At 72.5% G+C, this 94,700-nt stretch carries 82 protein-coding genes (1 of these 82 running past the window's edge); 44 read left to right on the top strand and 38 right to left on the bottom strand.

Annotated features, from left to right (window positions below; translation table 11 throughout):
* Positions 1–321: 321 nt before the first annotated feature.
* A complete protein-coding gene (locus tag AQJ11_RS07905; RefSeq protein ID WP_058083378.1) occupies positions 322–1,539 on the top strand; it encodes an alginate lyase family protein in 1,218 nt (405 codons plus the stop codon).
* 40 nt (positions 1,540–1,579) lie between these two features.
* Here the strand turns inward: AQJ11_RS07905 and AQJ11_RS07900 are convergent, their stop codons facing one another.
* The 4 genes from AQJ11_RS07900 to AQJ11_RS07885 all read right to left on the bottom strand — a co-directional run bounded on the left by AQJ11_RS07900 (position 1,580) and on the right by AQJ11_RS07885 (position 4,421).
* Positions 1,580–2,497, bottom strand: coding sequence for a hypothetical protein (locus AQJ11_RS07900; protein ID WP_059262379.1), 918 nt, complete (start codon positions 2,495–2,497; stop codon positions 1,580–1,582).
* Positions 2,498–2,582: 85 nt separating this feature from the next.
* Positions 2,583–3,485: a DUF6424 family protein gene (locus AQJ11_RS07895; RefSeq protein ID WP_014676938.1), complete on the bottom strand. Its 903-nt coding sequence runs from the start codon at positions 3,483–3,485 to the stop codon at positions 2,583–2,585.
* A 139-nt stretch (positions 3,486–3,624) separates the two neighbouring features.
* Positions 3,625–3,852, bottom strand: coding sequence for a nuclear transport factor 2 family protein (locus tag AQJ11_RS07890; protein WP_244218152.1), 228 nt, complete (start codon positions 3,850–3,852; stop codon positions 3,625–3,627).
* 92 nt (positions 3,853–3,944) lie between these two features.
* Positions 3,945–4,421, bottom strand: coding sequence for an SRPBCC family protein (locus AQJ11_RS07885; protein ID WP_014676939.1), 477 nt, complete (start codon positions 4,419–4,421; stop codon positions 3,945–3,947).
* A gap of 307 nt (positions 4,422–4,728) precedes the next feature.
* Between AQJ11_RS07885 and htpG the strand changes: the two genes are divergently transcribed.
* From htpG to AQJ11_RS07870, 3 genes are all read left to right on the top strand, one after another.
* The gene (htpG, locus tag AQJ11_RS07880) at positions 4,729–6,639 is read left to right on the top strand and encodes a molecular chaperone HtpG (protein WP_058083382.1); all 1,911 of its coding nucleotides are present in this window, start codon (positions 4,729–4,731) and stop codon (positions 6,637–6,639) included.
* A 246-nt stretch (positions 6,640–6,885) separates the two neighbouring features.
* Positions 6,886–8,076: a S1 family peptidase gene (locus AQJ11_RS07875; protein ID WP_059262378.1), complete on the top strand. Its 1,191-nt coding sequence runs from the start codon at positions 6,886–6,888 to the stop codon at positions 8,074–8,076.
* Between the two features lie 135 nt (positions 8,077–8,211).
* Positions 8,212–10,506, top strand: coding sequence for an AbfB domain-containing protein (locus tag AQJ11_RS07870; RefSeq protein ID WP_398780669.1), 2,295 nt, complete (start codon positions 8,212–8,214; stop codon positions 10,504–10,506).
* Between the two features lie 345 nt (positions 10,507–10,851).
* Here AQJ11_RS07870 and AQJ11_RS07865 read toward each other — a convergent pair whose 3' ends face one another.
* From AQJ11_RS07865 to AQJ11_RS07850, 4 genes are all read right to left on the bottom strand, one after another.
* Entirely contained in the window at positions 10,852–11,277 is a 426-nt protein-coding gene (locus AQJ11_RS07865; protein WP_059262377.1) for a pyridoxamine 5'-phosphate oxidase family protein, read from the bottom strand.
* Between the two features lie 96 nt (positions 11,278–11,373).
* Positions 11,374–11,589: a hypothetical protein gene (locus tag AQJ11_RS07860; RefSeq protein ID WP_014676944.1), complete on the bottom strand. Its 216-nt coding sequence runs from the start codon at positions 11,587–11,589 to the stop codon at positions 11,374–11,376.
* Between the two features lie 165 nt (positions 11,590–11,754).
* A complete protein-coding gene (locus AQJ11_RS07855) occupies positions 11,755–13,272 on the bottom strand; it encodes an MFS transporter (protein WP_059262376.1) in 1,518 nt (505 codons plus the stop codon).
* A 78-nt stretch (positions 13,273–13,350) separates the two neighbouring features.
* Positions 13,351–14,250, bottom strand: coding sequence for a LysR substrate-binding domain-containing protein (locus AQJ11_RS07850; protein ID WP_059262375.1), 900 nt, complete (start codon positions 14,248–14,250; stop codon positions 13,351–13,353).
* A gap of 142 nt (positions 14,251–14,392) precedes the next feature.
* Between AQJ11_RS07850 and AQJ11_RS07845 the strand changes: the two genes are divergently transcribed.
* Complete coding sequence (locus AQJ11_RS07845; protein ID WP_059262374.1) at positions 14,393–15,400, top strand: aldo/keto reductase; 1,008 nt, start codon at positions 14,393–14,395, stop codon at positions 15,398–15,400.
* 133 nt (positions 15,401–15,533) lie between these two features.
* Here the strand turns inward: AQJ11_RS07845 and AQJ11_RS07840 are convergent, their stop codons facing one another.
* Positions 15,534–16,202, bottom strand: a complete 669-nt coding sequence (locus AQJ11_RS07840; protein ID WP_059262373.1) for a TetR/AcrR family transcriptional regulator — start codon at positions 16,200–16,202, stop codon at positions 15,534–15,536.
* 158 nt (positions 16,203–16,360) lie between these two features.
* Here AQJ11_RS07840 and AQJ11_RS07835 point away from each other — a divergent pair, with 158 nt between their 5' ends.
* A complete protein-coding gene (locus AQJ11_RS07835; protein ID WP_059262372.1) occupies positions 16,361–16,861 on the top strand; it encodes a MarR family winged helix-turn-helix transcriptional regulator in 501 nt (166 codons plus the stop codon).
* 53 nt (positions 16,862–16,914) lie between these two features.
* Here AQJ11_RS07835 and AQJ11_RS07830 read toward each other — a convergent pair whose 3' ends face one another.
* Entirely contained in the window at positions 16,915–18,123 is a 1,209-nt protein-coding gene (locus AQJ11_RS07830; RefSeq protein ID WP_175252345.1) for a PP2C family protein-serine/threonine phosphatase, read from the bottom strand.
* A 138-nt stretch (positions 18,124–18,261) separates the two neighbouring features.
* Here AQJ11_RS07830 and AQJ11_RS07825 point away from each other — a divergent pair, with 138 nt between their 5' ends.
* Positions 18,262–18,696: a MarR family transcriptional regulator gene (locus tag AQJ11_RS07825; protein WP_014676951.1), complete on the top strand. Its 435-nt coding sequence runs from the start codon at positions 18,262–18,264 to the stop codon at positions 18,694–18,696.
* A 392-nt stretch (positions 18,697–19,088) separates the two neighbouring features.
* A complete protein-coding gene (locus tag AQJ11_RS07820; protein WP_014676952.1) occupies positions 19,089–19,571 on the top strand; it encodes an ATP-binding protein in 483 nt (160 codons plus the stop codon).
* 2 nt (positions 19,572–19,573) lie between these two features.
* Here the strand turns inward: AQJ11_RS07820 and AQJ11_RS07815 are convergent, their stop codons facing one another.
* From AQJ11_RS07815 to AQJ11_RS07805, 3 genes are all read right to left on the bottom strand, one after another.
* Positions 19,574–19,912, bottom strand: coding sequence for an STAS domain-containing protein (locus AQJ11_RS07815; protein WP_014676953.1), 339 nt, complete (start codon positions 19,910–19,912; stop codon positions 19,574–19,576).
* Between the two features lie 121 nt (positions 19,913–20,033).
* The gene (locus AQJ11_RS07810) at positions 20,034–21,119 is read right to left on the bottom strand and encodes a cobalamin B12-binding domain-containing protein (RefSeq protein ID WP_059262371.1); all 1,086 of its coding nucleotides are present in this window, start codon (positions 21,117–21,119) and stop codon (positions 20,034–20,036) included.
* Positions 21,116–22,705, bottom strand: coding sequence for a PP2C family protein-serine/threonine phosphatase (locus AQJ11_RS07805; RefSeq protein ID WP_014676955.1), 1,590 nt, complete (start codon positions 22,703–22,705; stop codon positions 21,116–21,118). The genes AQJ11_RS07810 and AQJ11_RS07805 overlap by 4 nt, the downstream gene beginning before the upstream one ends.
* Before the next feature lie 363 nt (positions 22,706–23,068).
* Between AQJ11_RS07805 and AQJ11_RS07800 the strand changes: the two genes are divergently transcribed.
* A complete protein-coding gene (locus AQJ11_RS07800; RefSeq protein WP_014676956.1) occupies positions 23,069–23,314 on the top strand; it encodes a hypothetical protein in 246 nt (81 codons plus the stop codon).
* 30 nt (positions 23,315–23,344) lie between these two features.
* Here AQJ11_RS07800 and AQJ11_RS07795 read toward each other — a convergent pair whose 3' ends face one another.
* From AQJ11_RS07795 to AQJ11_RS07770, 7 genes are all read right to left on the bottom strand, one after another.
* Entirely contained in the window at positions 23,345–24,112 is a 768-nt protein-coding gene (locus tag AQJ11_RS07795; RefSeq protein WP_059262370.1) for a LamG domain-containing protein, read from the bottom strand.
* 261 nt (positions 24,113–24,373) lie between these two features.
* Positions 24,374–24,547, bottom strand: coding sequence for a hypothetical protein (locus AQJ11_RS49735; RefSeq protein ID WP_167360852.1), 174 nt, complete (start codon positions 24,545–24,547; stop codon positions 24,374–24,376).
* A 26-nt stretch (positions 24,548–24,573) separates the two neighbouring features.
* Positions 24,574–24,930: a PRC-barrel domain-containing protein gene (locus AQJ11_RS07790; RefSeq protein WP_014676959.1), complete on the bottom strand. Its 357-nt coding sequence runs from the start codon at positions 24,928–24,930 to the stop codon at positions 24,574–24,576.
* Positions 24,931–24,993: 63 nt separating this feature from the next.
* Complete coding sequence (locus tag AQJ11_RS07785) at positions 24,994–26,211, bottom strand: spore photoproduct lyase family protein (RefSeq protein ID WP_059262369.1); 1,218 nt, start codon at positions 26,209–26,211, stop codon at positions 24,994–24,996.
* Between the two features lie 130 nt (positions 26,212–26,341).
* A complete protein-coding gene (locus AQJ11_RS07780) occupies positions 26,342–26,683 on the bottom strand; it encodes a DUF3140 domain-containing protein (protein WP_059262368.1) in 342 nt (113 codons plus the stop codon).
* Positions 26,684–26,689: 6 nt separating this feature from the next.
* A complete protein-coding gene (locus AQJ11_RS07775) occupies positions 26,690–26,926 on the bottom strand; it encodes a hypervirulence associated TUDOR domain-containing protein (protein WP_014676961.1) in 237 nt (78 codons plus the stop codon).
* A gap of 129 nt (positions 26,927–27,055) precedes the next feature.
* Entirely contained in the window at positions 27,056–27,673 is a 618-nt protein-coding gene (locus tag AQJ11_RS07770; RefSeq protein WP_059262367.1) for a hypothetical protein, read from the bottom strand.
* Between the two features lie 417 nt (positions 27,674–28,090).
* Here AQJ11_RS07770 and AQJ11_RS07765 point away from each other — a divergent pair, with 417 nt between their 5' ends.
* From AQJ11_RS07765 to AQJ11_RS07755, 3 genes are read left to right on the top strand one after another with little or no spacing between them, the layout of a single operon-like run.
* Positions 28,091–29,146 (top strand): FecCD family ABC transporter permease, encoded by a 1,056-nt coding sequence (locus AQJ11_RS07765; RefSeq protein WP_059262366.1) that lies wholly within the window; start codon positions 28,091–28,093, stop codon positions 29,144–29,146.
* Between the two features lie 2 nt (positions 29,147–29,148).
* Positions 29,149–29,916 carry an ABC transporter ATP-binding protein gene (locus AQJ11_RS07760; protein WP_059262365.1) on the top strand — a complete coding sequence of 256 codons (768 nt, stop codon included), beginning with the start codon at positions 29,149–29,151 and terminating at the stop codon, positions 29,914–29,916.
* An 8-nt stretch (positions 29,917–29,924) separates the two neighbouring features.
* Positions 29,925–30,923: an ABC transporter substrate-binding protein gene (locus tag AQJ11_RS07755; protein ID WP_058083398.1), complete on the top strand. Its 999-nt coding sequence runs from the start codon at positions 29,925–29,927 to the stop codon at positions 30,921–30,923.
* 97 nt (positions 30,924–31,020) lie between these two features.
* Here the strand turns inward: AQJ11_RS07755 and snpA are convergent, their stop codons facing one another.
* Positions 31,021–31,710: a snapalysin gene (gene snpA / locus AQJ11_RS07750; protein WP_059262364.1), complete on the bottom strand. Its 690-nt coding sequence runs from the start codon at positions 31,708–31,710 to the stop codon at positions 31,021–31,023.
* Positions 31,711–31,891: 181 nt separating this feature from the next.
* On the opposite strand from snpA, the gene AQJ11_RS07745 reads away from it, so the two are divergent.
* Positions 31,892–32,893: a LysR family transcriptional regulator gene (locus AQJ11_RS07745; protein ID WP_059262363.1), complete on the top strand. Its 1,002-nt coding sequence runs from the start codon at positions 31,892–31,894 to the stop codon at positions 32,891–32,893.
* 177 nt (positions 32,894–33,070) lie between these two features.
* On the opposite strand, the gene AQJ11_RS07740 is transcribed toward AQJ11_RS07745, so the two are convergent.
* Positions 33,071–33,766, bottom strand: coding sequence for a hypothetical protein (locus AQJ11_RS07740; protein ID WP_208616460.1), 696 nt, complete (start codon positions 33,764–33,766; stop codon positions 33,071–33,073).
* Positions 33,767–33,924: 158 nt separating this feature from the next.
* Here AQJ11_RS07740 and AQJ11_RS07735 point away from each other — a divergent pair, with 158 nt between their 5' ends.
* The 16 genes from AQJ11_RS07735 (at position 33,925) to AQJ11_RS07660 (ending at position 53,205) form a co-directional block, all read left to right on the top strand.
* Positions 33,925–34,851: a GNAT family N-acetyltransferase gene (locus AQJ11_RS07735; protein WP_059262361.1), complete on the top strand. Its 927-nt coding sequence runs from the start codon at positions 33,925–33,927 to the stop codon at positions 34,849–34,851.
* Positions 34,852–35,066: 215 nt separating this feature from the next.
* Positions 35,067–37,211 carry a DUF8189 domain-containing protein gene (locus AQJ11_RS07730; RefSeq protein ID WP_059262360.1) on the top strand — a complete coding sequence of 715 codons (2,145 nt, stop codon included), beginning with the start codon at positions 35,067–35,069 and terminating at the stop codon, positions 37,209–37,211.
* 114 nt (positions 37,212–37,325) lie between these two features.
* Positions 37,326–38,615 (top strand): ABC transporter substrate-binding protein, encoded by a 1,290-nt coding sequence (locus AQJ11_RS07725; protein ID WP_014676970.1) that lies wholly within the window; start codon positions 37,326–37,328, stop codon positions 38,613–38,615.
* A gap of 1 nt (position 38,616) precedes the next feature.
* Positions 38,617–39,552, top strand: a complete 936-nt coding sequence (locus AQJ11_RS07720; RefSeq protein WP_059262359.1) for a carbohydrate ABC transporter permease — start codon at positions 38,617–38,619, stop codon at positions 39,550–39,552.
* The gene (locus AQJ11_RS07715; RefSeq protein WP_059262358.1) at positions 39,552–40,415 is read left to right on the top strand and encodes a carbohydrate ABC transporter permease; all 864 of its coding nucleotides are present in this window, start codon (positions 39,552–39,554) and stop codon (positions 40,413–40,415) included. Before AQJ11_RS07720 ends, AQJ11_RS07715 begins: the two co-directional genes overlap by 1 nt.
* Complete coding sequence (locus AQJ11_RS07710; protein WP_059262357.1) at positions 40,412–42,511, top strand: alpha-galactosidase; 2,100 nt, start codon at positions 40,412–40,414, stop codon at positions 42,509–42,511. The genes AQJ11_RS07715 and AQJ11_RS07710 overlap by 4 nt, the downstream gene beginning before the upstream one ends.
* A 48-nt stretch (positions 42,512–42,559) precedes the next feature.
* Positions 42,560–43,330, top strand: coding sequence for an SDR family NAD(P)-dependent oxidoreductase (locus tag AQJ11_RS07705; protein WP_059262356.1), 771 nt, complete (start codon positions 42,560–42,562; stop codon positions 43,328–43,330).
* Between the two features lie 109 nt (positions 43,331–43,439).
* Complete coding sequence (locus tag AQJ11_RS07700; protein ID WP_014676975.1) at positions 43,440–44,177, top strand: FadR/GntR family transcriptional regulator; 738 nt, start codon at positions 43,440–43,442, stop codon at positions 44,175–44,177.
* Positions 44,174–45,319: a galactonate dehydratase gene (gene dgoD / locus AQJ11_RS07695; RefSeq protein ID WP_059262355.1), complete on the top strand. Its 1,146-nt coding sequence runs from the start codon at positions 44,174–44,176 to the stop codon at positions 45,317–45,319. Before AQJ11_RS07700 ends, dgoD begins: the two co-directional genes overlap by 4 nt.
* Positions 45,313–46,179 carry a hypothetical protein gene (locus tag AQJ11_RS07690; RefSeq protein ID WP_244218151.1) on the top strand — a complete coding sequence of 289 codons (867 nt, stop codon included), beginning with the start codon at positions 45,313–45,315 and terminating at the stop codon, positions 46,177–46,179. The genes dgoD and AQJ11_RS07690 overlap by 7 nt, the downstream gene beginning before the upstream one ends.
* 22 nt (positions 46,180–46,201) lie before the next feature.
* Positions 46,202–46,834 carry a bifunctional 4-hydroxy-2-oxoglutarate aldolase/2-dehydro-3-deoxy-phosphogluconate aldolase gene (locus AQJ11_RS07685; RefSeq protein ID WP_014676978.1) on the top strand — a complete coding sequence of 211 codons (633 nt, stop codon included), beginning with the start codon at positions 46,202–46,204 and terminating at the stop codon, positions 46,832–46,834.
* Positions 46,831–47,748, top strand: a complete 918-nt coding sequence (locus AQJ11_RS07680) for an SMP-30/gluconolactonase/LRE family protein (protein WP_059262354.1) — start codon at positions 46,831–46,833, stop codon at positions 47,746–47,748. The genes AQJ11_RS07685 and AQJ11_RS07680 overlap by 4 nt, the downstream gene beginning before the upstream one ends.
* Positions 47,745–48,809, top strand: coding sequence for a sugar kinase (locus AQJ11_RS07675; protein WP_059262353.1), 1,065 nt, complete (start codon positions 47,745–47,747; stop codon positions 48,807–48,809). The genes AQJ11_RS07680 and AQJ11_RS07675 overlap by 4 nt, the downstream gene beginning before the upstream one ends.
* Before the next feature lie 391 nt (positions 48,810–49,200).
* A complete protein-coding gene (locus AQJ11_RS07670) occupies positions 49,201–50,427 on the top strand; it encodes a cytochrome P450 family protein (protein ID WP_059262352.1) in 1,227 nt (408 codons plus the stop codon).
* A gap of 140 nt (positions 50,428–50,567) precedes the next feature.
* Positions 50,568–51,581, top strand: coding sequence for a 2-hydroxyacid dehydrogenase (locus AQJ11_RS07665; RefSeq protein WP_059262351.1), 1,014 nt, complete (start codon positions 50,568–50,570; stop codon positions 51,579–51,581).
* Between the two features lie 1,003 nt (positions 51,582–52,584).
* Positions 52,585–53,205 carry a sugar O-acetyltransferase gene (locus AQJ11_RS07660; RefSeq protein ID WP_059262350.1) on the top strand — a complete coding sequence of 207 codons (621 nt, stop codon included), beginning with the start codon at positions 52,585–52,587 and terminating at the stop codon, positions 53,203–53,205.
* 38 nt (positions 53,206–53,243) lie between these two features.
* On the opposite strand, the gene AQJ11_RS07655 is transcribed toward AQJ11_RS07660, so the two are convergent.
* A complete protein-coding gene (locus AQJ11_RS07655) occupies positions 53,244–54,767 on the bottom strand; it encodes a class I adenylate-forming enzyme family protein (protein WP_244218150.1) in 1,524 nt (507 codons plus the stop codon).
* 234 nt (positions 54,768–55,001) lie between these two features.
* On the opposite strand from AQJ11_RS07655, the gene AQJ11_RS07650 reads away from it, so the two are divergent.
* Genes AQJ11_RS07650 through AQJ11_RS07635 form a run of 4 tightly spaced genes read left to right on the top strand, consistent with a single transcriptional unit; the run spans position 55,002 to position 60,563 of the window.
* Positions 55,002–56,627 (top strand): NAD(P)-binding domain-containing protein, encoded by a 1,626-nt coding sequence (locus AQJ11_RS07650; protein WP_078611878.1) that lies wholly within the window; start codon positions 55,002–55,004, stop codon positions 56,625–56,627.
* Positions 56,624–57,787 (top strand): alpha-hydroxy acid oxidase, encoded by a 1,164-nt coding sequence (locus AQJ11_RS07645; RefSeq protein ID WP_059262349.1) that lies wholly within the window; start codon positions 56,624–56,626, stop codon positions 57,785–57,787. The genes AQJ11_RS07650 and AQJ11_RS07645 overlap by 4 nt, the downstream gene beginning before the upstream one ends.
* Entirely contained in the window at positions 57,781–59,241 is a 1,461-nt protein-coding gene (locus AQJ11_RS07640) for a cytochrome P450 (RefSeq protein WP_059262348.1), read from the top strand. The genes AQJ11_RS07645 and AQJ11_RS07640 overlap by 7 nt, the downstream gene beginning before the upstream one ends.
* A gap of 44 nt (positions 59,242–59,285) precedes the next feature.
* Positions 59,286–60,563: a cation:proton antiporter gene (locus AQJ11_RS07635; RefSeq protein WP_058083409.1), complete on the top strand. Its 1,278-nt coding sequence runs from the start codon at positions 59,286–59,288 to the stop codon at positions 60,561–60,563.
* A gap of 378 nt (positions 60,564–60,941) precedes the next feature.
* Here AQJ11_RS07635 and AQJ11_RS07630 read toward each other — a convergent pair whose 3' ends face one another.
* From AQJ11_RS07630 to AQJ11_RS07600, 7 genes are all read right to left on the bottom strand, one after another.
* Positions 60,942–62,594, bottom strand: coding sequence for an ATP-binding SpoIIE family protein phosphatase (locus AQJ11_RS07630; RefSeq protein ID WP_059262347.1), 1,653 nt, complete (start codon positions 62,592–62,594; stop codon positions 60,942–60,944).
* Complete coding sequence (locus AQJ11_RS07625) at positions 62,591–63,607, bottom strand: PP2C family protein-serine/threonine phosphatase (protein ID WP_059262709.1); 1,017 nt, start codon at positions 63,605–63,607, stop codon at positions 62,591–62,593. Before AQJ11_RS07625 ends, AQJ11_RS07630 begins: the two co-directional genes overlap by 4 nt.
* A gap of 800 nt (positions 63,608–64,407) precedes the next feature.
* The gene (locus AQJ11_RS07620; protein WP_059262346.1) at positions 64,408–67,386 is read right to left on the bottom strand and encodes a glycoside hydrolase family 2 TIM barrel-domain containing protein; all 2,979 of its coding nucleotides are present in this window, start codon (positions 67,384–67,386) and stop codon (positions 64,408–64,410) included.
* An 82-nt stretch (positions 67,387–67,468) separates the two neighbouring features.
* Positions 67,469–70,198, bottom strand: coding sequence for a glycoside hydrolase family 38 N-terminal domain-containing protein (locus AQJ11_RS07615; RefSeq protein WP_059262345.1), 2,730 nt, complete (start codon positions 70,196–70,198; stop codon positions 67,469–67,471).
* A 38-nt stretch (positions 70,199–70,236) separates the two neighbouring features.
* The gene (locus AQJ11_RS07610; RefSeq protein WP_244218174.1) at positions 70,237–71,043 is read right to left on the bottom strand and encodes a carbohydrate ABC transporter permease; all 807 of its coding nucleotides are present in this window, start codon (positions 71,041–71,043) and stop codon (positions 70,237–70,239) included.
* A gap of 47 nt (positions 71,044–71,090) precedes the next feature.
* Positions 71,091–72,038, bottom strand: coding sequence for a carbohydrate ABC transporter permease (locus tag AQJ11_RS07605; protein ID WP_059262344.1), 948 nt, complete (start codon positions 72,036–72,038; stop codon positions 71,091–71,093).
* 7 nt (positions 72,039–72,045) lie between these two features.
* Entirely contained in the window at positions 72,046–73,380 is a 1,335-nt protein-coding gene (locus AQJ11_RS07600) for a type 2 periplasmic-binding domain-containing protein (protein ID WP_244218149.1), read from the bottom strand.
* Between the two features lie 266 nt (positions 73,381–73,646).
* On the opposite strand from AQJ11_RS07600, the gene AQJ11_RS07595 reads away from it, so the two are divergent.
* Positions 73,647–74,645 carry a LacI family DNA-binding transcriptional regulator gene (locus AQJ11_RS07595; RefSeq protein WP_059262342.1) on the top strand — a complete coding sequence of 333 codons (999 nt, stop codon included), beginning with the start codon at positions 73,647–73,649 and terminating at the stop codon, positions 74,643–74,645.
* Positions 74,646–74,756: 111 nt separating this feature from the next.
* Here the strand turns inward: AQJ11_RS07595 and AQJ11_RS07590 are convergent, their stop codons facing one another.
* Positions 74,757–75,677 carry a LysR substrate-binding domain-containing protein gene (locus tag AQJ11_RS07590; RefSeq protein WP_059262341.1) on the bottom strand — a complete coding sequence of 307 codons (921 nt, stop codon included), beginning with the start codon at positions 75,675–75,677 and terminating at the stop codon, positions 74,757–74,759.
* 161 nt (positions 75,678–75,838) lie between these two features.
* Between AQJ11_RS07590 and AQJ11_RS07585 the strand changes: the two genes are divergently transcribed.
* Both AQJ11_RS07585 and AQJ11_RS07580 read left to right on the top strand, forming a co-directional pair.
* Entirely contained in the window at positions 75,839–76,981 is a 1,143-nt protein-coding gene (locus AQJ11_RS07585; RefSeq protein WP_244218148.1) for a diaminopropionate ammonia-lyase, read from the top strand.
* Positions 76,975–77,595 carry a LysE family translocator gene (locus AQJ11_RS07580; RefSeq protein ID WP_059262339.1) on the top strand — a complete coding sequence of 207 codons (621 nt, stop codon included), beginning with the start codon at positions 76,975–76,977 and terminating at the stop codon, positions 77,593–77,595. The genes AQJ11_RS07585 and AQJ11_RS07580 overlap by 7 nt, the downstream gene beginning before the upstream one ends.
* A gap of 74 nt (positions 77,596–77,669) precedes the next feature.
* Here AQJ11_RS07580 and AQJ11_RS07575 read toward each other — a convergent pair whose 3' ends face one another.
* The 4 genes from AQJ11_RS07575 to AQJ11_RS07560 all read right to left on the bottom strand — a co-directional run bounded on the left by AQJ11_RS07575 (position 77,670) and on the right by AQJ11_RS07560 (position 80,988).
* A complete protein-coding gene (locus AQJ11_RS07575) occupies positions 77,670–78,095 on the bottom strand; it encodes a VOC family protein (protein WP_059262338.1) in 426 nt (141 codons plus the stop codon).
* Positions 78,096–78,372: 277 nt separating this feature from the next.
* A complete protein-coding gene (locus AQJ11_RS07570) occupies positions 78,373–79,053 on the bottom strand; it encodes an SMI1/KNR4 family protein (protein WP_059262337.1) in 681 nt (226 codons plus the stop codon).
* A 144-nt stretch (positions 79,054–79,197) separates the two neighbouring features.
* Complete coding sequence (locus tag AQJ11_RS07565; RefSeq protein ID WP_059262336.1) at positions 79,198–80,109, bottom strand: peptidoglycan-binding protein; 912 nt, start codon at positions 80,107–80,109, stop codon at positions 79,198–79,200.
* 315 nt (positions 80,110–80,424) lie between these two features.
* The gene (locus AQJ11_RS07560) at positions 80,425–80,988 is read right to left on the bottom strand and encodes a hypothetical protein (RefSeq protein ID WP_014677009.1); all 564 of its coding nucleotides are present in this window, start codon (positions 80,986–80,988) and stop codon (positions 80,425–80,427) included.
* Positions 80,989–81,239: 251 nt separating this feature from the next.
* On the opposite strand from AQJ11_RS07560, the gene AQJ11_RS07555 reads away from it, so the two are divergent.
* Positions 81,240–85,079: an nSTAND1 domain-containing NTPase gene (locus tag AQJ11_RS07555; protein WP_059262335.1), complete on the top strand. Its 3,840-nt coding sequence runs from the start codon at positions 81,240–81,242 to the stop codon at positions 85,077–85,079.
* Positions 85,080–85,083: 4 nt separating this feature from the next.
* Here the strand turns inward: AQJ11_RS07555 and AQJ11_RS07550 are convergent, their stop codons facing one another.
* Both AQJ11_RS07550 and AQJ11_RS07545 read right to left on the bottom strand, forming a co-directional pair.
* Positions 85,084–85,851 carry a GNAT family N-acetyltransferase gene (locus tag AQJ11_RS07550; RefSeq protein WP_059262334.1) on the bottom strand — a complete coding sequence of 256 codons (768 nt, stop codon included), beginning with the start codon at positions 85,849–85,851 and terminating at the stop codon, positions 85,084–85,086.
* Between the two features lie 549 nt (positions 85,852–86,400).
* Positions 86,401–87,405 carry an ArsR/SmtB family transcription factor gene (locus AQJ11_RS07545; RefSeq protein ID WP_059262333.1) on the bottom strand — a complete coding sequence of 335 codons (1,005 nt, stop codon included), beginning with the start codon at positions 87,403–87,405 and terminating at the stop codon, positions 86,401–86,403.
* 68 nt (positions 87,406–87,473) lie between these two features.
* Here AQJ11_RS07545 and AQJ11_RS07540 point away from each other — a divergent pair, with 68 nt between their 5' ends.
* From AQJ11_RS07540 to AQJ11_RS07515, 6 genes are all read left to right on the top strand, one after another.
* The gene (locus tag AQJ11_RS07540) at positions 87,474–88,694 is read left to right on the top strand and encodes an MFS transporter (protein WP_058083423.1); all 1,221 of its coding nucleotides are present in this window, start codon (positions 87,474–87,476) and stop codon (positions 88,692–88,694) included.
* Positions 88,695–88,774: 80 nt separating this feature from the next.
* Positions 88,775–89,326, top strand: a complete 552-nt coding sequence (locus AQJ11_RS07535) for a YciI family protein (RefSeq protein ID WP_059262332.1) — start codon at positions 88,775–88,777, stop codon at positions 89,324–89,326.
* 386 nt (positions 89,327–89,712) lie between these two features.
* Positions 89,713–90,450, top strand: coding sequence for a flavodoxin family protein (locus tag AQJ11_RS07530; protein WP_014677015.1), 738 nt, complete (start codon positions 89,713–89,715; stop codon positions 90,448–90,450).
* A gap of 297 nt (positions 90,451–90,747) precedes the next feature.
* Complete coding sequence (locus AQJ11_RS07525; protein ID WP_059262331.1) at positions 90,748–91,419, top strand: HEAT repeat domain-containing protein; 672 nt, start codon at positions 90,748–90,750, stop codon at positions 91,417–91,419.
* A 3-nt stretch (positions 91,420–91,422) separates the two neighbouring features.
* Positions 91,423–92,439 (top strand): MerR family transcriptional regulator, encoded by a 1,017-nt coding sequence (locus AQJ11_RS07520; RefSeq protein WP_059262330.1) that lies wholly within the window; start codon positions 91,423–91,425, stop codon positions 92,437–92,439.
* A gap of 94 nt (positions 92,440–92,533) precedes the next feature.
* Positions 92,534–93,232 carry a VOC family protein gene (locus tag AQJ11_RS07515; protein WP_208616458.1) on the top strand — a complete coding sequence of 233 codons (699 nt, stop codon included), beginning with the start codon at positions 92,534–92,536 and terminating at the stop codon, positions 93,230–93,232.
* A 32-nt stretch (positions 93,233–93,264) separates the two neighbouring features.
* Here AQJ11_RS07515 and AQJ11_RS07510 read toward each other — a convergent pair whose 3' ends face one another.
* Positions 93,265–94,152: a helix-turn-helix domain-containing protein gene (locus AQJ11_RS07510; RefSeq protein ID WP_059262329.1), complete on the bottom strand. Its 888-nt coding sequence runs from the start codon at positions 94,150–94,152 to the stop codon at positions 93,265–93,267.
* A gap of 195 nt (positions 94,153–94,347) precedes the next feature.
* On the opposite strand from AQJ11_RS07510, the gene AQJ11_RS07505 reads away from it, so the two are divergent.
* On the top strand, positions 94,348–94,700 hold the 5' portion of the coding sequence (locus AQJ11_RS07505) for a (R)-mandelonitrile lyase (protein WP_059262328.1). It continues 55 nt past the right edge of the window; the window shows 353 of its 408 coding nt (coding positions 1–353); its start codon is at positions 94,348–94,350; its stop codon lies off the right edge, out of view.

The following is a 94,700-nucleotide window of genomic DNA, read 5'->3' as shown; positions in this document are numbered from 1 at the left end:
CCGAGAGGGCGACCGCGGCGGCGAGCGCGGTCCTGAACAGCGGGGCGCGATGGGGGGATTGAGCGGCCAAGGGAAGAGATCACTGCCTTTCGCGTCCGTGGGGAAAGGGAGGGCCTCGCCGGTCGAGCGCTGCGCGTGGAGGTCCGCCCGGCACCGGGAAATTAAGAGGTCTGAACCAATCTCGTCAAGACATGAACGTGGCAGCGGGGGAAGGGAGTTGGCGCTCCCGTCCACTTGACGGCCAACTGGTCCGTACCTATGGTCTCGTCAACTCGCACGTTCAGTCAGCCGCATTTCGTTCACATATGAGGACGGGATCAGATGCAGGACACACCCGCTCGGCGCCGTCGCAAGTCCCCGCGCTCCGCTCTCGCCCTCACGGCGGCGGCCACCCTGCTCACCACCGGACTGCTCTCCTGGCCCGGGAGCCAGCGGGCGGAGGCCGCCCCCGCCACGTTCACCCATCCCGGCGTCACCGTCTCCCGTGCCCAACTCGACTTCGCCCGGACCAAGGTGCTCGCCGGCGCGCAGCCCTGGAAGAGCGCGTACGACCAGATGATGGCGAGCAAGTACGCGAGCCTCAGCCGCACTCCCCAGCCGCGCGCCGTCGTCGAGTGCGGGTCGTACTCCAACCCCAACTACGGCTGCACGGACGAACGCGAGGACGCGATCGCGGCGTACACCGACGCGCTCGCCTGGTACATCACCCGGGACGAGCGCTACGCCAAGAAGGCGATCGAGCTGATGGACGCCTGGTCCGCCGTGCTCCAGGACCACACCAACAGCAACGCCCCGCTGCAGACGGGCTGGGCGGGATCCTCCTGGCCGAAGGCCGCCGAGATCATCAAGTACACGTACACCGGCACGTGGGCCAACTCCGGCCGGTTCGCGACCATGCTCCGCAACGTGTACCTGCCCGAGATCATCAACGGCTCCAACTCCAACGGCAACTGGGAGCTGTCGATGATGGAGGCGGCCGTCGGCATCTCGGTCTTCCTGGAGGACAAGGCGTCGTACGACACCGCCATGGCGAAGTTCCGCACCCGCACCGCCGCGTACGTGTACCTCGCCTCCGACGGCGACCTGCCGAAGACCGTGCCCAGCCAGAACCTGAACACGCGCGACAAGATCGTCTCCTACTGGCAGGGCCAGTCCACCTTCGTCACCGGACTCACCCAGGAGACCTGCCGCGACTTCACCCACACCGGCTACGGCATCTCGGCCATCTCACACGTCGCCGAGACCAGCCGCATCCAGGGGCAGGACCTGTACGGCACCGACGTGGGCGAGCGGCTGCGGCAGGCGCTCGGCTTCCAGTCCAAGTACGAACTGGGCGCCGCCGTCCCGAGCTGGCTGTGCGGCGGGTCGGTCAACCGGGGACTGGGCCCGGTCACCGAGGTCGGCTACAACGCCCTGCACAACCGCCTGGGCATCGCCATGACCAACACCCAGGCCCTGACCGAACAGAACCGCCCGGCTGGCAGCAACAACCTCTTCGTCGCCTGGGAGACCCTCACCCACGGGGACAACCCGAGCTGAGCGCACCGGCTCGCGCCGGACACCGCCGCCCCGTGCCGCCTCACAGTCCGCTGACGGCCAGCCACAGGTCGAGGTCGGAGAGCATCAGGCGGCCGGGGCGTCGGTCGGCGGTGTCCGGGACGGTCGTCCGCACCAGCGGCCACTCGCCCCGCCGCACGGTGACCTTCGCGCCGTCGTACCGCGGGGACTTCTCGCGGATCACCGAGCGCAGCTCGGCCGCGAGGCGCCGGGCGGTCGCCTCGTCCTTCACCACGGCGCACAGCACCTCGGTGTTCTTCCCCGCGGAGCCGGCCCGCTGGCCGAGCGCGGACAGGCGCACCGGCTTCGTGGCGGTGAGCGGATTGAAGTCGGCGCGGTAGACGTCGCCCAGACAACCGGCCGCGCGCCGGTACTCCTCGATGTCGGCCAGCGAGGCGCCCTCCTCGGGGTGCACGGCCGACAGCGGGGCGGTGCCCGGCACGGTGTAGGAGATCGTGTCCTTCGAGACTTGCAGGGCCACGCCCTTGCCGTGGGGGCGGGTCCAGGTCTCCCTGCCGTCCTGCTCGCCGCGGGTGTAGCCGTTCGCCTTCAGCGAGGCGGTGATGCCGGCCGCGTCGAACGAACCCTCCCAGTGCCCCGCCGCCTTGGTGTCGACGGCGGTGTCCACCTGGTCCTCCTTGAGGTGCCCCGCCCACGGACCGGGGTCGTACGCGTTCAGCAAGGCGCTGCTCGGCCGGCCCACGGCGGCGAACCGCTTCTGCCCGTCCTCGCCCAGCCCGCGCACCGCGGCGGCGTCGAGATAGGTCACCGGGCCGCTCCTGCCGCTGTCGCCGGACACGGTGCGCAGCCCCTTCAACAGTGGGGAACCGTCGTCGGAGGCGTCGTGGCCGGAGCCGGAGGAACAACCGGTCACCCCGGCCAGGCAGATGACGGAGAGAGCCAGGGCGCCGACGACGGATCCAACGGTTGCTGTGGACATGCCCGGCAGCCTAGCGGGGCCTCCCGCGGGGCGGAGCCTTTCCGGGCCCCTGCCGGCCGGACGCCGGACGCGGGCGTCACCTCGCTCAACGGGCCCGTGAGTCCCGGCCGTTCCCGTGCGCGTGCGCCCGGCGTGTCGCCGGCGGCCCGGACGCGGTGCGCTGCCCCGACTCGATCTGGTGGGCGAACGCCTGGAGCGCGGCGGAGCTGTTCGGCGGCAGGACCGCCATCAGCCCGCGGTCCTGCGCCTCGGCCAGCGCGTCCGCGGCCTGGCTGCCCTCGGAGGCGAGCACCAGACGCACATGCCCGTCACCGGAGCCCCGCCGGTCCACCGGCGCCACGGCGCCGTGCGTCCCGTCGGGCAGGGTCACCCAGAGCTGGAAGTCGTCGTACCGGAAGAAGTCCGCGCCCTTCACGGGCCACGGGTAGTGGTGCTCGCCGGGCACCTTGGGCAGGATTCCCTGGTGGTCCCCACGGCTCATCGGCACACAGGCGTTGAAGAGCGAGTCGGTCCACGCCTCGACGCCGTCGGCGTCCGTGATCGGCGTGCGCAGCAGCTCCTCGGCTTCCTCGTAGCCCAGTTCCGCCAGGGCGGGCAGCGTCTCGGGGAACCCCGCCACCAGGGTGGCCGCGTCCTGGCGCAGCCGGTCGATCTTGGACGGCTCGGCACAGAACTGCATGCTCCACTCGATGCCCGCGCGGGCCCGGTACATCCGCCAGCCGCTCGTCGTCTTCACCCACAGGCTGCCCCCGTGGTGCATCTCCCAGTGCGCGGGCGCCACGGGCCGGGGCCCGTAGGGCAGGTCGGCGTCGTCGATCTCGTCCAGGATCTTGTGTGCCGTGCGTTTCGCGGCCTGGAAGAACGAGGACTCGAAGCGTTCCGGATGCTTGACCAGCCGGATCCTCCAGGGGTGGTTCTCCGATTCGACGCCGCCCGGCTGAATCGTGTCGGGTATCCGGGCTGCGGCGACGGTGTCGGCGCGGGTCATGACGACCTCCTCCTGCCGCCCACGGCCCGGAGCACGGACCGTGGTCCGAGTGCCCCCTGTGATTATCGTGCGCCGTGGGACGGGAGTGTGCGAGCCGAAGCGCGCCGCGCGACCACGCCGGTCGCGTCGGCCGGAGGTATCACCGGGTACGCAGGCGCGCCGTCGTAGGTGATGACACAGTGCCGGTCGGCCGGGTGCCCGCCGCTTGTGCGGCGATCGTCCCGCGGCCCCGGAAACGCTCGCCCGACTGCGAGCAGTCCAGCATCGCGTCCGTAGCGTAGAGCGCGTGCTCGGCCTCGACGTCCCCTCGGTCGGAAGCGCGCCAGTGCTCCTCGACCGAGGCCCTGATGCGGGAGTCGGCATCCATGGCGCCGCCCCTTCCGTCAACGCCCCGGCGCGACGGCAAACGGCCGCCGAGCCCGTGTGCTCGGCGGCGTATGCGTCACGGCCGCGTCCGGATCAGAGGGACGAGCCGCTGTCTCCGGGCCGGATCCGGCCGCGCCAGGCACCGGACTCCCCGCCCTGTTCCTCGATGTACTGCTTGAACCGCTTCATGTCTCCCTTGACGCGCCGGTCGATCGTGCCGATCAGATCCGCGACCTTCTCCACGGCTCCGCTGGGCTCGACATCCATCACCAGCTCGACCTTGGTGTGCATGTCGTCCAGGCGCTCGAAGCGGACGGTGCCCTTCTGGTGGGTGTCGCCGCTGGTGGTGCGCCAGGTGATGCGCTCGTCGGGCAGCTGGTCGACGATCTCCGTGTCGAACTCGCGCCGTACCCCGCCGATCTTCGTGGTCCAGTGATTGTGCCGGTCGTCCAGCTGCCTGACCTCCTCGACGCCTTCCATGAAGTTGGGGAAGTCCTCGAACTGCGTCCACTGGTTGTAGGCGGTGTGCAGCGGAACCTCGACTTCCACCGCTTCCTTGACCGTGCTCATCTCTGTACCTCCGTGTGTCCTTTGCTCGGCTTTCGAGGGCCCCGGCTGCCGGGACCCGGACCCGGCGAGTACCCGGGGAACCGCCGGTTATGAGCGCCGGCTGCGGCAACGGCACTGGTACGGCGATGCCGTTCCCCAGCGTGAGAAACTGGCCACGCAGCGCGTCGGCGGGGTGCGCGCCCGTGCGGAGGGGGACGCGACCGGTGCGGATCCGGTCACGGCCCGCTCTTCCGGCCACCGCGCTGACGTGGTGTTTTACAGTGGCTCCACCAGTTCCGGCGACAGGACCTGTGAGGTATTCGCGAACATGCCGACCGAGACCTTCGAGTTCCAGGTAGAGGCCCGTCAGCTGTTGCAGCTGATGATCCACTCGGTCTACTCGAACAAGGACGTCTTCCTGCGGGAGCTCGTCTCCAACGCCTCGGACGCGTTGGACAAGCTGCGCCTGGAGAAGCTCTGGGACGACTCGCTCGACGCCGACGTGTCCGACCCGCACATCGAGATCGACATCGACAAGGACGCCCGTACGCTCACCGTGCGGGACAACGGCATCGGGATGTCGTACGACGAGGTCGGGCAGCTCATCGGCACGATCGCCAACTCGGGCACCGCGAAGTTCCTGCGGGAGCTGCGCGAGGCCAAGGACGCGGCCGGGGAGGAAGGACTCATCGGCCAGTTCGGCGTCGGGTTCTACTCCGGCTTCATGGTGGCCGACGAGGTCACCCTGCTGACCCGGCGCGCCGGCGAGAGCCAGGGCACCCGCTGGTCGTCGCGCGGCGAGGGCACGTACACGCTGGAGCGGGTGGACGACGCGCCGCAGGGCACCTCGGTCACGCTCCACCTCAAGCCGGCCGACCCGGAGAACCAGCTCCACGACTACACCTCGCCCTGGAAGATCAGGGAGATCGTCAAGCGGTACTCGGACTTCATCACCTGGCCCATCCGGATGGTGCCCGAGCGCTCCGCCACGGCGGGCGAGAGCGACGAGGCGCCCGAGCCGGAGACGCTCAACTCCATGAAGGCGCTGTGGGCGCGGCCCCGCGACGAGGTGTCCGACGACGAGTACCACGAGCTGTACAAGCACATCGCCCACGACTGGCGCGACCCGCTGGAGACGATCCGGCTCCAGGCGGAGGGCACCTTCGAGTACCAGGCCCTGCTGTTCCTCCCCGAGCACGCCCCGCACGACCTGTTCACGCGGGACTTCAAGCGCGGCGTCCAGCTCTACGTCAAGCGCGTGTTCATCATGGACGACTGCGAGGCGCTGCTGCCGCCGTACCTCCGCTTCGTCAAGGGCGTGGTCGACGCGGCCGACCTCTCGCTCAACGTCTCCCGCGAGATCCTCCAGCAGGACCGGCACATCGAGATGATGCGGCGCCGGCTGACGAAGAAGGTCCTGTCCACGGTCAAGGAGATGATGGCCAAGGACCAGGAGCGGTACGCCACCTTCTGGCGGGAGTTCGGCACCGTCCTGAAGGAAGGACTGGTCACCGACTCCGAGAACCGCGACGCCATCCTCGCCGTCGCGTCGTTCGCGAGCACCCACCACGACACCGAGCCGACCACGCTCAAGAGCTACGTGGAGCGGATGAAGGACGGTCAGGAGGACATCTACTACCTGACCGGCGAGTCGCGGCAGAGCATCGAGAACTCCCCGCACATGGAGGCGTTCCGGGACCGGGGCATCGAGGTGCTGCTGCTCACCGACCCCGTGGACGAGGTGTGGGCCGACGCCGTCGGCGAGTACGAGGGCAAGAAGCTGCGGTCCGTCGCCAAGGGGCAGATCGATCTCGACGCCAAGGACGAGGACACCGCCGACGACGAGCGGGAGAAGCAGACCGAGGAGTACGCCGGGCTGCTCGGCTGGATGAAGGAGCAACTGGACGAGGACATCAAGGAGGTGCGCCTGTCCTCCCGGCTCACCGTCTCCCCGGCCTGTGTCGTCTCCGACGCGCATGACCTGACGCCGGCCCTGGAGAACATGTACCGCGCCATGGGCCAGGAGGTGCCCCGCGCCAAGCGGATCCTGGAGCTCAACCCGGACCATCAGCTGGTGAAGGGGCTCAACCAGGCGTACAAGGAGCGCGAGGACCGCTCGGAGCTGGCCGAGACCGCCGAGGTGCTGCACGGCCTGGCGGTGCTCGCCGAGGGCGGCCAGCCGAAGGAACCGGCCCGGTTCGTGAAGCTGATGGCGGACCGTCTGGAACGCTCCCTGTAACGCGGTTCCGCCGGAAACCGGCGGCCTGCGCCCGTGCCCGGGGCACCTGTCCGGGCACGGGCGCACGTCCGGGCACGGGCGCGTGTCCAGGCGCGCGCAGGCCGGCCTCTCTCGTTCCCCACCCACATCCCGCATTGGCATGGACCTGACGGCAATGGGCGGCTAGGCTCTGCCCCGCCACGCATGAGAGCGCTCTCAGAACTCGGCTGTTCCACCCCACCCCTGGAACGACGAAGGGCAAGTCCCATGAGACGCACGAGACTTACGCATGCCGTACTGGCCGCGCTGCTGATCCTCGGCGGATCGGGCGCGGCGGGCGCGGTCCCCGCAGCGGCGAGCGGCGCCACCACCCCACCCGGCGCCACCACCCCGCTCGGCTCCGCCGCCGAACCCGCGTCCGAAGGGGTCCTGATCGCCATGCAGCGCGATCTCGACCTCACCCGGAAGCAGGCCGAGGCGCGGATCGCGGCCGAGCGGGCCGCCGCCGCCCTCGATCCGAAGGTGCGCAGGGCGGCCGGGGACGCCTACGCGGGCTCCTGGTTCGACGCGGCGAAAGGGCGCCTGACGGTGGCCCTCACCCCGGACGCCCCGCCGGGCGCACGCCGCGCCATCGAGGCGGCCGGCGCCGAGACCCGTACCGCCGCGCACACGGCCCGGGAACTGGACGCCGTCAAGGCGCGCCTCGACCGGCTCCCCGCACCCTCGGGGGTCAGCGGCTGGCACGTCGATCCGAGGGCCGGCACGGTCGTCGTCGACGTCGTGGGGAGGCACCGCTCTGACAACGATGTCCGGCGCTTCGTGTCCCGGGCCCGCGAGACAGGCCCCGTCACCGTCCGGACCGTCTCCGCGGCCCCGCGCACCTTCGCCGCGGGAACCGTCGGCGGGGACCCCTACTACACGGGCAACGTCCGCTGCTCCATAGGGTTCTCGGTGTACGGCGGCTTCGTGACCGCCGGACACTGCGGCTCGCCCGGCGCCGGAGTCAGCGGCTGGGACGGCTCGTACATCGGCACGTTCCAGGGCTCCTCGTTCCCGGACAACGACTATGCCTGGGTGAGCGTGGGCAGCGGCTGGTGGACGGTTCCGGTGGTGCTGGGCTGGGGCACGGTGCCCGACCAGCTCGTGCGCGGCTCGGCCGTGGCGCCCGTCGGCTCCTCCGTCTGCCGGTCGGGATCGACGTCCCACTGGCACTGCGGGACGGTGCTCGCCCTCAACGAGACCGTCAACTACAGCCAGGGCGCGGTGCACCAGCTGACGAAGACGAGTGCCTGCGCCGAACCCGGCGACTCCGGGGGCTCCTTCATCACCGGAGACCAGGCGCAGGGCGTCACCTCGGGCGGCTGGGGCGACTGCGCCGGCGGAGGCGAGACCTGGTTCCAGCCCGTCAACGAGATCCTCAGCCGGTACGGCCTGACCCTGCACACCTACACCGGCTGACCACGGCCCCGCCCGCAACGGACACGGAGCAGACATGGAGCAGACACCGTGCTGAGACTCCCACCCCGCAGGGCCCTCCGGCCGGCCCGGCCGGAACAGGCCTTACGGCACCTGCGGCACCTCCTGAGCGCCCTCGTGGTGACGACGCTGGCCGTCACCACCCTCCTCACCGCGGGAGCGTCCCCCTCACGAGCCGCCGTGCCCTGGACGCCCAAGCCGGCGCCGATGTCCACCCCCTGGACCGATCAGGTGCCGGTGGACCACCCCCTGCCGGAGTACCCCCGTCCCCAGCTCACCCGGCCCGACTGGGCCAATCTGAACGGCATCTGGGACTTCGCCGTCACCGCCCGCGACGCCGCGCAGCCGACGACGTTCGGTGAGCGGATCCGCGTCCCGTTCGCACCCGAGTCCGCGCTCTCCGGCATCCAGCGGAAGATCACCGGGAACGACCGGCTCTGGTACAAGCGCACCTTCACCGTGCCCGCCGGCTGGGACGGCCGCCGCGTCCAGCTCAACTTCGGCGCCTCCGACTGGGAGACGACCGTCTGGATCAACGGCCGGCAGGCGGGCGCCGTGCACCGCGGCGGCTACGACGCGTTCTCGTACGACATCACACCCCTGCTGAGGAGCGGCGGGACCAACACGATCGTCGTGTCCGTGTACGACCCTACGGAGACCGGCGGCCAGGCCATCGGCAAGCAGCGCATCCAGGACGTCACCCCGCACGCCGGCCGGAGCATCGTCTACACCGCTTCGTCCGGCATCTGGCAGACCGTCTGGCTGGAGCCGACCGCGGCGGCGCACATCACCCGCCTCGACCTGGTCCCGCACCTGGAGGACAGCACCCTGCGCGTGACCGTGCGCGCCGCCGGGGCCACCGGCGCCGGGGTCGAGGTCACCGTCTCCAGCGGCGGTACGCCGGTCGCGAGCGCCACCGGCAGGGTGGGCGCCGAGTTCTCCGTGCCCGTGCCGAACGCCCGCCTGTGGTCGCCGGACGACCCGTTCCTGTACGACGTCACCGCCCGGCTGACCGGCAGCCCGGGCGGTGACAAGGTCGGCGGTTACGCGGGCATGCGCTCGATCGCGGTGAAGGAGGTGAACGGCGTCCGCCGGCCGGTGCTGAACGGGAGCTTCGTCTTCCAGACCGGAACCCTGGACCAGGGCTACTGGCCGGACGGCATCTACACCGCCCCCACCGACGCGGCGCTCAGGTACGACCTGGAGAAGCACAAGGACCTCGGCTTCAACATGGTCCGCAAGCACATCAAGGTGGAACCGCAACGCTGGTTCTACTGGGCGGACCGGCTCGGGCTGCTGGTGTGGCAGGACATGCCGTCCATGGACAGCGGCAAGGCACCGGACGGCGCGGCCCGCACCCAGTGGGAGAACGAGTACCGGGCCGTCATCGACCAGCACCGCAGTTCGCCCGCGCTCATCCAGTGGGTCGACCAGAACGAGGGCTGGGGCCAGTACGACCAGGCCCGCATCGCGGACATGGTCAAGGCGTACGACCCCTCGCGCCTCGTGGACAACATGAGCGGCGTCAACTGCTGCGGCGCCCAGGACGGCGGCAACGGCGACGTGGTCGACAACCACAACTACGTCGGGCCGGGCAACACGCCGACGGAACCGGTGCGGGCCTCGGTGCTGGGGGAGTACGGCGGCCTCGGCTACCGGGTACAGGGCCACGAGTGGTACCCGGGCGGCGGTTTCAGCTACGAGGACCAGCCGAGCCTGTCCGCGCTCGACGACCGGTTCGTGGGCCTGCTCGACGGCATCCGGGAGAACGCCATGCCCGCCGGCGGTCTCTCGGCGTCCGTCTACACCCAGATCACCGACGTCGAGAACGAGACCAACGGGCTGATGACCTACGACCGCCGGGTCGTCAAGGTCGACGAGTCCCGGGTCCGCGCGGCCAACCAGGCGCTGGTCGCCGCCTCCCGCACCCTCGGCCCGCCGGTGAAGCTGCCCCTGGAGCAGTACGTGTCGATCCGCGTCACCACACCCGGCCACACCGACCGCTACATCCGTCACTACGACGGCCTCGGCTACACGGAGGCGGTCGATTCCGGCAGCAGCGACCTGCTGAAGCAGGACGCCACCTGGAAGGTGAAGCCGGGCCTGGCGAACAGGCTCTGCTACTCCTTCGAGTCCCGCAACTATCCCGGTGAGTACCTGCGCCACCGCGACTTCCGGATCCGCCGGGAGGCGGGCGACACCTCCGCCCTGTACAAGGCCGACGCCACCTGGTGCCCCGTCCAGGGCGAGGGCGGCATCCGGCTGTCGGCGGCCAACTTCCCCGGGCAGTACCTGCGGCACATCAACGCCGAACTGTGGCTGGCCCAGCCGGGCGGGACCCACACCTGGGACAACCCGAGCACCTTCACCGAGGACACCACCTGGTCCGTCGAGGCACCCTGGGCGCCCTGAGCGCCGTACCGCCCGAAAGTGTGACGGCGGCGGTGAACCGCTGCCGTCACGCTGTGCACCGGAGCCCGTGCGGTCTCGTCCGCCGGCAGCCGGACGCGGGGCCGGGCGAGCGTGGCACTGATCCGGTGCCGGGCACACACCGGGCCTCGACCAGCCGGATCCGGTCGCTCATCCAGGTCGGACGCCGGGGGAGCAAGCCGACGACGGGCACGATGCCGGACCGCTCCGCGGCCCTGGACCGGCCGGTTCACCCCCGACCAGCCACACGGCACCGGCCGCCGGGGCCTGGGCCTGGACCGACCGGGGGCACCGGGCGGGCGGGGGCCCGGCCCGGCGCCGGTACCGTCAGACGGCTCCCAGGTCGGCGCAGACCCAGTGCTCGGGCCGCATGTAGACGAGGAAGTGCTCGCCGAGCCGGGCCCGGTCGTACTCCACGAACCCGGCGACCTTCTCCCGTGGCAGATAGCGGGCCGCCATCTCCCAGGAGTGCTCGTGACTGTCCGGGGCCGTCCTGGTGACCGGTCCCTCGACCGACACGTAGCGCACCGTGGGCTCCGTGCGCTGCACCATCAGGCTGAAACGCCCCGCGGTGCGGATCGCCCGCGCCTTGCGGGAATCGGCCCCGGTGCGCACCCACAGCTCGCCACCCGGCGTGTACTGGTACCAGATGGGAACCGTCAGCGGGGCGCGGTCCGGCCGTTCCACGACCGACAGCGCGCCGATGTGGGGCTCCGCGAGAAACTGCTCTCGTTCTTCGATGGAGAGTGTCACGGGGCCGACCCTAACGCCGAGGGTCCGAGGCGGCCGTAAGAGATTCCGCCGAATTCCGCGGGACCGACCGCACGCGGGGCACCGGGTGCCGGCGCTCTAGCCGGCGTCGCGGTCCAGGACGCGGCGGGCCGCCTCGGCCTCCGCCGCCGGCGGGGACAGCTCGTCGAGCGTGTCCAGCTCGTCGTCCGATTCCAGTTCCCGTTCCCAGGCCGCCGCGAGGCGTTCCTGCTCCTCGCGCGACCGCGCGCCGACGGCCTCCCGGTGGTGGGGGTCCAGCGCCGCCAGGAATCGTTCGACCGGGTCCGTCGGCATGCGGGTGCTCCTTGTCGCCACTGGGTGCCGCTCCGGCCCAGCATGGCCAACCCCGGCCGCGCCCGCCGCCCGACACGGCCCGGCACCACTCCGATGGCCCTGCGGGCGCCGTGGCCGCGCCGCAGGGCGCTGACCGGCGGCCGGCCGTGCGCGGGCGCGGGCCGGTCAGGTCTGCCGGGCGTGCACCGGGTCGTGCGCGACCTCGTCCGGGCACTTCCGGTGCGGGTGGCTCGACCGCCGGTCGCGCTGCCAGTCGAACGTCGCGAGCGCCAGGGACGCCACCATCCCGACGAGGGCGGCGCACAGCGCGGTCACGAGGGCGCCCCGGTAGTCGTGGCTCCTGCCGAGCACCAGGTAGAACAGGCCCGGCAGGGCGGCGGTGCCCAGCGTGGCGCCCAGCCGCTGCCCGGTCTGGAGGGCGCCGCCCGCCGCGCCCGCCATCCGCACGGGCACGTCCCGCAAGGTCATCGTGATGTTGGGGGAGACCACGAAGCCACCGCCGACGCCGGCGAGGAACAGCACCGGGGCGGCGACCCAGGGAGCGATGTCCAGAGGCACGAAGCGGAGCAGCAGCGCGGTGCCGCCCAGACCGACGATGACGCCCGTCAGGCCGCACACGGTGAGCAGGCGGCCGAACCTGTCCACCAGCCGCCCGGACACCACGGCCGCGCTCGCCGAGCCGAGGGCGAACGGAGTCACGGCGAGGCCGGACCGGAACGGGGAGAAGCCGAGGCCGTGCTGGTAGAAGAGAGCGAACACCAGCCAGACCCCGCTGAAGCCGATGAAGTACAGCGTTCCTATCCCGGCGCCGACGGCGTAGCCGCGCACGGTGCTGAACAGGCGCGGGTCGAGCAGCGGCTGGGCGTGCCGGGCGACCAGGCGGCGCTGCCACTGAGCGAAGACGACGAGCACCGCCGCACCGACGGGGAACAGCCACCACAGCCGGTCGAGACCGCCGGACTCCGCCTGGACCAGCGGGTACATGAGCGCGAGGACGCCCAGGCCGAGGAGCAGGACGCCGGGCACGTCCACCCGGCCCCGCCCGGAGCGCCGGGTGCGGGGCAGCAGGCGGCGGCCGAGGAGAATGGCGAGGACGCCGATGGGGACGTTGACGTAGAAGATCCACCGCCAGCCCTGGGCCCCGGAGGCGAGGGCGAGGATGACACCGCCGATGAGGGGGCCCGCGGCGGAGGAGATGCCGACGGTGGCACCGAAGAAGCCGAAGGCCCGGCCGCGTTCGGCGCCGCGGAACATCTGCTGGATGAGCGCCGAGTTCTGCGGGGCCATGAAGCCGGCCGCGAGGCCCTGGGCGAGGCGGGCCGCCACCAGCAGCATGATGCCGGGGGCCGCTCCGCAGACCGCGCTGAAGATCACGAAACCGCCGAGGGCCAGCAGGAAGATACGGCGCCGGTCCAGCGCGTCGCCGAGACGCCCGGCGGTGACGAGGGCGAGGGCGAAGGTCAGGGCGTATCCGGTGACCACCCACTGCACCTGTGCGGGGGAGGCACCCAGCTCCCGTTGGATGGTGGGCAGGGCGACCGCCACGATCGTCACGTCGAGCAGGCTCATGAAGCCCGCCACCAAGGTGACCCACAGCGCGAGCCACCGGCGCGGATCAGGCTCGCAGCCGGCCTCCTGGGCACTCGCGTCCCGACCATCCGCCGCCGATGTCGACGCTGTCACCTGGGACTCCTCTCACCAGGGCCGCACCCGGTCGGACCAAGTTCCCGCGCCGGACGGAGGCACACCTACCCCGTTCGCTCACCCGGTACCGGCCCCGCTCAGCACCAGTTCGCGGAACGACGGCACGACCGGGCGGAGATCGGTGAGGTGCCAGGCCGCCCAGAGCCGTACCGACGCCTCGTGCCACGGCAGCTCCCGTACGGTGATGTTTTCGCCGGCGCCTCGCAGCATGCTCTTCTGGATCAGCGCGAGGCCCAGTCCCGAGGCGACGAGTCCGAGGGCGGTCTGCGGCTCGGCGGCGTCCAGCCGCACGTCCGGTGTGAACCCGGACGCCGCGCAGGCGGCGATGAAGACGTCGCGCCAGGCCGGATGCTGGGAGTCCGCCACGGCGATCCAGGGCTGCCCGTCGAGATCGGCGGCGGTGACGACCTCCTGCTCGGCGAGCGGATGCCCGTGGGGGAGCGCGAGCATCAGCGGGTCCTCCAGCAGCAGCGCGGAGCACAGGTCGGGGTCGTCGTCGGCGGGCGGCTCGTGGACGAGCGCGATGTCCAGGCTCCGCTGCCGCAGACCCTCGAACTGCTCGGCGGGGCTCAGGGGGTACAGGGCGACGTGGATGTCGGGGCTGCGCTGCTGGAGGGCGCGCAGCGCGCTGGGCAGGATGCCGGTGTGCAGGGCATGCGGGACGTAGCCGATGCACAGCCCGCCCTCCTCGCCCCGGCCCAGCCGCCGGCCGAGGTTCTCCAGCCGCTCGGCGTGGCGCAGCAGCGCGCGGGCCTCGCTGAGGAAGACCCGGCCGTCCGCGGTGAGCCGGATCCGCTGCTGGCTGCGCTCGAACAGCGTCAGACCGAGCTTCTGCTCCAGCTGGGCGATCTGCCGGCTGAGCGGCGACTGGGAGATGTGCAGGGCCTCCGCGGCCCGGCCGACGTGTTCGGCCTCGGCGACGGCGACGAAGTAGGTGAGCTGGCGCAGATCGAGCATGTAAGACCTCTGGGGACTCAAGTCTGTCCAACTATGTCTTGGACAGTCTCAACTCCTCGATCCTAGCCTCGGTGGCACAAGGACGACGAGCCGCCGGACACCCCGCGCGGCGCCCGTCACCACCCTCACCGAAAGACCCCCCATGAGCATCGAGAACCTGCTTCCCGGACGCCTTGGCTTCGGCACCGCCCCGCTGGGCAACATGTTCCGCGCCATCCCGGACGAGGAGGCGGCGGCCACCGTCCAGGCCGCCTGGGACCACGGCATCCGTTACTTCGACACCGCCCCGTTCTACGGCGCGGGGCTCAGCGAGATCCGCCTGGGCGAGGTGCTGTCCGGCATGCCCCGCGACGCCTACGTCCTGAGCACCAAGGTCGGCCGGATCATCCTGGACGAGGCCGAGGACCCTGCCGCCCGCGACCTGGGCGAGAAGGGCGGCCTGTTCGAGCACGGACGCCCCAACAAGATGGTCGACGACTACTCGGCCGATGCCACCCTGCGCTCCATCGAGGACAGCCTCAAGCGCCTGCGCACGGACCGGCTCGACATCGTCTGGGTGCACGACGTCGCACAGGACTTCCACGGCGACGAGTGGCTGACCAGGTACGACACCGCCCGGACCGGAGCCTTCCGGGTCCTGGACCGGCTGCGGGACGAAGGGGTCATCAAGGCCTGGGGCCTCGGCGTCAACCGTGTCGAACCCCTGGAGGTGACCCTCGACCTGGACGAGCCCAGGCCGGACGCGTTCCTCCTCGCGGGGCGCTACACCCTCCTCGACCACGAGCGTGCCCTCCAGCGGCTGCTGCCCGCCGCAGCCGAGCAGAACGTCGACATCGTCGTCGGCGGTCCCTACAGCTCGGGCGTCCTCGCGGGCGGCACGCACTTCGAGTACCAGCAGGCCCCCGCAGACATTGTCGCCAAGGTCGAGCGGATCAAGGCGCTCGCCGCGCGGCACGGCGTCGGCATCAAGGCCGCCGCGCTCCAGTTCTCCCTCGCCCACCCGGCGACCGTCGCGGCCATCCCCGGCGCCACCCGCCCCAGCCGCGTCGCCGAGGACGTCGCCGCGCTCGCCGAGACGGTCCCGGCCGCGTTCTGGACCGCGCTCCGCGAGGAGGGCCTGATCGCCGCGAACGCGCCGCTGCCCGCCTGAACCACCTCCCGCGAGGGCGGCCGGGAACGCACCCCGACGAACGAGGAGGGCGGCGTCATCGCCGAACGGCTGGAGGCGTTCGACGACAAGGAGCGCAGCTACACCTACTCCATCGTCCGGGCCCCGTTCCCGGTCAGCCGGCCGCCGGGGACTCCATGACGAGCCCGGTGAGGTAGGCGGTGAGGACGCGGGTCAGACGGGGTTCCACCTCGACGACGGCATGGCTCAGCCGGGGATCGCTCGTGTACAGCTCCCGCAGGCGCGGCCCCGGGCTGGCCATCTGCCACAGGGCTCCGGCCATGCTGGTCGCCGCGGCGACCGTGTCGACGGCCTGCGGCTCGGTCAGCCCGAGCAGCCGGTGCAGTTCGCCGCCGATCCGTTCGACCTCCCCGAGCGTCACCAGCTTGAAGGACCGCACCGACTCGATCGACACGTTCCGTTCCAGGTTCAGGGGCGCCTGGGCGAGCAGGTCGCAGAACATGGGGCGCGCCGCGAGCGTACGGGCGATGACCTCGGCGACCTCGGCGGGCGTGGCGTGCGACCGGCCCGCGAGGTCGCCGCACAGGTCGGCGGCCCACTGCCGCCACCCCTCCGCGGTCAGTTCGAGGAAGATCTGCTCCCTGGTCTCGAAGTAGCGCAGCAACGCCGACTTGTGCATGCCCACGGCCGCCGCGATGTCGGTGAGGGTGACGTCCCGCACCCCGTGCCGGCCACCGAGCGCGCGGGCCGCGTCCAGGATCGCCTGTTCCCGGGCCTGTTTGGCCTCGGCGCTGCGCGCACGCCGAAAGGCAAGCTCACTCATGGGGGACATCATAGGAAGCGGTAGCGGAACGCGGTCGCGTCACTAGAGGGACGGTGTCGCACCGGTGGGCGCGGACCGGTTGCGGGCGGCTTCACCGGGTACCCACGCGAGGTGAGGAGGCATGGGCACGACCCGGACACGAGGAAGGCGAGCCGCTCGTGACGCGGCTCGGCGGCGCTGAGGACGAAGGAGCGGGGGCGGGTGACGGCGTGGTGGCCGCCGCGCTGGGGATGGGCGACGCCGTGGAGCTTCTGGTGGCCCTGTGGTCGTCGGCTGCCCAGGACGTGGACTTACGTCTGTCGCCCCATCAGCTGCGGGCGCTCCGGGCGCTGGAGGCGGCGCCGGATCTGAACCTCACCGCCCTCGCGGAGCGGCTGGGCATGGGGCTGCCCACGGCCAGTCGGCTGTGCGACCGGCTGGAGGCGGCCGGCCTGCTGGAGCGTTCGCCGCGTTCGCGTGACCGCCGTGAGGTGCGTCTGGAGCTCACGGCGCACGCGCGGCGCGTTCTCGCAGACGTGGCGCGACGCCGGGCGCGGGCACTGGCCGCGGCACTGCGGCGCATGGCGCCGGACGACCGGGCGGCGCTGAGGCAGGGCCTGCGGGCCCTGCGGGCGGTGCTGGACGGGGGAGCGCCGGTGCGGGGCGCCGAGGCGGAGTGACCGGCCGGGCCGGTGCCGGCGGGGCCGTTACTCGCGGCCCGGACCCCGCCGCGTCAGCGTCCGTGCCAGTCCAGACACACGACCAGGGCGTCGTCGTCCGGGGCGGGTCGGCCGCGGTGGCCGGACAGTTCCCGCAGGATGGCGCGGGGCACGTCGGCGGCGGGCAGCAGGCGGGTCGACTGGATCGCCCGTGCCAGCGCGGTGTCCCCGTACGCCTCGCCCTGGGGATCGGCGACGGCGTAGACACCGTCGCTGACGAAGACCAGCCGGTCGCCCGGCCGCACGTGGAACTCCTGGGCCACGTAGTCGGTCTCCTCGAACATGCCGAGCGGCAACTGGGCGTCGAAGGCGACCCGCTCCACGGTCCCGCCCCGCAGACGCAGCATCTGCGGGGATCCGGCGTCCACCACCGTCACGCGTCCGGTGGCGAGCTCGAAGTCGAACATCAGCACCGACAGGTAGCAGCGGCCGCGGTAGTGGGCGTAGACCGCCTGATCGGCCAGGGCCGCCTGGTCCGCGAGGGAGATACCGGCCCGCCGGGCGTTGCGCAGGGCGTTGATGGCCAGGTTCGTGAGCAGGGAGGCCTCTATGCCTTCGCCCATCCCGTTGGTGACGTACAGCATGAGGTGGTCGGCGGTCGCGGACCAGTCGAAGTTGTCACCGAAGATCCCGTACGCGGGCTCCAGCTGGGCGCCCAGCTCGTACTCGGGACGGGCGCACGAACCGCCGGGCAGCAGCTGCCACTGCATCTCGGCGGCCAGGGTGAGCCGGTCCTTGCGGCGTGCCCGCAGATACAGGTCGGTGTCGCGTCCGGCGACGACCACCTCATGGGCGAGCACCTCGGCGGTCTCGGCCAGCTCCGCCAGCCCGTCCGGGGTGAGCGCGTCCTCCGGCAGGGTCACCGACAGCACACCGAGCCGGTCGCCGCGCACGCTCACGGGCAGATGCACCCGGACCAGCCCCTCCGGCGCCGGCTCGACGAACGGCTCCTGAGCGCCGAACGCGCGGCCGGCCGCACTGCCGTGGACCGCGAGCGGCTCGACCGAATGCGGTGGCACGGGAACCGGCTGGAGCACCGTCATCCCGTAGTCCGCCATGAACAACTCGGCGGACCGCGCCGCGTACTCCTTGGCGAGCACGCGGCGAAGGGCGTCGAGCAACTCATCCGGTGCCGCCGTCCGCAGGGCGCGTTCAGCGGTCACAAATCTGTTCACGATGGGAAAAACACCAATCCTTGGTCGGGCCTCGGTCGCACCCGGCATTCGATTCCTCCGCGCCGGTCGTGCGGGACATCTGTCATCAGCCTGCGTCCCTAGTAGGCTGCCAACCGTCCCGAAGCCTGCGAGAGTGTGACAGTGACCGCCTTCCGACACCTGCCACAGCCCGATGAGGTCGCCCGTATGACCTCCACGGCCGGTGAGCTGCTGGAAGTGCTCTGGGGGCGTGCCTCCACCGCGCCCGCCTCCGCATCCCAGCTGCGCGTGCTGCTCATCCTTGAGCACAACGAGGGCATCAACCTGCGCACCCTGGCCGATTCCCTGGCGTCCACCCCGCCGTCCACCAGTCGGCTGTGCGACCGGTTGCAGGCCGCCGGTTTCGTCGACCGCGTGGTCAGCCCCGCGGACCGGCGGGAGGTGCGGCTGCACCTGAGCAGCCGGGGGCGGGCCTTCCTCGACGACCTGCGGGCCCGCAGGGAGAGGGAACTACAGGAAGTCCTGACGCTGATGCCCGCCGCCAAGCGGGCCGCGCTGCTGGAAGGGCTGGAGGCTTTCTGCGCCGCCGCGGCCACGCAGATACACGACGACGCAGAGGGGTCCGGCAGCCGGACCGCCTGATGTGCTGGGCGCGGTACCCGGCCCGTCGGCGCCATGGGGCGCCGGCGGCCCGGACAGGCAGCGGCCCGCGTCCACCGGAACATCACACATCCTTCCCCGTGCCCGTCCGACACGGTTACTTTGTTGCCTCATGGCTATAGTTGTCAAACGGCAACTGCCACGCTCTGTTCTCTCCGTTCTCTCCGTCCACGGATACCCCCGAACGCCGCCGGGCCTGCCCGAGCCGACGACTCCCGCGCCGCGTGGACCCCGCGGTGAGCCTCCGCCGTGGAACCGCCCCGGAGATCCGGACCCGGCCCCCCGGCACCGCCGCGACCGGATACCCTTGAGCGGCGCCGGGCATGTCCGGGCCTCCGGCGGGTAGACGTGGGCCCATGAACGGGGGAACGCGCATGGACCCGGTGACATCGGGGCCCGGTGGTGACGGTGTGACCGGTCCCGAACCGATGCACGAGACCGTCCCACTGGACGGTCAGGGCGCCTGCATCGCCGAGGCACGCCGCCACGCGGCCGACTTCCTCGCCCGGGTGCAGCGGGAGTACGGGCTGCCGGTGTCGGACCGGGCGATGGACCTGACCCGGCTGGTGGTCAGCGAACTCGTCACCAACGCGCGCAAGTACGCGCCGGGTCCGGTACTGCTGGAACTACGCCTCGTCGGCGGTCTCGTCGAGGTGGTCGTGTGGGACAGCGATCCGGCGCTGCCGATGGCACGGCCGGCCGACCCGGGCCGGATCGGGCAGCACGGACTGGAGATCGTGATGGCGGTCGTCCAGGGCTTCGAGGTGCAGAGGGAGCCGGTCGGCAAGCGTGTCACCGCCCGGATCGCCCTGGCCGACGACCCGGACGACACCCTCTCCGGCGCCTCCCCCCGCTAGCCTCACGTGGCGTCGTCCGCGCGCAGGACCCTGGCGCGGGAATCGATGAAGGTGAAGTGCTCCCGGGTGCCGGTCAGGGAGAACAGCCGCTCGACCGCGGGATGGAGCGGGCCGAGCAGGAGCAGTGCCCGGTCCGTGTCCCGGTGGCGGCGCCAGGCGTCGAGAAGGGCGTTGAGCAAGCCGCTGTCGGCGAAGGTGACCTGGGAGAGGTCCACCAGGGTCACGGGGCGCGCCGAGTCGTCGGCCTCGGCCCAGGCGGCCTGGAGCAGATCGCTCTCGTCGTCATCGATCTCGCCGCGCACCGTGATCTCGAAGACTCGGTCATGGCAGGTCAGCCTCACGGTAGCCCTGCGTTCCCAGTGCATCGCGTCGTCCCCGTGCGCCATCGGTCGGTGGCCCGCGCGGCACGGTGCCGCCAGGCCTTGCGTGGTGTTCTCCTACCCAGCCCCGATCATAAATTGCCTATCGGCAAGTATCTGCCGTGGAGAGGGGACGGTCGGTCAGGGCGGCGGTGCCGCGCCGGAGCAGGTGCAGGGAGCGGGGGAAGTCCCGCAGCTGGTGTTCCAGGGCACCGAGTGCGGCGACCATGGAGCGGGCCGGCACGCCCCGCGCCTCAAGGACACGGGCGGTCCAGTCCAGGAACGTGGTGAAGAGCGCCGGGTCGTCGACGTACAGGGCGGTGGCCAGGAACTCCACGATGTGCGAGAGGTCCTCGGCGGTCCGCTCGCGCTGCTCGTCACTGTAGGCGCGCAGGGGCGGGAAGAGGTCTTCCAGGGCCGTCATGGTCTGCCTGACGAGAAGGGCGCGGGACCGGGCGACGAACGTGTACTCCTGGTCGGCCAGGTGGGGCAGGTCGTCCACCATCTGCCGGGCCGCCGCCGGGTCCGGCGCGGGCAGGCCCTTCGCGAGTACGGCCGCCGCGGCACGGGCGTCGGGCGCCCACCGGTCGGCGCCCAGCGCGTGGGCGTAGCGCCCGTCCGGCCCGAAGGCCCGCCCGCCCGCCATGACGGGGACGCCTATGGCCTGGCAGGCGGTGACGGCGGCGTGCGCGGTGGGCAGGCGCGTGGGCAGCGAACCGGACAGCAGTACCGCCTCGGCCCCGGTGCTGTGCAGGTGGGAGACGAGGTGGTGGGTGGGGGTCTGGGCACCGAGGTAGTCCACGCGCCAGCCCCGCAGGCGCAGCACCTCGGCGACCAGCCGCGCCGGCAGGGCGTGCCACTCCCCGTCGACACAGCTGACCGTGACACGCCCCCGAGGCGTCCCGCCCGCACCGCTCTCGCGCTGCCTGTCGTGCGCGAGGCCGCTGATCACCCGTTCGTTGAGCGCGGTCGCGGCATGCTCCTGCGCCACGGTGAGGCGGTCGGCGGCCCACTCCCTGCCCACCCTCTCCTGAACCGCGGCGATCACGTCCAGCAACAGCGTCTCCTCGCCGACCCCTTCGGCCCGGGCACTGCGGACGACGTCGACCGCCGTGTGCTCGTCGCCGTGGACCACGGCCTGCCACAACGCATCCACCAGGGCGTGTGTCGTGGCAGGGGGAGCGGTCACGGAATCCTCCGACGGGTCGTGGAGCGGGCGCGGCCCCGACCGTCCGCCACCGTCCGGTCCGCCACGCGGGGCGCGCCGATGGCCACGGTGGCGATGTCGTCGTGGCTGCCCGGCCCCAGCCACTGGGCGGTCAGCATCTGGATCCGCTCGACCACCGCCTCGGCCGGCAGCCCCGCGCACTCCGCGAGGACCCGCTTGAGCCGGTGCTCGCCGAACAGCTCGCCCCCCAGCGGACCGCCTCGGGCCTCGGTGACGCCGTCGGTGTACAGCAGACAGGTCTCCCCGGGGCCCAGCGTCACCCGTGCGGTGGTGGCGGTGACCCTCGGGAGGGCGCCGATGAGCGATCCGCGCGTGGCGGCCTCCTCGACGGTGCCGTCGGCACGGACGATCAGCGGGGGGAGGTGCCCCGCGCTCGTGAGCCGCAGCGCCACCTCACTGCCGCGCCGGCGGACGGACGCCAGGACCAGGGTGGCGAACCGGGTGTGGGGTGACGACAGCAACGCCTTGTTGAGCAGGGTCAGCATGCGTACGTGATCGGTGGCCAGCGGCAGCAGCGCGTGCAGCGTGTTGCGGATCTTGCCGGTCAGCACCGCCGCGTCCAGGCCCTTGCCCGCCACGTCCCCGAGCGTCACCAGGCTCTCCTCGGTGGGGCCCGCGCCGGGATGGACGTCGTAGAAGTCGCCCCCGATGTGCTCGTTGTCCCGCGCCGGGCGGTAGGCGCCCGCGTACTCCACCCCGTGCACGCTCTCCAGCCGTGGTGGCAGCAGTTCCCGCATCAGGGTGGCGGTGATCGAGGATTGCTCCGTGTACAGACGGGCGGCCGACAGCGCGGCCCCGGCCCGGGCCGCGAAGAGCCGGGCGAAGAGTTCGTCGTCATCGCTGAACGCCTGTTCACCGCTGGAGCGAAGCAGGACCAGCGCACCGGCGGACACACCGTGCCCGGGCAGCGGGGCGACGATGACGGAGCCCACCGGCTCCCGGAAGCCCGCCGGACGCGACCAGCCGGGCAGGCGGGCCGGGTCGATCCAGCGCGCGGGCACCGGCGGGAACCCTTGCAGGGCCTCGGCCAGTCCGGGCAGGTCGCGCACCTCGACCGACGCGGTCACCCGGGTCACCGGCCCGCCGCGGAAGGCGTACGTGAGCGGGTGCCGGCGGCCCTGCGGCGGAGCGACGAGCACAGCCGCCTCGGCGAGGTGATCGGTGGCCATGCGGGCCGTGGCCTCCAGGCACCGCGTCAGGTTCAATGTCGACAGCAACTGGCTGGAGACGTCGGCGAGGAGGGCGGTGCGCCGGCGTGTCCCGGCCAGGGCGGCCTCCGCCAGCCGGCGGTCGGTGTCGTCGACGAGCCACCACACCACGTCGCCCTCGTCCGTCGGGGTCGGGTGCGCCTCGAAGAACCGGTCCGCGACGGCGCCGGCCGTCCGGACCGCACCGCAGGACGTCCCGTCCGTGAACCGTCCGTGTGCCTCCGCCAGCCAGGACGGAACGGTGTCGCGGAGCTTGTCCCCGCGGACGGCGTCGGACCACAACTGCCGGGCCGCGCCGTTCAGCTCGACCAGGCCGCCGTCCCGGTCGGCGACGAGCACCGGGTACGGGGCATGCGCCCAGGCGGCACCGGGACCGGCCGCGACGCAGCGAGGATCGACGGGGGAGCCGCTGGAACCGAACACACGCGGGGGCACGTCCGGGACGCGCCCCACCACCTCTCTGCGACGGACAACAGATGTCTTATGGCAACAGTCCCGCATGACGCCCTTCGGCGCAAGCGGCTCTCGTCGTTCCCGGTTGACGCGGTCCGGGCGGCGCGCAGAGGGCACCGCCCGCACCTGGCGGGGCCCCTTGGTCACGCGGACGCGGCCCCGGGCCACGCGTCCCGAGGGGCGACCAGCGGCGTGAAGGGGCGCGGCGGGGGAACCCGGCCGTGTCGACGAACGGATCGGAGGACGGCCATGACGGGACACACCGACGAGCCCGCCGAGCGGTTCGGCCGGGCCCGCGACGAGGAGGAGCCCGGAGCGCACTCGGGCAGCGAGAGCCAGGCCCGCGACCGGACGGTTCCGGGCACGGCCGGCGCCAAGGAGGGCTACCAGCCCGAGGAGGGCACAGCGGCCGGCGAGCCGCTGCGCGGCGTGCGGGCCGAGGAGCGGCCGGGGGAGCGCCGGCAGGGAGACGAGGAGACCGGTTCCGGCCGGTAGGGAGGGCTCACCGGGCCGGACGGCGCGGTGTCACTCGGCGGGGCCGCTCACGGTGGCGGCCTCGCCGTGCTTCCCGCCGTCGCCCCCACCGCCCGGGCCGGGACGCCGTACGACGAGACTGCTCACCTCGAAGCTCATCTCGGTCGTGTCGTCCTCGGGCGGCGGGTGGTAACGCCCGGCGCTCACCGAGAGGTTGACGATGAGATAGGCGTACCAGGCGCGGCCCACGCCCCGCCCGTCCGAGAACACCCGCGTGCCGTTCAGCCACCAGACCACGGAGCGGCGCCCGAAGTCGGTGCGCAGGTCCACCCAGGCGCCGGGGCCGACGGCGTCGTCGTGCACGTAGCGGTCGGCGCCGCGCACGTGGTTGGTCAGTTCCAGCAGGTCCGGGTGGTCCGGGTGGTACTCGAAGACGTCGATCTCCTGGTCGCCGTCCCGCCAGGTCCAGATGGCCGGCCAGGCGCCGATCTCCTGGGGCAGCCGGACGCGGGCCTCCAGCACGTCCCCCGTCCGGACCGTGAACCCCTCCTCGCTGTCCTCGGTGGTCAGCAGCCCCGTGTTCCATCTGCCGTCCGGCCGGCGCGTGGCCCGGAAGACTCCGGAGCGGCTGTGGTCGGCGTCGGGCACCAGGTAGTCCAGTTTGTCGTCGCCCGGATTGACCGGGCCGCCGTCCGGATAGGCCCACGAGCGGCCCGCGACCCACTGTGTCTCGGAAGTGAAGTCCGCCGTGAACACGACGTCGGATCCGGTCGGGCGGCGCGGGGCCGGCAGCCGGCCGTCCGCTGCGAGTTCCTCCATGCCCGATGTCTCACCGGCGGTCGCCCGGTCATGCGCCCGGGCCCCGATCCGGCCCCGAGATTGAGCCGTCCGGGTGAACGGCGGATGGTTCGGCGCAGACGGGCACCCTGGGCGCGCGGCTACCGCCGGACGCGGTCCAGCAGGGCGGTGGGGGTCGCCTCGTCGCCGACGTTCCGGCCGCCGTAGCAACCCAGCGCGCCCATGGTCGTGCTCCGGGCACCTCCACGACCGCTCCCTGCCCAAGGGGCGGAGCGGAGCGCGTCAGCGGACGACGCGGTGCCGTCGGCCTCCTCGGTGGAGGCGCACCGCCGCGAAGACGAGGTCGAGGACGAGCAGGACGGCGCCGATGACCAGGAGGTAGACCAAGCCGTGACCGACGAATCCGATGATGCCCAGGACGACGGCCACGAGGATCAGGAACAGGAAAAGACTCATCGGATCTCCCGGCGTTCTTCCATGCGTCAACGGCGGGCCAGGCGCCGCTCGCCGCCGGCGCCGGGGGTGTAGGTCAGCTCGTAGTGGGCGAAGACGTTCGGCTCCTCGGCGACGGGCAGTTCGCCGTCGGGGTCGATCGCCGGGGCCTTCTTCACCTGGTCCTTGCTGTGGGTGACCTTCAGGTAGCCGGGACCGACCGTCGCACCGGGGAGCGGCACGAACACCAGACGGCGACGGGTGGGCAGGCCCACGGTCACCGTGGCGAAGAACGGCTGGTCGGTCGCCGTGTCCACATAGACCGACTCCAGGGCGCCGATCTTGTGCCCCTTGGGGTCGACGACGTCGTGGCCTCGCCACTCGCGGATATCGGATGCCTCGAACATCAGAACCTCCTCTGCGGGGGTACCCACGATCGGGCCGGTGATGTGGCCGCGCCACCCGAAAGCTCAGAAGGCGTACCGGATGCGCAGCCAGGGGGCGTGGGACGCCACGAGGTCCCGCAGGGCCCGCACGGCCTCCGCCTTGACGCGAGTGGCGTAGCGGACGTTCAGCGCGCCGTTCTCCGAGCGTTTGCCCTGTTGCAGGGCGGGCCGCCACAGCACCTCCTCGGCGCGGGGGTGCCATCCCAGGTTGACCTCGTGCAGCTCCCGGTTGTGCGTCAGCATGATCACTTCGGCGGCAGCCTGCCGTTTGACCCTGTCGGGCAGGGCGTCGTCGAGATGCCGCAGCAGTTCGGACCAGGCTTCCCGCCAGCCCGGGCGCACCACCACGGGGGAGAGGTTGAAGTGGACCTCGTATCCCGCGTCCAGGAAGTCCGCCGCGGCGGCGATCCTGTCGCCGACCGGTGACGTCCTGAGGTCCAGCAGCCGTGAGTCCGCCGAGGGCATCAGCGAGAAGCGGATGCGGGTCCGGCCCCGCGGGTCCAGGGCCAGCAGGTCGGGGTTGACGAACTTGGTGGCGAACGACGCCTTCGCCGTGGGCCACCGGCGGAAGGCGCGGACGAGATCCGCGGTGTTGTCGCTGATGAGCGCGTCCACCGAACAGTCGCCGTTCTCCCCGATGTCGTAGACCCAGGCCGACGCGTCGCACTGGTTCGGGTCCCGTTTCCGGCCCTGCCGTGCGATGTGCCGTGCCAGGTGGGCGATGATGCCGTCGATGTTGGTGAAGACGGTGATGGGATTGGCGTATCCCTTGCGCCGCGGCACGTAGCAGTACGCGCAGGCCATCGCGCACCCGTTGGAGGCGCCGGGGCCGATCCAGTCGGCGGACCGGCCGTTGGGTCGCGTCGTCAGCGTCTTCTTCTCGCCCAGGACCAGTGTCTCCCCCTTCACCCGCACCCAGCGCTCGACGTTCCCCTCGTTGCCGTGCAGCCCGGGGATGCCCCAGTGCGACTCCACCGCGATCACCTCGGCCTCCGGGAAGCGGGCGAGGATCTGACGGCCGCGCGCGGAGGCGGCGGCGGCCGGCTCGGCGTAGACGGTCCGTACCGGGAGGAGGCGGCGGGCCGTGGCGGAGTCGCGGAAGGAGGAGCGCTGCTCCGGTCCGTGCCCGGGAACCGTGCCGCCCCGGCCGGCCGTGCGCGTGCCGGGCGCGGCGGTGTCCAGCGCGTCGACATCGAACAGGGTGTCGGCGCCGTCGTCCGGTCCGGCGGAGGGGTACCGCATCTCTGCTCCGCTCGGGTAGGTGCCTCGGGAAGGTGCCGTGGGGGGGGGGCTCCACTCCACTGTAGGCATGTGGCGCACCGGTGGGTCCGCGCACCCGGCCGGCACCGGAGCGCCGCTGTCGGCGGGGGACTCAGCGGTCGTCCAGAGGATCGTGACCCCAGTTCATCAGCGAGTGGCGCCACCGTGTGTCGCGTACGTCTCCGGACGGGCGCTGTGCGAGGTGACGGCGGATGTATCCGGTCACCTTGCGCATGTGCGCGTAGTCCGCGTCCGAGAGGTCGCCCTTCTTCTTGCGGAGGATGTCCACGATGGCGCGGCCGGAGGCGTGACCGGTGGACTCGCCCCCGTCCTTGTGCTGTCCGGCGGCCCGGGAGTCGTCCGTGGCCAGCCACTCCTCCAGCGCGGAGGGTGTCATGTTCACCAGTTCGCGGAAGCCGTCCCAGATCTGCTGGTGCTGCTCCTCGCCCGCCACCGGGCCCTACTTCTTCCTCTTGAGCGCGGACGGCTTGTGCACGGCCGTGCGGCCGGACTTCTCGCTGCGCACCTCGTACTGCGGGTCGTCGGGCGAGGCGTCCACGGTGCGGCCCGCCGCCTCGGTGCGCTCGGTGATCTTCTTCTCCACGGTGCCCGCGGTCTCGCTTCCGTGGCTCTTCCAGGACACCTTCTCTCCCTTGGACGGCTCGTTCTCGTCTGACGCGCGCTTAGCCTTGGCCATGGTCGTACTCCCGGGGGACGGAGGTTCCGGAGTGCCGGTGGATCGCGGTGTGTCCTCCCACCACCGTGCCGGGAGAGGGCGCGGTCCGCACCTGCGGGCCCGGCCGGCCCTCTCCCCGGGCCTCAGACGTCAGGAGAGCTGGCCGACCGCCGTTCGGGTGGTCGTCTTGAATGCCTTGACCGGGGCGTCGCGGAACGAGCCCATCTGGGACCACTTCACGACCGTCACGGTCCTGCCGTCGCGGCCGACCGAGAACAGGGCGACGTCGGAGGCGCCCCAGGTCGCGGTGGTGTGGATGCCGTAGACGTGGGCGCCCGCCGCCACCTTGACCTTGCCGTAGTACTTCTTCGCCGCCGTGATGTCAGGGAACTGTGACCGGAGCTTCTTCGCGCAGCCCGCGAGGTCCTTGCGCAGCAGGGCGGCGAAGTCGGCGGCGCGCTGTGCGTCGCGCTCCACCACGGTGACCTGGAGGGCGTTGGTGTCGAGGTCCGTCCAGTAGGCGCGGTGCACGGAGACCGACGGCAGGGCGTCCCCGACGCAGATCGGCAGCGGGTCCGGCCGGCCGGCGGTGACCGGGCCGGCGTACCAGGGCGACGACGGGTGGGGCGGCAGGTCCGCCGGGTCGAGGAAGGCGGGTGCGTCGGCGGTGCCGGCGGCAGCCGTCGCCGGGACCGCCGCCAACGCGAGGACGGTGCCGGTGGCCAGGGCCGTCAGGGCGTTGCGGATGCCCCGCGTCCGGATCGTCATGTGTCCCCCTGTGGTGTGATGCGCTGGATGCCGGTGAGGACGGATTCCTCCCGGCCGTTCATATGGAGTACGACCCGTGCCGGGGGCGGTTCGTTGTGCCCCCGTGCGGCACGGAACGGTCACGGACGTCAGGTTCGCAGGCGCACACCGGCCGCCGGTACGCCCCCGCCCGCGGTGAACGGTTTGTTAGGCTCGCCCTGCCTCCCGTGGGGGAAGTCCGGTGAGAGTCCGGCGCTGACCCGCAACGGTGTGCGCGGGGACCTGTGTCCTCGCGCGAGCCCGATCGCCCGCGGAGGGGTCAGCGACCCGTTTGACTGCTCGCCGCGGACTGCGAGAGGGGGCCGCGCGGCCGGCACGGCCGTACGGGCTGTCCCTGTTCGACGTCCCACGGCGGCCCGTGCGAAGGACGGCCCCACCGTGCGTCGAAGAACGGCCCCCTGCCGGATACCCGCGCTGCCGCTCTGCCTGGCGCTGGCAGCGCTGCTGGTGCTCTCGCTCCTGTGCGGTGTCGCGCTCGGGGCCGCCGGAATCGGCTGGGCCGACGTACTCCGCCTGCTGTGGGCCGGGCTCACCGGCGGCACCCTGCACGCCGACGACGCGGCCCCCTACACCATCGTCTGGGAGATCCGGCTGCCCCGGGTCCTGCTCGCCGCCGTCGTCGGGGCGGGGCTCGCGGCGGTCGGCGTGGCCGTGCAGGCCATGGTCCGCAACGCGCTGGCCGACCCGTTCGTCCTCGGCATCTCCTCCGGCGCCGCGGTGGGCGCCAACGCCGTCATCCTGCTCGGCGCGCTGGCGGGACTCGGGGTGTGGGCGCTGTCGGTGTCGGCGTTCGCCTCGGCGCTCGCGGCCATGGCCCTCGTCTACGCCGTGGCCCGCTCGCCGCACGGACCGACCCCGCTGCGGCTGATCCTGACGGGCACCGCGCTGGCGTACGGCTTCGAGGCCGTCACCACGGTCATGGTGTTCGGCGCGGCCCGGGGCGAGGCGGCCCGGTCGGCGATGATGTGGCTGCTGGGCAGCCTCGGCGGCGCCACCTGGGCGCAGGTGCCGCTCGCCGCGGTGACCGTGGCCGCCGGATGGGCGTGGCTGCGGTGGCGCGCGGAGGCGCTGAACGCGCTCGCCATGGGGGACGAGACCTCGGCCGCCCTCGGTGTCCCACCACCCCGTCTGCGGCGGGAGCTGTTCCTGGTGACCGCGGCCGTCACGGGAACCGTCGTCGCGGTCAGCGGAGCCATCGGATTCGTCGGGCTGATGGTCCCGCACGTCGTGCGGATGCTGGTCGGTGCCGACCACCGCCGGGTGCTGGCGGTGGCCCCGCTCGCGGGAGCGGTGCTGCTGGTGTGGGCGGACGTGCTGTCCCGGCTGCTGCTCGCCCCGGCCGAACTGCCGGTCGGCGTCATCACCGCGGTGGTCGGCGTTCCCGCGTTCCTGCTGCTGATGCGGCGGGGCGGTTACGCCTTCGGGGGGCGCTGAACGTGCGGCTCGACATCGATGACATCACGATCGAAGCGGCCGGGACCCGCCTGGTCGAGCACATCGGCCTCACCGTGGACAGCGGGACGTTCGCCGGACTCGTCGGCCCCAACGGCAGCGGCAAGTCGACCCTGTTGCGCAGCGTGTACCGGGCGCTGCGGCCGACCGCCGGGGCGGTGCGGCTGGACGGCGACGACCTGCACGCCATGGACCCGCGGGCCACCGCCCGCGCGCTCGCGGCGCTGCCCCAGGAGTCGTCGGCCGAGTTCGACTTCACCGTGGCCGAGGTGGTCGCCATGGGGCGGCTGCCGCACCGCGGCCGTACGGCCGCTTCCGACCGGGAGACCTGTGCGCGGGCGATGGACCGCACGGGCGTCGCCCACCTCGCCGACCGGGGGTTCGCCGGCCTGTCCGGAGGCGAGAAGCAGCGGGTCCTCATCGCCCGCGCGCTGGCGCAGCAACCCCGGGTGCTCGTCCTCGACGAACCCACCAACCACCTCGACATCGCCCACCAGTTGGACGTCCTCTCCCTGGTCCGGGACAGCGGCCTGACCGTGCTGGCCGCACTGCACGACCTGAACCTCGCCGCCGCCCACTGCGACGTCCTGTACGTCATCGACAAGGGCCGGATCGTCGCCGCCGGCCCACCGCACGACGTACTGCGGCCCGCCCTGCTCGCCGAGGTGTTCGGCATCCGCGCGCACCCGGTGCGGCATCCGGCGACCGGCGCCGTCCAGCTCCTGTTCGACCTGCTTCCGCCCACCACCTGAGGATCACCATGCGCACGCTGCTCGCCGCCGCCCTCTGTCTCGCCGCGACCGCCACCGGCTGCGGTGCCACGGTCGAGTCCGCCGAGGACGCGCGATCCCCCGGCGTCACGCTCACCAACTGCGGCCGTGAGGTGACCTACGACAAGGTTCCCGAGCGCGTCGTCACCAACGACGTCGGCATCACCGAGCTGATGTTCGCGCTCGGCCTGGAGGACCGCATGGCCGGCTTCGCCATGCCCGACGACAAGGGCGACCTGGGCCGCGTGCCGTGGAAGGACGGTTACGACAAGGTCCCCTGGCTGTCCAAGGACCAGCTCACCAAGGAGATCGTCCTCGACGCCCGCGCCGACCTCGTCGTCGCCGGCTGGAACTACGGCTTCCGCGAGGACGGCGGCTTCACCCCCGGCGCCCTGGAGAAGCTCGGCATCCCCTCGTACGTGCTCACCGAGTCCTGCCGCAACGGGCGTACGAAGACCTCGCGGGGCATCATGCCGCCCCTGGACGCCCTGTACACCGACCTCACCAACCTCGGCAGGCTGTTCGGCGTCGAGAAGCGGGCCGAAGCACTGGTCGACGGCTTCGAGAAGCAGATCGCCGACGTGCGGGCGAAGGCTCCCAAGGGCGCCGACCGCCCCTCGGTCTTCCTCTACGACAGCGGCCAGGACACACCCTTCACCTCCGGCCGCTACGCCGCCCCGGAGCAGATCATCACCGAGGCCGGCGGCGTCAACGTCATGCACGACGTGGCGGACTCCTGGACCACGGCCGGCTGGGAGAGCGTCGTCGAGCGCGACCCGGACGTCATCGTGATCTGCGACTACGGCGATGTGAGCGCCGAGCGGAAGAAGAAGTTCCTGCTCTCCTACGCCCCCCTGCGCGACGTCTCCGCCATCAGGCACCGGCGGATCGTCGCCCTCGACTACGCGGACCTGGTGGAGAGCCCCCGCAACCCGTCGGCGATCGCCCGGCTCGGCGCCTACCTGCGGACGGTGGCGGGGCAGGGGTGACCCGCCGGAACGGTGTACCGACCGTACGACGGCGGTACGGACCGCGGCCTCACCGAGCCGCGGTCCGTACCGGGTGCGTCGGCCGGGCTGTGCGGGGTCAGTCGGCCCGGTTCACCTTCGCCAGGGCCTTGGCCAGGCCGTTGGCCCACAGCTGGTTGACCCGGGAGCGCTCGGTGGCGTTCGGGTACCGGTTGGTGCAGGACGGGCCGGGGCCGCCGCCCGACATCAGTTCGCTGCACGGACCGCTGTAGTGGTCCGGCAGGCCCAGCACGTGGCCGGTCTCGTGGGCGGTGACGCGGATGGAGTCGTACTGCTGGTTCTGCGCGTAGTCCAGGAAGATGTAGCCGCTGCCGTGGCCGTTGGTGGAAGCGTAGGACCCGCGCGGGTCGTTGCCCTCGTAGTAGGTGAAGTCGCCGGCGCCCGAGGTCGCCTGGAGCTTGACGTTCGACACGGAGCTGTTCCAGATGGAGGCGGCGCTCGATATCTGGGAGCGGAAGCTCGGGGCCTGGGAGGCGTTGTAGTAGACGGTCACCACCTTCAGCGAGGGCTGGTCGGCCTGCCGCTCGGCGACCGACTTGAGCACCGCGTCGAAGAACGCCTTGCTGCCGGCGCTGTCGGCTGTGCCCACGTAGCCGGCGGTGGCGGTGCGGGCCGGTGCCTCGGCGGTGTTCTGGGCGCTCGCCGGGCTCGCGGTACCCAGTGCGGCCGAGGCCAGACCGAGACCGAGGGCCAGGGTCAGGAGTCTTCTGGTCTGCTTCGACCCGGTGCTGCTGCGGAACGACGCCATGGGGGGCTCCTTCTCGTCCTGTGGGGTGGAACGATCGGTTGCCTGTGAGTCTCGGGCAGGCCAACGGGGCGGGGGATGATGGCAATCGGGGATAGCCCGGGGCTATCGCGGGCCGACTCGTCCCTGTTCGTTGGCACTTGAACGTCTGGTGCGGTGCCGTGCGCCGTCCTACGCTCCCCCCATGGAGCTGGAGGTGAGGCACCTGCGCGTCCTGTGCGCCATCGCCGACACCGGCAGTCTGCACAAAGCCGCGCGGCAACTCGGCCTGGCACAGCCCTCGTTGAGCACTCAGCTACGGCGCATCGAGCGCGCCCTCGGTGCTCAGCTCTTCGTACGCACCCAGGCCGGCTGCCGCCCCACCCCGCTGGGGCTCGCCGTGCTGAGCCGGGCCAGGCCCCTGGTCGCGGAGTTCGCGGCGATCGTCACCGAGACCAGGGCGGCGGCCGCCCGCGCCGCCGGCGGGTTCCAGCTGCGCATCGGCGCCACCGCGAGCCGGGCGATCCCGGGCTGGTTGCGCCTGCTGAGGGCACGCCCCGGCCCCGGACCGACACTCCAGATGAACGTCTCCGGCAACGCCCTGCTGGCCATGGTCGCCGCCGGCCGGCTCGACATGGCGTTCGTGCACGAGGTCGAGGGCAGCCCGCTGCGCATCCCGCCCGGCGTGTGCCTGCGGGTGCTCGTCGAGCGCGAACCGCAGTTCGTCACCCTCGCCGCGGACCATCCGGCCGCCGCGCAGCCGGAGCTGAGCCTCGCCGACCTGGCCGGTGACCGCTGGATGGTCGACTCCACGGTCGACGGCGAGTGGGACGGCCTGAGCCGGGTCCTGCGGGCCGCGGGCCTGAACCCCGAGATGCTGCACGGCGACTACCTCACCGCGTACTCACTGGCCGCCACCGGCGAGGTCGTCACGGTCAGCCAGCCGACCGCCCACCCCCGTCCCGACCTCGCGATCCGCCCGCTGAAGGGCGACCCGATAGGGGTGCGCCTGCTGCTGGCGGCCCGCACCGAGGCCGAACTGGACGAGGCCTACCCGGAGTTGGAGGAGGCCTACTGGGCCGTGGCCCGGGAGGCGCCGGCCTACCGGGAGTGGCTGAAGCGTGCGGACCCGCGCGGCGCCCGGGACGGCCGTGCCCTGCCCGCCCGGTGGGCCACCGCCGCGGGACCCGCCGACGCGCTGACGTGAACCGCCTCCCTCAGCCACCGCCGGCTCCGCCCGGCCGGCGAGCGCGGTTCCACCGCGGTGCGCCGCCACCACCCGCTCACGGGTTGCCCCACCTTCCCGGACCCAGGCGGCGGCGCGGACCGGTCGTGTGCCGACCGGGACCGGCGGTCGTCGATCCCACGCCGTGGACGACGCCGGTCACACCTCCGGCAGCACCAGCCGGACCTCCGAGAAGGCCAGGCCGTGGGCACGGGTCACGCTCCCGCACGGGCAGCCCAGCGCGATCCGGGACCAGTCGCAGGTCACCGTCCACGGCCCGGTCGTACCCCCGCACCCCGGGCAGTGGACTGTCCGCGCCGTCCACACGCCGGGCGCCGGGTGGCCGTGGCGCCGGAACCGTCCCTCGTACCGGACCTGCCAGGGCTCGGCCGGCGGCGTGAGCGGACCGGCCCCCGGCGGGCTCGGCGCGGCCAGGGCGCTGAACACCGCGATCAGACCGGGGAGCAGGGCCTCACCCGCCACGGTCGGCGTGCGCGCCACGCCGTCCGACGCCCCCGGCCGGGCCCCGTACGCCGGGGCCGCCGCCGCGGCCTGCGGGTTGGGGACGCCGTGCCAGGGCAGCAGCGCCCGCGCGACGGCCGCCAGCAGAGCCGCTGCCGACGGGCTGACGGCGCCCGCGTCGAGGTGGTGCAGGACGGTGCGCAGGACGCGCTGGAGCCGACGGCCTTGGTCCGTGGCCCGTGTCCGCGCCGCCGCGCCCCGCCGGACCGGCAGCGCAGCGGTGAGACGGCCCAGGACGGCCACCGCCGCCTCGGCGTCCGCGGGGGCGGGTCGCCACTGTCCGGCGGCCACGAGCCGCAACGCACGCGCGGACTCCCGCCCCAGGACACCCACCGGCAACGCCTCGCCGGAGCCGCCCACATGCCTGTCCGCTGCCGCCGTCCCCGCGCTTGCGCGACGTGAGCGGTCGATGCGGGCTGGACCGATGCCGCCCGCCGCGTGTGCGGCTTCTGCCGTCCCGTGCGGTTGACGGACAACTCTAAGGTGATCAAGTGACAGCATTCAGCATCCTTGAAGACCGCAGCGCATGGCAGAAGGACTTCGAGCGGCGGCTCCACGCTCCCTACACGGCGGCCGGGTTCAGCGTGGCCGCGGCCGAGCGCCTGGCGGAGGACCTCCGCGCCCGCATCGGTGACTGGACCGTCGCCGAGATCACGGACGCCGGGACCCGGGTGGGACACGTCGCCGTGGAGGTGGCCGACGACAACGGCGTCCTCGCGGGCAGTATCCACGACCTCCGTGTCGACACCCCCCACACCGGCCGGGGGTACGAACAGGCCGCCCGGGACTGGGCAGAGGCGTGGTGCGCGGAGCGCGGCGCGCGCCGGCTGGGCATACGGCTCACCGAGCCCGCCGGTGACCTGTTCGACGGTTACGGTGTCCGGGGCCAGCTCAGGGCGCGGACCATCGGCTCACCGTCCGAGCCGCTCGGCGGCGTCACCGCGCGGCCGATGACCCCGGCCGAGTACCCGGCCTGGCGTGCTTCCGAGACGGCCGGCTACGTCGCCGGCATCGTCCGGTCGGGGGCCTTGACCCCGGAAGAGGCCGCGCGCAAGGCCGACCGGGACTTCGAGAAGCTGCTGCCCCAGGGTCTGGAGACGCCTGACAACACCGTCCTGGTGCTCGAAGCGGCCGGCGAGCCGATCGGCACCGGCTGGTTGCGGCACGGGCATCTGCCGGGGGTGACGTACGGCTACTCGCTGTACGTACAGGAGCGGCACCGTGGCAAGGGGTACGGGCGCGCCGCGATGGCGGCCGGCGAACAGGTCGCGCTCGCGGCCGGTGACTCGATGCTGATGTTCACCGTGTGGGGCGGCAACGAGGTGGCCATGAACCTGTACACGAGCGCCGGGTACCGCGTCGTGGAGGAATGGCGCTCCCTCGACCTTCCCCACGGCTCTTCCCGCGGCGCGGCCTGACCCGCTTCAGCACGGCCCGACCCTCGGTCCCGTCCGCGTGGCTTCGAGGGTCAGGGCCTGTATCCGTCCGGGTCCTCCCGGCGCCCTGCTACTAAATTAGTAATTAATATTGACACGGTTTCGGCCACGGGCCACAGTCTTCGCCGTGACGTCGGTCTCCCGCAGGGACGCGCCCGGCTCACACCTTCCCGCTTCCCAACCCCCGGGAGAGGCACGTGACTTCCCAGTCGCCCACGCACAGCCCCCCGCGCCGCCGGTCCGCCGAGCTGGTCCTCGCCGCCGCGATCACGGTCGTCCTCACCGCGTCCGCCGTCCCCCCGGCCACGGCGGACCCCGCGGTGGACCAGGGGGCACCCGCCGCCTACGACAGCGGACTCGCCCCGACGCCCTACATGGGCTGGAACACGTACTACGGACTCGGCGCCCCCACCGAGAAGGAGGTGCGCGCGGTCGCCGACACGCTGGTCAGCAGCGGTCTGCGCGACAGCGGCTACGACATCGTCTGGCTCGACGGAGGCTGGCAGGCCGACAACCCCCGGGACGCGCAGGGCCGGTTGGTGGCCCACCCGGACCGCTTCCCGTCCGGCATCCCGGCCCTCGTCTCCTACCTCCACCAGCGTGGCCTGCGTGCCGGCATCTACACCGACGCCGGCACCTACGACGGCGGCAAGAGCTGCGGGCTCGGCAGCCGGGGCCACTACGCCGAGGACGCGCGGCAGTTCGCCGACTGGAAGATCGACGCGATCAAGGTCGACTTCCTGTGCGGCATCGGTGAGAAGCTCGATCCGGGGCCCGCGTTCAAGGAGTTCAGCGACGCCGTCGCCAAGTCGGGCCGGAAGATGCTGCTGAACCTGTGCAATCCGCTCACCGACGACTGGGGCCTGCCGCACACGCCCGAGCAGGACGCGCACAACGCCTACGCCTACGCCCCGGCGATCGCGGACTCCTGGCGCACCGGCACCGACATCGCCTGGGGCACCCCGAGTCCGGGGGAGTGGCCCGACATCCTGCGCAACATGGACGCCAACGCCTGGCACCCGGAGGCCCAGGGACCCGGCCACTACAACGACCCGGACTACCTGATCCCCATGCGCCGCATGGCCGACGGCTCCCTGGAGCTGACGCAGGAGGAGTCCACCACCCAGTTCGTGATGTGGGCCGAGATGGCCTCCCCGCTCGTCCTCGGTTCCGATCCGCGCACCCTGACGCCGTCGATGATCGACACGCTCCGCAACCCGGAGATCGTCGCCGTCGACCAGGACCCGCTCGGCATCCAGGGGGTCCGGGTCGCCACCGACTCCGTCGGCGACGTCTACAGCAAGGTCCTGTCCGGACGCGGTGAGCGCGCGGTCGTCCTGCTCAACCGCTCCGACCAGCCGGCCGAGCGCACCGTGCGCTTCACCGACGCGGCCCTCGGCGGGTCCGTCAAGGTACGCGACCTGCGGGCACGCGCCGACCGCGGCACGCACACGGGGTCGTACACCGTCGAGGTCCCCGCCCACGGCACCGCCTTCCTCAGGCTCACCGGGCAGGACGCGCCGCCCGGCACGAACCTCGGACGGAAGGCCTCGGCGAGCCCGGCGGTGGTGCGCGACGGCGACACGCTGACCACCTTCTTCCGCGGACCGGGCGGAACGCTCGTCGAGCACACCGCGGACGGCACGCGTCCGGCCCGGACCAGGGACCTCGCGGGCCCGGCCGGCGGACGGATCCTCGGCCAGCCCGCCGCCTACGCCTCCGCCGGCGGCCGTATCGACGTCTTCGTCCGCGGAACCGACGACCGCGCCTACCGCAGGGTCTTCTCCGACGGGCGCTGGGGCGCCTGGCAGGACCTCGGCGGGAGCCTCACCGACGCGCCGACCGTGGCCTTCACCGATCCCGCCCACTGGACCCTCGTCGCGCGCGGTGCCGACGGGAGCGTCGTACAGCGCGGCCCCTCCTCCGGCTGGTCGTCGCTCGGCGCGCCCGGTGACCGGCCGGTGTACGGCAGGCCGTCCGCCGTCGTCGACGAAGGCGGGCGCGTCCACGTCGCCGTGCGCACCGCCGCGGACGACGTCTGGACCCGTTCGCGGGACGGGTCGGGGCAGTGGTCGGCGTGGAGTTCGCTCGGCGGCACGGTGAGCGGCAGCCCCACGCTCGTCGCCGTGGGGAACGCCGTGGTGCTGTACGCGCGGGCGGGTGACTACACCCTGTGGCAGCAGCGGTACGACGGCGGCGCGTGGCGGGGCTGGACGAAGCGGCAGGAGTTCCCCAGCGCGGCCTTCGAGGGTTCGCTCGGTGCGGTCGCCGGCCCGGACGGCTCGGTCGACGCGGTGTTCCGCGGTGTCGACGGCTACGTGCACAGAACCCAGTTCAAATAAATTAGTAATTAATATTGACGTGGCGGGATCGCCACGCGACTCTGGATCCGCCGCGAACGGGGCCCGGCCGTCCACAGAGGCCGGCCCCGCCGCGCGGACCCACAGGGAGCCCCCATGACGAACCACCTGCCCGGCCGCCGGCGCTTCCTCGCCGGACTCGGCGCCGCCGGAGCGACCGCGCTGCTCAGCGGCTGCGTCACCTCCGCCTCCTCCGCCAAGTCCTCCTCCAAGGGCCCGGTGACCCTCCAGTCCAACCTGTCCGCACCGCAGGCCAAGGCCGCGATGGAGGACCTAGTCGCCGCCTACGCCAAGAAGGGCGAGGGCCGCGCCAGCCTGAACACCGTGGCCGCGGAGACCTTCCGCACCCAGCTGCCCACCTACCTGACCTCGGCCAACCCGCCGGACGTCTACACCTGGTACCCCGGCTCGGTGGCGGACACCTACGCCAGGAAGAACCTGCTCCTCGACCTCGACGACGTCTGGAACGCCTCGCCCGACCTCAAGCGGTACTCGAAGGCGCTGCACAGCCTGTGCACCGCGAGCTCCGGCAAGAAGGTCTTCGTCCCCACCACCTACTACTGGTGGGGCATGTTCTACCGGAAGTCGAACTTCGCCAAGTGGGGCGTGAGCGCGCCCTCCTCCTGGGACGAGTTCCTCGACCTGTGCGACAAGCTCAAGTCCAAGGGCGTGGCGCCGATCGGGCTCGGCGCCGGCGGCAACACCCCCTGGGTCGCCTCGGCCTGGTTCGACTACCTCGACATCCGCATCAACGGCGCCGCCTACCACCGCCGGCTCCTCGCGGGCAAGCACCGCTTCGACGACCCCGAGGTGCGCAAGGTCTTCGACCGCTGGCGGGAGGTGCTGCCGTACTTCGACCCCGACGGCACCGCCCTGGCCTTCCAGGACGCCAGTACCGCCCTGCTCAACGGCCGCACCGGCATGATGCTCATCGGCACCTTCTTCGCCGACGCCACCCCCAAGAGCGCCCTCGACGACATCGACTTCTTCCGCTTCCCCGTCATCGACCCCAAGGTCCCCCTCGCCGAAGAGGCCCCGACCGACGGCTACTTCGCCAGCGCCCGCACCGGACACCGCGACCAGGTCGCCGACCTGATGAGGTACCTCGCCACCGCGGAGGCGCAGGAGATCTACATCAAGGGCTCGTCCGGCACCGTCCTGCCCTGCAACCCCGACGCCGAGGACGCGGGCACGGCGCTGGTGAAGAAGGGCCGCGAGCACATCGAGCAGGCGGCCGAACTGACCCAGTTCTTCAACCGCGACTCCAGCGACGCCCTCCAGCCCACCGCCGACACCGCCCTCACCAAGTTCATCGCCCGGCCGAAGGACGTCGGCGGCATCCTCCGGGACTGGCAGCGCGACGCCGAGAAGATCTGGAACGCCTGACATGGCCGTCCTGACCGCCCCGCACCGCAAGCCCCCGGCCCCGGCGCCGCCCCGAGGGCGCCGGGCCCGCGGCCCCCGCCGCACACCCCCGCTGGTCCTCGCCTTCGTCCTCGTCCCCCTGCTCGCCGAGGCCGTCTGGGTCTTCTGGCCCGCGCTGCAAGGCTTCTACCTCGCCCTGACCAGCTGGGACGGCGTCTCCCCGCCGACGTTCGTCGGCCTCGGCAACTTCCGTGAGATGGCGGGCGACGACGTCTTCCGCAGCGCCGCCGGCCACACCGTCCTGTGGCTGCTCCTCTTCGGCGGCCTGTCCGCCGTACTGGGCCTGGCCGCCGCCCTGCTGCTCCAGCAGGAGCGCCGGGGCATCGGCTTCTACCGCGCGGCCCTGTTCCTGCCCGTCGTGTTCTCCCTGGTGGCCACCGCCCTGGTCTGGCAGGCCGTCTACCAGCCCGACGGCGTCCTCAACCGCCTCCTGGAGTCCGTCGGCCTGGACAGCCTGCGGCACGCCTGGCTGGCCGACCAGGACACCGCCCTGTACGCGGTGATCGTGCCCGCCCTGTGGCGGCAGATCGGCTACGTGATGGTCCTCTACCTCGCCGGTCTGAAGGGCATCGACCCGGCCCTGTACGAGGCGGCCAAGATGGACGGCGCCGGCCGCTGGCAGCGCTTCCGCCATGTGACGCTGCCCCAGCTGCGGGGCGTCAACGCCGTCGTGCTGTCCGTCATCGTCATCGACTCGCTGCGCTCGTTCGACGTGGTCTGGTCACTGACCCGCGGCGGCCCCTACCACTCCTCCGAACTGCTGAGCACCTACATGTACTCCACCGCGTTCCAGTCCCTGCGCCTCGGATACGGCTCCGCCCTGGCCGTCGTCATCTTCCTGCTGGCCTTCGGAGTCATCGCCTCCTACCTGGTCCGGGCCTTCCGGGAGGCCGACTGATGTCCGCCGCGGACACCCGCACGCCCGCCCGTGCGCTGCGCCGCCGACGGGCCGCCACCGCCGGCTTCCACCTCGGCGCCGGAACCCTGGCCGCCCTGTGGCTGCTGCCCATCCTCCTGGTCGTGGTCACCAGCCTGCGGTCCTTCAACGACATCGCCGCGCACGGCCTGGGCAGTTGGCCCCGCTCCTTCACCCTGGACAACTTCCGGCAGGCCTGGGTCGACGGCGGCCAGCAACGCGCCCTGATCAACAGCCTGATCGTCACCGTCCCCTGCGTCCTGGCGACCCTCGCCCTGGCCGCCATGGCGGCGTTCGCCCTCAGCCGCTACGAGATGCCCTTCCGGCGCTCCCTGCTGCTGCTCATGCTCGGCGGCAACCTGCTGCCCCCGCAGATCCTGCTCATCCCGGTCTCCAAACTCAGCGAGATGATGGGCGTCTACGACACCCTGCCCGCCCTGATCGGCGTACAGATCGGCTTCGGCGTCGGCTTCTACGTGTTCGTCCTGCACGGCTTCATGCGCGCGATCCCCGTCGAGATCCAGCAGGCCGCCGTCGTCGACGGCGCCGGGCCCTGGCAGATCTTCTGGCGCGTCATCCTCCCGCTCGCCCGGCCCGCGCTCGCCGCGCTCAGCGCGCTGTCCTTCACCTGGATCTTCAACGACCTGCTGTGGGCGATCACCGTCCTGCGCAGCGACAGCAGGATGCCGATCACCGCCGCGCTCATCGGCCTCCAGGGCCAGTACGTGTCCATGTGGAACGTGATCGCCGCCGGATCCGTCATCGCCGCCGCACCCACCGTGGCCGTCTTCCTCCGCTTCCAGCGCCACTTCGTGGCCGGCCTCAACCTCGGAGCGGTCAAGTGACCCCGCGCCAGCGCTGGACGCTGCGCACCGAGCACACCGGCTACACCGTCCGGCTCTCCCCGGACGGCCCCTGGGCGGAACTCCACGCGTGGGGACCGCACGGCGTGGAGGACGGGCCGTCGGCACTGGACTGGTCCCACCGCACCCACTTCATCACCCCGGCGGACGCCGCCCCCGCGGAATACGTGCCGCACGGACTGCGCCCGTTCACCGGCGCCGACCTCATCGCCGCCCGGCCCGGCTCCGACCGCGGGGTGTGGTGGAGCTTCCAGGACGCCCGCGAGGAGCCCGGCGCCCTCCGGCTCACCTTCACCGACGACGTCCTCGGCCTGCGCACCACCCTGTGCTACGCCACCGTGCCCGGCACCGACGTCCTGCACCGCTGGACCGAACTGACCTGCACCGGCGAGGAGGAACTGCGACTGGAGCGGCTGGACTCCGCCGCCGTGAACATCCCGGTCACCGCAGCCGCCCGGCTGACGTACCTGACCGGCCAGTGGTCCCAGGAGTTCCAGCACACGCAACTCGACCTGACCCGGGGGACGTTCACCATGGGCAGCACCCAGGGCGTGCCCGGTCACGCGTACGCCCCCTGGCTCGCCGTCCAGGACGCCACGGCACCCCACGACGCCCCCGCCCCCGCCTACGGCATCGCCCTGGAGTGGCCCGGCAACTGGCACATCACCGCACAGGCCGAGCCCGGCGGCGCCGTACGCGTCCGCGCCGGACGCGTACCGCACGAGGGCGCGGTGCGCCTGGCCCCCGGCGACACCCTGACCACCCCCCGCCTCGCCTGCGCGTTCAGCCCGGACGGACTCGACGGACTCTCCCGCGTGTGGCACCGCTACGAGCGCCGGCTCGCCGGCGAACGCCTGCACCGCCCGCGCAAGGTCCTGTACAACTCCTGGGAGGCCACCGGCTTCGACGTCGACGCCGGCAGCCAGCTGGAGCTGGCCGAAGCGGCGGCGGACCTCGGCGCCGAGCTGTTCGTGGTGGACGACGGCTGGTTCACCGGCCGGGCCGACGACACCGGGGGACTGGGCGACTGGCACCCCGACCCGGCGGCCTTCCCGCACGGCTTCGACCGGTTCGTCGACGACGTCCGCGCCCTCGGGCTGGACTTCGGCCTGTGGATCGAACCCGAGGCCGTCAGCCCCGGCAGCCGCCTGCACGTCGAACACCCGGAGTGGGTCTACCGGATCGACGGCCGCCCGGCCCGCCGCGTCCGCAACCAGCTCCTGCTCGACCTCGGCCGCGCCGACGTGCAGGACTTCGTCCTCGCCACCCTGGACCGGCTGCTCACCGGCCACGCCATCGACTACCTGAAGTGGGACATGAACCGCCCGCCGACCGAGCGCGGCCGGCCGGGCGCCGGTCCCGCGGACCGGCTGGACCTCGACGCCGAGCACGTCCACGGCTACCTCCGCGTCCTGGACCACCTGCGCACCGCGCACCCCCACGTCACCGTCGAGGGCTGCGCGGGCGGCGGCGGACGCGTCGACCACGCCACCCTCGCGCGCACCGACGTCGTCTGGCCCAGCGACAACACCGCGCCCCTGGACCGGCTCCGCATCCAGTACGGCTTCCTGCACGCCCACGCCCCGCACGTGATGAGCTCCTGGGTCACCGACGCCCCCGGCGTCTTCGACCCCCGCCCGCGCAGCCTCGCCTTCCGGTTCGTCACCGCCATGTGCGGCGTCCTCGGCATCGGCGCCGACCTGCGGACCTGGACGCCCGGACAGCGCGCCGAGGCAGCCGGGTGGATCGCCCGGTACAAGCAGGTGCGGGACGTCATCCACCACGGCGAGGCCCGCCTGCTGGGCTCTCCCGGAGACGCCACCTGCGCGGTGCAGTACGACGCCCCCGACGGGCGCCGTACCGTCGTCGCCGCCTTCAGCACCGGCCCGCTCGACGGCGCCCCGCTCGTGCCGGGCCGCCCCGCCCGGCTGCGGCTGCGCGGCCTGGACCCCACGGCGGCCTACCGGGACGCCGCCACCGCGACCACGTACAGCGGCGCCCATCTGCTGCACTACGGGCTGCCCTGCGCGTGGACCGCCGACCATGACGCCGACCTGGTGGTACTGACACGGCAGTAGCCGCACCAGCACGCCGAGAGCCACCCAGACGAGAAGGAGCCCCGCCCCATGGATCCCGCACGACGGCACGGCGCCCGCTTCACCGGCCGCACGGCCGTGATCACCGGAGCCGCCTCCGGCATCGGGGCCGCCACCGCCGAACGCCTCGCCCGGGAGGGCGCCGCCGTGGTCCTCGCCGACATCGCCGAGGAGCCCGGCCGGGCCGTGGCCGCACGCATCACCGAGGACGGCGGCCGGGCCCGCTTCGTGCCCGCCGACGTCGCGGCGGAGGGGGACTGGCAGCGGATCGTCTCCGCCGCCCACGCCTACGGGCCCGTCGACGTGCTGGTCGGCAACGCCTACACCGTCGACGTCACCCCCGCCCACGAGATGACCCTCGCCTCCTGGCAGCGGCAGCTGTCCGTCAACCTCACCGCCGCCTTCCTCGGCTTTCGGGCGGTCCTGCCCGACCTGCGCTCCCGCCGGGGAGCGGTCGTGCTCACGTCCTCCGTCCACGCCCATGCCGGCATCCCCGGCCATCCCGCCTACGCCGCCTCCAAGGGCGCGCTGCTCTCCCTGTGCGGCCAACTCGCCGTCGAGTACGGGCCCGAGGTGCGCGTCAACGCCGTCCTGCCGGGACCGGTGCTGACCGCGGCCTGGGACCGGGTGCCGGCCGAGGAACGCGAGCTGAGCGTCGCCGCGACCGCCGCCCGCCGCTTCGGCACCCCCGAGGAGGTCGCCGCGGCCATCGCCTTCCTCGGCGCCGACGAGGCCTCCTTCATCACCGGCGCGCACCTCGTCGTCGACGGGGGCTGGAGCGTCACCAAGGCGTCCGCATGACCACCGCCGCCCGTACCCGCGACCCGTGCGCACCCGGCCATACTCGTCCGACACGCGCGCATCCGAACCCGCCCGACCCGTGCGCATCCCGAGAGAAAGGCTGTACGACATGACGCCCTACGCCCGCCGCGGCGTGCACGGCCAGACGGTGGAGGCGCTGGCCCGCCGCATCCTGGGCGGCGAGATCCCCGAGGGTGCCACGCTCGACCTGGTGGCGTTGCAGAGCGAACTGGACGTCAGCCTCACCGCCCTGCGCGAGTCCCTGAAGGTCCTGGCCGCCAAGGGCATGGTCGACGCCCGCCAGAAACGGGGCACCTTCGTCCGCGCCCGCGCGGACTGGAACCTCCTCGACGCCGACGTCCTGCGCTGGCAGTTCGAGGGCGGCGGCGCCCACGAGACCGACCGGGCGCTGCTGCGCAACCTCGCCGAGGTGCGGGCCATCATCGAGCCGGCCGCCGTCCGCCTCGCCGCCGAGCGCCGCACCGACGACGACCTCGCGGCCCTGGACGCCGCCCTCGCGGCGATGGGGCAGCACGACACCGACCCCGCCCACGCCGTCGAGGCCGACCTCGCCTTCCACCGCGCCCTGCTCGCCGCCACCCACAACGAGCTGCTGGAACGCATGGAGATGGTGATCGAGTCCGGCCTCGCCCACCGCGACCGCCTGGTCCACAGCTCCCCGCACAGCGAGGACCCGGTCCCCGCCCACCGCGCCGTCCTGGACGCCGTACGCGACCAGGACCCGCGGGCCGCCGAGGCCGCCATGCACGCCCTGCTCGAACAGGCCGGGCGCGACCTGGACCGGATCGACGGCCCCGACGACACGAAAGGCAGCGGCGGCAAGTGAAGATCGCCCGCATTGAGACGTTCCTGGTACCGCCGCGCTGGCTGTTCTGCCGGATCGAGACCGACGACGGCGTGGTCGGCTGGGGCGAACCCGTCGTGGAGGGACGCGCCGAAGTGGTCCGCGCCGCCGTCGACGTCCTCGCCGAACAGCTCCTCGGGAAGGACCCGCTGCGCATCCAGGACCACTGGCAGGTGCTCACCAAGGGCGGCTTCTACCGCGGCGGCCCCGTGCTCTCCAGCGCGGTCGCCGGCCTCGACCAGGCCCTGTGGGACATCGCCGGCAAGACCTACGGCGCCCCCGTGCACGCCCTCCTCGGCGGCCCCGTGCGCGAACGCGTCCGGGTCTACGCCTGGGTCGGCGGCGATGAGCCGGCCGAGCTGACCGACCAGATAGCGGCCCAGGTGGAGGCGGGCTTCACGGCGGTGAAGATGAACGCCGCCGGGGCCACCTCGCCGATCACCACCCCGGCCGAGACGGCGGCCGTCGTCGCCCGGGTGGCGGCGGCCCGCGAGGTGCTCGGCCCCGACCGGGACGTCGCCGTCGACTTCCACGGCCGCTTCACCGCCGCCAGCGCCCGCCGCGCCCTCGCCGAACTGGCCCCGCTGCACCCGCTGTTCGTGGAGGAGCCGGTCCTCCCCGAACACAACCACCTGTTGCCCGGCCTGGTCACGGCCGGCCCGGTGCCGCTGGCCACCGGCGAACGCCTGTACTCCCGCGGCGAGTTCCTGCCCGTGCTCACCGCCGGGATCGCCGTCGCCCAGCCCGACCTGTCCCACGCGGGCGGCATCTCCGAGGTGCACCGGATCGCCGCGCTCGCCGACACCTTCGGCGCCCAGCTCGCCCCGCACTGCCCCCTCGGCCCCATCGCCCTCGCGGCCAGCCTCCAGATCGCCTTCGCCACCCCCAACTTCCTGATCCAGGAGCAGAGCCGCGGCATCCACTACAACAAGGACGCCGACCTGCTGTCCTACCTCGCCGACCCCGAACCGTTCCGGTTCGTCGACGGCCACGCCCGCCGCAACGACGCCCCCGGCCTCGGCATCACCCTGGACGAAGCGGCCGTACGCGCGGCCGCCCGCGGCGGGCACGCCTGGCGCAACCCCGTGTGGCGCCACCCCGACGGCTCGTTCACGGAATGGTGACCCGCGTGCTCGGCGTCGTCACCGACCCGGCGCACGGCGGCCGTTGGACCTCGCTGCGCGCGGACGGCCGCGAATGGCTCTGGCGCCGCCCCGCACCGGAGCGGGACACGGCCGTCCCCGGTGCGGCGTTCGTCGACGCCGGGGGACTGGAGGAGTGCGTGCCCACCGTCCGTGGCCGCCCCGACCACGGCGACGCCTGGTCCCGCCCGTGGACCCGGGACGGCGACACCGAGCGCGTCCACTGCGACGCCTTCACCCTGACCCGCACCCTGCGCGTCACGCCCGACGGCGTGGCGGCCGACTACACGCTGGCCGCCGAGCCGGGCTTCCGCTTCCTGTGGGCGGCCCACGCCCTGCTCGACCTCTCGGAGCACGCCACCCTCCACATGACCGGCGGCGCGACCACCCGCCTGTTCCCCGAAGCCGCCGCCCTGCTGACGGAGCCGTGGCCCGACGGCGCCCCCTGGCTCGCGGGTTCCTGGCCCGCCCCGCGCGGACTGGCCCTCGACCGGCTCGGCCCCGACGACGGCACGGCGGTGGGAGCCGTCGTGGACACACACCTGTGCTGTGTGCACGACGGCCGCGACCGGCTGTCCTTCAGCGTGCGGGTGACCGGAGACACCGTGGCCGCCCGAACGGCGGGCGGGCGGTACGGCATCGAGCAACCCGTGTCGATCGCCCTGTGGCGCAACCTCGGCGGCTTCCCCGAGGCGGACCCCTACCGCAGCACGGGCGTCGAACCGATGCTCGGCCGTGTCTTCGACCTCGCCGACGCCGGCCCCGGGGACGCCGCCGAGGTGCCCGCCACCGGAGAGGCGCACTGGCGACTGACGCTCACCACCGCCTGCCGCTGCCCCTGAACCCCAGCAAGGAGACCGGTTCGTGGATCTGCCCGCTGCCCTCGCGGCCCACCGTCTGCTGGCCATCGTCCGTGGACGCGACGCCGACGCCGCGCTGCGCACCGTACTGACCCTGGCCGAGGAGGACATCGACCTCATCGAGGTGTCGCTCACCGGCACGGACGCCCTCACCGTCATCGCGCGGGCCCGGGAACTCCTCGGTCCCGACCGCCCGTTGGGCGCCGGCACCGTCCTGACCGCCGACGACGCGCGTGCCGTCCACCGCGCGGGGGCGGCCTTCGTGGTCACACCCGGCCTGGGCGAAGCCATACCCGCGGCACACGACCTGGGCCTGCCGGTGCTCGCCGGTGTGTACACCCCGACCGACGTGATCGCCGCCCGGAGCACGGGCGCGGCGGCGCTGAAGATCTTCCCGGTCGCCCAGGCCGGGGGAGCGGCGTACCTGAAGGCCCTGCGCGGCCCGTTCCCCGACGCCGCGTTCGTCCCCGTGGGCGGGGTCGACGAGGCCGTCGCCCGTGCCTGCCTCGCCGCGGGCGCGGCGGCCGTCGGCGTCGGTTCCCCGCTCGTCGGCGACGCCGCCGACGGCGGCAGCCTCGACGCGCTCAGGACCCGCGCCCGCGCCTTCCGCACCGTCGTACGGGAGGCGGCGTCGTGACCGGGCAGCCCCGCCCCACCCGCCCCGACCGCCTCGAACTCGGTGAGGGCATTCGCTGGACCGGCACCGGGATCGTCCTCGTGGACCTCCTCGCCGGTCGCCTCCTCGCGGCCCCCGACGATCCCACGGCCCCGCTGCGGACCGTCGCGCACCTCCCGGTTCCGCTGGGGGCGGTCGCCCCGGTGGCCGGTCACCCGGGCACCTGGATCGCCGCCGCGGGAACCGGCATCTGCCTCCTGCACCCCGACGGCGCCACCGACTGGCTGGCCCGCCCGGAGGACGGCTCCGCGCCGCGCACGCGCATGAACGACGCCGTGGCCGACCCCTCGGGCCGGTTCTGGGCGGGCAGCATGGGCTACGACGCCGACGAGGACGCCGGTGCCCTGTACCGCGTCGATCACGACGGCACGGTCGAACGCGTCCTGGACGGCATCACCGTGCCCAACGGCCCGGTGTTCACCCCGGACGGGCGCTCGATGTACCTGGCCGACAGCGCCCGGGGCGTCGTCCGCCGCTACCCGGTCGACCCCGCGACCGCCCGGCTCGGCACACCCGAGGTCTTCGTCACCGTGGACGACGGCAGCCCCGACGGGATGGCGGTCGACGCGGAAGGCGCCGTGTGGATCGCCGTCTGGGGCAGCGGAACGGTACGCCGTCACCTTCCCGACGGCACGCTGGAGGGCACCCTGCGGCTGCCCGCGAGCCGGCCGGCCGGCGTGTGCCTCGAAGGAGACGTCCTGCACATCACCACCGCCCGGCTGGGCCTGAACCCGCCCGGGCCGTACGACGGCGCCGTGTTCAGCGTCCGGGTCGAGGTGCCGGGCAGCCCGGCCGCGCCCTACCGGCCGACTGCCTCCGTCCCGACGACACCGGCGAAGGCCCGGAGCGAAGCCTCCGGGAGGGGACCGGCATGACCGGGGCCGCGACGAAAACCCTGACGGGACAGCCGTGGCGCCCCGCCGCCGGGCGCGTGGTGTGCGTCGGCGAGACGATGGCGGCCCTGGTGCCCGATCCGCCGGAACCGCTGGAGCGGGCCGGGCGGTTGAGCCTGTCGGTGGCGGGCGCGGAGTCGAACGTGGCCATGTACCTGGCCGGCCACGGCGTCCCGGTCGCCTGGCTCTCGGCGCTGGGGGACGACCCGTTGGGCAGGCGCGTGCGCGCCACGGTGTCCGCCGCGGGAGTCGACGTCTCGCACGTCCGCACCGACACCCGCCATCCCACGGGACTCCTGGTGAAGAGCCCGGACCCCTCCACCGGCACACGCGTGCACTACTACAGAACCGGTTCGGCGGCTTCCGTACTCGGCCCGGAACTGCTGGACGAAGAGCCCGTGCGCTCCGCGGCCCTGCTGCACTTCACCGGCATCACCCCGGCCCTGTCGCCCTCCTGCCGGGAACTGGTCACGAAGGCCCTGACCGGTTCCGTGGACGCGCGCCCCCACACGGTCAGCTTCGACGTCAACCACCGCCCCGCCCTGTGGCCCGACGGCACCGCGGCCACCGTGCTGCGCCGGCTGGCCGACCGGGCCGACATCGTCTTCGTCGGCCTCGACGAGGCCCAGGGCCTGTGGGGCGAGGACCTGACGGTGACCGACGTACGGCACCTGCTGCCGCACCCCCGCATCCTCGTGGTCAAGGACGGCGCCCGCGCCGCCACCGCCGTCACCGAGCACGGCGTGCACACCGTGCCGGCGCTGCGGACGGGGGTGGTCGAACCCGTGGGCGCGGGAGACGCCTTCGCCGCGGGCTTCCTCGCGGGCCTGCTGCGGAGCCTCACGACGGCGCAGGCGCTCCGGCTGGGACACATCACGGCGGTGTCGGCGCTGCGGGTGACAGGAGACCACGGCCCCCTGCCCGCCGCGGGCCGCATCGAACGGCTCCTCGCCTTGCCGGACCCGGAGTGGGAGGCACTCGGCCGGGCGCCGGGGCGAACTCCTCCGAGCACGGGGCACGCCCCGGACGGAGCCGCCCCCTGACCACTGCGGCGCCGCCGCCCCCATGGAAGACGGACGCGCCGACCAGCAGGGTGAGCCCGATCGCGGTGGCAACGGTGATCCGGGTGGCGCCCTGGTCCCCGGGCCCGCGCGGGAGCCAGGGATAGGGCAGCCCCACCATGTCGGCATCGCTCCTGCGGTGTTGGTCGACGCCGTCCACGACGACCGCGTCCACCGGCTCGCCCGCGGTCCGCGTGTACCCCTAGTACACCGCGGGCCCGCGAACGGCGTCAGCGGTCCACCCTGCGCGCCGACCGGAGGCGGCGGGGCCCCGTGTGGGGCAGGCCATGCCGCCGGGCCGGGAAATCTGGGTATACACCCCTGAACAGCGACAGACACGTACATATGGTCGCTGCCTGTTCCGGGAGGCACCATGAGCCAGCAGCCAGTCCTTCTCCCTTACGCCGACCCGGCCTTCGTGGCGGACCCCTTCCCCCTCTACCGGCGACTCCGCGAGGAGGGCCCCGTCCGCCGCGCGATCATCGCCGGCGGCCTCGACGCCTGGCTGGTCACCCGGTACGAGGACGGACTCGCCGCCCTGTCCGACCCGAGACTGAGCAGCGATGTCCGTGACGCCTCCGACCCCCGCCTCATCGAACAGCTGCCCGAGTTCGAGCGGGAGTCGATGCTGAGCACCATGCTGCGCTCCGACCCGCCCGACCACACCCGGCTGCGCCGCCTGGTGTCGAAGGCGTTCACGGCGCGCCGGGTCGCCGGGCTGCGGCCCCGGATCCAGGAGATCACCGACCGGCTCCTCGACGCGGTCGTCCCGACCGGCCGGGCGGAACTCGTGGCGGACTTCGCGCTGCCCCTGCCGGTCACCGTCATCAGCGAACTGCTGGGCGTGCCGGTGGACGACCGTTACGACTTCCAGCGGTGGACCGACGCCATGCTCGTGCGCGGGGAGGAGATGCCCGACCCGGTCGTGGTCGACGAGGCGTGGCACCGGATGCGCGCCTACCTGGCGAAGCACCTCGAAGCCAAGCGTGCCCGGCCCGGGGACGACCTTCTCAGCGCGCTGATCAACGCCCACGACCACGAGCAGCGGCTGAGCCACGACGAGCTGATCGCCATGACGTTCCTGCTGCTGGTGGCGGGCTACATCACCACGGTCAACCTGATCGCCGGCGGCATCGCCGCGCTGCTCACCCACCCCGGCCAGCTCGCCCTCCTGCGGGAGCGTCCGGAACTGCTGCCCGACGCGATCGAGGAGTTCCTGCGCTACGACGGCCCGGTCAGCCCGGGCATCGCCCGTTTCGCGCGCGAGGACGTCGAGATCGCCGGCGTGACCGTCCCGCGCGGCGCGACCGTGCTCATCGCGTCCGCCATCGCCGACCGTGACCCGGCGCGGTTCACGGAACCCGAGCGGCTGGACATCACCCGGCGGGACAACGGCCACTTGGCCTTCGGGCACGGCATCCACTACTGCCTGGGCGCGCCGCTGGCCCGGCTGGAGGGCCAGGTCGCCGTCGGGACGGTCCTGCGCCGCCTGCCGGACCTGGCCCTGGCCGTGCCGCCGGCGCAGCTCGCGTGGCGCCCCGGCGGCCTCCGTGGCCCGGCGCGGCTGCCCGTCACGTTCACCCCCGGCGGCCTGGGCTGAAAACACCGCCGGCCGCCCCTCGGCCGCCTCGGCGCCCCTGAGCCGGACGGCCCGGCTGGATGGCCCCATCGGCCTCATCCCCCGGGGCCGTCACGACCTACGGTGGAGGCGAGATCATCCGGGGCGACGGAGGAGACCAGGTGGAGATCGTTGCGTACGGCGTCCTCGCCGACGAGGAGCCCCTGCTGCGGGAGACGTTCGACAAGGCCTTCGCCGACCGTCACGAGCTGCGCTGTCTCGGGCTCTTCCTGGACCGGGACACCGTACCGACCGCACTCGGCCACGAGGTGGTGATCAGCGGCGTCAACGACACCCTGGACGCCGAGGTGCTGCGGGCCCTGGCCGAGGGCGGCACCCGGATGATCGCCCAGCGGTCCACCGGCTACAACAACATCGACCTCGGCGCCGCCCGGGAACGCGGCCTGTCGGTGGCCCGGGTCTCGTTCTACTCGCCGTACTCGGTGGCCGAGTTCGCCTGGACCCTCGCGCTCGCCGTCGACCGCCGGATCGTCCGGGCGGTGCAGCGCACCCGGGAGTTCGACTTCCGGCTCGACGGGCTGATGGGCCGGGACCTGCGTGGCCGCACGGCCGGGGTGGTGGGCACCGGCAAGATCGGCGCCGCGTTCGCGAGCATCGCCCGCGGCTTCGGCATGCGGCTGCTCGGCTGGGACATCGCCGAGAACCCCGACTGCCTCGCCCTCGGCCTGGAGTACGTGCCGCTCAGGCGGCTGTTCGCCGAGGCGGACCTGGTCAGCCTGCACGTTCCGCTGCTGCCCGACACCCACCACCTCGTCGACGCCGAGGCCCTGGCGGTGATGAAGGACGACGCCCTCCTGATCAACTCCAGCCGGGGCGGCCTCGTGGACACCGACGCCCTCCTGCAAGCCCTGCGCTCGGGGCGGCTGCGCGGCGTCGGGCTCGATGTGTACGAGGAGGAGGCCGGCGTGTTCTTCCTCGACAAGTCGCTGGAGGTCATGACCGACGAACGCCTCGCGAGGCTGATGACGTTCAGCAACGTGCTGGTCACCTCGCACCAGGCGTACTTCACCAGGGACGCCGTCGGCCAGATCGCCGAGACCACGGTGGCCAACATCGAGGACTACTTCGCCGGCCGTACCAGCGACAACACGCTGGTACGGCCAGTGACGGCATGACACACGGTCGCGGCCGTGCGCGGATTTGGCCCCCGCTGGTCCGCCGCCCCGGGAGTGGCGGACCAGCGCCTGTGAAGGCGCCGTCGCGGGGTAAACGGAACCTACGCTTCCAGTGGTTCGCGACGGAAGACCTGGGGGTGTGGTCCGCCTCACACCGGCCCAGCGGATCTGTCGGCGAGACGCTGACCTGCCGAAACGTAAGGGATCACGGCAGGTTGGCGCATGCGGACGCCGCTTGTCCCACTATCCGGGCGAGCACTCCGGCTACGGACGTGGACAGCGAGAGGACCGCACGGAACACGGCCCCGGCGCCGGGCGGCGCGGCGGTGACGAGGACAGCAGGCAGGAGGCCCGTGGTGACGTCCCGGCAAGGACGCGCTCGCCGAGCTGCGAGCACGCCCGGTCGACGCCCTGGCGCGGTCGCGGCTGAGCGAGCCCCGGCTCGCCCCACGCGCGGGACTGGGCCGTACGACCGTCCGGGTGGCCTACCGGGACGGCGCGCCCCCGCCCACCCCTGCACCTGGCGGTTACGCCTCGCCTTCCGTCCCGACGGCGGACAGGCGTTCGTCGTGCGGCCACCCGGCCGGTACCGGACCAGCGGTCTGCCGGTCGTGGGGCCGGCACCTGTCCTCGCCTGGCAGTGGCACGCGAAGCCGCCCGCCTTCGCGCCGACGACCCGGGACCTCGGATGGTGCCGGGTGGGGCGAGGGCGCGCCGCGGCCCCTCGACCCGCTGCCGGAAGGCGGGACGCCGAGGCACCCCGCGTACAGGACGGCCTCAAGGCCGCGTTCGTCCCGCCGTTGCCGGTCCAGGCCGAGGGGGCGATGCTGTTCGGCCACGGCTTGGCCCGGGGACACCTGCCCGCCCCCGTGCATTGGCCCCACTTGAGGTCCGCAGGGCCTGGAGCCGTGTCCACAGGTGCACGTAGGCTCTGGACGCGCACGGTCGACCACGGCGGCGTCGGGCCGGTGCCCGAGGGGTTGGACGAGGGGAGCGTTTCGCGGTGACGCAGGCTCACGAGGAAGAAGTGCTGGCCCGGATCGCCAAAGGGCTGGTCTACACCGAGTCGGAAGCGGCCTTCCAGGCCCCTCGGCGCCGTACCGAGGAGATCTTCGAGTACAACCACACACCACCGAGCCACACGGAGAAGCGCCGTGCGCTGCTCGTCGCGATCTTCGGCTCGGTCGGTGAACGCACGGCGCTGCTGCCGCCGTTCCACGCGGCGTTCGGCAGCAACGTCCACATTGGCGACGACTTCTTCGGGAACGTGAACCTCACGTTCGTGGACGACGTGGACATCCGCATCGGCGACGGTGTCATGATCGCGCCCAGCGTCACCCTGACCACGACGGGACACCCGGTCCACCCTTCGCGACGTACCGACTCCGGCCGGTTCTCGGAACCGATCGTGATCGAGGACAAGGTCTGGATCGGCAGCAACGCGGTGGTCCTGCCGGGCGTCCGCATCGGGTACGGCTCGGTCATCGGCGCCGGCAGCGTCGTCAGCCGCGACATCCCCCCGATGACCGTCGCGGTCGGAACCCCGTGCCGGGTGCTCCGCCCCATCACGGAGGAGGACCTCACCACACGCGCAGCCGGGCAAGAGGCCGCACCGACGTCGTGACGGCAGTCCACCGACGGGCCGAGCGGGGCTTCGTCCCCTCAGCGCCCCTCCAGCGAGGCGCGCAACGCCGCCTTGTCCGGCTTGCCGCTCGCGGCCACGGGAACCTCGCCGATGCCGATGACGCCGACCGGGACGGCGGCCTCGCCGAGTTCCCGGGCCACCAGCCCGCGCAGCGCGTCGGCGTCCGGCACGGCCCCGGGTTGCGGGACGACGAAGGCGTGGATCGCCTCGCCGGTCCGGTCGTCCGGGACACCGACGACGTACGCCTGGTCGATGTCGGGATGGGAGGCCAGAACCCGCTCGATGGGACCCGCGTAGTGGATGACGGCGTTGACGATGACGATGTCGCGCGTGCGCCCGGACAGCCGCAGATACCCCCGCGCGTCGAGCCGGCCGAGATCCCGGGTACGCACCCAGCCGTCCCGCAGGACCTCCGCGGTCTCCTGGGGGTCCTCCCAGTAGCCGTGGAACGCGTCCGCCAGCCGGACCCACACCTCGCCCGTCCGGCCCGTGGGGAGATCCCGTCCGCCGGGATCCCGCACGGTCATCTCCACGGTGTCGAGCGGGCGTCCGACGCTGTCGGCGAGGCCGGGATCGGCGGCCAGCTCCTCCGGTTCGAGGACGGTCAGCATGCCCGTCTCCGTCTGGCCGTACGCGTGGTGGACCACCGGCCCCAGCAGTGCGGCCGCCTCGGTCAGCCGGTGCGGGGCGAGCGGGGAGCCGGCCACGACGAGGGCGCGCAGGCTGCTCGTGTCCACGGCCCGGTCGCGCACGGCGTCGAGGATGCCGTACAGGCGCGGCACCGTCGTCATGCAGGCGGTGATGCGGTGGTCGGCGAAGACCTCGGGGAACCGCAGGGGCTGGTCCGGGATGACGGCGGTGCCTCCGCCGAGCAGCGACAGGCAGACGTGTTCGAACATGACGGCGCTGCTGAGCGTGCCGAACAGCAGGAAGCGTGCGTACCGCGCCGCGAGGCGCCGGGTGCGATCGGTCCAGCGGGCGGGTTGCAGGGCCCAGTCCTCCGACAGGGCGCCGTAGGTCACCATCGTTCCCTTGGGCCGGCCGGTGCTGCCGCTGGTGAGGTGGATGACGCCGGTGCCGTCGCGGTCGCCCCGGGCGGTGAGGTCGTCGGGGCCGGGCGTGCCGGGTGCCGGGGGCCATGCCGCGCCGCTGGTCTCCAGCAGGGGGATGCCGCCCGCTTCGGCGGCCAGTTCCGGCCGGCTCGCGGCGTCGTCCGTCAGGACGGCGGCGATGTCGCGGGCGAGGATGTCGCGCAGGTGCTCACGGGTCAGTCCGGGGCGCAGCGCCACCACCTGGCAGCCGACGACATGGGCGGCCACGCGGACGGCGAACGCCTCCGGCGTGACACCGGTGTCCAGGGCCACGCGGGATCCGGGGGTCAGTCCCGCACCGCGCAGACCTCTCACGAACCCGGCGATCAGGTCGAGCACCTGCCCCCGGGTGACCGCGCGTCCCCCGTACTCGAAAGCGGGCAGGTGGGGAGCGTCGCGGAACGCGTCGACGAGCGCTTGCGGAAAGACTTTCCCGGGCTTTTCGTCCACTTCGTCTCCACTCTGGGCCGGAAATCGACGTAAAGACAGTGTGAATGACTGGAAAACGACCATGCGGGGTGTGCGCGGCGCACTCGGTCCGCCAATCACGCCTTCACGTTAACGGACGGGGGAAATCCACCACCCCCACAGGGGTGTGACCTATGTCACGCAGGGTTGGGGTGGCCCTGTTCTTTAACAGTCAAGTACCGTCTTTCCCGCCCCCACGGAAGGCAGGAGAAGGCCATGTCTGATTTAGGGCAGGTTGACTATCTCGTCATCGGCGGCGGCCCCGCGGGCCTCCAGGCCGGGTACTTCCTCCAGAAAAGCGGCAGAGATTACCTCATCGTGGAGGAGAGCGACGCTCCCGGCGCTTTCTTCACCCGTTTCCCCAGACACCGGACCCTTATTTCCTCCAACAAGGTGCATACCGGTTGGAGCGATCCCGAGATGCGTCTGCGCGTCGACTGGAACTCCCTGCTCTCGGACGAGGGCCCCCTGTTCACCGCGTACTCCCCGCGGTATTTCCCCCCGGCCGACGACATGGTCCGCTACCTGGCGGACTTCGCGCGGGCGCACGACTTGCGCATCCGCTTCAACACCCGTGTCACGCGGATCTCCCGGCCCGACGGTGACCTCTTCACGGCGACCGACCAGGATGGCAACGTTGTCCGGGCCCGGCGCGTCATCGTCGCCACAGGCGTCTCGCGGCCGTACGTGCCGCCCATCGAGGGCGCCGAGGAGGCGGAACACTACGACCAGGTGTCCGTCGACCCCGCCGAATTCACCGACAAGCGGGTACTGATCATCGGGCGGGGCAATTCCGCGTTCGAGACCGCGGACAATCTCATCGAGACCGCCGCCGTCATCCACGTCGCCGGACCCGGCTCCCTCAAACTCGCCTGGCGGACCCATTTCGTCGGACATCTCCGGGCCGTCAACAACAACTTCCTGGACACGTACCAGCTCAAGTCCCAGAACGCCGTACTGGACGGCGACATCCTGCGGATAGTCCGGAAGCCCGACGGCACCTATGTGGTGAGCGTGAAGTTCTCGCGCGTCGCGGAAGTGGTGAAGGACATCTCGTACGACCGGGTCATCCTTGCCACCGGATTCCGGTTCGACGCTTCGGTCTTCGACGACGACTGCCGCCCCGAGCTCGTCATCAAGGACCGTTTCCCGCGGCTCACCGACGCCTGGGAATCCGTGAACGTGCCCGACCTGTATTTCGCCGGCACCATCACCCAGTCCCTGGACTTCAAGAAGTCGACCAGCGGCTTCATCCACGGTTTCCGGTACGGCGTGAAGGCGCTGCACCGCATCCTCGAACGCCGCTACCACGACCAGGAATGGCCGCACACCACCCTGCCCGCAGCCGCGGGCCCCGTGACGGACGCGGTCATCGAGCGGGTCAACCGCACCTCGGCACTGTGGCAGCTGTTCGGGTTCCTCGGCGACGCGGTGCTGGTCGGCACCGACGGCGAGGTCCGCTACTGCGAGGAGATCCCGGTGGCGCACCTCCACGCGGCCGCCGTCCGGGGCGAGTTGGGGAACGTGGCCTCCTACTTCACCGTCACGCTGGAGTACGGCGCCGACCACGACCAGGTCGACCCCTTCGACATCACCGTCAGCAGGACGCCCCAGCAGGACACCAGCGGCCTCGACGCGCGCTATCTGCACCCGGCGGTACGGCAGTTCCTGCCCGACGGCACCGGCAAACCGGTCGCCGAGCACCACATCACGGAGAACCTGGAGAACGAGTGGGACAACCCCGACGTCCACGTCGGCCCGCTGCGCTCCTTCCTGGCCTCCCGGCTGTCCGCAGGGGACGACCTCCCGGCCGGCGAGGAACTCGCCGCGCCCCGGGCATGACCGGCCCGCACGCCGGCCCGCCGCACGATCCAGCCGAGTCGGCACGCGAGAAACTCAGGCCCGAGCACTACGACTACTTCGCCGGCGGCGCGGGCGAGGAGACGGCGCTCAGGGAGAACGAGGACGCCTTCGGCCGGCTGGCCCTGCTTCCCCGGGTGCTGCGCGGCGGCACCGACCGCGACACCCGGGTGAGCGTGCTGGGCCGGCGGTGGCCGGCGCCGCTCTTCGTCGCGCCCACCGCCTTCCACCGCCTCGCCCACCCCGACGGCGAACTGGCCACCGCCCGCGCCGCCGCCGCGACCGGCACCCCGCTGGTCACCGGCATGGCCGCCACCACCGCCGTCGCGGACGTCGTCACCGCGGCCCGCGAGACCGACCCGGACGCCGTGGTCTGGTTCCAGCTGTATCTCCAACCGGAGCACGAGGTCACCGCCGAACTGGTGCTCCGGGCCGAACGGGCGGGGTGTTCCGCCCTCGTCGTCACCGTCGACTCACCCGTCTTCGGCAGGCGCACCCGGGACCTGCGCAACGGGTTCCACGACCTGCCGCCCGGTCTCGCGGCCGAGAACATGCGGGACCTGCCCGGTGCGGCACCCGGCGAGACCCGCGACATCGCCATGCGGCCGGCCGGCTGGGACGACCTGGCCGGGCTGCGCGAGCTGACCGACCTGCCCCTCGTCCTGAAGGGCGTCCTGCACCCCGAGGACGCGCGCGCCGCCGTCGAGCAGGGCGTGGACGCACTGGTCGTGTCCAACCACGGGGGACGGCAACTCGACGCCGCCGCGGCATCGGTCGAGGCACTCCCGGCCGTGGCCGAGGCCGTCGCCGGACGGGTGCCGGTCCTCATGGACGGGGGAGTGCGCCGGGGCACCGACATCGCCCTGGCCCTCGCCCTCGGAGCCCGGGCCGTCGGCGTGGGCCGGCCGGTGCTGTGGGCTCTGGCCACGGGCGGCGAGGCCGGCGTACGGGAGGCGCTGACGGCCCTGCGCGAGGACTTCGACCAGGTGCTCGCCCTCTGCGGCGGGCACCGGCCGCAGGACCTCACGGCCGACCAGGTGGTCCCGCGCGGGCTGCCGTACCGGCCGCAGGGACCCACGGCCGACCAGGGCGCCCCGAGCGGCCTTCCCCACCGGCCCCGGAGAGGAGAACGCGCATGGTGAGCAGGCGAACGGCGGCGGCGCTCGCCGCGGGCGGCGCGCTGCTGCTGTCCTCCCCGGCCTGGCTGCCCGGCAAGGTCGTCGCCCTGCGCACGAAGGTCTTCGCCCGCGTCAACGGCGACGAGGGCATGCTCCTCCCCGACGCCACCTTCGGCCCCGACCGCTTCCAGGAGGTCTACGGCCACCCGGCCGCCGGGGGCCGCAGCAAGGGCGCGGCACTGTCCGACCTGTTCTGGTACTGGCTCGCGCCCGGCGCCGACGTCCACCAGGAGCACCTGGAGGCCGGACCACGCTACGACGAGGTCGCCCGCCGGACGCTCGCCATCCTCTCCGGCCCCTCGGCGGAGCTGTACGACGCCGCCGCGCGGCACACCCGGCGGGCTCTGGACGCGGCGGCCACCGGCCGCGTGCGCACGGTACGGCTGCGCGATCTGATGATGCCGGTGTGGGCCGAGTTCTTCTACGGCCTGGTCTTCGGGGAACCCTGTCCGGCCGAGGCCCGGCGGCTGATCGTCGCCCACGCCGAGGACGTCGTCAACGCCCTCAAGTGCACCCGTCCGCGCCACATGCGCCGCAGGAACCGGCTCACCCGCTACCTGCTGCGCCGCATCGCGGCCGGTGACGTACCGCACGCGCTGCCCGCCGGCCTGACCCGCCGCCAGCAGGCGTACTACCTCCAGGGCACCTTCTTCAACACCGCCGTCGTCCAGATGTCCGAGGCGATGGCCCACCTCCTGCTGGTCCTGGCCCAGCACCCGGACGTACAGGAACGCGTGGCGGCCACACCCGACGACGACCGCTACCTGACCCATGTCATGAACGAGACGTTCCGGCTCTACCCGCTGTTCGGGGTGGCCCACCGGATCACCACCGCGGACATCGCCCTCGACGGTCTGCCCACGATCCCGGCGGGCTCCGTCCTGACCTTCAGCTACCCGGACTACCACGCCACCGGCTACGCCGACCCCGAACGCTTCGACCCCGGACGCTGGGAGACGCTCTCCGCGAAGAACGCCCACCACATCCCCTTCGGCGTCGCCGCCAACCGGCCCTGCCCCGCCTGGCGCCTCGCACCCGTCGTCATGCGCGCCGCGACCCGCGAGGTACTGGCCCGGTACGTGCTCGACTCGCCCGTCAGCCACACCCGCTCCATCCCGCACCGCGCTCCCTGTCTGCTCCTGCCCCGGGACCGGCCGGTCCCGGACCGCCCGCGACGCGTCCTGCGCACGGCACTGGCCGTCCGCGACCGCGCCGAGGACGTCGGACGCAGCCTGCTGCAACTGCTCTTCGGCACCTGGATGGTGCTCGACGCCCGCCGCACCAGGCCCGCCGCGACCTACTTCGCCCGGTACGACACCGAGGGCCGCCCGCTGGACGGCGACCACGGCTCGCCCGGCACCGCGGCGGGACCCGGTCAGGCCCCGGCCACCTGCCCCTACACCGGCCGGAGCGCCTGACAGCGGCAACACCCCCCTCGCGTCTCCTCACCAAGGAGTCACCGTTGTCGACCACCGAGATGGGCCCGGCGTTCTTCCTCGCCGCGGCCGTCATCCTCACCGCGTGCCGCCTCGTCAGCCGGCTGCTGCGCCCGCTCGGCCAGCCACCCGTCGTCGGCGAGATGGTCGCCGGCGTGGCCCTCGGCCCCTCCGTACTCGGCCTCCTCTCGCCGGGCCTGGAGAAGGCCGTGTTCCCGGACGAGATCCGTCCCGTGCTGTACGTGGCGGGACAGGTCGGCCTCGTCGTGTTCATGTTCATGTCCGGATACGAGTTCCGTACCGACCGGCTGCGGTCGGTGGGCCGTACGGCGGTGCCCGTCTCGGCGGCCGGCATCGTCGTGCCGCTCCTGCTGGGCAGCGGACTGGCCTGGGCGGCGCACGACGCGGTGGACCTCTACCCGGACGGGATCTCGCCCATGGTGGGCGCGCTGTTCGTCGGCGTCACCGTAGCGATCACCGCCTTCCCGATGATGGCCCGGATCATCACCGAACGCGGCCTGACGAACACCCGCTTCGGATCGGTCTCCCTGGCCGCGGGCGCACTGGACGACGCCGTGGCGTGGGTCCTGCTGGCCGGGGTGCTCAGCATGGCCGGCAGCGGTGTGGACACCTTCCTGCGCGCGGTGATCGGCACGGCCGGTCTCGCCGTGTTCCTCGGGATCTTCCTGCGCGTCCGGCCCAGGGCGCTCGACCGGGCCCGGCGGCTGACCGAGGACCACATGCTGCTGGTCACCGTCCTCCTGCTGTTCCTGGCCGCGTGGTACACCGACCGCATCGGCCTGTACGCCGTGTTCGGCGCCTTCAGCCTCGGTGCCGTCTTCCCCCGCGACCCGGTGGTGACCCGGGCGGTGGAGGCCGTCGCACCGGTGAGCCGGATCGTGTTCCTGCCCCTGTTCTTCGCCTACTCCGGCCTCAACACGGACTTCACGCTGCTGTCCGACGGCAAGCTGTTGCTGTTCACCGCGGCCTGTGTGGCGGTGGCGATCATCAGCAAGTTCGGTGCCTGCTGGGCCGCGGCGCGCCTGCTGGGCGAGCCGCAGGCCGTCGCCGTCCGCGTCGGCACGCTGATGAACGCGCGCGGTCTGATGCAGCTCATCGCCATCAACGTGGGCCTGTCCGCGGGCATCGCCTCCCCGGCCCTCTTCGGCGTCCTCGTGATCGTCGCCCTGGTCACCACGGTGATGACGGCCCCCCTGCTGGCCCTGCTGGACCACCGCGACCAGAGCCGCCGGCCGGAGGAGGCCCCCCTGGCGGGGATGACACCGACCGGGAGGGAGCCATGACGTCGTCCGAGGGCCTACTCCCGCACGCGGACGTGGGTTCCACGACCGGTACCAGCGGATGGGCCGGCTGCGGCGAGCGGCCGTTCCGGTCGGCGGCCCGGGGCCGACCTGCCCGGCGCATCGATGATTGAACTGCGACGGGCTTTCGCAGCCGACGCGGTGGGCGATATCCGTGACGCTCCCCGAACGCGCCCACAGAAGTGTCGGGCGGTGCGCAGGCGCGGCGTTTTCTGGAACTGGAGCGGTGTGCGAGCCGGTTGTCGGCCTGGCCGATGCGCCGGGTGAGCGCGTCACACCCTCCGCGACCGTGGCCGTGCGGCCACCGTCCCCCACATGTTCGAGGACGACTGTGCCGACGGTGTCAGCCGGACCGCCACCTCATGGGCGTCCGTGCGCCGGCGTGCCGTGGCCGTCGGCAGGGGCGTCGTCCGGCGTTCCGGGCGGTGCGAGGTGTTGTTCCGCCCACACGGTCTTGCCGTCGACATGGTGGCGGGTGCCCCAGCTCCGGGTGAGCTGGGCGACGATGAGGAGTCCGCGTCCGCTCTCGTCGAACGTGCGGGCCCACCGCAGATGCGGGGAGGTGCTGCTGTTGTCGGAGACTTCGCAGATCAGCCCTGTGCCCTGGAGGATCAGGCGCAACCGCACGGGAGGTCCGGCATAGCGGACGGCGTTGGTGACGAGTTCGCTGACGATGAGTTCCGTGGTGGCGACGGCCTCCTCAAGGCCCCACGCGGCCAGCTTCGCCGCGACGTGCTTGCGCGCCTCGGAGGCGGAGGCGAGGCCGGCCGTGAGCTCCCAGGTGGCGACGTTGCCGCTGCCGAGCCTGCGGGTGCGGGCGGCGAGCACGCCGGCGTGGGCGTGACGCCCACCGGACAGCAGCGTGTCGAGGGCTGCCTGGCAGATGGCGCTCAGGCTGGGCTGGGACCCGAGGTCCGCCACGGACAGCGCGGTCGCGACGGTTTCGTCCGCCGGCCCGGATCCCCCGGGGCTGTGTCCGCGCAGCACGAGCACACTGCCTTCGGGGAGACGGACCTCCGTGGTCTCCACGGGCGGCCGTGCGTGTCCGAGCGGCGGGCTGGCCGGCAACCCGACCGTGGTGACGACGCCGTCGGGCCTGATGACGGTCGGAGCCGGACACCCGGCGCCGGCGAGGGTACAGCAGCCGGAGACGGGGTCGTAGACCGCGTACAGGCACCTCACGGTGACCTTGGACGCGCCCGCGCGGTGCCGGCCCGCGCCGTCGGCGGGACGCAGCCGGGTGAGCACGTGCTCCAGGCGGGTGAGGAGTTCCTCCGGTTGCAGGTCGAGGTCGGCCAGCGTGCGTACCGCGGCGCGCAGTTCGGCGGCGATGGCAGGCGTGGCGGCCCCGTCCTCGACGCAGCCGGCGACGAGCGCGACGCGGGCACCCGGCAGCGGTATCGCGTCGAGCCAGTAGGCCTGCGCGCTCGCCGTGCCGTCGTCGGCCGTGCGGCGAGCGGCGAGATCCACCGCCGCGGGCTGCGGCAGGAGGTCCAGCGGCAGATCGGTCACCGAGGGCGCGGGTGCGCCAGGGGGCGCGCTGTCGGCGGACTCCGCAGGCCGCTCCGCGGGGGCGGGGGCCGAGCGTTGGGGACGCAGGCGCGCCTGGCAGACGACGAGGCTGAGAACGAGGGACAGCGCAGCGGCGGCGATCACGACCGTTCGGCCGCCTTCCGAGACGCCGTGGATCGCGAAGCCGTAGACAGCCACGCTGGCCACCAGCGTCGCCGCCCCGATCGTGAGGGTGCCCCCAAAGGGAAGCAACGCGGCGGCCACCAGGGGCGCAGGCACCGAGTAGGCGGACCAGCGGACCAGGCCCCCCGCCGACGCGCCCAGTTGGACCGCGCAGGCCGCGCACAGGTAGACGGCGAGCAGCGAGCCCGGCTGCCACAGCAGGCGTCGTACGGTGGCCATCCTTGTCACGGTCCCTTCAGGGTCGGCCATGTGCAGGCGGGACACACGGGGCGGGGGGTCGTCGTCGCTGGTCATGCCGCTGGTCATGTCACTGGTCATGCGGTCGCCTCTGGTGCGGGGCCGGTGAGGGTCGCCGGGGCGTGGCAGGAGCGGGCGGGGGAGTGCACGGCCACCATGGCGAGGTCGTCGTCCAGGTGCCGGCCCGTGTAACTCCTCAGGTCCTCGCTGATGTCCTGGAGGAGGCCGTGCGGACACTGCCACGGCCAGGCGGCGGCGCGTTCGAGGACGGGGTAGAAACTCCCGGTCGCGTCGCGGGCCTCGATGAGCCCGTCGGTGTAGAGCAGCAAAGTGTCTCCTGGGGAGAACGCGAAGGTGGCGAGGGGGAATTCCTCCGCCGTGCCTCCGGCCAGGCCGAGCGGCGGAGCGGGTCGGGTCACACACAGCGCGGTCACGGGGCCGCGTCGGTTCACCAGGGGCGGGGGATGTCCGCAACTGACGATCCGGACGGTCTCCTCCCCGTCGGGGAGTTCGACCAGCAGGGCCGTGATGAAGCGCTCGGCGCTGTCGGACGCCCACTCGGCGATCTCGTCCAGGTGCCTGCGGACGCTGCGCTCCAGAGCAGCCGCCAACTCCGGGAGCGTCGCGTGCTGATGGGCCGCCTCGCGGAACGCGCCGAGCAGGGCGGAGGCGTCCTCCAGGGCCGGGAGGCCCTTGCCGCGGACGTCGCCTATGAGGATGCGGGTCGCGCGGCCGGTGCGGGCGGCGGCGTACAGGTCACCGCCCACCTGGGCGTGCGCGGTGGCCGCCCGGTACGCCGACGCGACACGCAAAGAGCCCAGTCTGCGGGGGAGGGGCCGCAGCAGAACCCGCTGGGTCGCCTCGGACACGGCCCGCACCTGCGTGAGTTCCCTCAAGTCACGGTCGTGCAGGGCGCGAGCGGCGATCACCGAGGCGGAGACGGCCAGCAGGGCGCCGATGTGTACGGGCAGCAGGGGGGAACGCACCAGCCCGTCGTGCCAGTCGGCGAGGACCACGGCCGCACTGGCGGCCAGCGCCATGACGACCGTGTACCGGGTCCGCGCGACGGCCGCGGTGAAGGTGGGGGCGGCCACGAGGAGTGGTGAGAGGTGAACGGCCAGGGGGGCGAAGGACGCCGCCAGAGTGATCGCCGTGATCAGCAGGAGGGGAAGGGCCAGCTGGGCTCGGGCACCGTCGGCGACGGGTCTGCCGGTACCCGCGGGACCGGGCCGGAAGCAATGTCGCCACCGGTGCCGAAGTCTCCGCGGCAGACGGCCCTCGCGGCCCTCCGCGGCCGGTGCCGGGACACCGCGGGAAGGAGATTTCATGGGGGGTCCTATGAGGGTTCGAACCTCATGAGCGCCGGGGATTCCCTGGCGCTCCTTACCGTATTCATGGCGCCTTCTTACCATAATGCGAGAAACGGTTTCCGCTATGCGGACTCAAATGTGCGACACCCGAAGGCACGAGTCAAGCGCGCGGTGCCCCCATGAGCCCGCTGGGGCGCAGGACGCTGGGCTGTACGGGGGGCGGCTGGGTACGGCGCCGCTGGTGTGGGGGCACGTGACAGTACGGGACATCACCGAACGCCGGCAGCTCGAAGTGGAACGAGCCGGACGCTACGAGCAGCAGCGACGCATCTCCTGCACGCTGCAACACAGCCTCATGCTGGACACGTTCGTCGGCGACCTGACGGACCAGCTCGTCACCTGCGTCCGAGGAGACGACCCAGCCGATGCCCCCGGACGGCACCGTCGCGCTCTACACCGACGGACTGGTCGAGAGGCCCGGCACCGACATCGAGGTGCGGATCGAGGAACGCTCCCACCGATCCGGACACCCTGGACGCGACCGCGGCCCACCTCGTCGGCAGCCTCGTCCCTGGTGACGCCGTTCAGCGGTTCGCCGAGAGGCGCAGTCTGATCGTGCGGGCCTCAGGGCGAAGCGCGAACCCGGGCCGCACGTCCGGTCCGCAGGACCGCGAACCGAGTCCGTGCTGCGCCGCGTCGATGATCAGGTGGCTCGTCGTCGACTCGGGGAGCTCGAACGGGTGCCTGGCCCGGGCGGTCTCCTGGGGGGTGTGGCGGCTGAGGGTGAAGCCCGGACGACGTCCGGACCTGTCCGGGACCGCCTCGACGCGCAGCACCTCGGCGCCGCCGCTCAGCAGTGTCAACCGGCGCAGTCGCGAGCGGTGCCCGGTCTCCTGGGGGCGCGCGTAGCCGGCCGAGAGGTCGTGGACGCCCGCGGTGAAGCGACCCGTGCGCGCCGCACGCAGACTGTCGGGGTAGGACTCGAAGGGACCGAGACCGAACCAGTCGGCGCCGTCGACCGGAGCCGTGCCGTCGGGGAAGCCGAAACGCACACCGATCCGTGGCCACACCGTCCCCCAGCCCCTCGACGGCTCGATCTCCACGAGCAGTTCCAGCCCGCCGTCGCCGAGGAACCAGACGGACTCCACCGTCACCGACGGGGCGGAGCCCGCCGCGGCGACCTTGTCGATCGTGCGCAGGGCCCGCGCGCCCTGCTCCACGCTCACGCGTCGCGTCGTCAGCCGGTCCAGGCCGTCGCGGCGCCACAGATCGGCGTGGGACACTCCGGCGACGGCGGCGTCGCTGTCCTCGACGCGGTCGGACGCGCTCTCGTCGTTGTCCGTCGGCGCCCGGAACAGTTCCAGCCGTGGGCCCGTCACGGCGCGGCCGGCGAGTCGTACGAGGGATCCGTCGACGAACTCGGCGATCCCCAGCGTCAGGGTTCCGTCCCCCGGCCGCCAGTCGGTCCGGGGCCGGGCCGCCGCAGCGGTACGGGGCGCCGAGCTGTCCCGCTGGGCCGTCGCGACCACGTGCCCCTCGGGAGCCCAGGCCGTCGCGGCCGCCAGCACCGCGTCCACCGTGAACCACGTCTCGGCGTCCGGTGACACCCGGATCGGTGGCAGCGGCACCCGCTCCGAGCCGCCCGGTGCGACGACGGGGACCTCCAGGTCACCGCTGTCCACGGGCACCCCGTCGTGCTCGACCCGCCAGCGGAAACGGAGGTCGCGGGTGTCGGCGGAGTGCCGCAGGTTCGTGACCGTGACGCCGTCGTCGCCGAAGTCGAAGCGGATCGGCTGCACGACCGCCTTGAACTCGTGGAGGCCGGGCGTCGGCACGTCGTCGCTCAGCAGCATGCCGTCCATCACGAAGTTGCCGTCGTGCACCACCTCTCCGAAGTCGCCGCCGTAGGCGTAGTACGGTGTCCCGTCCGGGGCGCTGGTCAGGATGCCGTGGTCACGCCACTCCCAGACGAATCCGCCGTGCACGCGCGGGTACGCGTGCACCAGGGCCTCGTACTCGTCGAGTCCTCCCGGCCCGTTGCCCATCGCGTGCGCGTACTCGCACAGCAGGAACGGCTTGGCGCGCTGGCGGGCACTCTGTGCCGGAGTGCAGTGCGCCAGCGCCGAGCGGGCCCCGTCGGCGCCGATCTGCTCGATCTCCGGCACCGATGCGTACATGCGGGAGTAGACGTCGGTGTACTCGCCGGTGTGGTCGCCCTCGTAGTGCACGGGGCGTTCGGTGTCGCGGGCGTGGACCCACGCCGACATGGCGGCGAGGTTGCTTCCCGTCCCGGCTTCGTTGCCGAGCGACCACATCACGATGCTGGGATGGTTCTTGTCCCGTTCGACGGTGCGCTCGACGCGGTCGAGGAGCGCCTCGCGCCACGCCGGGTCGTCGGAGGGATTGCCGGCCCAGCCGGCGCTCTCGAAGCCGTGCGTCTCCAGATCGCATTCGAGGACGACCCAGAACCCGAGTTCGTCGGCGAGGTCGAGCAGCCGGGGGTGCGGCGGGTAGTGGCTGGTGCGGATGGCGTTCACGTTGAACCGCTTCATACGGGCCAGGTCCGCCCGCGCGTGCTCCTCGTCGAAGACGCGCCCGCGCTCGGGATGGGCCTCATGGCGGTTCATCCCGTGGAACACGACGCGGCGGCCGTTGACCAGGAACCGGTCGCCTCTGATGTCGACCGTGCGGAACCCCACACGCAGGGCGATGCTCTCGGCGGCCGTCGAGACGGTGGCGTCGTAGAGGCGCGGCTGTTCGGCCGACCAGGGCTCCACGCCGGCGACGCCGAGGGGGGCCACGTCGGCGGGCGTCGCCCAGACCTGCTCGACGCCGAGTTCGGGGATGCGCAGGGTGACCGGGAACGCCGCCGCCTCGGCCGTGACCTCGGGGTCGATGCGCCCGCGCCCGTCGTCGAACCCGGTGCGCAACCAGACGTCCTCGATGCCTCCGGCAGGCCGGGCGATCACGGTGACGTCCCGGAAGATGCCCGGCAGCCACCACTGGTCCTGGTCCTCCAGGTAGCTGGCCGCCGACCACTGGTGCACCCGTACCGCGACGACGTTGCCGCCGGTGCGCACCGCCGAGGTGACGTCGAACTCGTGGGCGAGCCGGCTGCCGCTGGCGCTGCCGATCTCCACGCCGTTCACCCACACCCTGAAGAGCGACTCGACCCCGTCGAACCGCAGCACGACGCGCTCGGCGTCCGACCAGTCGGCGGGCAGGTCGAAGTGCCGCCGGTAGTCGCCGGTGGGGTTCTCGTCGGGCACGTGGGGCGGGTCGAGCGGGAAGGGGTACCGGATGTTGGTGTAGAGCGGCCGGCCGTAGGCTCCGTCGCCCTGGAGTACCCAGTGGGAGGGGACCGGGATGCTGTCCCAGCCCCGGTCGTCGAAACCCTCGGCCGCGAAGTCCTCGGCCTCCGACGCCGTGGGCGACAGCCGGAACCGCCAGGGACCGTTCAGTGACTGGGAGGGAGCGTCGGAGTGCAGCCACGACCGCGCGGGACGCAGGGCCCCATGGCCGGGTGCGAGGTCCGTGACAGGGGAGACAAGCCTGGAGGACACGAGGTCACCACTCTCTCTCGGGTGCGAGTGTGCGAGGGCGCGAGGGCGCGAGCGGGCGCGGTCGAGCGGCCGGGGCGACCGGTCAGCGCACCCTCAGGGTGCGGATCTCCCACGGGGCGAGGTCGAGGTGGAGCCCGTCCCGCACCGGCGTATCGGCCAGGGGCCTGCCCAGCAGGTCGACCGTGGTGGCTTCCGTGAACGGGCCGGTGACGCGGACGTGCGACCCCGTGTCGCTCATCGACGTCAGCCGGATCTCGGTACCGGCTCCGTGATCGGCGTCGGTGACCCGGCGGACGGCCGAGACGAGGACGTTCGTGCCGTCGACCCGGATGCCGGTCGCGTCCGGGGGCAGCTGGCCCCCGGCGGGGGCGGTCCCTCGGGCGACGAGTACGTCGTTGCGGAACTCCTCGGCGCGCGCGACCGCCTCCGCACCCTCCCAGCCGTCCGCCGAGGGCAGCACCGCGAACCGGTTCTCGATGCGCATGCCCAGGTCCTGCGCACCCGGTGCGGGGATCTCGCTCGCCGCGGGCTCGTCACGGAGGGGGTGGATGTTGACACTGATCGAGCCGATCGCGCGCAGCAGGGTGAGGGCGAGTTCGGAGCCGCCGTCGACGAGTTCGTACTCACTGGAGTGCGCGAGCAGGACGTGGGCGGCGCCCGCCGACACGAAGGAGCCGGCCGGGAAGGTCGGGATCGGGTACTCGCCCCAGCCGCCCTCGGCACTGAGCCCGCGCTCGGTGACGGCGAACTGCCCGGCCGAGGCCGACGTGTCCACGGGCTCGGGCAGCGGCACGTGGAAGCGCAGCCGGTGGTCGGCGGACTGGTTGAGGAACGCGGTGGAGACACGGACGAACGGCTCCCCGGCACGCACTTCCACCAGCGTCTCCACCGGCGTCGGCACGGTCCGGCCGCTGCGCAGATCGCGGTCGGAGGAGAGCTCCGCGGGCCACTCGTAGACGCGGGTGACGCGCACCCTCGCACGCAGCGGACCGCTTTCCAGGAGCTCGACGCCGATCTCCGCAGGCTCCGACAGGAGCACGTCCCGGGCCGGAGGAGCGTAGTTGTAGCTGTCGCCGCGGTCACCGCCGTCGACGAGCCGGCCGACCCCGCGCAGCACGGTGCCGTCGGCCCCGGTCACCTTCAAGGTGCCGTCTTCGGCGACTTCGACCTCGACCAGCCCGTTCGACAGTGCGCGGCCCGTCGCCGTCGCCGGAGCGGGTGCCGTCGCGGGGGCGGCGGGCCGGTCGCTCGGCGCGACCCGGAAGCTCGCCAGCCCGCAGGCGGGGACGCGCACGGGCACCAGCGCGGTGGCGCGGGCCTCCTCCAGCGTCAGCACCCGCCACTCACCTGGATGCGCGGCAGCGGCGGCGGCGACGTCCCGGCGCAGGATGAGCAGGTCGAACGGTCCGCTGGTCGGCACTTCGGCGAGGTGGAAGACGAGCGAACCCGGGGTGAGTTCGTAGCGGTCGATCAAGCGGCCGAAGAGTTCCCGGCGATGGATCCGGCGCAGCACGCGTTCGAGCTGCGAGGCGTCCACGCGCTCGTCGCTGAGTACGGTCGGGGCCTCGGAGATCAGTTGCACGGGGTGTTCGAGGCCGTCCGCGGTGGTCGCGACCAGTGTGCTCCCCGCGGGCGGGGCCGCGACCTCCACCTCGACCAGCGCCTCGCGGGGGAACGGCAGCGGATTGGCGACCAGATGACCGTCGCTCGGCACCAGGGCGGCGGGCTCGGCGAGCGCCGCGTCCCGGACGGCGCGCGCGATCTGCGCGGCTTCGGCGAGCCGTGCTTCGACCTGGGTGCAGGTCTCGTCGGTGCCGGAGCCGACCACCGAGTCGTGGGCCGTCGACTCGATGATCTTGTGCCAGGCGAGCGAGAGGAACGGCGAGTCGTCCCGCCCGGACCACAGCGCGTTCACCCGCTCGGCCTGGTCGATGGTGCGCTCGGCCACCGCCATCCGCTGCTTGAGCCCGAGCCGGACGGACAGCACGCCCGGCAGGATGTTGCCGCGCACATGACTGCGCAGCTCACCGGTGACGACGGTGGCCGGCTCGTCGCGCACGTGCCGGCGGACGTACTCGTCGAGCGTGGCGATGGTGATGGCGCGGTCCGGGCCGGCCGCGCGCCGCAGCCAGGCCGCGAGCCGCGGGTCGGGCGCACAGTGATCGGTGCCGGCCATCGCCAGCACCGGGTCGCCGCCCCATCGCTGGGCCGTCATCTCCGCGTACTCGCCGAGCGCGCGGCCGATCCGGTCGGGTACCAGCAGCAGGTCGAGGCCGTTGTCGTAGCCGTCGAAGAGGAACTCCGTGCGCACTTCGGAGCCGTCGGGAGCGCGCCAGCGGAACGCGTGACCCTCGACGGCACCGGGCACACCACGCCACAGGGCCGCGTGCTCGATCCCGGCACGGGCCAGGATCTGCGGCATCTGCGCGATGTGGCCGAACATGTCCGGCAGATAGCCGATGGGCATCGCCCCGCCCAGGCCCTCCGCGACCGCCCACCCGAGCTGGAGGTTGCGGACGATGGTCTCGCCGGAGCAGAGGAACTCGTCGAGCAGGATCAGCCACGGCCCGATGGCGAGCCGGCCCTCGCCGACCAGGGCCGCGAGACGGTCGCGGTTCTCCGGGCGCATCTCCAGGTAGTCCTCGATCGCGGCCATCTGACCGTCGACGGTGAACCGGAAGTCCGGGTCCGCCTCGGCCGTCTCCAGCACGGTGTCGAGGGCGGTGACGAGCCGGTGCCGGAACACCTGGAACGGCTCGTACCACTCGCGGTCCCAGTGGAAGTGGGGCACGAACACAGCCGCTTCGGACATGGCGACAGACACCTTCTGTGCGGGGGGCGGGGCGGACGTCACTTGAGGGACCCGGCGGCGAGCCCGGTGCGCCAGAACCGCTGGAGGAGTACGAACACGATGATCACGGGCACGATCGACACCAGCGAGCCGGTGATCACGGACTGCTGGAGCAGGGGGGCGCGGGCGGTCTGGCCGTTCCACTCGTACAGGCCGAGCGTGATCGGGAACAGGGACTCCTTCTGCAACATCACCATCGGCAGGAAGAAGTTGTTCCAGATCGCCACGAACTGGAACAGGAAGATGGTCACCAGGGCCGGTGCCATCAGCCGGAACGCCACCGAGAAGAAGGTGCGGAACTCACCCGCGCCGTCCAGCCGCGCCGACTCGATCAGCTCCTGCGGGACGGACGCGTTCGCGAAGACGCGCGCGAGGTAGACGCCGAACGGGCTGACGATGCTGGGCAGGAAGACCGCGAAGTAGGTGTTGACGAGCCCCGTCGCCGAGAACAGCAGGAACAGCGGCAGGGCGAGCGCGGTGGTGGGTACGAGGACGCCGCCGAGGACGACGGAGAACAGCACCTCCCGGCCGCGGAAGGGGAACTTGGCGAGGGCGTAGCCGCACAGAGCGGAGATCAGGGTGCCCACGGCCGCGCCCAGCACCGCGTAGACGACGGTGTTGAGGGCCCAGCGGCCGAAGATGCCGTCGCTGCGGGTGAACAGGACGCGGAGGTTCTCGAACAGGTTGAAGTGCGAGAACACCAGCCCGTTGGTGGCGGCCAGGTCGCCCTGCGGCTTCGTCGCGGCGACGACGAGGAAGTAGACGGGCAGCAGGAAGTAGACGGCCAGGAGGAGCATCAGGGCCATGACGGCCGTACGGCTGACGCGGCTCTCACGGATCACGGAGGGGTTGCTCACAGTCCGGCCCTCTTCGAGGTCAGTCGCATGAACCCGAAGCTCAACACGAAGGTGATGACGGCGATGACCACGGAAATCGCCGCGGCCTGCTGGTAGTTGTTCCCGGAGGCCACCGTGTACGCGAGCATGTTCGGCGTGAACGTGCTGGGGATGTTCGAGGAGATCTGGCGCAGCACGGCCGGTTCGGCGTACAGCTGGAGCGTGCCGATGATCGAGAACACCGAGGTCAGGACGAGCGACGGAGCGATGATCGGGACCTTGACCCGCCACGCGATCGTCCAGTTGCTCGCGCCGTCGATCTTCGCGGCCTCGTAGAGCTCCTGCGGGATCGACTGCAACGCCGAGAACATGATCAGCATGTTGTAGCCGGTCCACAGCCAGGTGGAGACGTTGGCGGTCGACCACAGCACGGCATCCGGGCCGAGGAAGTCCGGCTTGAGGCCGATGCCGTTCAGCAGGTCGACGACAGGGCTGAGCTGGGGCGAGTACAGGTACGACCACATGATCGCGGCGATGACTCCGGGCACGGCGTACGGCATGAACGCGGTGATGCGGAAGAACGCCTTGAGCCTCAGCAGCGGAGTGTCCAGCAGCAGCGCGATGACCAGGGCGACGAACAGCATGACCGGCACCTGCACGACGCCGAACAGCCCGATGCGGCCGATGCTGGACCAGAACTCGGTGTTCCGCAGCACCTGCGCGTACTGCTCGAAACCACCGAAGGCCGTGTACGAGGTCCCGTACTGACCGCCGGTGCGGCGCACCACCCGCAGGCTCTGCCAGAGCGCGTAGCCGATGGGCACCAGGTAGAACAGCAGGAACGGCAGGAAGAAGGGCGTCAGGAACGCGGCGACGGTGCCCGCCCGGGGCCCGCCGCCGCGCAGACGGCGGCGGACGCGGGTCGGCGCCACCACGGATGTGGCGCGGGCTGCGGTGTCGGTCATGCCGCGGTCACTTGCCCGCCGTGACCGGGATCGCCTGGTCCTTCATCGAGGTCAGCGCGGCGTCCTGGGCGGCCGAGAGCGCCTCGGTGAGCGTGCCGTCGCCGGCCGCCGCCTTGGCCATCGCGTCCTGCAACGCCAGGTTCACCGTCTTCTGCGTGGGGCCCCAGGCGAAGCTGGTGTCGATCTTCTTGGAGGAGTCGGCGAAGACGTCGAAGATCTTCTCGTTGCCGTAGTACGCGACGCCCTTCTCCAGCGCGGGGAGTCGGAGACCGGCAGTGGCGGCGGGGTACAGGCCGCCCAGCTTGTTCTCCATGGCGAGCGCCTCCGGGTCGGTGTTCAGCCAGGTGTTGAACTCCACCGACTCGTACAGGTGCTTGCCGCCCTTCATGAACGCGACGGTCGACCCGCCCCAGTCACCGGACGCGCCGTCCGTCCCCCAGGTCGGCATCGGGACGACCGACCACTTGCCGGCCTGCTTGGGCAGGTTGTCGCGGAACATGCTGTAGCCCCAGGCGGCACCGACGTAGCTGGCGATCCGGTCCTTCTGGTAAGCGGCGTACATCTGCGTCGAACCGTTGGCGAGGTCGGTGCGCACGAGCTTGCCGGAGATCAGCTTCTGCCAGTACGCCGCGACCTGCCTGCTCCGCTCCGAGTCGACGGTGACCTGCCACTTGTCGTCGGAGTAGCCGTACATCTTCGCGTCGTTCTGCCAGAGCAGCCCGTTGAACCATTCGGCGTTGTTCGGATCGAAGAACGTGATGGCGAGGCCGGGATCCGCCTTGTGCAGCTTCTGTGCCGCGGAGGCGTACTCGTCCCAGGTCGTGGGGATCGCGACGTGGTACTTCTCGAAGAGGTCGCGGCGCACGAACAGGGCCATCGGGCCGGTGTCCTGCGGCATGGCGAACACACCGGTGCCGCCGAAGCTGGTCTGGGACCAGGTCCAGGGGACGAACTTCGACTTGGCCGCGGTGGCCGCCTTGCACGCCGAGGCGTCCACGAAGGCGTTCTGGGTGCGGAGGTTGGGGAGCTCGTCGTAGCCGACCTGCGCCAGGTCAGGCGCCTTCCCCGCCTTCAGGGCGTTTCCCAGGGTGCCGTACTGGTCGTTGGAGATGTTCTTCGTCTCGACCTGGATGTCCGGATGCCGCTGGTTCCACAGGTCCACCACCTTGTCCATGCCCGGAACGGTGTTCCAGTACTGGAGGGTGACTTTGCCCTTGGAGGGCGTGCAGGACGCCGCCGACGCCTCGCCCGACGGAGCGGGCGAGGAGCATGCGGCGAGTACGGCGACACCGGCTGCCGCGGCGACGGTGGCGAGGCGGGTGCGCATGACTGTGCTGCTCATGTTTTCCGTTCCCGAGAACGACCGGCGACTGGCGCCGGCCGGGTCGACGTTGACTCACTCAGGCGGGATGCCGCGGTGGACATGGACGGGCGCGACGGTGGCGGATTCGGTCCCCGGACACCGTGGCGGGAATGGGCGAGCTCCGGTAACTTCCGTCCGTGAGCGTTCACGGGAACGTTCACGGGCGCTGTGAAACGTTCGGAAGTGTGCGCTCGGGTGCGGTTGAGTGTCAAGACTCTCGGATCACGATGGGGAGGTGGGTGACTGTGCCGTCCGGGACCGAGTCCCGCAGGGTGACGATCCACGATGTCGCCCGTGCCGCCGGGGTGTCCCGGCAGACCGTGTCACGCGCGCTGAACGACAAGGGGGAGATCGACGACTCCACCAAGCAGCGGGTGCTCGAAGCCGCGCGGACGCTGGGATACCGACCGAGCCGGTTCGCCAGGGGGCTGGTGCGCCAGGACACGATCAGCGTCGGTCTCGTGATCCCCGACCTGCTCAACCCGTTCTTCACCGAGGTCGCCGCGGCGGCGCTGGAAGCCGCTCGCGCCCGCGGATGGCACGTCCTGGTCTACGACACCGCGGACAGCGCACAGGAGGAGCTCGGCACCCTCCAGGTGATCGCCTCCCAAGTGGACGCGGTCGTCGGCTACTTCAGCCGGACCGAGAGCGAGATCGAGCAGTGGACCCGGGGGCTGCCGGTCGTCCTCATCGACCGGGGCGAGGACGCCGAACGCTTCAGCTCCATCCGCATCGACGGAAGGGACGGGGTCAGGGCGGCCGTCTCCCACCTCGTCCGGGCAGGGCACCGGCGCATCGGCATGCTCGACCACGCCGCCCGGGCCGAGCCGAGCGTGCGGCACGCGTGGTTCGCCGACGCGCTGACCGCCTGCGGACTCGGCGACGGACCGGTGTGCCGCGCGGAGCAGAGCGTGGAGGGCGGCGAGCGGGCACTGGAGAACCTGCTCACCCAACACCCCGACGTGACCGCCGTCTTCGCCTTCAACGACGTCATCGCCATCGGCGCGCTCCGTGCCGCGCGCCGGACCGGACGCCTGGTTCCGCGCGACCTGGCCGTGATCGGCTTCGACGGGGTGACGCTCGGCACGCTGGTCGAGCCCCCACTGTCCAGCGTGGCTCTGGACATCCGCCGGCTCGGAGCACTCGCCGTCGAACAAGCGGCCCGTCTCCTGACCGGCGACAGTCCGCTCGCCCCCGACGACCTCGTGGCCCGCGCGGAACTCCGGCTCCGCGCATCCACGTAGGTCTGCCCCGCACACGACGTGGTTCTGTGATGCTCGACCCGTGCCTCGTCCCGCACATCGCGTCGGCCCGCGTGGACACCGATGGAACTGCCTGCCGCCGCCTTGGTTCCCTCAGGCGCGGTTGGAGCGCTGGCCGGCCGCTCGGTGGAGGGCTTCCCGGCATGCCCGCACGGCGGGGTGCCGGCCGCGGCCACGGCGTACGACGGTGAAGATGCGGCGCGTGCGCTGACCGCGGGGGAGCGGACGCAGCGTGACGGTCGGGGACTGCCCGGCCCAGACGAGGCCGGGCAGGAGGGCCGCGGCGTGTTGCTGCTCGACCAGGCGGAGGTGGAGCAGCAGGTCGGTGGTCTCGAACCGTACGTCCGGTTCGAAGCCGGCGTTGCGGCACAGGGTCATGGCCCAGTGCCGGGCGGCGGTGCCCTCGGGTTCCATCACCCAGGGGTGGTCGGCGAGGGAACGCAGCGCCGCGGTCGGGCCGTCGGCTTCCCCGGTGCCGGCCGGTTTCGGCAGGGCGAGGTGCAGGAGGTCGTCGAGCAGGTCCTCCTGTTCGAGTTCGGCGGGCCGCGGGTTGGGGTTGCCGGGGTACTCCTCGGCGAGGACGAGGTCGAAGTCGCGGGCCAGCAGCGCGGGCAGGGCCCTTTCCGGTTCCATGTGCGTGACATGGACGCGCAGGTGCGGGTGCTGGTCACGCAGCAGGCCGAGCGCGGTCGGTACGAGGGCCAGGGCGGCTGTCTGGAACGCGGCGACGCGCAGCGTGCCGGTCAGGTCGGACAGCGAGGCGGCGATGTCCGCCTCCGCGCGCTCCAGGCGTTCGAGGATCGCCTCGGTGTGGGCGACGAGGATCTCGGCCTGCTCGGTCAGCCGTACCCGCCGCCCGACCGGTTCCAGCAGCGGGACGCCGACCTCGGTCTCCAACTGGGAGAGCTGCTGGGAGACCGAGGAGGGGGCGTAGGACAGGGCGGCGGCGACGGCCGCCAGAGTGCCGCGGTGCTTGAGTTCCCTGAGCAGGCGCAGTCGGTGCAGATCGAACATGGCACGCCCGCCTCCCTCGCCCTCGCGGACCGACAGCCGATCGGTCGACCGGGTCGATTCGTCGATCTCGTTCCCCGCATCCGTTCGTTCGGTTCTGCCGATGAGTATAGGTCGAAAACATTCGCTGGACCGATCGTAGGGGCGCACCGCACCCTGGTCCTGTGCCTGACAACACTGTGCCTGAGAACACCTCCCCCTCCCGTCCGCTGCCGTGGTTCGCGCGCCCCGACGCCCGTGCCTGGCGGTGTGAACCCGCGCCGGCCGAAGTGCGGGCCTTCCACTTCTCGCTGCCCGACTACGCGCCCACCCCGCTGACCGAACTCCCGTCGCTCGCGGACGCGTGGGGCGTCGGCCGGGTCTTCGTCAAGGACGAGTCGTGCCGACTGGGGCTGCCCGCGTTCAAGGCCCTGGGCGCGTCCTGGGCGGTCCACCGCACCCTTGCCGAGCGGGCGGCGAACGGTGGCGAACCGGCCCCGGTCACCCTCGTGACCGCCACCGACGGCAACCACGGCCGCGCGGTGGCCCGCATGGCGCGCCGCCTCGGTCAGGAGGCCCACGTCTTCGTTCCGCAGGGCGTCCATCCCCGGGCCGTGGCGGCCATCGTCGCCGAACAGGCGAAGGTCACCGAGGTCCCGGGGCCGTACGACGAGGCCGTGCGCCTGGCGGCCGAGGCGGCTGCCGCGCCGGACACGGTCCTGGTCCAGGACACCGCCTGGCCGGGTTACGAGCAGATCCCGCGGTGGATCGTCGAGGGCTACTCCACCCTCTGCGCGGAGATCGACGAGCAGTTGACGGCCGAAGGGGTCTCCGAAGGCCCCGACCTCGTCTCCATACCGGTGGGCGTGGGATCCTTGGCACAGGCCGTGGTCACGCACTACCGCAGCCGCCCCTGCGGGCACGCCCCGGCGCTGCTGTCGGTGGAGCCGGAGACCGCGCCGTGCGTCCTGGAGAGCCTCACCCTCGGCGCACCCGTCAGCGTCCCCACGGGTACGACCACCATGGCCGGGCTGAACTGCGGCACCCCGTCCAGCATCGCGTGGCCCCATCTGCGCGACGGGCTGGACGCCGCTGTCGCCGTCGCGGACGCCGACAGCGCCCGCGCGGCGGGTGTGCTGGCCGCCGCCGGTGTCTCCTCGGGCCCCTGCGGGGCCGCGTCGCTCGCCGGTCTGCGCGCGGCGCTCACCGGCGTGGGGGCCGAGGAGCGCCGTAGGGCGCTGGGGCTGGGGCCGTCCTCGGTCGTCGTGCTGTTGAGCACCGAGGGCACCGCCGCCAACCCGCACTCCGGGAGGGCGGCGGCGTGCTGACCCACTTCATGGCGGCGATCGGCGTCCTGGGGCTGCTGACCCTCGTGCCCGGCCCGGACATGGCGGTGGTGACCCGGCGTGCGCTGGTGGCCGGGCCCGGGGACGGGCTGCGTACCGTGGGCGGGATCGTGACCGGGCTGCTGCTCTGGGGCGCGTTGACCGTGGCGGGGCTCGCGGCCGTGCTCGCCGCCTCACCCGCGGCCTACCTGACCGTCAAGCTCCTGGGCGCCGGCTACCTGGTCTTCCTGGGCGCGCAGGCGCTGTGGCAGCACCGCCGCCCGGCACCGGCCGGCCGAACGGATGCCGGTCCCGCCGCCGTGGGGAACGCCTGGCGGACCGGCCTGGTCGGCAACGCCCTCAACCCGAAGATCGCCGTCTTCTACACCGGGCTGCTGCCCACGCTGGCCCCTCCTCAGCTACCCGCTCCTTGGGCCATGGCGCTCCTCGTGCTCCTCCACAGCACGCTCACCGTCGCCTGGCTCAGCGGCTACGTGTTCCTGCTGTCCAAGGCGGAGCGGGTCCTCCACGGGCCACGGATCCGCCGTGCGCTCGGGCTGACCACGGGCGCCGCCCTGATCGGCCTCGGCCTCGCGGTCGCCGCCACTTCCGGCTGACCGGCACCCGCCGTGTGCGGCCTGCGCAGGCCGGCTCCGAGCAAGCCGGCGCTGCCCAGGCGCTCGGTGGCCTCCTACGGCCGGACGTACGGCCGCGTCATGATCTCCATGTTGTGGCCGTCCGGGTCCTCGAAGTAGGCGCCGCGGCCTCCGAAGAGACGGTTGATCCGGTGGGGCTCGGTGTGGCCGGGGTCGGCGTAGTAGGTGACACCGACCGCCTCCAGGCGGGCGATCATGGTGCTGAACCGATCGTCGGGCACGAGGAACGCGTAGTGCTGCGACTGGATCGGCTCGTCGCGCTTCTCGTAGTAGTCGAGTGTGACGCCGTTGCCCAGGTCGACGGGAAGAAACGGCCCGAAGGGGGCGCCGACCTCCAGACCGAGGATCGCGGCGATGAATTCGGCCGACAGTTGACGATCCGTGGCGTAAATGGCGGTGTGGTTGAGCTGGACGGTGGCCGGCGAGGCGAGTTCGTGCCGACGCTGCTGATCAGGTGTCATGGGGGGACGTGTCTCCGGGTCTTGGATCCGCCGCGGGGCGCCGCGTACGGGCGCTGGAGGGAAGACGCGGAGAAGCGGCGGGGCTCTCACCCGCCTCGTGCTCACGCCGAGGCCGGGTGCCTCACTCGTGTATGGCCCATGGCCGACCCGGCAGTCACATGATCGACTCTAATGCCTCACCCTCCACCGCGGCAAAGGGATTCCGTGGCCCGCGGACAGCCTGAGCACCCTGCGGCCGGCCGCGAGCGACTCCTCCCGCGGCGCGGGCGGGAACGGCCTACGGTATCGCCAGAGCCGTGCGCTCCGCCTTCTCCAGCCAGTCGGTGTACCAGCGGGCGAACCTCACCGGAGTGCCGTCGTCGTGGAGGAGCGGGGCGAGGTCGACGTCGTCCACCCGGCAGTCGGACCAGATCGTGCCGCGATGGCTGCCGCTGATGACCAGCCACTCTCTTTGGGCGCAGCCGAGGTGGGAGATCACGATCGCCCCGGCGGTGCGCTCCGGGGCGAACATGACGGTCTCCCACCGCTCGTCCCACGCCTCGATGGCGTCGTCGAAGTCCTCGATGGCGTCGAAGTCCTCTTCCTCGGGGCGCTGGGCGAGAACGTCGTCGAGCAGCCGCGGGTCCGGACCCCGGTCGGGAAACGGCTCGGCGAGCGTCGACAGGTCGGCAAGGTCCGCGCCGTCGCCCTCCCAACGCCAACGGCCCTGTACGCGACGCACCGGGAACAGGCCGTAGGCGGGGCCGGCGCCGCCCGCGCCGACGTGGAGCAGGAAGGCCCGGTACTCCTCCGGCAGCCGCACACCCACCTGAGCTTCGAGTTCGGCCAACTCGCCCGGGGTGAGCGGGTCCTCCAGGACCCACCTGTGCCCCAGCGCCCCGAACACCTCGCTGCCCCCGGGCGCCGCCCCCGCCGCCTCGACCCGCCGTCGTACGTCCGCCCACCACTCATCAGTCATACGCAGACCGTACGTGCCGCCACTGACAGCCAGGCTGCCGGCCTGAGCACACGCTGCCGCTCCAGGGCGCGGCCGCACATCGATGACGGCCCGTGCGCGAAGGCGGGCGGCCGTGAGGGCCGCCCGCCCATGACGGGTGCCGGACTACGGGCGGACCAGGCCGTAGAAGACCGAGCCGGACAGCGGGTAGGTCTTGTCGTAGACACCGATCCGGCCGGAGCCGTGGGGGTCGGCGGTGTTGCCGGAGATCACCCGGACGGAGCGGCCACTGACCTGGTCGACGACGCCGATGTGGTAGCGGTAGCCGGCGTGGCCGAAGATGATCAAGTCACCCGGCCGGGCGGTGGACAGCCGGCTGGTGCCCACCCACCTGCCGTGGGCGACCGCCCAGTCGTAGACGCCGGGCACGGACTTCATGAACGGAACGCGTACGCCGGCGTCGCGCCACACCCACGTGGCGAAGGCCGCGCACCAGTCGGCGCAGATGCTGTACGGCTTGCCCGGCACGCACTTCCCCCGGCCCTCCGTCACTCCGATCTGGCTCTTCGCGATCCTCACGATCTTGCTGCGCAGCGCGCCCGTGGTGTGGCATCCGGGCACCACACGGGTGATGCCCATGGACTTCATGGTGTCCGGTCCGGCGATGCCGTCGGCGTCGAGGTGGTGGGCACGTTGGTACCGCTTCACCGCGCCGGTGGTGTCGGAGCCGTATGTTCCGTCCGCGGTGACCCTGGCCTTGACCTGGACCTGCTTGACCACACTCCGCAGGCCGCCGAGGGTCTGCGGGCCGATCGCCCCGTCCACGGTCAGGCAGCGGTCGCTCTGGAAGGACGCGGTGGCCGCCTTGGTCCGGGCGCCGGGGATGCCGTCGACCGTCCCGGCGTCGTAGGCCAGGCCGTTGAGGTCGGTCTGCGCCAGTCTCACCTCGGAGGTGGTGGTGGTCGCCACCGCCGGGCTCGGCGTGCCGACCAGCATGCCGGTCGCCGCGAGCGCGGCGGTCAGGACGCCCAGCGCCGCGGTGCCTTTGCGGTGTCGAGGCCGTACCGCGAATGTCATGGGAAACTCCTCGTCGATGTCGTCACTTGGGTGATGTCTCGTGGGTGTCGCCGCGCCGTCGGGTTGACCGTCGCCGTGACGCCGCGAAGCAACCCCTTGCCCCTGGTCGCGGACGCGGTCGTGGACGCGGTTCGCGTGGTCGCCGGGGCACGGCGACCGCCGCCGTCGCCGGTACGCCGGGAAGACCGCCGCGCGTTGTGCCCTCCGTCCCCGACCGCGGCGGGTCAGGACGGTGAGGCGGCGGCCTGGCCGACGGTGCCGATCGTCAGGCGCCCGGTCGCGGCGGTGGCTGCCGCCGCCTCGCCTATCCGCGTGCTAGCTGGCGTACCACTTGGAACAGGCGCTCTTCGCCACATACGGAACGCCGTTGGAGTGCATGCGCCAGTAGGCGCCGCAGACCTTCACCCAGCGTCCCCGGACCCAGTTGACCGCCTTGGTGTGCGCCTGGAAGGTGGGACCGTTCTCGCGCTGCACCACCCCGGCGTCCAGCATCACCTTGTGGTACGGGCTGCCGCAGGCGTGGTAGGTGCGGCCGTGGTCGTCGGACCAGTCGAACCAGACCTGCGTCCCAGGTCCGGTCGCGGCGTCGATGCCGGCGTTCACCCGTGCCCAGGCGAACCAGGTGCCGTGCGACTTGGCGTTCCGCAGTTCGACCAGCGTCGGTCCCACCGTGAGCTTGTGGTCCGTGGTGGCGTGCGCCAGGGAACGGGGCTCCAGCCCCTTGCCGCTGTTGTAGCCGCACGACCAGTTCTGGAACCCGGACGCGGCCTGCACCGCGGTGCCGGGCCGCTCCACCGCCTGCGCCGGCGTGGTCCCGGCAAGTCCCGCACCCAGCGCCGCGGTCGCTGTGGCGAGCGCGATCCGCTTGTACACGTTCATGTTCCGCTTCCCTTCCGCTCTCCCGGCCGGACAGCCCGTCCGTGCCGTGTGACCTCGACTTTTCCGCCCGTGGGATTGATTGGGCAGCCGGTTGTGCCGGTCTGATCAATGGCCGCCGCACGCTGTGGGGCAGGCAGCGGGGCGTCGACCGAAGACGGTGGCTGCGGTTTGCCCTTGCGCGGAGGTGCGGTAGCTTCTCGGGCCACGGCGCCGCGTCCACGGGGGAGGCGGGACGGGGAGGGGAGCTGTCGATGGCGGGGCGTCGGGAGAACCCGGTCGACCCGACCGCGGGGCCGGTGGCACGGTTCGCCGCCGAGTTGCGCAAGGTGCGGTCGGAGGCCGGAAACCCCACCTACCGTGTGATGGCGCAGCGCACGGGGCAGGGGGCGAGCACCCTGTCGCAGGCGGCTGCCGGGGACCGGCTGCCGACGCTGCCCGTGGTGCTGGCCTATGTCCGGGCGTGCGGCGGTGATCCGGAGCAGTGGGAGACGCGGTGGCGTGAGGTGGCCGCGGAAGTGGCGGCCGAGCCGCGCGCCGAGGACGAGGACGCCGAGGCGCCCTACCGTGGCCTGGCCCGCTTCGAACCCGGCGACGCCGACTTGTTCTTCGGCCGTGAGCAGCTCACCGACCGCCTGCTCGAACTCGCCGCCTCCCGCCGGTTCACCGCGGTGTTCGGGCCGTCGGGCAGCGGCAAGTCCTCCCTTCTGCGCGCCGGCCTGATCCCCCGCCTGCGCACACCGGCCGTGGACCGGCCACGGCCGGCCGCGCTGCGCGTCCTCACCCCGGGTGCCCACCCGATGCGCACGCACGGCCGGCGCCTGGTGCCGGACGATGACGCCGGGGACACGTGGCTGATCGTCGATCAGTTCGAAGAGCTCTACACCCTGTGCGCCGACCCCGCTGAACGCGACCGGTTCATCGACCGGCTCCTCACCGCCACGGACCTCGCCGGCCGGCTCCGTGTGGTCATCGCCGTACGCGCCGACTTCCTCGGCCGCTGCGCCGAGCACGCCGGACTGACCTCCGCGCTCCAGGACGGCAGCGTGCTGGTCGGGCCCATGACCCGCGATGAGCTGCGCGAGGCGGTGGTCAGGCCCGCCCAGGCCGGTGGACTGATCGTGGAGCGCTCCCTGACCGCCCGGATCCTCGACGAGGTCGAGGGCGAACCCGGCGCCCTGCCGCTGATGTCACACGCCCTGCTGGAGACGTGGCACCGCCGCAAGGGCCGCGCCCTGACCGAGGCCGCCTACGAGGGGGCCGGCGGCCTGCACGGCGCCGTCGCCCGCACCGCCGAGAGTGTCTTCTCCCGGCTGAGCCCCGGCCAGGCCGAGGCGGCACGCCGCGTACTGCTGCGGCTCATCGCTCCGGGCGACGGCACCCAGGACACCCGCCGCCCTGTCAGCCGAGCGGAGATCGGCGCGGCCAGCCCCGGCGACAGTGCGACCGTCCTGGAGCGGCTGGCCCGCGCACGCCTGGTCACGCTCGACCACGACACCGTCGACCTGGCGCACGAGGCACTCATCACGGCCTGGCCCCGGCTGCGCGGCTGGATCGACGCCGACCGCGAACGGTTGCGCGCCCATCGCCGGCTCACCGAGGCGGCGCAGGCCTGGGACGCGCTGAACCGGGACGCGGGTGCGCTCTACCGGGGCACCCGACTGGCGGCGGCCGAGGAGACGTTCACCGACCGCGGCGATCTGACCGGCCTGGAGAACGCCTTCCTGACGGCGAGCGTGGAAGCCCGCCTCGGCGAGCAGCGCGCCGCCGCGCGCACCACCCGCCGCCTGCGGTCCCTGGTCGCGGGCCTGACCGCTCTGGTACTCGTGGCCGCCGCGGCGGCGGTCGTCGCCTTCCAGCAGCGCGCGACGGCCCGCACCCAGCGTGCCGTCGCCGTGTCCCGCCAGATCGCCGCCGAGGCGGAACAGCTGCGCGGTACCCACTTGCCGCCGCAAGTGCAGAACGTCTCGCTGGCGGCCCAGCTCGACATCGCGTCGTACCGGATGCGCCGGTCACCGCGCACGTACACGAGTCTGCTGGGCGCCGCCAACTCGCCGCTGTTCTCCGAGACCCCCGACCGGAGCGGCAGCGCCGACGAGGATTCCAGCGGCGGCAACGGCCGGGTGGCCGCCGACGCGTCCCGGCACCTGCTGGCCCTCGCGGAGGCAGACGGTGCCGTCCGGCTCTGGAACACGCGTGACGTCAGCCATCCGACGCTCGTGGGCCGTTCCCTGCGCGGATCGGTCGTGGCGCTCAGCGCGGACGGAACCCTGCTGGCGGCCGAGGACGACGCCGACGGCAGGCTCCGGCTGTGGGACACCTCCGACCCGCGCCACCCCGCCGGCCTCGCGACGTTCGAACTGCCCGGCGACACCGTCGGGAACACGGTGGCGCTGAGCCCCGACGGACGCCTCCTCGCCGCAGGCGGGCAACGCGTCTACCTCTGGGACCTCCACGACCCCAGGCATCCCGAACCGCTCGACCGCTCCCTGCCCGGCGACCTCCCCGCCTTCAGCCCGCACGGCCACCTGCTGGCCACAGCGAGCATCGGGAGTGGCACCGCGCGGCTGTGGACCACGGCCGATCCCACGCGACCCCGGGCACTGGGCACCCTGCGTCTCGGTTCCGCACCCCAGGACGTGGTGTTCCGCCCGGACGGGCGCATGCTGGCCGTGGAGGACGACGGGCTGGTACGGCTCTGGGACATCGCCGACCCCCGCCACCCGGAACGCCTCTCCACACCGCTCGAAACCGCCGACGGATCCGAGGTCGCCGCTGTGGCCTTCAGCCCCGACGGCGGGACGGTGGCGGTGGCGGGGGACAACGGAGTCCAACTGTGGGACATGCCGGACGACGACGACAGGGCACCGACGCGACTGGGAGAGCCGCTGGGCCAGACCTCCTACAACGGCATCGCCGTGATCTTCGGCCGCGACAGGTACAGCCTCATCACCGACGACCGGGTCATCCGGGTGTGGAGCCTGCCGCCCGTGCTCACGGAGTGCTCCGAGGGCTCGGTGGGCGGGATCGGCCCGGACGGGCGGAGCATGGTCACCACCTGCGGTCCCGAGGAAGTGAGGTTGTGGGACACGTCCGAGGGACGGCACCCCCGGCGCCTGGGTGCCCTTCCGGGTACCTACGCCGTGTTCGCGCCCCGCGGCCGGCTGCTTGCCGTCGCGGAACCGCACGGCGGCACACGACTGTGGGACGTCGGCGACCCGGCACACCCCCGGCGTCTGGGCCGCACATCGGTCAGGCGCGACCGCGTGATCGGCGCCGTGTCCTTCAGCGCGGACGGCCGCGTGATGGCGGAGGTCGAGCAGGAGCCGCTCAAGGCGTTCCCTCTCGGCGGCACCGGCAGCGCGGAAGGGGGCGAAGGTACCAACCTGGTCTTCGGTGAGACGCAGGCCGAGGCCGAGAGCAGGATCAGGCTGTGGGATGTCGGAGATCCGGGCCGTCCTCGCTTCCTCGGCACCGCTGACCCCCATGAGGATTACGCCCCCGACGAGCCCTCCCTGGCGCTGAGCCCGGACGGACGCAGCCTGGCCGTGGCGGACTCCACGGGAAAGGTCAAGCTGTGGGACGTCCATGACCCGTCCCACCCGGCACCCGTCGCCGGCGCCCTCACCGGCGACCTGGTCGCGTTCGCCCCGCACGGACACACGCTCGCCGTGGCCACCGCCGACGGAACCCTCCGCCTGTGGACCGTCGCCCGTGCTGCCCATCCCAGGCCGCTCAGTCCGCCCACCGACAGCGCCGGCCTCGTCTCCGCCCTCGCGTTCGGCCCCGACGGACGCACCCTCGTCACCGGCACCACGGACGGCATGATCAGACTGTGGGACGTCACCGACCCGGCGCGTCCCTCCACCACGGGCGACGCGCTCGTGGGCCACACCGGCACGGTCGACAGGGCCGTACTGGGCCCTGGCAGCCACACGCTGGCGACGTCAGGCGAGGACGGCACGATCAGGCTGTGGGACCTGGACATCGACCGGGTCGTGCACCACATCTGCGACACGACCGGCAACGCCCTCAGCCGCGCGCAGTGGCGACACCGCTTGGGCAGCCTTTCCTACCGGTCGCCCTGTACGTGAGCGGTCACCCTTCGAGGCTCATGTACAGACGAGTGCCTTGGGGCCGGTAGCCGACGCGTTCGTACACGCGGCGGGACCCTTCGCCCGAGTACTCCAGCCAGACCGATCGTGCTCCTTGACGGAACATGGCCTCGGTCAGCGCGGACGTGACCGAGGCGGCGACTCCGCGGCCCCGGAAGGCGGGCCGGGTCCCCACACCCGCCAGCTCGGAGGTGCCCACGGCCGGCGCCGAGCAGGAGGCCGCCCCGGCGCATCCGCCGTCGGGAGCCCGGACGAACCGGACGGCACCGCCGTTCTCCTGAGTGCGCCGCAGCCGGGCGGCACCTTCGGCAGAGGGCGTGAAGTCACCGGCGAACGCCTCGGACAGGGCAGCGTCGATCGCCGCATAGTCCTCATCCGTGCGCGGAATCTCCACGGCGGGTCCGGCGGCTGCCCGGTGGCCGTTCGGCCGCGGGGTCAACGTGCCGGGAGTGCAGACCATGTATGCGTGCACCGCCTCCGTGGTGAAGCCCGCCCGGCGCAGTGCCGGGGCCACGGCAGGCGCGGCGTCGGGGGCGAACTCCAGCCGTGGCGTGAGTCCGCGTTCGCGGAACGCCTCGATCAGCGCGGCGACGTCCCGGTCGGTTGGACGGACGCCGGGCACGGGGGTCGCGTAGTTGACGTAGGGGCTGGTCGTCGCCGGATCGAATCCCGCGACGAAGCCGCCGGTCTCGACCGCTGCGGGGCGGCGGCGGAGGTTGGCGACGGCAAAGCTCTGGACGGCGATGTCCACGGTGTTGTCCTCACTGGGGATACAGACGGAGCGCGCTGCCGCCGCACCGGCGGAACGGTAACAACGCGCAAGGCCGGCGTACCGGCCACGGCCGGGGACCGCCTCCGAACAGGGGAGGCGGGGCGGTGGTTCGGCCACCGCATCGTCGGGCCGCCGTGAGGAGACGGACGCGGCACCGGTGAGCGCTGCCCCTGACGGAGACGGCTCAGTGCCGACGGCGACCGCTGCGGGACGCCGTGATCAATTGGCTTCAGTCCTTCGCCGTGAGTGGGTACATGCCGGACGCTGGGTGGAGGCTCCCACATCGGTGAGGAGGCGAGCAAGCGGGAATGCCGCCGGCCTGGGCCTGACGCCTTGCTCGACGACCCCGCACACCCACGCCCGGGCCCGGGTCCGGGCCGGGTCCAGGAGACAATCCGCCCCGTGGATGACGCGTTCACACTCCTTCGGGCATCGAGGCGTTGTGAGTGAAGTCCGCCGAAGAGCTCGGTTCTGGAGAGACCGCCCATGTGCCTCCCCCCGACTGAGCCCACGCCGTCTCGCGGTGCCTTACCCCCTCTCCCGGTTCCGGCTCCGGGTGACGGGTACCGGCCCCGACGCCTCCAGGAGCATCTCCCCGGCCACCGTCCGGACGTACAGCACCGACCGTCCGGCGCGCCGTCGCTCCACCAGACCGGCGTCCAGCAGCACCCGCAGGTGCCCGCCCACCGACCCCAGCGCCTGCCCGGTCACGGCGACCAGTTGGGTCGTGCTCATGGGAGTGCCGAGCAGCGTCAGCAATCCGGCCCGCGCGGTCCCGATGAGCGCCCCGAGCCCGGCCGGCACGGGCCGCCGGTCGTGGTCCTCGGCGAGTACGCCGAGACACGGGTAGACGACGGCGTACCGCTCCCGCCCCTCCCACGACACCCACCCGGTCCTCGGCGTCACCGGCATGAACAGCAGTTCGGCCCCGGCGGCCACCTCCCGGGGCGGATACGCGTGCGGGTTGACCTGGAACCGGCTCTCCCCGAGCCACCGCATCCCCGGCCGCAGCGAGTCCAGCACGGCCGCCCAGCCTCCCTGGTTCACCCGCGCGGTCCGCGCGACCATGTCGGCCTCCAGGATGCGCCGCCGACGGTCCCAGTACGGCCGTACGGTCTCCTCCCAGACGGAGGTCAGCAGCGCGGTCGCCCGCTCGGGCAGGTCGTCACGCTCCAGGGCCGCGGGCAGCGGGCCGCGGAGGGACACGCGGAGGTTGGCCCGCGCCTGGTCGGCCCCCGCCGCCCGCACCCGGGCCACGGTCCCCTCGAAGCTCTCGCCGACGCATGAGGTGGGGCAGAAGAAGTCGGCGATCCACGAGGTGCCGAGTGCCGCCCGCACGAGATGCGCGGCCACCGGGTCGGTCGCGAGGCGCGCGCGGTAGCCGGGCAGGTGCGCGCGCAGCCATGCCTCCTCGCCCGGGTGGGAGCCGGTTCCCGCGTGCAGCAGCTTCAGGCTCGCGAAGGTCTCGGCGAAGGGGGAGAGCACGAACCGGCTGCGGGCGAGGGTGTCGGTGCCGATCTGCCAGAGGCCCATGCGTACGATCTTTCGTCTGTGGCCGAAACATTAAACACGGCCCGAGGACCGCTCCGAGACTGCGACGCATGCGCAGCTACCGAGCCTTGTTCCGCACCCCGGAGTTCACCCCGTTCCTGCTCTCCTTCGCCGCCTTCGCCGCGGCCCAGACGATCGGCGGCCTGGCCCTCGGCACGCTGGTCTTCCGGGTCACCGGCTCCCCACTCCTGTCGGCGGTGAGCATGTTCGGCCCGCAACTGGCGCAGTTGCTGGGGGCCGCGTTCCTGCTCTCGGGCGCCGACCGCCTGCCCTCGCGTGCGATCCTGTCCGGCCTCGCCCTCGCCTTCGCGGGCGCCACGGCGGTGCTGGCGCTGCCCGGCCTGCCGGTCTGGGCGGTCTTCGCCGTCGTCGTCGCACAGGGGCTGGTCGCCTCGCTGGGCGGGGGAGTGCGCGGGGGACTGCTGAACGAGATCCTGTCCAAGGACGGCTACGTCCTGGGCCGTTCGGTCTTCAACATGCTCTGGGGCCTGACGCAGGTGGGCGGGTTCGCGACGGGCGGCGCACTGCTGGCGCTGCTGTCCCCGCGAACGTGTCTGCTCCTCGCGGCGGCGCTGTACCTGGTGTCGGCCCTCGTCACCCGCCTGAGTCTCACGGCCCGCCCGCCGCGCTCCTCCGGCCGCCCGTCCGTCTCCGCGACCTGGCGCACCAACGCCCTCCTGTGGTCCTCGCGCCCGCGCCGCCTGACGTACCTGGGCCTGTGGGTCCCCAACGGCCTGGTGGTCGGGAGCGATTCGCTCTACGTCTCCTACGCCCCCGCAGCCGCCGGCACGCTGTACGCGTTCGGGGCCCTGGGCATGTTCCTGGGCGACATGGCGGTGGGCCGCCTGGTACCGCCCGCGGTGCGCCCCCGTCTCGCGATCCCGCTGCGGCTGCTGCTGGCGGCTCCCTACCTGTTCTTCGTGCTACGGCCGGGAGTGGCGCTGTCGGCCGTGGCCGTCACCGTCGCTTCCGTCGGCTTCGCCGCGAGCCTGGTCCTCCAGGAACGCCTGATGTCCCTCACCCCCGACGACCTCGCGGGCCAGGCCCTCGGCCTGCACGCCACCGGAATGGCCGCACTCCAGGGCGTCGGCGCCGCCCTCGCGGGCACGCTGGCCCAGCTGACCTCCCCGGCCACGGCGATGACGCTGATGGCAGCCGCCTCGGTCACCGTGACCCTGGCCCTCGCGGCGCTGGACAGGCACGGGAAGCGGCAGCCGGCCGATTCCGGTACGCGCCCGGGCGCGGCGCCGGAACCCGCCGCCGCGGACTAGCCAGGCACCACCCATGCCGCCGAGGGGCAGCGCTGTGAAACCCGTTCGACCTGGTCACCCCCGTGCGGAGATCCTTGGGCATGGAGTTCCTCTCTTACCACCGCGACCGGCCCGGCTCCCTGCCCCTGCGCGAGGAGCTACGGGAGGAACATTGGTCGTACATGGACCAGTACGCGAAGGAGATGATCGCCCGGGGCCCGACCCTGGCCGCCGACGGCCACACACCCACCGGCAGCGTGCACATCGTCGACCTGCCCGACCCCGCCGCTGCCCGCGCGTTCGCCTTCGACGAGCCGAACCACCAGGCCGGCGTCTACCGGGACGTGCTGCTGCGACGGTGGCGCAACACGCTGGGGCGCAGCATGTGGGACTTCCCCGGCGGCCGGACCGGCGGCAGCCGGTACCTGGTACTGGGACTCGGCTCGGGGCAAGCCGCCGACCTCGCAGTCCCCTCCGACCGGGACGGGTTGATCGCCTACGGGCCGCTGCTGTCGGACGACGGCGCCACCTGGCTGGGGACGGCGGCGTTGGTCCGCGCTGCGGACCCGGACACGGCACGCGCCCTCCTGACCCCGGACCGGTACGACGCCGTCGAGGTGCACAACTGGCAGTTCGGCGGGCGCCCTTCCTAGGCCCTGTCGTCAAACTCCCGTCTGCCGCGCGACGCCATGCACGCACTCTCGCCGCACCGGGCCCCGACCCAAGTACATCCAGTACGAGGGCCAGGGCCCGGCACTCCCCCAGCCTTCGGCCGGGGGGACCCCCAGAGCACGCACCTGACGCCGCGCGGCCCGCCCTCCGGGCGGACGACGGGAGTTTGACGACAGGACCTAGCCCCCCGAACCCCTCCGGGCCGTCGGTGCCCCCCCCGAGCCGCTGTCGGGCCGCTTCCGGTGCGCGGGGTGCCCCGGCCATTCGGAGGCGTTGTGGTGGCGCCTGCCGGAGGCGGCCCACACGCTTGGTCTGGATGCGGGCGCGCCGCCGTGCAGGGGTGGCGGCAGGATTCTGGGAGGACCGTATGACCGCTTCGCCGCCGTCTACCGAGACACCTCCGGCCCGGTACGACGACCTGCGGGCCCTGGTGATCAACTGCACCCTCAAGCGCTCGCCGGAGACGAGCAACACCCAGGGTCTGATCGACCGGAGCACCGGCATCCTGGCCGCCCAGGGCGTACGGGTCGATGTCGTCCGGGCGGTGGACCACGACATCGCCACCGGCGTGTGGCCCGACATGAGGGACCACGGCTGGGAGACGGACGCCTGGCCGGACCTGTACCGGCAGGTCATGGCGGCCGACATCCTCGTGCTGGCCGGACCGATCTGGCTCGGCGACAACAGCTCGGTGATGAAGCAGGTGATCGAGCGCCTCTACGCCTGCTCCAGTCTGCTGAACGACGCCGGTCAGTACGCGTACTACGGCCGTGTCGGCGGCTGCTTGATCACCGGCAACGAGGACGGCGTCAAGCACTGCGCCATGAACGTCCTCTACAGCCTCCAGCACCTGGGGTACACCATCCCTCCCCAGGCCGACGCGGGATGGATCGGTGAGGCAGGGCCCGGACCGTCCTACCTCGACCCCGGCTCGGGCGGGCCGCAGAACGACTTCACCAACCGCAACACCACGTTCATGACCTGGAACCTGCTGCACCTGGCGCGGGCGCTGAAGGACCTGGGAGGCATCCCCGCCTACGGCAACCAGCGCACCGCCTGGGACGCCGGCTGCCGCCACGACTACGAGAACCCCGAGCACCGGTAGCCATGACCGCGCGGTGCGTGCCGGCCGGTGGAGCCATGTCGGCCGGGCTGAGGACGCCGGAGCCGAGGTCCCGGTAGAACAAGCCCACCTGCACGGCCGCGGCCGAGTCAGCCGGGGTCCCGACGCCGGCCGTCCCCGGCTCCCACTCCACGGGCCCACCGGTACGGGCGCGGAGCCCGGCCTGACTCGGCGCTCCTGCCGGCCCGGCCCGGCCCGGCCGCCGTACCTCCGCGCAGCGGGCTGTTTGACCTTGACACGGTGACAAGGTCTTCACTGCTCGTCGAGGAGGTGGTCTCGATGACGATCCCGAGACAGGACACGGATGCGGTACGAGTGCTCCAGCGGCTGGAGGACAGCCGGCCGTCCGTGCGGCTGCGGGCCGCCATGACGATCGGCACGACACCCGACCCGCGCTTCGTCGACAAGCTCATCGAGCGAAGCGCGATCGAGCCCGAGTTCTTCGTCCGCGACATGCTGACCTGGGCGCTCACCCGCCATCCGGTGTCCGTGACGCTGCCCGGACTGCTCCGCGAGGTCCGCTCGGAGCGCCCGCAGGCCCGGAGCCAGGCGCTGCACACACTGTCCAAGATCGGGGACCGTCAGGCATGGCCGGCGATCACACGGACACTCCTGTCCGACGCCGACGACGAGGTGGCGCGAAGCGCCTGGCGCGCCGCCGTCGTGCTCGTGCCGGAAGGCGAGGAATCCGCGTTGGCCACGGCGCTGGCGACGCAGCTCGGGCGCGGTGAGCGGGAGACGCGGCTGAGTCTCAGCCGGGCACTGGTCGCACTGGGTGAAGTGATCGTGCCGGCTCTCCGATCTGCGACGATGGCCCCTGACCCGCGCACCCGGGCGCACGCGCTCGCCACACAACGGCTGCTGCGCGACCCGGACGCCGGGTTCGACTTCGCGATCGAGGAGGCGAAGCGCGTCGTAGCCCTCGGCGGGCCCGGCCAGGAGGAACGATGAGGCGTGTTGATCGGTGAGGTGGCACGGCGGTCGGGGGTCAGCGCCCGCATGCTCCGGCATTACGAGTCGCTCGGTCTGGTGCGCCCTTCGGGCCGTACCGGCTCCGGATACCGGGAGTACTCCCGCGAGGACATGCGCAGGATCTTCCACATCGAGAGCCTGCGGTCGCTGGGACTGTCGCTGCGCGAGATCGCACGCGCGCTCGACGATCCCGGCTTCACCCCCTCGGCGCTCGTCGACGACCTCGTCCGTCAGACGCGCGACCGCATCGCGGCCGAGACCGAGCTGCTCACACGCCTCCGCCGCATCCGCGCCGCGGACCCCGCCGGCTGGGAGGACGCCCTCCAAGTCGTCGCGCTGCTCCAGGCGCTCGGGTCGAAGAGCGCCGATGCGCGCCAGCGCGCGGCCCTCTCCTCGGCCGACGAGGTTCCGGTACCGGTGGAGGCCCTGGTCGAGGCGGCACTCGGCGAGACAGAGCCGAACGTCGCCGGAGCCCTTCGATGGGCGCTGGCGCGATCCGGCGACGGAGGCACGGCGCTGCTGGCGGAGGGCCTCGGCTCACCGGTGGCCGCGGTGCGGGAACGTGCCGTCCAGTGCCTCGCCGAGATGCCCGGTGCCGAAGCCTCCGAGCAGTTGCGGAACGCGCTCGCGGACCCCGATGCCGTGGTGCGCGGGCACGCGGCTCTGGCACTCGGCACACGTGGTGCGGTGGATGTGGTCCCGACGCTCATCGACATGATCGTGTCGGGAAGGAACGACACCGACGCGGCCGATGCGCTGGGCGTGCTGGCCGCCGACACCGCGACGGCGGATCAGATCGCGGCCATGCTCGTCGACCGCCTGGCCCACGACACGACCGAAGCACCTGCACGCGGGCGGCTGACCCAGGCGCTGGCGGGCATCCCGGGAACGAGGGCGACAACTGCCCTCGTGGCATTGTCACATGACACGGACCGTGCCGTCGCGCTGACCGCGGCATACCTCCTTCGGCTACGCGGGGCGGGCGCGGACGGCCCGTAACGCGCCCGCCGGGTCGCCGCGCGTACGTGTCCGCCCTCACGCACCGGACCCGGCGCGCGAGGGCGTTGTCAGTCCTGCCCGCTAGATTGAACGCGTGACATACGTCGAGGGTGAGATCGAGCGTGTCCGGCCGCAGCGGTTCCATGAGACCGAGGGCCTGGAGGACTGGCGTGTCCTGGGTGAGGGGGCCTGTGCGTATTTCCGCGCGGGGTCGTTGGCCGCTGGTGCGAGACTCGTGCAGGCGATCAGCGAACTGCCCGACGCCGAGGCGGGACACCCCGACATCGACGTGCGATACGACGGCGTGACCGTGCGACTGATCACGCTCACCGACGACTTCTACGGACTGAGCGAGCGGGACGTCGAACTCGCCCGGGGCATATCGGCCTTGGCGCGCACGCTCGGGATCCCGGCGGACCCGTCCGCCGTTCAGACCGTCCAGGTCACCGTCGACGCGCTCGCGGGGCCGGATGTGGTGCGGTTCTGGCGTGCGCTGCTCGGCTACACCGATCGAGCGAACAGCCCTGAGGACTTGATCGACCCGCACCGCCGCGGGGCGCCCTTCTATTTCCAGCGGATGGACTCACCACGTCCGCAGCGCAACCGGGTGCACGTCGACGTCTGGGTGCCCTATGACCAGGCCGAAGCGCGCATAGCGGCGGCCGTTGCCGTCGGCGGCCGGTTGGTGAGCGATGCCCATGCGCCGTCGCACTGGGTGCTGGCCGACCCGGAAGGCAACGAAGCCTGCGTCGGAACCGCCGGCTGGACCGGCCCGGAGCCCACGCGGCGGTGACCGTGTCCACCGGACGGGCAGTCAGCCGGCGGCTAGCGGTCGTCCGCCGGAGCGGGCCGGACCGGGACGTCCGTCTCCTGCGTGGCGGACCAGGAGGCGAGGAGCCGCAGGGCCTCGTGCTCCGGTGTACCGGGGGCGGCGCTGTAGGCGGTGAGCGTCAGGCCGGGCAGCGCCGGTAGTTCCATGGCGTCGAAGTCCAGGGTGAGGGCACCGACGGCCGGGTGCCGGAAGGACTTGCGGCCGGTGTGGTGCAGGCGCACGTTGTGTTCGGCCCAGGCTGTGCGGAACTCCTCGCTGCGGGTGACGAGTTCGCCGATGAGCCCGGTCAGGCCGCTGTCGTGCGGGGCACGTCCGGCCTCGGTGCGCAACAGGGACACGGTGGTGTTCACGGACTCCTCCCAGTCCGGGAAGAAGTCCCGGCCTCGTGGGTGGAGGAACTGGAACCGGGCGATGTTGACCGACCGGGTGGTGCGGTCGGGGAAGAGAGGGGAGTACAGCGCGCGGCCGAGGCGATTGGTGGCCAGGATGTCCAGGCGGCCGTTGCGCAGGAAGGCGGGGGAGTCGGTCATGGACTCAAGGACGCGCAGGACGCTGTCCGGCAGCGGGCCACTGCGTCTGGTGCGCCGGACGGGACGTTTGGCGGCGGCGCGGGCCAGGTCGTGGAGGTGGGCGCGTTCGGCCTCGTCGAGCTGGAGGGCGTTCGCGACGGCGCCGAGGACTTCTTCCGAGGCGCCGGCGAGGTGGCCGCGCTCCAGGCGGACGTAGTAGTCGACGCTGACACCGGCGAGCAGGGCGACTTCCTCCCGGCGCAGACCCGGCACGCGCCGGTTGCCGCCGTACGCGGGCAGGCCCGCCTGCTGCGGGGTGATCCTGGCGCGGCGGGACGACAGGAACTCGCGGACATCGCTCTCCGGTCTCACGATGGTCAGGCTATGCCGGATGCCGCGCGTGTGGGGGGTCCTGTCAGTACCTGGAACAGCAGGCCCTTCCCCACCCCACCGGCCTGCGGTCTCCTCGATGACGGCGGCTGCGCCCGAGAAGATCGCCGACGGGCCCGAGGCGTCCTTTCGCCGCCTGATCCATCCCCGAACCCGCACCTCCGACAGGGACGCACCATGGAATTCGTCAAACAGCAGGCCACGGTCAAGGCCCCCGCGCACTGGTTCACCGGCGACGTCTGGTTCGACGTGCTCTACGCCGGCCAGGAGCCCTCCCGGATGCGTGCCAACATGGTCCGCTTCTCCCCGGGCGCCCGTACCCACTGGCACTCCCACGTCCTGGGCCAGACCCTGCACGTCGTCTCCGGCATCGCCCTGATCGGCACCCGCGACGGCACCGTCCTCGAAGCGCACCCCGGCGAGACCGTGACCTGCCCCCCGAACGAGGAACACTGGCACGGCGCCACCGCCGACCGCTTCATGGAACACATCGCGATGTGGGAGGGCAAGGGCGACGGCAGCGAGGAAAC

Origin of the sequence: Streptomyces corchorusii, from assembly GCF_001514055.1 — a bacterium.
GTDB lineage: Bacteria > Actinomycetota > Actinomycetes > Streptomycetales > Streptomycetaceae > Streptomyces > Streptomyces olivaceoviridis.
Note: the sequence above shows the minus strand (reverse complement) of the source record. Positions and strands in the feature narration are given on the sequence as shown.

Bases quoted from the DNA above. Each gene is read 5' to 3' on its own strand.
- AQJ11_RS07900 (WP_059262379.1), bottom strand. From the start codon at position 2,497: ATGTCCACAGCAACCGTTGGATCCGTCGTCGGCGCCCTGGCTCTCTCC.
- AQJ11_RS07670 (WP_059262352.1), top strand. From the start codon at position 49,201: ATGAGCCAGCAGCCAGTCCTTCTCCCTTACGCCGACCCGGCCTTCGTG.
- AQJ11_RS07720 (WP_059262359.1), top strand. From the start codon at position 38,617: ATGGCCGTCCTGACCGCCCCGCACCGCAAGCCCCCGGCCCCGGCGCCG.
- AQJ11_RS07525 (WP_059262331.1), top strand. From the start codon at position 90,748: ATGACGATCCCGAGACAGGACACGGATGCGGTACGAGTGCTCCAGCGG.
- AQJ11_RS07820 (WP_014676952.1), top strand. From the start codon at position 19,089: ATGGACCCGGTGACATCGGGGCCCGGTGGTGACGGTGTGACCGGTCCC.
- AQJ11_RS07795 (WP_059262370.1), bottom strand. From the start codon at position 24,112: ATGGAGGAACTCGCAGCGGACGGCCGGCTGCCGGCCCCGCGCCGCCCG.
- AQJ11_RS07850 (WP_059262375.1), bottom strand. From the start codon at position 14,250: ATGCTCGATCTGCGCCAGCTCACCTACTTCGTCGCCGTCGCCGAGGCC.
- AQJ11_RS07875 (WP_059262378.1), top strand. From the start codon at position 6,886: ATGAGACGCACGAGACTTACGCATGCCGTACTGGCCGCGCTGCTGATC.
- AQJ11_RS07605 (WP_059262344.1), bottom strand. From the start codon at position 72,038: ATGACCGACACCGCAGCCCGCGCCACATCCGTGGTGGCGCCGACCCGC.
- AQJ11_RS07640 (WP_059262348.1), top strand. From the start codon at position 57,781: ATGGTGAGCAGGCGAACGGCGGCGGCGCTCGCCGCGGGCGGCGCGCTG.
- AQJ11_RS07715 (WP_059262358.1), top strand. From the start codon at position 39,552: ATGTCCGCCGCGGACACCCGCACGCCCGCCCGTGCGCTGCGCCGCCGA.
- AQJ11_RS07790 (WP_014676959.1), bottom strand. From the start codon at position 24,930: ATGTTCGAGGCATCCGATATCCGCGAGTGGCGAGGCCACGACGTCGTC.
- AQJ11_RS07630 (WP_059262347.1), bottom strand. From the start codon at position 62,594: ATGACCAGTGACATGACCAGCGGCATGACCAGCGACGACGACCCCCCG.
- AQJ11_RS07570 (WP_059262337.1), bottom strand. From the start codon at position 79,053: ATGACTGATGAGTGGTGGGCGGACGTACGACGGCGGGTCGAGGCGGCG.
- AQJ11_RS07845 (WP_059262374.1), top strand. From the start codon at position 14,393: ATGAGCATCGAGAACCTGCTTCCCGGACGCCTTGGCTTCGGCACCGCC.
- AQJ11_RS07535 (WP_059262332.1), top strand. From the start codon at position 88,775: ATGGAGTTCCTCTCTTACCACCGCGACCGGCCCGGCTCCCTGCCCCTG.
- AQJ11_RS07775 (WP_014676961.1), bottom strand. From the start codon at position 26,926: ATGGCCAAGGCTAAGCGCGCGTCAGACGAGAACGAGCCGTCCAAGGGA.
- AQJ11_RS07540 (WP_058083423.1), top strand. From the start codon at position 87,474: ATGCGCAGCTACCGAGCCTTGTTCCGCACCCCGGAGTTCACCCCGTTC.
- AQJ11_RS07705 (WP_059262356.1), top strand. From the start codon at position 42,560: ATGGATCCCGCACGACGGCACGGCGCCCGCTTCACCGGCCGCACGGCC.
- htpG (WP_058083382.1), top strand. From the start codon at position 4,729: ATGCCGACCGAGACCTTCGAGTTCCAGGTAGAGGCCCGTCAGCTGTTG.
- AQJ11_RS07590 (WP_059262341.1), bottom strand. From the start codon at position 75,677: ATGTTCGATCTGCACCGACTGCGCCTGCTCAGGGAACTCAAGCACCGC.
- AQJ11_RS07555 (WP_059262335.1), top strand. From the start codon at position 81,240: ATGGCGGGGCGTCGGGAGAACCCGGTCGACCCGACCGCGGGGCCGGTG.
- AQJ11_RS07700 (WP_014676975.1), top strand. From the start codon at position 43,440: ATGACGCCCTACGCCCGCCGCGGCGTGCACGGCCAGACGGTGGAGGCG.
- AQJ11_RS07545 (WP_059262333.1), bottom strand. From the start codon at position 87,405: ATGGGCCTCTGGCAGATCGGCACCGACACCCTCGCCCGCAGCCGGTTC.
- AQJ11_RS07575 (WP_059262338.1), bottom strand. From the start codon at position 78,095: ATGACACCTGATCAGCAGCGTCGGCACGAACTCGCCTCGCCGGCCACC.
- AQJ11_RS07770 (WP_059262367.1), bottom strand. From the start codon at position 27,673: ATGACGATCCGGACGCGGGGCATCCGCAACGCCCTGACGGCCCTGGCC.
- AQJ11_RS07560 (WP_014677009.1), bottom strand. From the start codon at position 80,988: ATGAACGTGTACAAGCGGATCGCGCTCGCCACAGCGACCGCGGCGCTG.
- AQJ11_RS07610 (WP_244218174.1), bottom strand. From the start codon at position 71,043: ATGGCCCTGATGCTCCTCCTGGCCGTCTACTTCCTGCTGCCCGTCTAC.
- AQJ11_RS07645 (WP_059262349.1), top strand. From the start codon at position 56,624: ATGACCGGCCCGCACGCCGGCCCGCCGCACGATCCAGCCGAGTCGGCA.
- AQJ11_RS07690 (WP_244218151.1), top strand. From the start codon at position 45,313: ATGGTGACCCGCGTGCTCGGCGTCGTCACCGACCCGGCGCACGGCGGC.
- AQJ11_RS07725 (WP_014676970.1), top strand. From the start codon at position 37,326: ATGACGAACCACCTGCCCGGCCGCCGGCGCTTCCTCGCCGGACTCGGC.
- AQJ11_RS07860 (WP_014676944.1), bottom strand. From the start codon at position 11,589: ATGCCGACGGACCCGGTCGAACGATTCCTGGCGGCGCTGGACCCCCAC.
- AQJ11_RS49735 (WP_167360852.1), bottom strand. From the start codon at position 24,547: ATGAGTCTTTTCCTGTTCCTGATCCTCGTGGCCGTCGTCCTGGGCATC.
- AQJ11_RS07530 (WP_014677015.1), top strand. From the start codon at position 89,713: ATGACCGCTTCGCCGCCGTCTACCGAGACACCTCCGGCCCGGTACGAC.
- AQJ11_RS07755 (WP_058083398.1), top strand. From the start codon at position 29,925: ATGCGCACGCTGCTCGCCGCCGCCCTCTGTCTCGCCGCGACCGCCACC.
- AQJ11_RS07785 (WP_059262369.1), bottom strand. From the start codon at position 26,211: ATGCGGTACCCCTCCGCCGGACCGGACGACGGCGCCGACACCCTGTTC.
- AQJ11_RS07890 (WP_244218152.1), bottom strand. From the start codon at position 3,852: ATGGATGCCGACTCCCGCATCAGGGCCTCGGTCGAGGAGCACTGGCGC.
- AQJ11_RS07650 (WP_078611878.1), top strand. From the start codon at position 55,002: ATGTCTGATTTAGGGCAGGTTGACTATCTCGTCATCGGCGGCGGCCCC.
- AQJ11_RS07565 (WP_059262336.1), bottom strand. From the start codon at position 80,109: ATGACATTCGCGGTACGGCCTCGACACCGCAAAGGCACCGCGGCGCTG.
- AQJ11_RS07675 (WP_059262353.1), top strand. From the start codon at position 47,745: ATGACCGGGGCCGCGACGAAAACCCTGACGGGACAGCCGTGGCGCCCC.
- AQJ11_RS07825 (WP_014676951.1), top strand. From the start codon at position 18,262: ATGACCTCCACGGCCGGTGAGCTGCTGGAAGTGCTCTGGGGGCGTGCC.
- AQJ11_RS07615 (WP_059262345.1), bottom strand. From the start codon at position 70,198: ATGTCCGAAGCGGCTGTGTTCGTGCCCCACTTCCACTGGGACCGCGAG.
- AQJ11_RS07800 (WP_014676956.1), top strand. From the start codon at position 23,069: ATGACGGGACACACCGACGAGCCCGCCGAGCGGTTCGGCCGGGCCCGC.
- AQJ11_RS07840 (WP_059262373.1), bottom strand. From the start codon at position 16,202: ATGAGTGAGCTTGCCTTTCGGCGTGCGCGCAGCGCCGAGGCCAAACAG.
- AQJ11_RS07600 (WP_244218149.1), bottom strand. From the start codon at position 73,380: ATGAGCAGCACAGTCATGCGCACCCGCCTCGCCACCGTCGCCGCGGCA.
- AQJ11_RS07830 (WP_175252345.1), bottom strand. From the start codon at position 18,123: ATGCCGGGTGCGACCGAGGCCCGACCAAGGATTGGTGTTTTTCCCATC.
- AQJ11_RS07885 (WP_014676939.1), bottom strand. From the start codon at position 4,421: ATGAGCACGGTCAAGGAAGCGGTGGAAGTCGAGGTTCCGCTGCACACC.
- snpA (WP_059262364.1), bottom strand. From the start codon at position 31,710: ATGGCGTCGTTCCGCAGCAGCACCGGGTCGAAGCAGACCAGAAGACTC.
- AQJ11_RS07895 (WP_014676938.1), bottom strand. From the start codon at position 3,485: ATGACCCGCGCCGACACCGTCGCCGCAGCCCGGATACCCGACACGATT.
- AQJ11_RS07905 (WP_058083378.1), top strand. From the start codon at position 322: ATGCAGGACACACCCGCTCGGCGCCGTCGCAAGTCCCCGCGCTCCGCT.
- AQJ11_RS07745 (WP_059262363.1), top strand. From the start codon at position 31,892: ATGGAGCTGGAGGTGAGGCACCTGCGCGTCCTGTGCGCCATCGCCGAC.